The sequence below is a fragment of the Microbacterium sp. NPDC055903 genome, assembly GCF_053615555.1.
The window spans coordinates 1,142,395-1,228,178 of sequence record NZ_JBSHCA010000001.1; the positions used below are offsets into that span (position 1 = coordinate 1,142,395).

The window sequence follows — 85,784 nt, forward strand, 5'->3', positions numbered from 1 at the left end:
GTCGAAGCGCGCCGCAAGGGAACTCCGCTTCGACAGGCTCAGCGAACTCGAACAAACCAAGCCCGCTTCCTGCACGCTGAGCGACGCTTTCCCCGCCCGCTGAGCTTGTCGAAGCGCGCCGCAAGGGAAACTCCGCTTCGACAGGCTCAGCGAACTCAGAAGAGGCGGTGCTCAGCGAACTAGAACAACCTAGCCCGCCTCCTGCCGCTCAACGCCACCTTCCGCCCGCTGAGCTTGTCGAAGCGCGCCGCAAGGGAACTCCGCTTCGACAGGCTCAGCGAACTCGAACAAACCAAGCCCGCTTCCTGCACGCTGAGCGACGCTTTCCCCGCTCGCTGAGCTTGTCGAAGCGGGTCCACGGGAAAGTGCGCTTCGACAGGCTCAGCGAGCTCAGAGCGGGTGGAGCTCAGCGAGCTCGGGGGTTGTGCGCCTCAGGCGTCAGACGAGGCCCTTGTCGGTCAGCCACTGCGTGGCGATCTCCTCGGACGACAGCTGGTCGACCGTGCTCTGCACGCCCAGGGCGACAAGGTCGTCCGCCGTCAGAGCCGCGCTGACCTCGTTGATCACGTCGGCGACCTCGTCGGCCACGTCGCTCGAGGCGATCGGGACGACGTTCGAGGCGAGGATGAGGTTCTCCGGGTCCTCGAGCGCGACGATGTCCTGGGTCTGGAACGCGGGGTCAGCCGAGTAGATGTCCGCGACCTGGATCTGGTCGGCTAGCAGCGACTCGAGCGTCGTCGGGCCCGTCGCCGAGAAGGCGAGGTCGACGCCGTAGAGCTCCTTGGCGCCGGCGGGGCCGTACGGCCGCTCCTCGAACTCGGGGGCAGCGCCGATCGTGACCGTCCCCTCGACACCTGCGAGATCCGCGATGGTCGTGAGTCCGTTCGCCTCGGCGAATGCCGTGGTCACCGTGTACGTGTCCTGGTCGGTCGCCTCGGAGTAGTCCAGCGCCGTGAGCCCCTCCGGGAGCACGTCCTGCAGGGCCGCGTAGACGTCCTCGGGGCTGGTCTCCTCGGCATCCGGGTTGTAGAACTGCAGCAGGTTTCCGGTGTACTCGGGGAAGAGGTCGATCGCGCCGGACTCGAGCTCGGGGATGTACGCGTCGCGCTGGCCGATGCTGAACTGGCGGTCGACGTCGAAGCCGGCACCCTCGAGCGCCTGAGCGTAGATCTCGGCGACGATCTCGTTGGAGTAGTAGGCCTGCGAGCCGACGACGATGGTCTCGCTCGAGCCCTCCCCCGAACCGGTGTCATCGGAGGGGGTGGTCTCGAGCGGGTTGCTGTTCGAGCATCCGGCGAGGACGAGGGCCGCGAGCGCGACGGAGCCCGCGAGGGCGAGACGAGTCTTTCGTGCGGTGAACATGGTGTTCCTCTCTTGGTGGGGAGTCTGGGTCACGCGGGGGTGAGGGCGGTGCTGCGTCCGGGGCGCAGGCGCGCGGAGCCCGCCTGCTGCACGCGGATGCCGGCGGGCACTGCCGCACGCTGGGCGAGGGCGAGGAGAAGATCGACGGCGAGGGCGAGCGCAGCGACGAGGATCGCCCCGCCCAACACCTGGTCGAAGCGCTGCAAGGGGATCCCCTGGATGATCGGCCAGCCGAGGCCGCCGAGGTTGACGTAGGCGGCGATCGTGACCGTCGCGATGACCTGCAGCAACGCGCCCCGCAGGCCGCCGACGAGCAGCGGCAGACCGAGCGGTACCTCGACCTTCCAGAACACCTGCCACTCGGTCATCCCCATGGCCCGTGCGGCGTCCAGCACCCTGCGGTCGATGGCCTCGAGACCCGTGTACGCACCGGCCAGCAGGGAAGGGATCGCGAGGAGCACGAAGGTGATGATCGCGGCCTCGGGGATGCGCAGCACGCCCAGCAGCAGCACGAGCAGCACCATGAGCCCGAAAGACGGCACGGCGCGTGCCGCTCCCGACACGGCGACCGCGATCTCCCGGCCCTTGCCGGTGTGCCCGATCAGCCAGCCGAGCGGCACGGCGATCACGACCGCGATGAGCACGGAGATCGCCGTGAACCAGAGGTGCTGACCGAACAGGACGGGCAACGCGTACGATCCCTCGAGCCGGTCGGGGGAGAACAGCCAGGCGAAGGCCTCTGCGAAGACGTTCATACCGGCGCTCCCGCCGTCACGGGCTCAGCGTGCGCCGCGCTCTTCTCCGCCACGGCAGTCGTCGTGCGCGCCCTCGTCCACGGCATGAGCGCTCGGCCCGCGAGCAGCAGCAGAGCGTCGATCACCAGCGCGATCAGCACCACGGCGACGACACCGGCCAGCACCTCGGCGATGATGCGCCGGTCGAGGCCGTCGGTGAAGAGGTAGCCCAGGTTCTGCACCCCGATGAGGATGCCGACGGTGGCGAGCGAGATGGTGCTCACTGCCGCGACCCTGAGCCCTGCGAGGATGACGGGCCCTGCGAGCGGCAGCTCGACGGTCCAGAAGCGGCGCGCAGCGCCGTATCCGACCGCCGTGGCGGCCTGGCGCACCGATTCGTCGACGGAGTCGAGGCCGTCGGCGACGGAGCGGACGAGGATCGCGACGGCGTAGATGGTCAGGGCGATGACGAGGTTCTGCGGGCTGATCGCGGAGTATCCGAAGACCGTCGGGAGCAGGATCAGCAGCGCGAGCGACGGGATCGTGTAGAGCAGGCCCGTGAGCACGATGATGGGGCCCTTGACCAGGCGGTAGCGCCAGGCGATCCATCCCAGTGGCACGGAGATCGCGAAGCCGAGAACGATCGGCACGATGCTCTGCTGCAGGTGCACGCCGGTCAGGGCGGCGATGCGATCGAGATTGTCGAGGACCCAGTTCATGCGGTGTCCTCGATCAGCGCGCCCTGCGTGCGCCCCTCGGAGTCGACGACCACCGTTCCGCGCGGCGTCTGCTTGAGCCGAAGAGCCCGACGGCCACGGTCGGCTCCGATGAACGCCTCGACGAAGGCATCCGCTGGATTCTCGATGATCTCGCTGGGGCTGCCCACCTGCACGATGCGTGCGCCCTTGTCGAGGATGACCACCTGATCGCCGAGGAGGAACGCCTCGTCGATGTCGTGGGTCACGAAGACGACCGTCTTGTCGAGCTCCCGCTGCAGACGGATGGTCTCCTGCTGGAGGTCGGCGCGGACGATCGGGTCGACGGCCCCGAAGGGCTCGTCCATGAGCAGGATGTTCGGGTCGGCCGCGAGACCACGGGCGACACCCACACGCTGCTGCTGTCCGCCGGAGAGCTGGCTCGGATACCGCTCGGCGAGCGCGCGGTCGAGCCCGACCGTGTCGAGGAGTTCGAGCGAGCGCGCGTGCGCCTGCTTCTTCGCGACACCGTTCAGCCGCAGCACCGTCGCGACGTTGGCGATCACGGTGAAATGCGGCATGAGACCCGAGTTCTGCATGACGTAGCCGATGCGGCGCCGCAGCGCGACGGGGTCGCCGCCGAGCACGCTCTCGCCGTCGATCTCGACGTCGCCGCCGGTCGGCTCGACCATCCGGTTGATCATGCGCAGAAGAGTCGTCTTGCCGCAGCCCGACGACCCGACGAACACCGTCGTCTTGCGCGACGGCAGCACCAGGCTGAAGTCGTCCACCGCCAGGGTGCCGTCGGGGAAGCGCTTGGATACGGAACGGAACTCGATCATGCGGTCGCCTCGGCTCGCTCGGGGGTCAGGGGCCGACCTGCACGTCTGGTGCGAACGCGACGTAGCCGGAGAAATCGGTGCCCACCCGCTCGAACGCGGAGGGATAGGGATGCGGATACGACCAGGCCCGGTCGGCGAAAGTCTCCCCCGCCGCCTGCACCGACCAGTACTGGCACACGCCCTTCCACGGGCACGTGTACGGCGTCGGGCTCTCGACGAGCACGCCGGGGGTGATCGAGGAGGGCGGGAAGTACCAGTTGCCCTCGATGCGGACGAGCTCGTCGTCCTCGGCCTGGGCGATGACGGTTCCTGCGAGTACAGCCTTCATTCCTGTCCTCCTCGGATTCAGGTTCTGAGCGTATAAGACGGCTCCGACATGGACGAGGCCGACCTCGAACCACCGTCAATCTGCGACACAATGCCGGCGTCCTCAAGAGTTCGGAGCCGCGGCCGAAGCGGATGGGTGCGGATCATCACGCCGACTGCCTGCCGTAGCCCTCCAGCAGTCGGAGCCAGATCTCGCTCACCGTGGGGTAGGCGGGAACGGCGTGCCACAGGCGCGAGATCGGCACCTCGCCGACGATCGCCACCGTCGCCGCGTGCAGGAGCTCTGCGACGTCCGGTCCGACGAAGGTCACGCCGAGGATGACCTCGCGCTCCGTGTCGACCACCATGCGCGCCCTGCCGCTGTAGCCATCCTCGACGAGGCTCGCGCCCGCGACATGGCCGAGGTCGTAGTCGACGACCTCGATCTCGTGCCCTGCCTCTCGCGCGGCATCCGCCGTCAGACCCACCGAGGCGACCTCGGGCGAGCCGAAGACCACCTGCGGAACGGCGGCGTGATCCGCCGTCGCGACGTGCCGCCCCCAGGCGGCGTCGTCGACGGCATCCGACACAGCGCGCGCAGCGATCACGTCTCCGGCGGCGCGCGCCTGATACTTGCCCTGGTGGGTGAGCAGCACTCGGCCGTTCACATCGCCGACCGCGTACAGCCACGGCGTCCCAGGCACGCGGAGGGTGTCGTCCACCTCGAGGTACCGACCGGGCTCGAGGCCGACGACGTCCAGGCCGATGTCGCCGCTGCGGGGGCGGCGACCGGTGGCGACGAGGACCTCGGATGCCGTGATCTCCTCGCCTCCGGCGAGCACGACCGTGACGGTTCCGCCGTCGCGGCGCACGCTTTCGGTCGCCGTGTGCGTGCGGACGTCGACGCCGAGCTCGCGCAGCCCCTGCTCCACGAGCTCTCCGGCAAACGGCTCGAGGCCGGCGAGCAGTCCGCTGCGGGCGATCACCGTCACGCGCGAGCCGAGGGTCGCGTAGGCGGTGGCCATCTCTACGGCGACCACGCCGCCGCCGATGACGGCGAGCGCGTCAGGCACCTCCTGGGCGCTCGTCGCCTCTCGACTCGTCCATGGCGAGGCATCCGCCAGTCCGGGGATCGGCGGGATGACGGCATCCGTTCCGGTGCTGATCGCGACGGCATGCCGGGCTCGCAGCACGCGGGTCGTGCCATCGGATGCCGTGACCGTGACCTCTCGCTCGCCCGAGAGGCGACCGTGGCCGCGCGCGAGGGCGATGCCCGCCGAGTCGAGCCAGGCGACCTGTCCGTCGTCCTTCCAGTCGCTCGTGAAGCTGTTGCGCCGGGCGAGCACCGCGCGCACGTCGATCACTCCGGTGACGGCCTCGGCCGCACCAGGCACGTGCTGGGCGGCGCGCAGCGCCTGACCGGAGCGCAGCAGAGCCTTCGACGGCATGCACGCCCAGTAGGAGCACTCGCCTCCGACGAGCTCACCCTCCACGATGATCGCGGAGAGCCCGCCCTGCACGGCGCGGTCCGCGACGTTCTCTCCGACCGGGCCTCCGCCCAGCACGATCAGGTCGTATTCATCAGTCGTCATCGTCGCGCCCTCCGTCGGTTCCAGTCTTGCTGAAGGGCAACGTCGTGTCACGGGGTGGTTGTTCCCCGGCGGCGCGGCAGGCCGGTCGCCGGTGGCGTTGAGGCCGGCCGGCCGAGGTGGCCGGCGCGGGCCGGTCACAGTAGTGGCGGCCTCCGTCGCCGCATCCCGCCCGAACCGTGACCGGACCCGCAGCCGGGTCACCTCACCGGCGGGCCGCCGCCGGCTGCACCCGCCTTTTACGTGACCGTCCGAGGAGGGCGGCAGGCAAGGAGGTGCAGGGGGTGGAAGGGGGAGGGGGCGGAAGCACCGGCCGGCCGAGGCGACGGGCCAGCGGGCCGGTCGCAGTAGTGGCGGCCTCCGTCGCCGCATCCCGCCCGACCCGTGACCGCACCCGCAGCCCGGTCACACCTCCGGTGACTTCCGTCGCCGCATCCCGCCCGAACCGTGACCGCACCGGTAGCCCGGTCACACCTCCGGCGGGCCTCCGCCGGCTGCACCCACCTCTTGCGTGACCGGCCGCGGTCAGCGGGATGCTCCAGCGCAGCAAGCAACCGGACGGCATCCAGGCGACAGGAACCGACTCAGCGCGCGAGGAGGAGGTGCGTGGGGGCGGGGGCCGGCGTGCGATGACGGATGCCGCGCGGAGCGCCGGTGCGCTCATCCACGTCGAGCACGGCGATCTCGTCGGACCGCTGGCCGCTCACCAGGAGCAGCCCGTCGTGCAGCAGGTGATGGCGCGGCCAGTCGACGCCTGCATCGGCGAGCGCGAGCGGCTCGAGCTGCGAGCCGTCACCGCGCACGCGCAGTGCGGCGATGGTGTTGCTGCCCCGCACCCCGGCATACAGCGTCTCGCCATCGCGGGAGCGGGAGAGCTCCGCCGGGAAGTCGACGCCGACGATCGCGGCGGGCGAGACCGGCTTCGCCGCGGCAAGGCGCCAGGCGCCGTCCGGCGAGACGGCCAGCGTGAACACCTCGCAGGAGTACTCGGTCACCACGTGCAGATGACCGCTCGGGTGCACGACCATGTGGCGAGGCCCGACGCCCTTCGGCAGCACGACCTCGTGGTCGAGTGCGAGACCTGCGGCTCCGGCCCGCCAGATGCGCACGAGGTCGAAGCCGAGGTCGGTCGTGGCGATGCGTCCGTCCGGGAGGAAGGCGGCAGCGTGCGCATGCGAGACCCGCGGTTCCGCCCCGTCGGGGGCGAGATCGGCGTACGGGTCGGATGCTGCGGCGCCGGCGCCTCGCGACGAACCGGGGGCCGACATGCCACCCGTCGGACTGTCCGCGCCGTTTCGTCCGGCATGTGGCGCGTCGGCCCCCGAAGCGCCACCCGCGCCCTCACCCTCACCGTCCTCGAAGAGCGCGGCGCGCAGCGCCGCGGCCTTGTCGACGGCATCCGGTACGAGACGCCCTGCGGCATCCAGCCCCACCCGCACGACCCGACCGTCTCCGTAACAGCTCGCGACGAGGAACCCGCCCCCCGGAGCGACGGCGACATGGCACACGCTGTCACCGACCGCGACCGGCTCGCCGAGCGGCCGGAGCACGGCCTCACCGGCCCGGACGAACGCCTGCACGGCACCCTGGCCCTCGAGCGCCGCGTAGACGACGTCGAGCGCGGGATGCTGCGCGAGCCACGACGGCGAGGCGACCGACGCCGCGGCATCCCGGTACGCGAGCGTCGTGGGCTCGCGCCCCTCATCGCCGCGCAGGACGCCGATGCCCGTGGCGGCGCCGCCCATGTCGGCGCCGTAGCCGCCCACCCAGAACTGCGTCATGCTCCTCCTTCAGGCCGCGTCCGCGCTGTACCGGACGAGGGCATTTGCCACTTATTGCCGGGATCCGGCGCCGATTCCGGCCGCACCCGCCAAGCGAGGAACTCGCCGTCGCACTCGACTGGCGTTTCGCGTCGGAGTCACGGACGAATAGCGACCCCGAGCGCCAGGCGAAGATCCGCCGAGTCGAGCCGAGCCTGCCCTCAGTCCACGAGGTCGTGGCGGACGATGATCTGGTCACGGGCGGGGCCCACGCCGATCACCGAGATGCGGGTGCCGCTCATCTTCTCCAGCGCCAGCACGTAGTCCTGCGCGTTCTGCGGCAGGTCCTCGAAGTTGCGCGCGGTCGAGATGTCCTCGCTCCAGCCGGGGTAGCTCTCCAGGATCGGCTTCGCGTGGTGGAAGTCGGTCTGGTTGACGGGCACGTCGTCGAAGCGCACGCCGTCGACGTCGTAGGCGACGCAGACGGGAATCTCCTCGAGGCCGGTGAGGGTGTCGAGCTTGGTGAGCACGAGGTCGGTGATGCCGTTGATGCGGGTGGCGTAGCGCGTGATGGGCGCGTCGTACCAGCCGACCCTGCGCGGACGCCCGGTGGTGGTGCCGAACTCGAACCCGACCTTGCGCAGCCATTCGCCCTGCTCGCCGAACAGCTCAGTGGGGAACGGTCCCGATCCGACACGGGTCGTGTAGGCCTTCACGATGCCGACGATGCGGTCCAGGCGCCCAGGCCCGATGCCGGAACCGGTGGATGCTCCGCCCGCCGTCGCCGACGACGAGGTCACGAACGGGTAGGTGCCGTGGTCGACGTCGAGCATGGTGGCCTGGCCGCCCTCGAAGACGACGACCTCGCCGCGGTCGAGCGCCTCGGCGATGAGATGCCCCGTGTCGGCCACGAGCGGACGCAGCCGCTCGGCGTAGGAGAGCAGATCCTCGACGATCTCGTCGGCGGTGATCGCGCGGCGGTTGAAGATCTTCACCAGCAGGTGGTTCTTCTGATCGAGCGCCCCTTCGACCTTCTGACGGAGGATGTTCTCGTCGAAGAGGTCCTGCACGCGGATGCCGACGCGGTTGATCTTGTCGGCGTATGCCGGTCCGATGCCACGACCGGTGGTGCCGATCTGGCGTTTGCCGAGGAAGCGCTCGGTGACCTTGTCGAGGGTGCGGTGGTACTGGGTGATGATGTGCGCGTTCGCGCTGACGCGCAGACGCGAGGTGTCGATGCCGCGGGCGGCGAGCGCTTCGAGCTCGAAGAACAGCACCTCGAGGTCGATGACCACGCCGTTGCCGATCACCGGGTTGACACCGGGCGAGAGGATGCCGGAGGGAAGCAGATGCAGCGCGTACTTCTCGTCGCCGATGACGACAGTGTGGCCCGCGTTGTTGCCGCCGTTGAACTTCACGACCCAGTCGGTGCGCTCGCCGAGCAGGTCGGTGGCCTTGCCCTTGCCCTCATCGCCCCACTGGACGCCGACGATCACGATTCCTGGCATGGGTGTACCCCCTTGCTTCGCCGGGTTTGCACCGGCCGATGAGCTGGCCCGAGTCGGGCCACCCCATCCTACCGAAGGCGTCTGCGGCTACCGCGGAGCGAGCTCCGACCGAGGGATGCCGACCGCGGCGAGCGCCTGCGCGGCCGCCTTGCGCTTGAGCTCGAGGGACTCGCCGATCTCGGTGGCGAGGCGCGGTCGGGTGCGGATGAGCTCGTCCACGGTCTCGAGCGGGAGGACGAGCACGGTGAGGATCTCGGATGCCGAGGTCAGCGCCTGCGAGCGCTCCCGGGTGAGGGCGGTCTGACCGATGAGCTCACCGGTCTCCGCGATCCCCACTTCGACCTTTCCGCCCTGCGCCTCGACGTGCAGGGTCGCGCGCCCGGAGATGATCACCCGCACCTCGTCGGGGATGACGCCGGTGGGCAGCACGACCTCCCCCACTCCGTAGCGCTCCAGCCGCGCGGAGGACAGCACGAGCTCCTTGCCCTCGTCGCCGAGGTGCAGCACGGGAGCCACCTGCTCGACGGCGGCGGCGAGCATCCCCGGCTCGGTCAGCGGGTCGGTGGTGTCGCCGTCGAGCGCGAACCCGCGACGGCGGGCGGCGTACCAGACCCACGACAGGTACAGGCTGAGGGTGCGCGAAGCATCCGCGGGTCCGGCGACGGGGATGCTGACCGAGTAGGCCGCCGAGCCTGCGTACTCCACCTCTGCACGCTCGCCGGGCAGCAGCATCGGCAGCGCGTCGGCGACGCGCGCGAGCAGCGCCATGACCTCGTGCGGCGGATCGTCGGTGGCGAATTTCAGGGAGGCGGCAGCGTAGTGCGGACCGTCCGGCTCGCTCATGTTCGTGAAGGATGCTCCGGAGAGCGTCGAGTTGGGCACGATCTGGATGCCGGAGCCGGTGTCGATGTGCACCGCACGCCAGTTCACCTCGACGACGCGACCCTTGACACCGCCGGTGTCGAGCCAGTCGCCGATCTTGAAGGGCTGCTCGAACAGCAGCAGCAGACCAGAGACCACGCCGCCCACGGCGTTCTGCAGCGCGAGGCCGATGACGAGCGACCCGACGCCGAGGGCCGTGAAGAGCCCTCCGACATCCGCGCCCCAGACCCAGGAGAAGAGCAGCGCGAGACCGAGGCCGACGAGCACGAGGCGGGCGATCTCCACGAAGATCGTGGGGATGCGCTGCTGCCACGACCCCGGCGCAGCGTTCGCGAACAGCGCGACGTTGAAGCCGGACAGCACCAGCAGGATCACGAGAAAGCCGAACACCGTGGCGACGACCCTGGTCCACACCTGGTCGGCGGGCGACTGGATCGCGAACGCGAGCAGCGCGAACAGGGCACCCACCGGGATGACGCCGTTGCGCAGCAGCCGGAGGGGACCGGCGAGGGGATGGTTCCGCCGACGCAGCGCGCCGATGATCTCGGTGAGCACGACGAGCAGCACGGGTACGCCGAGGGCGAGCGCGATGACCCACCAGCCCCAGCCGTCGCGGAACGCGTCCTCGATCACGTCAGGCCACCTTCCACACGGTCTCGGTGGTGCCGTGCGCATCGACCGTTCCCGCCTCGACATAGGTGAAGATCTCGCGGGTGCGGTCGTAGACGGTCTGGCTCACGTACACACCGGGCTCGCCGGTGACCGAGCGCACGCGGTACGCGAGGTTCACGGCGTCGCCCCACAGGTCGTAGGCGAGGCTCGTGCGGGCGACGAGTCCGCTGGTGACCGTTCCGGTGTCGACGCCGGCGCGGAGGCCGATCGACGCCCCGTTCTGGGCGTTGAAGCGCTCGATGACGCCGAGGAGGTTGCGGGCGAAGTCGACGCTGCGCCGCACGTTGTCGACGCGGGGGACGATGAGCCCCGAGGACGCGAGATAGCCGCCGCGGAGCGTGCGGACCTTCTCGACGCCGGCCTTCTCCGCGGCCTCGTCGAACCCGCGCATGAGGGTGTTCAGATGAGCGATCTCCTGCTCAGGCGTCAACGACCGGGTGTAGTCGTCGAAGCCGGTGAGCTCGGCGAAGACGACGGAGACGTTCTCGTGCGCCTCTGAGATGGCTTCGTCACCCTGCTTGTACCGCGTTGCAACGCTCTCGGGCATGAGGGTGTGCAGGAGCTTCTCGTTCTCGGCGCGCTGCTCCTCGATGAGCTCCTGCTTGACCCGCAGGCTGGATGCCATGTCGTTGAACGCACTGCCGAGGTCGCCGAACTCGTCGCGTCCGCCCTTGGGCACCTGCACGTCGAGATCGCCCTCCGCGACGCGGTGCACGGCGCCGACCAGCCGGTTGATCGGCCGGGTGAAGACCTGCGCGAGCAGCAGGGAGAGCAGCGAGACGCCGAGGAGGATGCCGAGCAGCGACAGCAGCACGGTGCGGGTGAAGTCCGCGACCGGCTCGAACGCCTCTTCGGAGTCGATCCTGGCGATGATGACCCAGTCGAGCCCTTCGATCTCCAACGGCGCGTAGGCGGTGACGCTGTCGATCCCGAGGTATCCGGGGCCCGTCGTGGTGCCGGTCTTGCCCGACTGCGCCTGGGCGACGGCGAAGGTGTTGATCGGCTGCAGGAGCACGGTGCCGTTCACCTCGACGATGCGTTCGGCGACGCTCGGCGGGGTGCCGCCGTTGATGGCGAGCTGAGCGTACGAGTCCGGGTCCTCGATGAGGCGGCGGGAGCTGCTGCGCATCAGGTCGTCGAGGCCGACGAGGTAGACCTCGCCGGTGTCGCCGAGGCCCTGCTGCTTCCAGCCCTCGTTGCCTGTGGTCAGGCCGTTGATCGTGTCGATCGAGACCTGGAAGGCGATGGCTCCCGTGATGCGTTCGTCATTGCCGACCGGAGACACGACCCACATCGCGGGGACGTTCATCGAGGGGATCCACCGTTCGAAATCGGCGAGCATCACCGTGTTCACGGAGTTCGTCGCGATGGCATCGGTGTACGCCTGCGCGAGAGCGCTGTCGCGGTACGGCCCGGTCTTCAGGTTGGTGCCGAGGTCGACGCCCTTGTAGGCGGAGAAGACGACGTCGCCCTCGAGGTTCAGCAGCAGGGCGTCTTCGTAGCCGGCTTCGTCGATGAGGCGGGTGAAGTAGTCGCCGTAGCGTCCGGTGGCCTCGGCGTACGTCGTGCCGTCGCCCGCATCGTTGAAGGAGAGCTGCGCGTCGTAGTCGGCGTCGAGATCCTGGTTGTTGAGCGTGTAGGCGAGTTGCAGGTGCTGCCCGGCGACGGATGCGGGGATGAAGGCGGTGTCGCCGTACTCCTCGCCGGTGCGCTCCTCGAGAGCGGGGAGGAAGGTGTCGGCGTAGTAGGCGTCCAGGCGCGCGCTCTCCTCCTCGTCGATCTGCTGGGATGCGAGGTCGTCGAATCCGGCGTTCACCGCCGTCGACAGGTTCTGCGCGCTGAGATTGCGGGAGTGCAGGGACGCGTCCCGCTTGACGGCCTCGATCGCCGTCGTGATCTCGGCCGCGCGCATCGAGCGGATGGTGATGAGCTGGTCGACGGCGGAGTCGTGCAGCGACTGCCTCCCGTTGATGAAGCCGACGGCGCCGACGATGATCGACGACACCAGGCTCACCGCCAGCAGCATGATGAGCAGTTTCGATTGGATGCTGAGCCCCAGCCTCGGCCGGAACCGTCGCCTCTCCTCGGAAACCGTCGTGCTGCCGCTCATGCATCCTCCCCCCGCCTGCCGGTCGCAGTCGCTTCGACCCTAGCGATATACCGGGATGCCGCGGAAGGGGCGGTTCCTGGCCGGAACCGACATATCGACATATCACCGAGGGTGCGCGCCCGCTACAGTGGCTCCGGGAGGAGAATCATGACGTGGTGGGCATATGTCCGTCTCGCCGCCGCCGTCCTCGGCGTCGCGGCGATCGCCAGACAGTTGATGCTGAGCATCGGCAACGCCGTCTCCGCGGGCTCTGATCTGCCCACCGTGATCGCGAACTTCTTCAGCTATTTCACGATCCTCTCCAACCTGGCCGCTGTGGTCGTGCTGGTGATCGGCGGTCTCTGGCTGCTGCGCCGACGCGGCGATGCGCAGGAGCCCACGTGGCTGGCCGTGCTGCTCGCGTGCGCCAGCACGTACATGATCGTGACGGGCATCGTCTACAACCTGCTGCTGCGCAACATCCCGCTCGCGGGCATCTCGGACGTGTGGACGAACGAGACGCTGCACGTGGTCATCCCGCTCGTGATGCTCGCCGACGTGCTCGTCGCACCAGGTCGCCGTGCGCTCGGCTGGCGCACGCTTTCGGCGATCGCGGCTTTCCCGCTGGTCTGGGCGGGGTACACGATGATCCGGGCCGGATTCATCACCTCCCCTGCGACGGGGAACCCGTGGTGGTATCCGTATCCGTTCCTCGATCCGCACCAGGTTCCTGGCGGATACCTCGGCGTCTCGGGGTACATCGTCTTCATCGCGGCCGTCATCGTGGGCACCGGAGCCGTCGTGCTCTGGGCCGGCCGGTTCCGAGCACGGAGAGTGGCGGCATGAGCGGCACGGATGACGAGATCGTGACCTCCCGCCGCGAGGCGCGGGCAGGAGCATCGGGCCTTCCCGCCGCACCTCCGGTGCAGAGCGCGAAGGCGCGGACCCGCAAGGTCGGCGGAGGGTGGCCGCTGTGGGCTGGTGCCGCCGGAGCACTCATCGGTGCGATCGTCATCGCGGTCGGGATGCTGACGCCGCCCGCCGAGAGCGGATCGCCCGTGCACGTGGAGGCCGCGGTGGCTCAGGAGAGCGAGCAGTCCGCGCCGACGATCCCCTGTCCCGCGTTCGCGGGTGGCGAGGCGAGTTCGGCGGCGCCCTCTGCGGCGTGCGGACGTCCGAGTGCGGCGGACGGCGAGGATGCCGAGACGGATGCCGTGCTCGACACCGACGCCGAGTCGGGCGATCAGCCGCGTGGTTCGGAGACCGCGTCTCCGAACGCACCAGGATCGAGCGCTCCCGGAGGTTCGGATCAGGGCACGACCGGCCCTGGAGCATCCGAGCCAGGCACCTCGACGCCTGGCACCTCGAACCCTGGGACGTCGACTCCTGGCACCTCGAACCCTGGGACGTCGACTCCTGGCACCTCGAACCCTGGGACGAGCACGCCGGGCACCTCCACTCCCGGAACCGGCACGCCGGGGACGACCGATCCTGGCACGAGCAATCCGGGGACGACGGATCCCGGGACACCCACGACCCCGACGAATCCGCCGCAGCCTCCCGCACCGGATCCGCTTGCGTTCGTGAGCATGGCGAAGGAGGAGCCGATCAAGCTCCTCGGCATCTCGCTGTTCGGGAAGTACATCCTCACGGTCTCGGGCGAACCGGGCTCGACGGCGACGGTCTGGTACGGGTCGGCGAAGGCAGGCACCGTCACGTTCGGCGACAACGGCAGGGCCACGATCACCATCGGACGATCGCTGATCAACCTCGGGCTCAGCAACCCGACGATCCGCGTGGCGTACTCCGACGGCACGGCAGGCTCCGAGATCTCCGCCAGACGCGATTCGATCTGAGCCGCCGCACCCGCCACGGCGCCGTCTGGGGCACGGGTTACGCTATGAGCGGGGGACGGCACGGCGATGTCTCCCGCGCGCGATGAGGAGACGACGATGAACCAGCCCTACCCCGCGGATGCCGGCGGCGCGTCCGCGCCTCCCCCGCCGCCGCTTCCCACGCAGTCGCCGCGTGCCGCCGCGGCTGCAGCACCGCAGCAGCCCGCCGCTCCGGCCGCGGCCGGTCAGACATCGGATGCCGAGCTCGCGCGCGCCACCGAGGTGCTGAAGGTGATCTCCGACGCCTACTCGGCGAAGATGGTCGGCCAGGAGCGGCTGCGGTTGAGTCTGCTCATCGCGCTGATCGCCGGCGGGCACATCCTGCTGGAGTCCGTGCCCGGTCTCGCGAAGACCACCGCCGCGAGCACGCTCGCCGACACGGTGAAGGCGCAGTTCAAGCGCATCCAGTGCACGCCGGATCTCCTGCCCAGCGACATCACGGGCAATCAGATCTACGACGCCGCGACCGGGTCGTTCCGCACGGTGCTCGGGCCGGTGCACGCCAACTTCGTGCTGCTCGACGAGATCAACCGGTCGAGCGCGAAGACGCAGTCGGCCATGCTCGAGGCGATGCAGGAGCATCAGACGACCATCGGCGGCGAGGTGCACCACCTTCCGGAGCCGTTCCTCGTGATCGCCACCCAGAACCCCATCGAGCAGGAGGGCACGTACGAGCTGCCCGAGGCGCAGATGGACCGGTTCCTGTTGAAGGAGATCGTCGAGTACCCGAGCCCCGCCGAGGAGTTCGAGATTCTCAACCGGATCGATTCCGGGGTGCTCTCCCCCGACCGTCATGTCTCCAGCGCCGTGACGCTCGCCGACATCGAGATGCTGCAGGACGTCGCGAGCCGCGTCTACGTGGATGCCTCGATCCGCAACTACATCGTGCAGCTCGCCTACGTCACGCGGAACCCTGCGCCCTACATCGGTGAGGAGCGGGCTCGGCTCATCAAGTACGGCGCCAGCCCTCGAGCATCCATCGCCTTCCTCCAGGCGTCACGGGCGCTCGCGCTGCTCATGGGACGTACGCATGTCGTGCCGGAGGACATCCGCACCCTCCGCCACCTGGTGCTGCGCCACCGCGTGCTGCTGACGTTCGAGGCGGATGCCGAGGGCGTGCGCAGCGAGGACATCATCGATCAGATCTTCGCCGCGGTGCCGACGCCGTAACTCCCATGTCCAGCCTGATCACCAGGGTGCGGGCGAAGCTCTTCATCCACTCGTCGCGCAAGTCGATGCACGCTCTCGACGGCGCATACGCCTCGCTCATGCGCGGGCGCAGCCACGACTTCGAAGACCTGCGCGCCTACGAGTACGGCGACCAGATCCGCGACATCGACTGGCGCGCCACCGCGAAGCAAGGCACCCCGCTGGTCAAGCGCCACCGCGCCACCCGCATGCACACCATCATGTTCGTCGTCGACACCGGCCGCGGCATGACGGCCCTCGCCCACGACGAACGCCCCAAGAAAGAGCTCGCCATCCTCGCCGCCGGCGCTCTCGGCATCCTCTCCCTCCGCCACGGCGACGACTTCACCGTCGTGCACGGCGATGCATCGGGCATCCGGCGCCTCGCCCCCGCCCGCAGCGAAGGCGCTCTCGAGCATGCCCTCCGCACCGTCGACCGCGCCGTCGACACCAGCACGTCCCCCAGCGACCGCGACGGGCTGCTCCGATACGTCGCCCGCACGATCTCCCGACGCATGATCCTCGTCGTCATCACCGACGACGCCCCCCTCACCGACGAGACCGAGGCCGTGCTGCGCCGCCTGCGCGTGCAGCACGACGTGCTCTGGATCGCGCTCCGCGACGCCGACCCCGTGCTCGACCACACCACCCCCCACGACCGCGCCGACGTGTACAGCCGATGGCTCGTCCCCGGCTTCGTGCAGGGCGACCCCGAGATCGTCCGGGAACTCCTCGCCCAGACCGCCGCCGACACCGCGCGCCGCGACGAACTGCTCGACGCCCTCGAGATCAGCCGCGCCGACCTCGACACCCAGGACGACGCCGTGAACGCACTGCTTCGCATGCTGAACCGGAGGGCCAATGTCCGGTTCTGATGAGCTCTACCCTCCCGCCCAGTACGGCTGGGGGTGGATGCTGCTCGCCCTCGGCATCCTCGCCCTTCTCGTGCTCGCCGCGTGGCTCGTGATCGCGCTCACCCGCCCGCGCCGCCTCATCGACGCCGCATCCGCATCGCACGCGCCGATCCCTTCCGCCGACGTCCTCGCCGTACTCCGGGAGGAGTACCTCGCCCGCATCGCGCACATCGAGACCGAATATGCCGCAAGACGCATGGACCCTCGGCGGGCGAATCTCGAACTGAGCCGCACCGTGCGCGCCTTCGTCAACGAGTACAGCGGGATCGAAGCCCCGGTGCTCGCCCTCGACGACCTCGTCGCGCTCGGCGTGCACCCCGCCCTCATCGACGCCCTCCACCGGCACTACTACCCCAGCGTCTTCCGTCGCGGGCCAGCGATCGATCCCATCGCAGGCATCGCCGCCGCCCGGAAGGTGGTGACGACATGGAACTAGCCCAGTGGTGGATGCTCGCCGCAGCCGCCATCGCCGCGCTGATCGCGGTCGGCGTCGGCCTCCTCCTCGGTCTGCGTCACGCCAGGCGCGGCCAGCACCCCGATACCGCTCCGGTCGCGCGCGCCGAACGCCTTCGCTCACTGCCCTCCTTCCGCCAGGCGGTGCGGCGGAGGGCCTTCGCGCTGTCCGGCATCCTGGCCCTGTCCGCCGTCACCGTGCTCGTCGCCGGCGTCGTCGCCGCCCGCCCCCAGACCGCGCAGACCATCCAGCCGGTGAACACCAGCCGCGACATCATGCTCTGCCTCGACGTCTCCGGCTCCATGAGCGACGTCGACGTCGAAGTGCTCACCGTCTTCGACGAGCTGCTGGACGGCTTCGAGGGCGAACGCATCGGGCTGACCATCTTCAACAGCTCTCCGGTGCAGATCTTCCCCCTCACCGACGACTACGACTTCATCAGGGAGCACCTGCAGAGCATCCGCGAGAGCTTCGACTACCTCGAAGACATCCCCGAGCACTGGGTCGGCACCCTCAACGGTTCCGGGGCATCGCTCATCGGCGACGGTCTGGCCTCCTGCGCCATGCGTTTCGACCACGTCGACGACGAACGCAGCCGCTCGATCATCCTCGCCACCGACAACGAGGTGAACGGATCCTCGATCGTCACCATCGAGGAAGCCGCCGCCTACTCCGCCGCCCGAGGAATCCGCGTCTTCGCCCTGAACCCGGTGCAGGGCAAGAACGCCGAGGTGAGCCAGGAGCTCGTCGACGCCGCCCGCGCCACCGGCGGTGAGGCATACGGCCTCCGTGAGACGACCACCGTGTCCGACATCATCACCCAGGTGCAGGAAGAGGAGGCGACCGAACTGCGCGGCCAGGCGCAGATCGTGCGCACCGACCAGCCGAACCTCGCCATCGCCGTACTCATGGTCGCGCTGCTCGGGCTCGTCGTGCTGCTGTGGAGGGTTCGACTGTGATCTTCCAACCCGTCCTGCATCCGCTGCTCGTCATCCTCATCTGCGCGCCCGTCGCCGTCGTGGCGGTGCTGGCCCTGATCCGCAAGGGCCAGGCGACCACGGATCGGATGCTGTGGGGCATGCGTCTCGTCCTCGTCCTCGCCTGCGCCGTTCTGCTGCTGCGGCCAGGGATCCCCGGCGGCTCCACGCAGACCCTCGCGACCGACACCGACATCGTGCTCGTCGTCGACACCACCGCCAGCATCGTCGCCGAGGACTGGGACGACGACGAGACCCGGCTCACCGGCATCCGCCAAGACGTCCAAGCCATCGTCGACGAGTACCCCGGCGCACGCTACGCGCTCATCTCCTTCGACGCCGCCGCAGAACTGCGCCTGCCGCTCACCACCGACACCACCGCGCTGATCTCCTCGCTCGAGGTCATGCGCCCCGAGGTCACCGCCCAGTCGCGCGGCAGCTCCATCGGCATCGCCAACGCGATGGTCGAGGAGACGCTGCAGAACGCCGCCGAGACCTCACCCGATCGCGCACGGATGGTCTTCTACCTCGGCGACGGCGAGCAGACCGTGTCGAGTGAGCCGGAGTCTTTCTCGGCCTCTGCGGAGTACGTCGACGGCGGCGGCGTGCTCGGCTACGGCACCGCGGAGGGCGGTCCGATGCGCACCACCACGATCGGCGACGAGGGCGGGGAGTACATCCAGTACGAGGGCGCTGACGCACTGTCGGTGATCGACGAGGACAACCTGCAGGCGATCGCCGATGAGCTCGGGGTCACCTACCAGCACAGGGCGGCGGATGCTGCCGTCGAGCTGCCTGAGGCGCCGGCGACGACGAGCAACTACTCGGAGTCGGGCGAGGTCGGCAACGTCGTCGAGCTGTACTGGATCGCCGCGGCGGTGATCGCCCTGCTGCTGGCGATCGAGCTCGCCATCGCCACCGCACGCGTCGCGCGGCTGCGCGGGCTGTCGGCGCCGAAGGGGGAACGCGCTTCGACAAGCTCAGCGAGCTCGGGGGTGGGCTCAGCGAGCTCGGGGAGATCGACGCAGGAAAGGGGACGGCCATGACCGACGCCGCAGCCGCGCTCATCGCCGCGAACCGCCGGCGCCGAAGCATCCGCAAATGGATCGCCATCGGAACGCTGCCGCTCACGCTCGCCGCGCTTCTGTTCACCGGCAAGCTGCTCAGCATGTACGCCTTCGCCCACCAGTCGATCACCGCGTACGTCGTCGACGACTACGCCGGCACCATCCGCGCCGGTCAGGGCCAGGAGTTCTTGAACCTCTTCGAGCCGTACAAGGCGCCGTACAACGTGGGCGTCGGCCTCGGCGCCTCCCTGCAGCTCGACGACGCGCGGGCGAAGTTCGAGGAAGCCCTCGACCTCGCCACCGGGCTCGACGTCTGCCCGGTCAGGGTGAACCTCGCCCTGGTGACGGAACAGCTCGGCGATGCCGCCAGGGCAGAGGGCGACGGCGCGGGCGCGGCTGAATTCTACGGCGAGGCGCTCACGATCACCGTGGAGACCCCCGAGGAGTGCGATTCGGAAGAGGCGCAGGAGCAGTCCCCCGACCCGGAGCGCGACATGAGCGAGACGCTCGACGAGCTGGAGGACCGGCTGCAGCAGAAGCAGCAGCAAGGCGGCGAACAGGAGCAGCCCCAGCCCGAGCAGCCGGAAGAGCAGCCCCAGCCCAGCGACGACAAGCTGCAGGATCTCGAGGACCGGCTGAATCAGGGCCAGCAGGAGCGCGAGGAGCAGCAGCAGGGCGACGACGGCTCAGGCTCGGGGACGGACCGGCCATGGTAGATCACGAGAAGCAGCGCGCCCGCTACGTCACGAACGCCGAGGGGGCGCCTCCCGTCCCGCCGCCCGGCGGCTATCGCGGCGCGCGGCGCGCGCAGGACATCCACCCGCCCGTGGCCACGCCCGGTACTGTCGCGCACGCCGCCGAGGAGCGTCAGCCCGCGAACGCCCTCGGCTGGATCGCCCTCGTCTCCGGCATCCTCTTCGCCGTGATCCTGCTCGGCACCTTCCTCGCCGGGGCCACGGACGCGATCTACGGCGTCACCATGATCGCCGTTCAGCTGCTCGTCGTCGCCGTCATCATCGCCGCACTCGTCACCCCGCGCGGACGCGTGCTCGGAGCCATCGCCCTCTCGATCGCCCTCGTGCTCAACGTCGCGACCGTCGGTGCGATGGGCGCGCTGCAGACTTCGGCATCCGGCAACTACGACGGAGCGAAGACCGAGGAGCAGAAGCACGCCGAGGCCTACCCCGGCATCAAGGACGTCTCGAACTCGACCGTGCTCTCGCAGCCATCGCTGGAGGAGGTCCGCGCCACGTCCGAGGAGGCACTGGAGGCCATCAAGGCGCGCCTCAGCTCCGAGTTCGGGTACACCTGGTCGCCTGCGGGCGATGAGGATCTCCGGCCGGAGCGCAACGGGTACGGCGGCGAATCGATGCTCGTGCAGTACACCTCACAGGTGTGGGGAACGAACGAGCCCATCCAGGACTACGACCGGAAGCTCGAGGTGATGGCGGTGATCGACGACGTCATCGCCGACTACGGCATGTGGGGGATCGTCTCGCTGAACGACACCTCCTCTGGCCTGGATGCCGGCATGATCGAGAAGCTGTACGGCAGCTCCGATCCGCGCACGCAGGACTCCTGGGAGTACTACAGCGACGACTACCCCGGCCCTCGCCGCTTCTACGCGACCATCGACGACACCTCGCACGACGAGACCGGGGAGTTCCTGAGGTCGCGGCAGGCGCAGGCCGACCGCACCGGCGAACCGCTCGAGGGCCTGCAGATCCTCTTCATCGCCCCGCAGCTGCTCAGCGAGGAAGACCGCGAGGAGTTCGAGCAGAAGCTCGAGGAGTACCCGGGGTACTGAGCCCGTCGCGTACTCCTCGGCCGCGACCTCGTCGCTGCGAGATGAGATAAGTACCCCGGCAGGGTGGCGCAGGGGCCTTCTCGATCCCGCATCACGGTGCCCAGCCCGCGCAGGGGCTCAGCCTGCCGCGAGGCGGAGGAGCATGCGGGCGAGCGCGTAACGGGTGTGCCCGCGCGACGACCGCGGGTCGTACCCGAGCTCCTCGGTGAGGGATGCGACGCGGTCCTGGATGCTGGAATGATGCCGCCCGAGCCGGGCTGCCGCGGCACGGACGCTCTGGGTCTCCGCGATGGCGTCCAGCAGAGCGAGACTGCGCGGATCCAACTCGGCGAGGACAGCAGCATCGGGGTGCAACGGCGACCCGTCCGCGGCCTCGGCGACGAGGAGGAACGCACCGAGGTCGTCGGCGAGGATCACCGGTTCGTCGGGTGTCGTGAGCCGCACGGCGACGAGCGCCGCCGCCCACGACGCCGCGAGGTCGCGACCGGACGATCCGACGCCGAGGCGCGCCACCGGTACCGCCCAGACGGAGACGGGGTCGGTCGACGCATCCACGATCGTCGCGCGCGTCAGACCGTGCCTGGTCGCGACGACCGCGGAAGGGTGTTCGGCGAGCGGGGCCGGATCGGGAGGCGACGCGATCACGCGCATCGCGGCCGCGCCCAGGCGGAGGCGAGCGAGCGCGCCGACGCGCTCATCGTCGGATGCGTACGCGCTGATCGCGAGCTCGACGGCGCTCTCCTGGCCCACCGACCTCCGTGCACGCAGGATGCCGAGCGCGAGGCAGAGCCGCTCCAGGATCATGGCGTCGTTAGTGTGCGCAGGGCCCTCGCGCTCGATCCATGCCACCGCATCCGGCCCGCTCTCGCGGTGCGGCCAGGCTCCACGCACGTCGGCGGGGTCGATACGGATGCCGTCGGCACGCACTCGCACGACGCTGCGGCCGTCGCGATGGCCGACCGTCGCGCCACTGAGGAGCGCCGCGCCACGCAGCATGCTCTCCGCACCGACCGAGCGCGCGACGAGCGCGTCGAAGTACGAGACGACCTTCAGCGTCTCGCTGGCGTCCGGATCGAGGGCGGTCAACCGACCGAGGAGGTCTTGCATGTCGGGCTCCCTTGCGCGGGAATCCAGCCTACGGCGATGCCCGGCATCCGAACCAGATGCCGGGCATCGTCGCTCAGGCTCCGAGAAGCCGATTCACCCAGTTGTCGCGGGACGCGAACATGGCCTGCGAGACCGCGGCCTGCGGTGCGAAGTTGTCGAAGCCGTGGAACCCGCCGGCGAAGACGTGCAGCTCCGCCTGGACCCCCGCAGCCCACAGCTTGGTCGCATAGGCGACGTCCTCATCGCGGAAGACCTCGGCGCTTCCGGCATCGATGTAGGCGGGCGGCAGACCGGAGAGATCCGTCGCCCGCGCGGGGGCCGCATAGATGGATACGTCGTCCGTGCCACGCCGCTCACCCAGCAGCGCTGACCACCCCGTGATGTTCGATCCGCGGTCCCACACCCCGATGCCGTCGATCTGCTGCGTCGAGATGCTCTCGTCCCGGTCGTCGAGCATCGGATAGATGAGCAGCTGGCCGATGAGCGCCGGCCCCCTGCGATCACGGGCGAGCAGCGCTGTGCCTGCGGCGAGTCCGCCGCCCGCGCTCGCCCCGCCGATGAGCAACCGGCTGAGGTCGATGCCGAGCTCGTCGGCGTGGTCGGCTGTCCACACGAGCGCCGCATAGCAGTCTTCGACCGGGTACGGGTCGGGGAACTCCGGCGCCAGTCGGTACTCGACGGTGACGACGACGCCGTTGTACTTCTCCGCCCAGCCGAGGAAACCCTCGACTCCGAGCCAACGGTTGCCGATGATCATGCCCCCGCCGTGAGTGTGGAAGAAGCCGGGCCCGGTGCCCGTGCGCCCTTGCTTCTCGACGATCGTCACGACGATGTCGTCCCCGTCGTGCCCGGGGATGACGACGTCGCGGTGTGTGAAGCCTCGCTCGGCCAGGACTTCCTGCGGGGTGGGCCCGGGGATCACCTGCGCACCGCGCATGAGGGGGATCATCTCGGGCGTCAACGTCGAGGGGAATGCGTCGCCCATGAGCGTGAGGGCCGCCTCCAGCTCGGCGTCGAACGGGGGTCGTGCGAGTGTCTCTGCCATCGGGAACTCCTTTGTCCGCGGTCTTTCGGCCAGCATCCCGCGCACCACTGCCGAGCGTAACCCGCCAGCCAGGCCCGATCCTTCCCCTCGCCACCGCCAGATGGCGGGGCGGAGGGGTGTCTCGGTGCTCGCCTCTGTCGCGGGATCGAAAACGCCCCGCGGAGGGTCCGCGCGGGTGCGTTTTCGATCCCGCATCACGGTGCCGAGCATCCCTCGCCGGCCGCCGAAGCCGCGCACAAGGCGACACGCCGCGCGCCGATAGACTGGGAAGCATGTCCAAGGTCCTGCAGTCCCTCCCCGTCGGCGAGCGCGTCGGCATCGCGTTCTCCGGGGGTCTCGACACCTCCGTCGCCGTCGCCTGGATGCGCGACAAGGGAGCGATCCCGTTCACCTACACCGGCGACCTCGGGCAGTACGACGAGGACGACATCGCCTCGATCCCCGGCCGCGCCCTGGAGTACGGCGCCGAGGCCTCGCGCCTCATCGACGCCAAGCGCGCCCTCGTCGAGGAGGGCTTCGTCGCCCTGTCGTGCGGCGCCTTCCACATCCGCTCCGGCGGCAAGACCTACTTCAACACCACCCCCCTCGGCCGCGCCGTCACCGGCACCATGCTCGTGCGCGCCATGAAGGAGGACGGCGTCGACATCTGGGGCGATGGCTCCACCTACAAGGGCAACGACATCGAGCGGTTCTACCGCTACGGCCTGCTCGCCAACCCGCGCCTTCGGATCTACAAGCCGTGGCTGGATGCCGACTTCGTCACCGAGCTCGGCGGGCGCAAGGAGATGAGCGACTGGCTCGTCGCCCACGACTTCCCCTACCGCGACTCGGCCGAGAAGGCCTACTCCACCGATGCGAACATCTGGGGCGCCACCCACGAGGCCAAGACTCTCGAGCACCTGAACGTCTCGCTCGAGACGGTCGACCCGATCATGGGCGTGAAGTACTGGGACCCCTCCGTCGCGATCGAGACCGAGGACATCACGGTCACCTTCGACGCCGGCCGCCCCGTCGCGATCAACGGCGTCGAATACGCCGACCCGGTGGCCCTGGTCATGGAGGCCAACACGATCGGCGGACGCCACGGCCTCGGCATGAGCGACCAGATCGAGAACCGCATCATCGAGGCGAAGTCCCGCGGCATCTACGAGGCCCCGGGCATGGCCCTGCTGTTCATCGCCTACGAGCGACTCGTCAACGGCATCCTCAACGAGGACACCCTCGCGACCTACCACGAGCAGGGCCGCCGCCTCGGCCGCCTCATGTACGAGGGTCGCTGGCTCGAGCCGCAGTCGCTGATGCTCCGCGAGTCGATCCAGCGCTGGGTGGGCCTCACGATCTCGGGCTCGGTCACGATCCGTCTCCGCCGCGGCGACGACTGGACCATCCTCGACACCGTCTCCCCCAACCTCTCCTACGGCCCCGAGAAGCTCTCGATGGAGCGTGTCGGCGACGCGGCGTTCGGCCCGGTCGACCGGATCGGCCAGCTCACCATGCGCAATCTCGACATCGCCGACTCGCGCGCCCGCCTCGAGCAGTACGCGGGCCTCGGCCTCGTCGGCGGCGCGACGGGCGAGCTCGTCGGCCGGGTGACCGCGGGTGAGGCATCCGAGATCACGGATGCCGTCGAGGGGACGACGCTCGCCGAGACGGAAGAGGCGCTGGCCGACGCGGTGGACGCCGCGTCCGAGGGCGCAGCCTTCGACGCCGGCACCGACTGACCAACAACCCGCCTCACTTCGGGGGCCGACACGCCAGATGTCGGACGGAACGGCCGATGCCGTCCGTCCGATGGCGTGTCGGCCCCCGTTCTGTGTTCAGGCACCACACGCTACAGCGGGGTATTCGCCACCCGAGCCGATAACTTGCACACGTATGTGCAAGTTACTACTCTGGACGACATGACCACCCGCTCTCCCCGCCGCGATGCCCTCGAGAACCGAGCAGGCATCCTCTCGGCGGCACGCGCGACGCTCGCGAACGATCCCTTCGCCTCCGTCGACGCCATCGCCCGCAGCGCAGGCCTCTCCCGCCGCACCCTCTACGGCCACTTCGACGACCGCGACGCCCTCATCCGCGAGCTCATCCGCACTGGGGCGCAGCGCTTCAACGAGATCGCCCTCTCCGTGATGGATGCCGATGCGCGGGTCGCCCTCGCACGGCTCGCGGCCCTCCTCTGGCAGGAGGCCGCGCACGTGCAGGCGGCGGCCGCGATCGCTCTCGACGAGGCCCACGTCGCCGATACCGCCGACGCCCTCGCCCCGCTGCGACGCTCTCTCGTCGAGCTCGCCCGACGGGGGCAGGAGGACGGCGGCTTCCGCGCTGACATGCCCGCCGGCACGCTCGCCCGCCTCATCGAAGAGGTCGCCCGCACGGTCGTCTCCCGCACCGATGCGGGCAGCGCCGGCGCGGCCGGCCTCGCCGTGCGCACGCTGCTCAGCATCGCCGGCCTCTCCTGGCGCGAAGCCGACGACCTGCTCTCCGACCATCCGGACATCGTGGAGCAGGCACGATGAGGATCGCCCTGCACGAGGTCGCCAAGGGCGACGCCCTGCCGGCGACGAGCCTGGAGTTCCACACCGGCGCCGTGCGGTACGCCATCGCCGAGACGGAGCAGCGCCCGACCGTGCTCGGCCTCATCGCGAGCGGGCGGATGCGTCCGGCATCCGGGACCGTCACGATCGACGGCGCGCGGAATGCCGGGACGCTGCGCCGCCGGGTCGCGCTCGTCGATGCGCCGGACGTCAGCGACCCGCACGCCGACATCGCCCTCGCGGGCGTGGTGGGCGAGGAGCTCATGTTCGCCGGGCGGCGTGCGACGCCCCTGCACGCGCGGCGCTGGCTGGATGCCCTCGGCTTCGGCGAGATCGCCTCCACGCCGATCGGCAGCATCGACCCCGCCGCACGCGTGCGTATCCTCTGCGAGTTGGCCGTGCTGCGCGAGGGCACGGACGGCATCGTGCTCGTCGCCCCCGACCGGCATGGCGGGAGCCCTGACGGCTGGTGGCGGATCGCGGGCGAGTTCGCCGATCGCGGCTACGCGATGCTCGTGATCGTCGGCGGATCGGCGGCGGTGGCGCTGGAGCGGATGGCCGAGCTCGGGGCGGTCAACGCCTCCGGCCCGGTCGAGCCGCTGCGCCTCGCCGACGCCGAGCTCGCTGAGCCCACTCTCACTAAGCTCGCTGAGCCTGTCGAAGCGCCCTCACTCCCGCACGCTTCGACAAGCTCAGCGAGCGGGAAGGAACGCTCAGCGAGCGGGGAGGAGGAGCGATGAAGGTCCCGGCCATGATCGCGGCGGAGTTGCGCCGTCTCACCGCGAGCCGGATGGGCATCGTCGCCCTCATCGCGCTGATGTGCGTGCCGATCCTCTACGGCGGCCTGTACCTCTGGGCGAACCAGGACCCCTACGGCAAGTTCTCCGAGGTTCCGGTGGCGCTCGTCGTGGAGGATGCCGGCACCGACGACGCGCACTACGGAGCCGACGTCGCCGACAACCTCCTCGAGGGCGGCGCCTTCGACTGGCAGGAGATGTCGGCCGCAGAGGCGAGCCAGGCGCTCGAGGACGGCACGGTCGATTTCACGGTGACGATCCCCGCGGACTTCTCCGCCGCGCTCACCTCGGCGTCCGGCGACGACCCTCACCAGGCGACGATCGCCCTCGAGACGAACGACGCCAACAACTACCTCGCCTCGTCGATGGGTACGCAGGCGGTGGAGAAGATCCGCAGCTCGGTCGCCGAGATGGTCGGCAGCGAGGCGGCAGGGCGCCTGCTCACGGCGCTCAGCGACATCCGCGACAGCCTCGTCGATGCGACCGACGGTGCGGCGCAGCTCACCGATGGCGCAGCATCCGCCCTTTCGGGAAGCGACGACCTCGCCGACGGCCTCATCCGGTTGCAGGACGGCACCCGCGACCTCGCCGACGGTGCGCACACCCTCGCAGACGGCGCAGCACAGGTCAGCGCGGGCAACGCGAAGCTCGCGAGCATCGCCGACACGGCCGGCGCCGCCGTGCAGGATGCGGTCGACGCCCTCCCCTCGATCACCGCGGACATCGAGCAGACCCTGCTCGACAAGGGGCTCACTCCGGCGGAGGTCGACGAGGTGCTCGCCAAGCTCGATCCGCTCGGCGACCTGGTGAACGAGGGCAATGCGAAGGTCCAGGATGCCGTCGGCGACGTAGACTCTCTCGCGGCAGGCGCTGCATCCGTCGCCTCCGGCGCGCAGACGCTCGCGACAGGCGCCGACACGGTCGCCTCCAGAACCTCCACGGCATCGCAGGGCGCCACCGCACTGCACGACGGCCTCGGCACGCTGCAGGAGGGGATCGTGCAGCTGCGCGACGGTCTGTCCGACGGCGTCGCGCAGATCCCGGCATCCACACCGGAGCTGCGCACGGCCCAGGCCGACACGATCGCCGACCCCGTGAAAGTGTCCAGCGACAAGGTCACCTCCGCCGAGGACTACGGCGCAGGGCTCGCCCCCTTCTTCGCCGCACTGGCCGCCTGGATCGGCATCTACGCGCTGTTCCTCATCGTGAAGCCGATCTCGCGGCGGGCGGTCACCGCCCTGCACTCACCGATCCGGATTACACTCGCCGGGTGGCTGACCCCGGCATCCCTCGGCGCTCTGCAGATGGTCGGGCTGATGGGTGTGCTCGCGATCACGCTCGGCTTCCGGTTCGACAACCCGCTCGGCACGCTCGGCGTCCTCGTGCTCGCCTCGGCCACGTTCGCAGCGATCATCCTCGCCCTGAACGTCTGGCTGGGCTCGGTCGGGCAGTTCCTCGGCCTCGTGCTCATGGTGCTGCAGCTCGTGACGGCGGGCGGCACCTTCCCGTGGCAGACGCTGCCAGGGCCGCTCGCCGCCCTCCACCATGTGCTCCCGATGGGGTACGTCGTCGACGCGATGCGCCAGCTCATGTACGGCGGGAACCTCGCAAGAGCGGGCGGCGACCTCGCCGTGCTGGGCATCTGGCTCCTCGGCGCACTCCTGCTCGCGGCGATCGGCGTCACCCGGATGACGCACCGGCGCACGCTCAGAGACCTGCAGCCGAGCCTGATCGGCTAGCCGGGCGTCTGGCGCTCCACAGGCGCCCGCGACCTCGCTTGGGACCCCGATAGGATGCCAGGACGTGCGTCCCGATGCGCGGAGGGCCGATGTGGGATCGGCCCGGCTCTACCCGAAGGAACGTCGATGACGACAGACACCGCGACCCCGGCGACCCCTGGGCGAAGAATCGGACCCCTGATCGGGCGGATCGCGTTCGGCGTGCTCGCCGGCATCCTCGTCATCGCCGTGGCAGCGGCGTTCGTCGTCGTCTGGACGATCCAGCGCTCCTTTCCGCAGACCGGCGGCGCCCTCGACCTCGACGGCCTGCAGGCCGAAGTGACCGTGCAGCGGGATGCCTCGGGCATCCCCACGATCACCGCGGACTCCTCGCACGACCTCTTCTTCGCGCAGGGCTTCGTGCACGCGCAGGACCGCTTCTTCGAGATGGATTTCCGCCGCCACGTCACCGCAGGCCGGGTCGCGGAGATGTTCGGCGAGTCGCAGCTGGAGACCGACATGTTCCTGCGCACCCTCGGCTGGCGCGATGTCGCCGAGGCCGAGGTCGAGGCGATGGACGAGACGACGCTCGGGTACTACCAGGCCTATGCAGACGGGGTGAACGCATACCTCGCCGACCGCGGCGGGGCCGAGCTCAGCCTGGAGTATGCGGTGCTCGGCATCCAGAACCCCGGCTACGAGGTCGAACCGTGGGAGCCTGCCGACTCCGTCGCCTGGCTCAAGGCCATGGCATGGGATCTGCGCACCAACATCGAGGACGAGACGGCGCGGGCGCTGCTGGCGGCGTCCGGGGATGATGCGGATGCCGCAGCGACCCAGGCCCTGCTCGAGAAGCTTTACCCGCCGTACCCGTTCGACGAGAACCCCGTGATCGTGCCGAAGATCTCGGAGGTGCCTGAGGTCTCCACGGACACGGATGCCGAGACGGCGGCCTACCCGACCGGCGACGACGAGGCCGAGGCCGCCCAGGCGGTGCACACCGTGCAGTGGCAGGAGGCGTCCAGCGTCATCGAGGCGGCGAGCATGCTCGTGGGCGACGCCGGCGAGGGCATCGGCTCGAACTCCTGGGTGGTCTCCGGAGCTCTCACCGAATCCGGCCTGCCCCTGCTCGCCAACGACCCGCATCTCGGCGCCTCCCTGCCGAGCGTCTGGCATCAGGTGCAACTGCGCTGCAGCGAGGTCACGGAGGATTGCCCGTTCGATGCGGGCGGGTTCTCGTTCTCGGGGCTCCCCGGCATCGTGATCGGGCACAACGCCCAGGTCGCATGGGGATTCACGAACCTGACGACCGACGTCACCGACCTGTACGTCGAGCGCGTGCAGGGCGACGCGTACTGGCGAGACGGTCAGCTCGTGCCGATGGAGGTGCGCGAGGAGACGATCAAGGTCGCGGGAGGAGATGACGTCGCCCTGACGGTGCGCTCGACAGTGCACGGCCCGATCATCTCCGGGCTGACGGACGACTTCACCGGCATCGCCGACGACCCCGTGGTGGGTGCGGGTGAGGCCGTGCTGCCGCTGGAGGGGGCGCCGGAGATCCCTGAGGGCGAGTACGCCGTGAGCCTGCGGTGGACGGCGCTGGCTCCCGGCACCGCCGCGACGGCGATCTTCGCCCTTTCGACCGCGCAGGACTTCGACGACTTCCGCTACGCCGCATCCCTCTTCGACGTCCCGGCGCAGAACCTCATCTACGCCGATGTCGAGGGGAACATCGGGTACCAGACACCGGGACGACTGCCGATCCGCGGAGCGGGTGACGGATGGCTGCCTCAGCCCGGTTGGGACAGCGCCTACGACTGGACGGGGTTCATCCCGTTCGAGGAGCTGCCGGTCTCCTACAACCCGGCCAGCGGCTACATCGTCACCGCGAACAATGCGATCGTCGACGACGACTACGCCTACTTCCTCTCCCGCGACTGGGACGACGGCTATCGCGCGGCGCGGATCGTGGACCTCATCGAGCAGCGGTCCGCCGCGGCGCCGCTGACGACCGATGACATGAGCGCCATCCAGATGGACAGCGAGATGTGGTTCGGCAAGCGGCTGGCCACCGTCATGGCCGATGTGCCGGTCGAGGATGCCGGGACGCGCGATGCGGTCGATCTGCTGCGCTCCTGGGATGCCCAGAACGCGGCGTCATCGGCAGGCGCCGCATACGCGAACGTGCTGTGGTCGAACCTCGTGCAGAACGTGTTCGCGAACCATGCGGAGCCGCTGCCGATCGATGGGCAGGCCCGCCTGTTCACCGTCGTCTCGGCGATGCTGGACGACCCGAGCGACCCACTGTGGACGAACGAAGAACTCGACGTCGAGGGCATGGACGAGATGCTGGCCCTCTCGGCTGAGCAGGCGTACGACGAGCTCTCCGCCCGACAGGGCGATGTCGTCGAGCGGTGGAACTGGGGCGACCTGCACGCCATCACTCTCACCAGCGACACCCTCGGCTCCTCCGGCATCGCCCCGATCGAGCTGCTCTTCAACCGTGGACCGTACCGGGTCTCCGGCGGCGCATCCGTGGTCAACGCGACCGGCTGGGAGCTCGGCGAGTCCTACGCGACGACCACGGTCCCCTCGATGCGGATGGTCGTCGACCTCGCCGATCTGGATGCCTCGACCTGGATCCACCTCACCGGCACGAGCGGCCACGCGTTCCACGCCCACTACACCGATCAGACCGAGGATTGGGCAGCCGGTCGCCAGCGTGCCTGGGCGTTCAGCGCGGATGCCGTGGATACGGCGGCCGTCGACACACTCGTGCTGCAGCCTGGCGGCTGAGCGGCGCGGGTGCTCTCCGGCACGCTCGTCACTGCCGCCTCGGATAGCGTTGCAGGATGCCGAATCGTCTGCTCGCCGCCCCTGACGAGCCCGCCTCCGTCGTCGAGTTCGAACACGCAGGAGCCACCCTGGTGGCGGAGTCCTTCGGCGTCGCGGGACCGACGTTCCTCCTGCTCCACGGCATCGGGATGGGACGCAGCGTCTACCTCGATCTCGTGCGGCGCCTGAACGGACGGGTGATCGCGGTCGATCTCCCCGGCTTCGGCGAGGCGCCGGAACCCGAGCGCACGCTCACGATGGAGCGTCATGCCGACCTCGTCGCCGCGCACCTCCGCCATGCGGGCGAGCAGAAGGTCGTCATCATCGGCCACTCGATGGGCAGCCAGATCGGTGCGGAGCTCGCGGCCAGGCATCCCTCGCTCGTCGCCGGCGTCGTGCTCGCTGGGCCGACCGTGAACAGCGCCTCGCGCAACATCCGGGCGCAGGCGACGTATCTGCTGCGCGACCTCGCCGGCGAGCGGCCGCTCGTCATCCTTCGAGGGGCAAGGGAGTACCTGCGCGGCGGCCCCCACCTCCTCCGCAAGATGCGGGCGACGATCGTGCACGAGCCGGAGAAGGCATACAGGCGCATCGACGAGCCGGTGCTCGTCCTGCGCGGCGAGAGCGATCCGCTCGCTCCGATGTCGTGGTGCCGGGAGATCGTCGACGCGATCCCCGGTGCTCGCCTGGAGGTCATCCCCGATCACGGCCACGGCACGCTGATCAGCGATGCCGAGCCGGCCGCGCGCCTCATCCAGGAGTTCGCCGACGGGCTCTGAGAGATGGTGTCCCACCAAGACACGGTGGTACACTCCGGAGATGCCCACCAACCGCCCGCGCTACCAGGTCACCGAGACCGATGACGTCGCACGCGCTCTCGACGCCGCCGAAGTGCGCTGGCCTGGAGAGCCACGGTCGCGCCTCATCGTCCGGCTCATCACGGAGAACGGCGGACGCGCAGAGGCGGAGCAGCACGCCGAAGACGAGCGCCGTGCGCGCGCCGTCGAGAGCATCGCCGGCCGCTTCCGCGGGATGTTCCCCCGAGAGCTCCGCGACGAACTGCGCGACGAATGGCCGGAATGATCGTCCTCGACGCCAGCGCGATGATCGCGATCCTGGACTCCGATGACACGCATCACCCCCTGGCACTCGAGATGTTCCGCTCGCACGGCGGACGATTCGCGGCGCATCGGTTGACGCTCGCCGAGACGCTCGTCAGCGCGGTGCGCGCGAATCAGGGTCCGACCGTTCAGACCGCACTCGCCGACCTCGGGGTCGACGTGATCGACGATCAGGACGATCCGCTCTCCCTCGCCGAACTCCGCGTGCGCACCGGCCTTCGGATGCCGGACGTGTGCGTGCTGCACAGCGCCATCCGCGCCCGCGCGCGAATGGCGACCTTCGACACCCGCCTCGCCTCTGCGGCACGAGCGCTCGGCGTGATCGTCGTCCCCTGAGACCCGACGCCTCAGCGCACCGGCGGCGGCGTCGAGGGCAGGGTGAAGGCGTAGCGGCGCGAACGCGTGAGCAGAAGCACGAACAGCGCCAGCAACCCGAAGATCACGCCGAAGGCGATGCCGATGACTCCCAGTGCGGCCCCCACGGATGCATCCCCCGCAGCCGAAAGACCGATCCCGAGGGCGCCGATGAGGATGCCGCACACGGCGACCGCCGCGACGATCCAGCCGCAGATCATCGAGATGAGGTAACTCCGCGGCCCGAAGTGCCCGGGGCGCGGACCGAACTTCATCCCGACGTACCAGCTCCAGCGCGTGCCCGTCCACCATCGTGTTGCCTGGCCGCTGACCGGATACCAGCCGGCACCGGGGCCCTCGACGTCGGTGGGCAGCGGCCGCACGACGGCATCCATCAGCGGCCCGCCCTGCGGAGCGGGAAGGCGGCTCAGCCCCTTCGACGCGATCCCGCCGACCAGCCACACCGTGCCGGCGAAGACGAAGAGCAAGGGGGTGACGTAGAAGGATGTGTTCCCCGAGATCACCGCGCTGAACAGCTGCAGAGCGGCGACGGCGTAGAACACGATGCCGAGGACGACTCCGGTCGCCGCGGGCTCGATGGCGAAGGCATCCGGCTTGGGTCTTCCGTCACGGACGCGGTACGGGGTCCAGGTCGTCCCGTCCCACCAGCGCACGTCGACCGTGCCAGGCACCGGGTACCAGCCCATCGCGATCTCTGCCGCGGCCGGCTGCTGAACGGTCGCGCCGACGGTCGGCGCAGCGACGGCATCCCGCTCATGAGCCGTCCACTGCGCACCGTCCCACCAGCGCTGTCGCCCCGGCTGTCCCGCGTCGTACCATCCTGCCGGTGCGGACATCGGCGTAGCCTCCCCCTGCTCAGCCCGCGCCAGGCGGGGTCTGCTTCGACTCTGCCAGATCGTCGACGACGAGGTCGCGTTCAGCGGCGGAGCCGTTGCGGTACGCCTGCCGCCCCACCATGTGCGCCGAGAGCGGCGCGGTCGCGAACTGCATGAGCACGACGGGGACGACGAGTACCGCCCCGACGAGGATGCCGCCGACGGAGCGCTGCGACAGGGCGACGGCGATGCAGATGAGCAGCAGACCGAGCACCTGCGGCTTGGTGGCAGCGTGCAAGCGCGATGGCACATCCCGGAAGTGCAGCAGGCCGACGGCCGCCGAGAGGCACAGCACGGCGCCGAGCAGGATCAGCACGAGCACGGCGACGTCGACGACGGCGTCGGGGATCATCAGACCGAAGACGTTCATGAGGTCGTGTTGTCCCTTCTCGCGACGTAGCGGGCGACCGAGATGGAGCCGAAGACGCCGATCGCGGCGATGATGAGGAGCACGGGGATGTTGCGGGTGTGCCCGTTGATGGCCATCTCCGCGCCGAGCACGCACATCACCTCGGTGAGGAGTACATCGGAGGCGACCGCCCTGTCGAGGATCGACGGGCCGCGCACGATCCGGATCAGGGTGAGGATCGCCGCGAGGCCGAAGACGACCATGATGATCACCAGGAGCACGTTCATCTCTCGTCCTCCCTCAAGGCGCGGTACTGGGCCGGACTGCCGAGCGCACGCACGAGGCGCCGCTCCCAGCGCAGCACGCCCTGACGCTGCCGCTCGACGTCCTTCTCGCTGTGCACACCGATGACGTGCAAGTAGAGGATGCGACGATCGCGATCGGCCTCGACGATGAGCGATCCGGGGATGAGCGAGCTCGTCACCGAGACGTGCGTCATCATCAGATCGTCCGCATAGCGCAGCGGAACGGCCATGATCGCCGCCCCCGGCTGGCGCCGGAAGTCGAACACCTGGATCGTCACGCTCAGAGCGCCGCGCAGCACGGCGAAGAGGAACTGCACGACGAAGAGCGCGAGGTACCAGAGGTTGATCCGGCCGCTGAGCTCGATCGTCGGCAGGCGGAAGACGCGGGTGACGAAGACGGCCACCACGAGCCCGGTGAGGAAGGCCAGCACTGTGAACTGGCTCCACAGCAGCATCCACAGCACGACGAGCCACGCCAGGAACGGGAGCTGGAAGAGGAAGGCACGCAGCAGGCCGCGCTTGGTCTCGGTGCTCATCCGCTCACCTCCTGCTCGAGCTGCACGAGGCTGACCGGCTCGAGCAGCGCACTGCCGATCCGGTCGCAGAGGGCGTAGAGAGGGCCGGCGAAGACCGTGAGCGCGACGGTGACGGCGACCATGCCGCCGGTGGCGATCGTCATGATCTTCGGGATGCGGCGACGCTCCTGCTGCTCATCGGCGGCTGGCGCGTTGCCGAGGTACGAGATGCGCCCCTCGGTCTCGGAGGAGTCCTCCTCCTCGCGCCAGAACGCGAGGTTCCAGGCGCGCATGAGCGCGTAGAGCGTCAGCAGCGAGGTCACGATTCCGCCGATGATGAGCACGATCATGATGGGCGTACCGACCGATGCCGCCGCCTCGAAGAGGGCGAACTTGCCGATGAAGCCGGAGAACGGAGGCAGCCCGCCGAGGTTGATCGCCGGCACGAAGTACAGCACGGCGAGGATCGGGGCGGCCTTGAGCAGGCCCTTGACCCTGAGGATGCTCGTGCTGCCCGCTCTTCGCTCGATGAGACCGACGGCGAGGAAGAGGGTGGTCTGCACGACGATGTGGTGGACGATGTAATAGACCGTCGCGCCGATCGCCGCGGGCGTCGCTATCGCCAGGCCGAAGATCATGTATCCGACGTGACTGACCAGCGTGAAGGAGAGGATCCTCTTCAGCTCCGCCTGCGCCACCGCACCGAGCACGCCGACCACCATGGTCGCCAGCGCCACGATGAGCAGGAGCGTGTCGATGCTGTTGTCTGCGAAGAGCTGCGTCTCGGTACGGATGAGCGCATAGACGCCGACCTTTGTGAGCAACCCGGCGAAGACGGCGGTGACGGGAGCGGGGGCGGTCGGGTAGGAGTCGGGCAGCCAGAACGACACCGGGAAGATGGCCGCCTTGATGCCGAAGGCGACGACGAGCAGCAGATGCAGGACGAGCTGGGTCTCCTGCGGGATCTCCGTCATCCGCTCGGCGATCTGGGCCATGTTGACCGTGCCCAGCGCCCCGTAGATCATCGCGATCGCGGCGAGGAAGAGGATCGACGACACCAGCGAGACGACGATGTACACGGCGCCGGTGCGGATGCGGGACTCCGTGCTGCCCAGGGTGATGAGGACGTAGGAGGCGACGAGGAGGATCTCGAACCCGACGTAGAGGTTGAACAGATCACCCGCGATGAAGGCGTCGAAGATGCCGGCGGCGAGGATGAGGTACGAGGGGTTGAAGATCGAGATCGGTGTCTCGTCCGTGCCGTCCGCCGCGCCCTGGCCGATCGAGAACAGCAGGACCGCGAGCAGCACGATGCTGGACACGAGCACGAGCAGGGCGGCCAGCCGGTCGACGTACAGCACGATTCCGAAGGGAACCGGCCATCCGCCGACCGAGACGGCGAGCGGGCTTCCGGCGTCGACGGCGATGAGCAGGATGGCAGCGATGACGGCCACCGCGGCCAGCGTCGCCACCGAGACGAACATCTGCAGTCGCGGGCTGCGTCCGAACACCAGGGTGATCGCGGCGCCGAGCAGGGGGAGGATGACGAGCAGGGGGACGAGTGCGCTCATCGTCATGGGCGATCCTCCTCCTCGGTCGTGCGGTGATCCTCGAATCCTTCGGCAGGTTCAGGGAGCGAGGACCTCCCCGATTCCGATGAACCCGTCGAAGCGCCGTAGCTCGCTGAGCCCGCTGACGCGCCTGAGCTCGCTGAGCCTGTCGAAGCGCCGTATGCCATGTCCATCGGCGCATCGTCGTGGATGGCGGGGTGATCGCGCATGTGCAGCACGGTGATCGGCGAGGTCTGCACACCGACGAAGTCGGTCGTCGCCTCGTCGTCCTCTTCGTCGCCCTCGTCGTCCATGACGTCCTCATCGGCATCCGTGCGCTCACGGAGGGCGATGTCCGCCTCGTCGTCCTCGACGGTGTCCGCCTGGCCGAGCTGCCACGAGCGGTAGATGAGGGCCAGCAGGAAGGCCGAGACGGCGAAGGTGATGACGATCGCGGTGAGCGTGAGCGCCTGAGGGAGCGGGTCGCTCATCGCGCCCTCCGCTCCGAAGAACGGGGCATCGCCCGGCACGCCCATGACGATCAGGAGCAGAAGGTTCGTGGCGTTTCCGAGCAGCAGGAAGCCGATCAGCACGCGGGTCAGGCTGCGCTCGAGCATCGCGTAGACGCCGCAGGCGAACAGCACGCCCATGATGATGATGAGGGTCAGGGAGACGTCCATCAGATGTCCACCCCCCTGGCGCGCATGTCCTGCGCCTGCCGGTCGACCTCTGCGCCAAGGCTGCGCAGCACGTCGAGGACGAGCCCGATCACGACGAGGTACACGCCGATGTCGAACACGGTGGAGGTCACGAACTCCATGTGCCCGATGAGCGGCACCTCCCACTCCCAGTAGGAGCTGGCCAGCGGCGACATGCCGAAGAACAGCGGTACGACGGCCGCGCCGACGGCGATGATGAGCCCGGCGCCGAGCAGGCGTCCGGCATCCGTCGGCGCCGCGGCGCCGAGCTCCCAGCGCCCGCCCGCGATGTAGCGCATGACGAGGGCCATGCCGGCGACGAGGCCGCCGGCGAACCCGCCACCTGGGCTGTTGTGCCCGGCGAAGAGCAGGTAGATCGACACGACGATGATCGTGTGGAAGAGGATGCGCACCACGACCTCGAGAAGGATCGACCGGTTCTCCGGCCTCATCTTCTGACCACCGACGAGCCAGGCGCGCGGCGCGCTGCGGTTCTCGGCCGTCTGGAAGCGCACGCCGTCATCGGTCTCGACGAGCGGGTTCATGCGGGCCTTGCGGCGGGAGGCACGCGGCACGCTCTTGGTCGCCGCGAGGAGGTCGGCGCGGTGGGTGACGAACACGAGCGAGGCGACGCCGGTCGCGGCCAGCACGAGGACCGAGAGCTCGCCCATCGTGTCCCAGCCGCGCAGGTCGACGAGTGCGACGTTCACGACGTTCTTGCCGTGCCCCAGCTCGTAGGCGAGCTCGGGGAAGAGGACCGAGATCGGATCGGCGACGCGGGACTGGGTGGCGACGATCGCGATGAGGGCCATCGTCGCGCCGACCGCGATGGCGAGGATCGCGCGCGGCAGCCGTCCGACGGAGGCGTTGTGCTCGCCCATCCGCGCGGGAAGCCGGCGGAGCACGAGGGCGAAGGTCACCATGGTGACCGTCTCGACGAGGATCTGCGTGAGCGCGAGGTCGGGGGCACCGCTCGTCGCGAAGAGCACGACCATGCCGAGGCCGGTGACCGAGACGAGCACGACGCCGGTGTAGCGCTTGCGCGCCTGGACGGCGAAGATCCCGGCGGCGGCCATGATGGGCGCCACCACGAGCTGGGTCGGCGTGTGCCAGCCCGAGAGGTTCAGCTGCTGCACGTCGCTCGCGAGCAGTGCCGTGATCTCGGCGACGACCACGACGACGAAGATCGTGCCGACATAGACAGGCAGCGAACCGCGCTGGGTGAGGGTCGTCGTCAGGACCGAGAGGCGGTCGACTCCGCGGATCACGAAGTAATAGGCATCCGATGCCGTGAACGGCAGCAGTCGCGGCTTGCGGTCCCACCCGGAGCGCACGGTGAGCAGGAACAGGCTCAGCCCGACCAGCAGCGTCGCGATGGAGATGATCAGCGCCGGCTCGATGCCGTGCCAGAGGGCGAGATGACCTGGCCCCTCCGACTCGCGTCCCGCCTCGGCGGTGATGGCGTATCCGTGCAGGGCGACGTCCACCGCCGGAGCCCCGATGCCCGCCGCGAGCGTGGCGCCCGCGAGCAGGATGGGGGCGGAGAGGAAGCCGACCGGCGGGTCGGGCCACGGCGTCCGCGGCATCCGTTCCCGGCGCCCGTCGCGCTTCGTCCAGAATGCACCCCACAGGAAGCGCGCACCGTAGGCGGCGGTGAGCGTCGCGCCGACGGCGACGCCGATGATCGCGACCCAGCCCCACACCGACCCGTTCAGGGCGTCGTCGAGGAGGGCGGTCAGCGCGGATTCCTTGGCGACGAACCCGATCGTCGGTGCGACGCCTGCCATGGATGCCACGGCGATGAATGCCGTGGTCGCCATCACCGGGGCCTGACGTCCGACGCCGGAGAGCTCGGTGATGTCACGGGTCGACAGCTGGCGGTCGATGATGCCGACGATGAGGAAGAGCGCCGACTTGAACAGGGCGTGCGCGATGACGAGGGCGAGGCCGGCGAGCGCGGACGCCTGCGTTCCGTAGCCGACGACGACGGTGAAGAAGCCGAGCTGGCTGACGGTTCCGAAGGCGAGGATGCGCTTGAGGTCGGTCTCGCGGAGAGCCTGGATGCCCCCCAGCAGCATGGTGAAGACGCCGAGGGTGACGACGATCGGCCGCCACGGCTCGCTGAACGCGAAAATCGGCGCGAAGCGCGCGATGAGGTAGATGCCGGCCTTGACCATGGCGGCGGCGTGCAGGTAGGCGCTGACCGGGGTGGGTGCCGCCATGGCCCCGGGGAGCCAGAAGTGGAAGGGGAAGATGGCCGACTTGCTGAGCGCGCCGACGAGAAGCATCACGATGGCCGCGTTCACGAACGGGCCGGTCGGCGGCGAGGCGAGCAGCGCGGTGATGCTGCTGGTGCCGGCATCCACGACGAGCAGGACGACACCCACGAACATGACGAGACCGCCGAGCGTGGTGACCAGCAGCGCCTGCAGGGCGGCACGACGGCTGGCGGCGCGGCGGCGGTAATGCCCGATGAGCAGGTACGACAGGATGCTCGTGACCTCCCAGAACATCACGAGCATCACAAGGTCGTCGGTGAGGACGAGACCGTACATCGCACCGGCGAAGCCGAGCAGGACGCCGGCGAACTGCCCGAGACCGGTCGCGTCGTCATGGAAGTACCAGCGGCAGTACAGCAGCACGAGGGAGCCGACGCCGGTGACGATGAGCGTGAGGACCCAGCCGAGCACATCCATGTGCATCGAGAGGTTCAGGCCGAGCTGAGGGATCCAGGCGATCGACTCGAACGGGCTCGAGCCGGAATCGAGGACCTGCGGGGTGAGAATGAGCGCGTGGACGAAGGCCGCAGCAGGAATGAGGGCCGCGATCGCGAAGGCCTGGGCGCCCAGCCACCGCACGAGTGCGGGAAGGAGGAGAGAGGCGATGAGGAAGACGAGGAGGAGTGTCAGCATAGGCGGCTCCTCAGGGCTCGTCGGGCCTTTCGGCTCAGGCGGGTCACTTCAGTCTACCCGGCGACAACTCGGGGCGGCCGTGCGAGACTGTTCGCACCATGCGCTTCATCATCCGAGTCGTCGTCAATGCCTTCGCGTTCTGGGTCGTTTCACTGATCCCCGCGCTGCAGATCGCTGTGACCGCGTTCGCGCCCGGCGAAACGCTCCAGCTCGTGCTCACCCTGCTCGCGTTGGGTGCGATCTTCGCCCTGGTGAACACCATCGTCGGCACGGTGGTCAAGATCGTCGCCTTCCCGTTGTACATCCTCACCTTCGGCCTGATCGGCTTCGTCATCAACGGCTTCCTGCTGTGGCTGACGGCATGGATCACCAGTGGCTTCGGGTGGGGCCTGAGCGTGGGCGACTTCTGGTGGGGCGTGCTCGCCGCCATCGTGATCTCGCTCATCAACGGCGTCTTCGGCTTCATCCTCCGTCCGCAGAAGAAGAAGTCCTCCCGCTGACGTCGTCGCTCGGCGGCGCCCGGGCGGTTCGCCCCTCGCCTCCCCGGGGTGTCACTGCGCCCACCCCGTGCGGTCGGCCTCATACTCGGTCGCCTCGATGTGCTCCGCCCGAGCCAGTTCGGCAAGCCGCACGCGATAGGCCTCGACGCGCGGATCGCCGGAGTCGTCGACCAGCTCGGCGGTCTCGATGTAGGTATCGATCATGTGCGGCTCGAGGATGACGTCCCTCCATTGCGATGGCGGATCGCCCTCCCGCTGGGCGACGAAGCTGTCCGCTGACCCCGACCCCTGCGGCGAGCCTCCACCCGCGAGTGCGTTCACGAGGTCGTCCGAGTGACGCAGCTGGATGAGGAGCTGATCCTCTCCGAGCATCGGCTCGACAGGGCTGCCTGCCGTCACCAGCAGATCGACGTCGAACTCCCCCTGCGTCGCGAGGTACGAGCCGATCATGCCCGCCTGCGAGTGGGCATAGACATCGACTCGATCGCCCGGCCCTGCACCGGCCTGATGCAGTGCCTCCACCGTCGCTCGGTAGGACGCCGCATCCATGCCGAGATACATCTGCGCGTTAGATCGCATGTCCCACGGCTCCTCCCCACCGGCGAGCCCCGACTGCGTTCCCTTCGCGTAGAGCACGTAGCGCGTCGCCCCATCGGCGAAGGTGTACCGCTCGACCTTCACCTGCGCGTTCTCCGTCTCGGGGAAGCGACGGAAGGCGTCGGCGAGGGATGCCGGCGGCGCCACGGGCGCCGAGGTCTGGACGGGACGGACGACCACCGGGTCCGCCTTGCCCGTCACCACGAAGCCGGGCGGAACCGTGCCGACGAGCCCGGTCGTCGAGACGGCCGTCACCGCGGCGACGACGGCGCCCGGCGCGAGGCCGGTCAGCCCGAGGAGATCGAACTGGCTGTCCAGCCCCTCGAAGCGGCGCTCCTCCCATCCCGCCGTGAGATAGTCGGCCACCGTCGCCAGGCGCTCGTCCGCGGCCTCGATCTCGGCGATCTCCGCGCTTACCGCGTCTGCCGCCCTGCCATCGGTGAGGGCGAGGGCATCCCGCTGCGCGCGCAGCTCGACGAGCTCGTACGCATCGGCCATCAGCGTCGCGCCCTCGACGATCCGGTCGAACTCTGCGCGCAGTGCGGTGAGTGCGTCACCCGACCCCCACAGCGCGACCGTATCGATGTGCACGGAGAGCCCCGCTCCTGCAACGATCCACCGATGGGCCTGGTGGGCGGCATCCGCAGCCTCCTGGACCAGACGTGCCACGGCGCCCAACCGCGCCGCGATGTCGCGCACGACCTCGGTGTCCACCTCGAGCACTCCCCCATGGGTGATCGAGAACCCGTCCGCCTCAGCCATGCGCGAGCTCCAGCTCCCACAGCCGTTGCCGCAGCGGATGCGCCTGCGCCCCGACCCGCGCGGAGATATCCTCGATCGCACCCTGCAGTGCACGCATCCCCTCGGCCTGCCACCCCGCGTCCGCGCTCAGCGCGACGAGCGCGATGCCCGCCTCATCGAGTCGCTCCAGCGCCTCGGAGATCGATCGTCGGGCCCCGAACCAGGAATAGTCCTGTGCGGAGCTGAACGCGGTGGCCGAGTCGATGGAGAGCATGCGGCAAGGATGCCCGGCTGCAGCGACGCGGGAACGAGCGGCACCCGCCGCTTCTGCGGCCATGGGGAGAACCAGAGCAGATGCACGCGAGTGCAGGAGAAGTCTCCCGCTCGCTTCGCCGACGCGGCAAGATGGATCCATGACCGACCCGGATCCCTTCCGCGTCATCTTCGTCTGCACCGGCAACATCTGCCGTTCCCCGATGGCCGAAGTGGTGCTGCGCGACCTCGCCGAGAGGCAGGGCCTCGGTCGGCGCATCGTGTCGACGAGCGCCGGCACAGGCGATTGGCACCTCGGCGAGCGCGCCGATCACCGCACGCTCGACGCGCTGCGGCGCCGCGGCTATGACGGAGCGCAGCACAGGGCGCGACAGTTCTCTGCGGCATCCTTCCGCGAGAACGACCTCGTCGTCGCCCTGGACCGGACCCACGAGCGCAACCTCAGGGAATGGGCGCGCGACGAGGACGAGGAGGGCAAGGTCACCCTCCTGCTGTCCTTCGACCCGATGGCCGAGACCCTGGACGTCCCGGACCCCTACTATGCGGGCCCGGATATGTTCGATGCGGTGCTCGGTATGATCGAGACGTCGACCAGAGGCCTGTTCCGCCAGCTCGAACCCGCTCTGCGACAGCCCGCACGACGCCCCGCCTTCGAGGGGCCCTGAGCAGGAGGACTCCCCTGACTTCGCACGCCCCGCTTCCCGCACAGCCCCTCAGCCCGCTCGACGGCCGCTACCGCGGCGCCGTCGCCGGCCTCTCCGACTACCTCTCCGAGGCGGGCCTGAACCGCGCTCGCGTCGAGGTCGAGGTCGAGTGGCTGATCGCGCTCACCGATCGTTCGCTGTTCGAGACGTCTCCCCTCTCGGATGCCGACAAGGAGCGCCTCCGGGCCCTCTACCGCGACTTCGGTCAGACCGAGATCGACTGGCTCGCCGAGAAGGAGGCCGTCACGCAGCATGATGTGAAGGCCGTCGAGTACCTCGTCCGCGACCGGCTCTCCAGCCTCGGCCTCGACGCCATCGCAGAGCTCACGCACTTCGCGTGCACCAGCGAGGACATCAACTCCGCCTCCTACGCCCTCACCGTCAAGCGCGCCGTCATCGGTGTGTGGCTGCCCGCGCTGAAGGATGTCATCGCGAAGCTGCGCGAGCTGTCCGTCGAGCATGCGGATGCCGCGATGCTGTCGCGCACCCACGGCCAGCCCGCGACGCCGTCGACCATGGGCAAGGAGCTCGCCGTCTTCGCGTGGCGTCTCGAGCGGGTCGCGGCGCAGATCGAGGCATCCGAGTTCCTCGCGAAGTTCTCCGGAGCGACGGGCACCTGGTCCGCGCACCTCGCCGCCGAGCCGGACGCCGACTGGCCGACGATCTCCCAGGAGTTCATCGCGTCCCTGGACATCGACTTCAACGGCCTCACCACGCAGATCGAGTCGCACGACTGGCAGGTCGAGCTCTACGACCGGGTGCGTCACGCCGGCGGCATCCTGCACAACCTGGCGACGGATGCCTGGACCTATATCTCACTGGGCTATTTCGCTCAGATCCCCGTCGCGGGCGCGACCGGATCGTCGACGATGCCGCACAAGATCAACCCGATCCGCTTCGAGAACGCCGAGGCCAATCTCGAGATCGCCGGCGGGCTCCTCGCGACGCTCTCGCAGACACTCGTCACCTCGCGCCTGCAGCGCGACCTCACCGACTCCACCACGCAGCGCAACATCGGCGTCGCGTTCGGGCACTCGCTGCTCGCGCTGGACAACCTGCGCCGCGGGCTGAACGCCATCTCTCTGCGCCGCGATGTACTGCTGGAGGACCTCGACGGCAACTGGGAGGTGCTCGCCGAGGCGATCCAGACCGTCATCCGCGCCGAGGTCGTCGCCGGCCGCTCCACGATCAGCGACCCTTACGCTCTGCTCAAGGAGCTGACCCGCGGCCACCGCGTCGGCGCTGCGGAGCTGGCGGCGTTCGTCGAGACGCTGGAGATCGGGGATGCTGCGAAGAAGCGCCTGCTGGCGCTGACTCCCGCGACCTACATCGGCATCGCGGAGCAGCTCGCGCGCTGAGACGGGGCGCCCTCGCCCCGCGCTTCCTGTCGGATCGCGCGCCTGACCGCGCCGCTTCGGGGGCCGACACGCCAGATGTCGGACGAAACAGCCCCCACCGTCCGACAAGTGGCGTGTCGGCCCCCATCCGGGTGACGGAACGGAGCAGACGACGCCCCGGCCCCGTGGAAAGCGGGCGCCGTGGGGACGCCGGCGCGCAGGTCAGGCGGTCCGGTCGCCCTGCGGCGAGGGCTCGTCTCCGGGCTCAGGGTCGGCGACAGCATCCGGCTCTTCGTCGTAGAGGACGGGGCGCTCGAGCTCCTCCGCCTCGTACTGCGCCGGGTCGACGGCGAGGATGAGCATCGAGAGGATGAGCAGGGTGGCGATGAACGCCCCTCCGCCGATCACGAGGCCGAGGGCGATCGGCGTGAGCCCCTCGTAGGTTCCCCGGGAGATGGCGACGTTCACGCGCTCGGTGAAGGCACCGGTCGTCACCAGAGTCACGACTGCGGCGAACACACCGCACACCGCGGCAATGCCGAGCAGGTGCAGCGGACGGAGCAGCTCGCGCCGCGTTGGCTTGTCGTCGGTCATGCCGCGCCTCCCTGGACGGATTCGACGTCCGCGGCCGCAGCCGAGGCGCGCGAAGAAGGTGTGAAGCCCGCGATGCCGAGGAACACGGCGACGATCGCGGCGTAGCCGCCGAGCATCCCGACGCCGAGGATGATGCCGGTGAGCACGAACTCGCCCGCGCCCTCGATCGCATACGGGGAGGAGAAACCGGCGGGGATCAGCAGCAGCAGGATGCCGAGGAGCACGCCGATCGCACCGATGAGGATCGCGTCGCGCGCGAGCGGGTCGGCGATGCGGCGGGCCCGGATGCCGGCGAGAACCTCGATGCCGCCGGAGATGATCGCCCAGCTGATGACGACGACGAAGAAGACGTCATCGGTGCGCAGCGTGGGGATGCCAGCGGCCATGCCGGCGAGCACGTTCACGGCAGCCAGCAGGATGCTCGGCGCGCGCCGTCCCTTGGGCTGGACGAGCCAGGCGCTCAACGCATGGATGAACGCCGTGGCGATCGCGAAGCCGCTGAACACCGAGAGCCCGACCGCGGCCGAGTGATCGGACGAGAACGTGATCATGAGCGCGGCGACGGCGGCGAAGAGCGCGCGGAGCAGCTGGATGTGGCGCACGGTGAACGTGCGGGCGGGCGCAGACATGACGGATCCTCGGTGCTGGCGTTGGTCTTCCCAGTCTACGCGTGGGTTCGCGGGGCCGACTCCCAGCCGGGCATTGCACGACGGTGTCCGGTGGCCGTCCCCAGACAGGCCACCGGACTCCGTGTTCACGCAACGAGGGGGAATCACTGCGCCGGGTCGAACGGCGCGGGATCGGGCTCCAACCCGTGCCGCGTCGACCCTGTGACCCGCTTTCCGCCAGGGCCCCGAGGCGGTGTGCATGGTCTTATGGTTCAATCTAGGCGACCCCTCTTCACATACCTGGGGAAATGATGTGATGGCACAGGAGAACAGCACGAGCACTGCTCAGGACGCCACGTTCTCGACGGCCCTCCGTGAGGCGATCCGAGAACGCGGGGTGACGCTCGCCTGGTTGAACGCCCGTCTGCGCGACGGGGGCAATCCTGTGTCGATGGCGACGCTGAGCTATTGGCGTTCCGGCGCGCGTCGACCGGAGGGCGCGCAGTCCCTCGCCGCCGTCGGCGAGATCGAGCAGCTCCTCGACCTCCCGGTGGGCGCGCTGTCCGGCGCCATCGGCAGGAGCCTGCGCGTCGGCCCGTTCGGCAGTCCGACCTTCCCGCTTCCCGCGGCCGATCTCGAAGCCGCGGTCACGGAGGTGTTCGAGGCGCTCGGCGAGCCCCAGGCCGACCGCGTGCGCGATGTCACGACACAGGTGGTCACCGAGGTCGGGCCCGCCGGAACGGTGCGCTCGCGCAGCATCCGGACGCTGATCCAGTCGATGTCGGGCCTGGTCACGCACGTGCCCTATGTGGAGATGACCCCCGGCCAGGCGACGCCGCCGCCCCCGTTCACCGCGCTCGGAGGCGGGCGGATCGACCGTGTGCACTCGCATCCTTCCGGCGAAGTACACGGATTCGCGTTCGAGCTCGATCAGCCGATCGATACCGCGGAGACGACCATGATCGAGTGGCGCATCGACTACTCGGACGAGTTCCCCGCGACGAGGGAGACCGGACACGGGTTCTCGCGGCAGTGCCGCGAGCTGCTGATGTGGACGCGGTTCGACCCGGCGGCGCTTCCGACCTGGGTCGACGAGGTCGTCGAGACCCCGGAAGCGAGCACGCGCATCCCCGTCGTGATCGATCGCGGATCATCGGTGCACCAGGTCCGGCGCCGGTTCGGCCCGGGGATGCTGAGCCTGGAGTGGGGCGACGGGCCGAGGGACTGAGCCGCTCAGCGGGGGTCGGCACCCGTCGCCACCGGGCGACCCGGGGTGTTCGACCACTGGCTCCATGAGCCGTGGAAGACACGAGCGTCGATGCCCGCCTCGGCGAGCACGAGCGCGCTGTGCGCGGCCGTGATGCCAGAGCCGCAGTAGGCGGCGACGTCGGTCGTGTCATCGATGCCGATCTGCAGGAGGCGATCGCGGATCTCGTCGACGCCACGAAGCGTCCCGTCCTCAGCGAGGTGCACCCCGGTCGGCAGGTTGATCGCGCCGGGGATGTGGCCGGCGATCGGATCGTAGGGCTCCACCTCGCCCCGGTACCGCTCCGGGGCCCTGACGTCGAGCAGGATGCCGGATGCCGGAAACGCCGCCGCCTCGTCGATCGTGAGGCTTCCGCCGTCTACCTCGGTGAGCGTCACGTCGCCTGGCGTCGCGCTCACCCGACCCGTGTCGACGGCTCCGGCGGATGCCTGCCAGGCACGCCATCCGCCGTCCAGCACGCGAACGTCGACGCCGCCCCGCCGCAGCAGCCACCAGGCGCGGGCGGCGGCCAAACCTGCGTAGTCGTCGTACGCGACGACGACATCGCCGTCGTTCACGCCCCAGCGCCGGGCCGCAGCCTGCACGGTAGCGGTCTCGGGCAGCGGATGCCTACCCTCATCGGGCCTGCCATGACGCGAGAGCTCGGCCTCGAGGTCGGCGAAGACCGCGCCGGGGATATGCCCGGCCTCGTACTCCGCACGCCCATCCGGCCGGTCGAGTCGCCAGCGCACGTCGATGATCCGGAGCCGAGGCTCGGTGGAGATCAGCTCGGACAGCTCGGCGACGCTCACCAGATGGGACATGGACTCAGCGTATGCCCGTGTGAGGAGGTGGTCGCCACGCGCGCTTCGACAGGCTCAGCGAGCGAGAGGGAGACGGGCTCGGAGAGCGAGACGAGGGCTCGCTCAGCAAGCGGGAGCAAGAGCGAGGGCTACGCGCTCAGCGCTCGGAAGCGGACTCCAGCTCCTCGTCGTCGGCCGCTTCCTCGGCATCCGAGACCTCTTCGGCCTCCGAGACCTCTTCGAGATCGGCCGCGGCGCCCTCGTCGTCGATCTCATCCACGGACTCCTCGTCCGCCTCGGCGGCGACGTCCTTCGCGAGCACGCCGTCGGGGCGGATCAGCTCGCGCACCTCCGCCATGAAGCTGTTGAGCTGCTGCTGCTGCCAGCGCAGCTGGCGGGTGCGGTCCTCGGCATCCCGGAGCACCTCGGTCGTGTGCCCGATCACGGTGTCGACGATCTTCTGTGCTTTGACGCGAGCGCGGTCGAGGGTCTCGCGCGAGCGGACCTGCGCATCGGCCTCGATCGACTGCGCCTGCGTGCGCATCAGACGCTCGTAGTCATCAGCCTTCGCCGAGATGCGCTGCGCGTGCTCCAGCGACGAGGTGACCTGCTCGTTGGCGTCGCTGGTGATGCGCTCGGCGTGCGCGACGGCCTGGTTGTGGAGGGTGAGGAACTCCTGCTGCGCGTCGTTCTGCCGGCGGGTCAGGCTCTCCTCGAACTCGAGCACGCGCGTGTTCATCTCGCGCACCTCGCGCTCGGCCTCCGCACGCTGCTGCTGCGTCTCCCTGGTGACCATCGCGCGCAGCGCGGCCGAACCCTTCTCGGCCTCGGTGCGGACCGCTGCCGCCTCCTGTTCGGCCTGGGTGACCTTCTCCGCGGCGTGGGCGGCCTCACGGGCGATGCGCGCCTCGTGCGCGGTGTACTCGGTGTCGATGCGCAGACGCACCTGGTCGGCGTCCTGCTCGGCCTGCGCGGTGATGCGCGCGACATCGGCCTCGAGCTCGACGCGCTTGGCCTCCGCCTCCTCACGAGCGGCCTCCAGCAGGCGATCGGCCTGAATGGCGGCATTCTGGATGAGGACGTTTGCCTGCTCCTCCGCGACGCGGAGGACCGCCTCGAACTGCAGACGGGACCCCTCGTCGTCGCCGTCCTTCTTCGGGGCGTCGACGAGCTCGCTCGTCAGCGTGGCGACCTGCTGCTCCGATTCGGCGGCCTGAGCCTGCGCGGCGACGAGCTGCTCCTCGAGCGACGCGAGCCGCTCCTCCAGCGAGGCGATGCGCTCCTGGTCCTCTTCCCTGGCGGCCGCCGCCTCGGCGCGGACGGCATCCGCCTCGCCGGTGGCTCCGTTGCGCGCGAGCTGCACATCGGTCTCCGCACGCTGCAGCTGCGCCTGCAGTCGTGTGATGGCGGCATCCACCTCGCCCTTGTCGTAGCCGCGGAACGCCTGCGTGAACGAGGACTGCTCGCGCGCAGCGCCGCCTCCCTGCACCAGCTGGTCGAAGAAGTCGGATCCGCTGTTCTGCGAGTCGCTCATGGCGTGAGCCTTTCTGACGCGTGCGACCGCGCGGCCGCAGGGGAAGGAGGGGGGAAGAGGCGCTGAGACCTCAGCCTAATCCGTGCGTCTATGAACAGGAACCGCTCCGGCGACTTCGACGCGCAGCGGAGCTACAATCGACCAGGCAGTTTCGAGAAAGGCCCGTGATGCCCTCTCGTATGCGCTGGATCCCGTTCCGCTCCCAAGAGCTCGCCCTCATCGCGATCACCGCCGTCTGGGGGTGCACGTTCCTCGTCGTGCACTGGGCGATGGAGCACTCCGGCCCGTGGTTCTTCGTGGGCCTGAGGTTCCTCCTCGCGGGCCTCATCAGCGCGGTGATCTTCCGGAGGATGCTCCGTGGCATCCGCTGGATCGACATCGGAGCGGGCACGGCCATCGGGGTCATGATCTACCTCGGCTACGGCCTCCAGACCCTCGGGCTGCAGACGATCGACTCGTCCACCTCCGCATTCATCACCGCGATGTACGTCCCGCTCGTCCCGCTCCTGCAGTGGGCCGTGTTCCGCAAGCGCCCGCACGTCATGGCCTTCGTCGGCGCGGGGCTCGCGTTCGCGGGCCTCCTCCTGATCGCGGGCCCGGATGCTTTCGCCCTCACCCTCGGACCGGGCGAGATCGCGACCATGATCAGCACCCTGCCGATCGCCGGGGAGATCATCCTCATCAGCGTGTTCGCCGGGAAGATCGACCTGGGCCGCATCACCGTGATCCAGCTCGTCGCCGCGGGCATCCTCTCGTTCGCCACCATGCCCGTCGCGGGCGAGGGCGTGCCCGAGTTCTCCTGGGTCTGGCTCACCGCCGCGATCGCGCTGGGAGCGGCGAGCTGCCTCATCCAGCTCACGATGAACTGGGCGCAGAAGTCGGTCTCCCCCACCCGCGCCACCGTCATCTACGCCGGCGAGCCGGTCTGGGCCGGCGTCGTCGGCCGCATCGCGGGTGAACGGCTGCCTGCGACGGCGCTCATCGGAGGGGCGCTGGTCGTCCTCGGCATCCTCGCGAGCGAGTTGCGTCTGGTGCGGCGTCGGCGTCGGCGCCGCGAGGCGGATGCCGGAGCCGAGGCGGCCGCAGCATCGCCCGATGCGACGCCCGCCCCCGACACCGATCAGGACCGCCGCACGTAGTCCTCGTCGGCGACGTGCTCCAGCCCGGTCGCCGGCGCTTCCGGATCGTCCGCCGCCGCGTAGAGCGCGATGTGCTCCATCCAGCACTCGGCCGTCGCACCGTGCGTCCTCGTGTCCTCCGTCAGAGCGTCAGCAGGACCTTGGTGGCGCGGCGCTCATCCATCGCCCGGTAGCCCTCGGCCGCATCCTCCAGAGGAAGGGTGAGATCGAACACCTCGCCCGGCGAGATCTCCCGGTCCCAGATGAGCTGGATCAGCTCGGGCAGGAAGCGCCGGACCGGCGCCGGCCCGCCGTGCAGGTGCACCCCGGAGAAGAACAGCTCGTCGCCGGGCAGGGCGACGTCGTGCGAGACCCCGACGTAGCCGACGTGCCCGCCGGGTCGAGTCGAGCGGATGGCCTGCATCATCGACTCCTGCGTACCGACGGCCTCGATGACCGAGTGCGCGCCGAGACCGCCGGTGAGCTCCTTGATCCGCGCCACGCCCTCGTCGCCGCGCTCCTCGACGATGTCGGTCGCGCCGAAGCGGCGGGCGAGAGCTTGACGGTCGGCATGCCTGCTCATCGCGATGACGCGCTCCGCGCCCAGCTGCCTCGCCGCGAGGATTCCGAGGAGCCCGACCGCGCCGTCTCCGACGACGGCGACGGTCTTGCCGGGTCCTGCCTCCGCGGCGAGCGCCGCGAACCACCCCGTGCCGAGCACATCGGAAGCGGCCAGCAGGTCGGGCACGATCTCGGGGTCCGGCATGCCTGGTGTGGGCACGAGCGTTCCATCGGCGTGCGGGATGAGGGCGTACTCGGCCTGGGTCCCGATGCTGCCCATCGAGACGACGTGCACGCAGCGGGACTGATATCCGGCCTGGCAGATCTCACAGGTGTTGTCGGATGCCATGAACGAGCCGACGACGAAATCTCCGACCTTCACATTCTTCACGTCTGCACCGATCTCCTCGACGACACCGACGTACTCGTGGCCCATCGGGGTGGCGTCCACCGTGTCGGCGCCGCGGTAGGGCCAGAGATCGGACCCGCAGATGCAGGTGGCCGCGAGGCGGATGACGGCATCCGTGGGCGCCGCGATGACCGGCTTGTCTCGTTCCTCGACCCGGACGTCGCCCGGTCCGTGCATGATGACTCCGCGCATGGGATGTTCTCCTTCGTCGTGATGACTCCAGTCAACGGCCGGGCGCGGGCGCGGGGAAGGCTCTGGCGAGGGGTGTACTGCCAGGGCTCCCCTCCGAGGGCGAGGGGTACCGTGACAGGGCCTGGCTCGTGCCGCGCGCCGACGCCTACCATCGCTGCATGGACAATCGTGCCGAGGTCCGCGAGTACCTCACCTCCCGCCGGGCGAAGCTCGCGCCCGAGCAGGTCGGCCTTCCTGCGGGCGGCCATCGCCGGGTGCCGGGGCTGCGACGCACCGAGGCCGCGATGCTGGCCGGCGTCAGCGTCGAGTACTACGCCAAGCTCGAGCGCGGCGCGATCGCCGGTGCTTCCGCCTCGGTGCTGGACGCGCTCGCGCGTGCGCTTCTGCTCGACGAGGCCGAACGAGCACATCTGTTCGACCTCGCGCGCGCGGCGGACGGCATCCCGACCTCCGGGCGACCGCGTCGGCGCGCAGCCGCGCCGACCGCCGCACGGCCGAGCCTGACCTGGGCCCTGGAGGCCCTCACCGGCGCGGTGGCCTTCGTGCGCGACCAGCATCAAGACCTCATCGCCGCGAATCCGCTCGGGCGGGCGTTCTTTTCGCCGCTCATCGGCGACGGCGGGCGGACCCCGAATCTCGCCCGCTTCCAGTTCCTCGATCCCGCCGCGCGCGAGTTCTATCCCGACTGGGAGCTGTTCGCCGAGATGTGCGTCGCGATCATGCGCGCCGAGGCAGGTCGCGACCCGCACGACGCCGCCCTGCAGGATCTCGTCGGGGAGCTCTCGACGCAGAGCGAGGTGTTCCGCCGCCTCTGGGCCGCGCACGACGTGCGCACGCACGGCGCAGGCACGAAGCGGTACCGGCATCCGGTCGTCGGTGAGGTGACGCTCGCCTACGAAGAGCTCGCCATCACGGCGGAGCCGGGTCAGGTTCTCATGGTCTACACCGCCGAGCCCGGCTCTCCATCGGCGGAAAGGCTGTCGCTGCTGGCCAGCTGGGCGGCTGGAGCGGTTCCGGGAATAGTGACCGGCCCGACGCGTTCCACCCAACATGATTGAAACTTCAACCGTCGCCACCGAGCGCACGCACGTGCGCGTGCCTCTTCGCTTCGCGGACGGTTACGCCACCACGGCGGACGTCTTCACCTTCGACGGGCTCGTGGACGGCAAGGAGCATCTGCTCCTGGGTCTCGGCGACTGGAAGGCGGCGCTCGAGCGCGCGGATGCCGGCGGCGAGGCGCCGCTCGTCAGGCCGCACAGCGAATGCCTCACGGGCGACGTGTTCGGCTCGGAGCGCTGCGACTGCGGCCCCCAGCTGCGCGAGGCCGTGGAGCGCATCGCCGACGCAGGCGGATTCCTGCTCTACCTGCGGCAGGAGGGCCGGGGCATCGGCCTCTACGCCAAACTCGACGCGTATGCCCTGCAGGACTCGGGGCTGGACACCTACGAGGCCAACCTCGCGCTCGGTCACGGCGAGGACGAGCGCGACTACGCCGCAGCGGCGCAGATGCTGACCGCCGTCGGAGCGACGAGCATCCGCCTGCTCAGCAACAACCCCGACAAGGCGACGCAACTCGAAGGCCTCGGCATCACCGTCACCGAGCGCGTGCGCACAGGAGTGCACCTCTCGGACGCGAACGCCGGCTACCTGCGCGCCAAGCGCGACCACACCGCGCACACCCTCGACCTCTCGGCGGCATGATGCCGGTCGACGAGCGGCACCCGCGGCGGCTCGACGACACGGAGATGGCTGCCTGGCTGCCCGTGATCCGGTTCACGCAGCTGCTGCCGCAGGTGCTCGATCGCGCATTGCGCGAGACGGTGGGCCTGAACCACGCCCGTTACGCGATCCTCATCATGCTCGCAGGTCAGGATGAGGAACCCGTCACCATGACCGAGCTGGCCAGGATCGCCGGGCTCAGTCGTTCTCGCCTCAGCCACGCCCTGGACTCCCTGGAGGAGCGCGGCTGGGTGCAGCGGTCCTCCTGCGGCAGCGACAAGCGGACCCTCAGCGCGATGCTCACCCCCGAGGGACGGGAGCTGCTGCGCTCGGCGGCACCCGTGCACGTCGCCCAGATCCGCGAGCTCGTGCTCGATCCGCTCTCGGACGAGGAGCGCCGGCAGTTCGCGGCGATCGCGTCGAAGCTGATCCCCGGGGTGACCGCCGCGCTGTAGGGGCGTCACTCGCCGGGCCGGTCACGTCTCGGCAGGCCTCGAGGGATGCGGGGACGCCGCACTCGTGACCGCTGCGCGCTGCCGGTCACAGAACAGGCCGGCTCCCCCGCCGCTTCCCGCCCGAAACGCGACCGCCGCACCCGGCCGGTCACAGAACGGCCTTCAGGGTCTCACCGGTACTGCTGGTGCCTCCCTCCGCCACACGGATCGGCGTAGCGTCGTCATCATGGACACCCGAAGCGAGGTGCGCGAGTTCCTGTCCTCCCGACGCGCCAGACTCACTCCCGACCAGGCCGGCCTGCCGGCGTTCGGCGGCAACCGCCGCGTGCCTGGGCTGCGCCGCGAAGAGGTCTCCCTGCTCGCCGGCGTGAGCGTCGACTACTACACCCGGCTGGAGCGCGGCGACCTCGCCGGCGTCTCCGACAGCGTCCTCGAGGCACTCGCCAGGGCGCTGCAGCTCGACGAAGCCGAGACCGCGCACCTGCACGACCTGGCACGCACGGCGAACGCCTCGCCGGTGCCGCGCAAGCCGCGCAAGAAAGCTGAGGGGCTGCGGCCCAGCATCCAGCGCCTGCTCGATGCGATCACCGAGGCGCCGGCGATCATCCGCGACAACCACTTCGATTACCGGGCAGCGAACGCGCTCGGCCGGGCGCTGTATGCGCCGGTGTTCGCCGCCGCCGCACCGAACAGCGCGCGCTTCGCCTTCCTCGATCCGGCAGCGCGGGACTTCTACCCGGAGTGGGAGCGCAACACCCATGAGCTCGTCGCCACCATGCGCGGAGAGGCCGGGCGGAACCCCTTCGACAAGAAGCTCACCGACCTGGTCGGCGAGCTCTCCACACGCAGCGAGCGCTTCCGCACCCTGTGGGCTGCGCACAACGTGCGGTACCACCGCAGCGGGACCAAGCGCATCAACCATCCCGTCTTCGGGGAGTTCGAGCTCACCTACGAGGCGTTCGAGCTGCCGGCCGATGCGGGCCTGCAGCTGTCGACCTACACGGCCCTGCCAGGCAGCGCCTCTGCCGAGAAGCTGAAGCTGCTGGCCAGCTGGGCCGCGACCGAGGCCGCCGCCGGGGGCTCGGATGCTGCGGCGGCGGATGCCGGAGCCGCTACGTCGACGCGGGATGCCTGAGCCGCGACGGCGGGGGATGCCGGCTGAGCGGTGACGTCCAGGGATTCCGGCGGCGAGATGAGGGCCAACCGCGAGGAGACTGCCTGAACCGGTCTGCGGGCGCGCCGGTCACGCTTCCGCAGGCCCGACGCCCTTCGGGGCCGCCCCCGCCGTGACCGCTGAACCGGCCGGTCACGCAACGGGCCGGCTCCTGACGCGGCATCCCGCCCCAGACGCGACCGATCCGTGCACCACTCGCGCGGTATTGGACCCCGATTCCGGCGGTTGCGGCATCCTGCCCGCGTCTAGGCTCAGGGCACGACGAAAGGATGCTCATGTCCCGCAGCTACGCGTTCGCCCAGGTGGACGTCTTCTCCGCCACCCCGTTCCTCGGCAATCCGGTCGCGGTGATCCTGGATGCCGAGGGCGTCACCAACGAGGAGATGCAGCGCATCGCGCGCTGGACGAACCTCTCCGAGACGACGTTCCTCCTCCCAGCGTCCGCTCCGGACGCCGACTACCGGCTGCGCATCTTCACACCGGGCGGCGAACTGCCCTTCGCCGGGCATCCGACGCTCGGCTCGGCCGCAGCCTGGCTCGCCGCAGGCGGCACGCCGGCCGACGGCTCGACGATCGTGCAGGAGTGCGGCGCGGGCCTCGTCCGCATCCGCCGAGACGGCGAGGTGCTCTCGTTCGAGGCTCCGCCGACGCTGCGCTCCGGCCCGATGGACGAGGAGCATCTCGAACGCGTGGCGGCGGGATTCGGCATCCCGCGCAGCGCGATCATCGACCACCAGTGGGTGGACAACGGACCGGGTTGGGCCGTCGTCCGTCTGGCCTCCGCCGAGGAGGTGCTGGCCCTCGAACCCGACTTCTCCCTGCTGTCCGATGAGATGGTGGGGGCGATCGGCACCTACCCCGAGGGCTCCCGCTTCGCCATCGAGATGCGCAGCTTCGCGCCGAGGGGAAAGGTCGACGAGGATCCGGTCTGCGGCAGCATGAACGCCAGCGTCGGGCAGTGGCTGACCTCGACGGGTGCGCTGCCGCCGTCGTACCTGTCGTCCCAGGGCGCGCGGCTCGACCGCGCCGGCGAGATCTCCGTGAGCACCGATGACGCAGGGCAAGTGTGGGTCGGCGGGAAGACCACCGTCGGCATCCAGGGCACGATCACGCTGTAGTCGGGTCGGCGCACCGCTGCCGCCCGGATGCAGAGGCCGGCACGACAGGTCGGGAGGAGATCACCCGAATCGGAGGATCGGATGCCGCAGAGGCATCCTCCCTTTCGTGCGAACTCCTCCGAATCAGTCGTGTCGGCGCATCCGGCGCCGCGCTACCCGCACCCGCACCCCGCCTCGGACGTAGGCTGAGGCGCATGGCTCTGGAACCTCTCGCCCTGCCCTCCTCCGACTGGGATGCCTTCGTCGCACACCGCGCGGACAGCTCTCTCGCCGCCGCACGCGAGGTCGTCGCGCAGTTGAAGGACGGCACGTCCCGCACCGCCCTCGAGACGCTGGAGCTGTGGAACGAGGGCGAGATCGCCGTCGCGAACGCGTCGAGCATCACGCAGCTGCTCGCCGAGGTCCACCCCGATGCCGCGGTCCGCGAGCTTGCGGAGGACCGCCTGCAGGACGCCTCGGCCTTCGTGACGGAGCGGGATCAGGACGGCGATCTGTACCGGGTGTTCGCCGAGCTCGATCCGGCCGGCCTCGACCCTGAGGCCACGCGGCTGCTCACCCGCGTGCTGCGCGACTTCCGCCGCGCCGGTGTCGACCGCGATGAGGCGACGAGGGCCAGGCTCGCCGAGATCAGCGCCCGGACGACGGAGATCGACCAGGAGTTCTCCCGCAATGTGCGCGACGATGTGCGCAGCATCCGGATCTCCCCTGAGCGCCTGGCAGGTCTCCCCGAGGACTACATCGACGCCCACCCGCAGGACGCGGACGGTCTGGTCACGATAACCACCGACTACCCCGACGTGCGTCCGTTCCGGGTCTACGCCCACGACGCCGCCGCGCGCGAGGAGATCACGGTCGCCTTCAACTCGCGTGGCTGGCCGGTCAACGACGCGCTCCTGCACGAGTTGCTGGCGCTCCGCGACGAGCAGGCGCGACTCCTCGGCTATGCCTCGTGGCCGGCATACGACGCCGAGGTCAAGATGATCGGATCGTCCGAGGCGATCGCGGAGTTCATCGATCGCATCAGCGAGCTCGCCGAAGCGCCCGCCCGGGAGGAGGCCGAGGCGCTGCTGGCCGTCGCCCGGCGGGAGAACCCGGATGCCGAGACGCTGACCACGCCGGACTCCGACTACTACCAGGAGATCGTCCGCCGCGAGGAGTTCGACGTGGACGCGCAGGAGGTGCGTCGCTACTTCGACTTCACCCGCGTGCGGGAGGGTCTGCTCGCGGTGACCGGGCGGCTGTTCGGCGTGGAGTACCGCGTCGTCGAGGACGCCCCGGCCTGGGCCGATGAGGTGACGAGCTACGACGTGCTGCGCGACGGCGAGCGCATCGGACGCATCCACCTCGACCTGCATCCGCGAGAGGGGAAGTACAAGCACGCCGCCCAGTTCGACATCGTCTCCGGCGTGCACGGCATGCAGCTCCCGGAGGGTGCGCTGGTGTGCAACTTCCCCCGCGGGCTCATGGAGCACGAGCAGGTCAAGACCCTCTTCCACGAGTTCGGGCATCTGCTGCATCACGTGCTGGGCGGCGATCAGCGCTGGGTGCGCTTCTCGGGCGTCGCCACCGAATGGGACTTCGTCGAGGCCCCGTCGCAGATGCTCGAGGAGTGGGCGTGGGACGCCGAGGTGCTGCGTACCTTCGCGGTGGATGCCGCAGGCGAGCCGATCCCGGCGGATCTCGTCGAGCGGATGCGTCGCGCGGCCGATTTCGGGCGCGGCATCTGGGCCAGACGTCAGATGTTCTACGCCGCCGTCTCGTACCGGCTGCATCTGGAGACCCCGGACGATCACGACGCCGCCGTGGCGGAGCTGTCAGACCGGTACGAGATCTGCGGCCGCGTGCCCGGCACGCACATGCAGAGCGCGTTCGGGCACCTCACCGGCTACACCTCGGCGTACTACACGTACATGTGGAGCCTCGTCATCGCCAAGGACATGTTCAGCGCGTTCGACGCCGACGACCTGTTCGCGGCGGACGTCGCCGGGCGGTACCGCGACGGCATCCTCGCTCCTGGCGGTTCCGCGGATGCCGCGGCGCTCGTCGCCGGGTTCCTCGGTCGCCCGTACGCGTTCGACGCCTTCGGGGCGTGGCTCGCCGGGGAATGAGCCCGCGCCGGCCTGCGCGAGCTCCCGTTCCCTGAGCCTGCTTCCCGTTCCCTGAGCGCGCTTCCCGTTCCCTGAGCCTGTCGAAGGGAACCCTCAGCCAGCACGCGTCGATAGGCTCAGCGAGCGACACTCCCCCGCCGGCACGCTTTGACAAGCTCAGCGAGCAGGCCGCTCTCAGATGCTCCAGACGAGCTCGGCGTCGACCGCACCCGCATCCGCGGGAAGCACCTCGAACGCCTGACGCAGATCGTCGATGAGGTCGTCTGCGTGTTCCAACCCGATGGAGAGGCGCAGCACGTCGGCGGCGGGCCGCGCGTCGGCGGGCACCGGCCGGTGCGTGAGCGCCGCCGGATGCTGGATGAGCGAGTCGACGCCGCCGAGTGAGACCGCGTGAGTGAACAGCCGCACGGATGAGGCCACCGCACTCGCCGCGGCGTATCCTCCACGCATCCGCATCGCGACCATCGCGCCCGTGCCGCGCATCTGACGCTCGAGCAGACCCTGCGGGTCGCCGTCGAGACCGGGGAAGAAGACCTCCTCCACCTCCGGCCGGTCGATGAGCCACTGCACGATGCGGCGCGCGTTCTCCTGCTGTCGCTGCATCCGCACGGGCAGCGTGGTCAGCCCGCGGTGCAGCAGGTAGGCGCCGAGGGGGTGCAGCAGCGCTCCTGTGACGGCACGCACGCGCCGGAGCGCTTCAGCGGTCGGCTCGTCGCAGGCGATCACTCCGGCGATGACGTCTCCGTGCCCGCCGAGGTACTTCGAGGCGCTGTGCAGCGACAGTGCGGCGCCGTGGTCGAGCGGGTTCTGCAGCAGGGGCGTCGCGAAGGTGTTGTCGACGAGCACGGGTACATCACCTGCCTGTGCGACGACCGCCGCGATGTCCACGAGCTGCAGCGTCGGGTTCGCAGGGGTCTCGATCACGACGAGCCCCGTGTCGGCGCGCACCGCCTCGCTCACCTCATCGACGTCGCAGTAGGTGGTCTCGACGCCGAGGATGCTCGACCCGAGCAGGTGGTCGGTTCCGCCGTAGAGCGGACGCACGGCGACGACGTGCCGACGACCGGACGCCGCGCACATCGCGAGGATCGCCGCGGTCATCGCAGCCATCCCCGATGCGAAGGCGACGGATGCCTCGGCGTGCTCGAGCTCTGCCAGCGCCTCCTCGAAGCGGGCGACCGTCGGGTTCCACAGCCGGGCATAGACGTTGCTGCCGCCCTCTGGCGGGCGCCCGCCCGCCGCCATCGCCTCATAGGCGTCGCCTCCGCGCTCGACATCGGGCAGGGGGTTGGTCGTGGAGAGGTCGATCGGAAGGGCGTGGATGCCGAGGGCGGTGAGATCGGAACGGCCGGTGTGGACGGCGCGGGTATCGGCGTGCATGGGTTCATGATTGCTTGGATCACAAGAGGAGTGGTGACTTTCGGCAGGATCCACAAGAATAGACAGCCGATGGACGATTCTCAACGAGAATCCGATCTCCAGGGAGCGATGCATTGCCGATAACGCCGACCCCGCTGGACGAGCTCGACCTCGAGATCCTCGCGGCCCTCAGCATCCGCGCCGATACGACGAACAAGGACCTCGCGCGCCGGCTGAACCTCGCCGAGTCGACGTGCGCGCATCGCGTGCGGTCGCTGCGGGCGCGCGGCGTGATCCGCGACACCCGCATCCGCCTCGACGCCGCGGCCCTCGGCTATCCGCTGCAGGCGATGATCAAGGTGCGTCTCGCCAACCACACCGGCGCCAAGGTCACCGCCCTGTTCGACGCGCTCGTCGCGATCCCCCGCGTGCTGCAGGTCTTCCACGTCGCCGGTGTCGACGACTTCCTCGTGCACGTCGCGGTGCAGGATGCTGCGGCGCTGCGCGACATCGTGCTCGAGCACATCACCGTGCATCCCGTGGTGCGCGGCACCGAGACGCAGCTCGTCTTCGAACTCCGCGACGGACGCGGGCTCGTGGGCTGAGTGCGCGCGCTTCGACAGGCCCAGCGAGCTTCAGCCCGGCAGGCGTCGACGCGCCGAGAGGTGCAGGATGGAGGGATGAGCCGTTCTGCCACCGCCGCCACGACCGCGATCCGCGAGATGCGCGACCACCTCTTCGCGAACGCCACCGACTACGACGCCGCCCGCGCCGGGTTCTCGTGGCCGCGGCCTGCCGAGTTCAACTTCGCGCTGGAGTGGTTCGACGTCGTCGCCGGCGAGCATCCCGACCGCGACGCCGTGAAGATCGTCTCTGCCGACCTGGGCGTGCAGACCTGGAGCTACGCGGAGCTCTCCCGACGCAGCGACCAGGTGGCGAACTGGCTGCTGAGCCTGGGCATCCGCCGCGGCGACCACCTCATCGTCATGCTCAACAACACGATCGAGCTCTGGGAGGTCATGCTCGCGATCACCAAGATCGGTGCGATCTCCATTCCGACGTCGACGCTGCTGTCGGCATCCGATCTCGCCTACCGCGTCGAGAACGGCGAGGCGAAGGCCGTGGTCACGCTCGGCGCCCTCGCAGAGCGGGTCAGGGACGGCGTCCTGCGGATCGCGGTCGGCGACGCTCCGGACGGCTGGGCCGACTTCGCCGACGCGGCGAGCGCGGCCGAGGCCTTCGAACCGGACGGACCGACCCCGGCATCCGATACCAGCCTGCTGTACTTCACCTCCGGCACGACGAGCCGCCCGAAGCTCGTGCAGCACACGCACGTCTCCTATCCGATCGGCCATCTCTCCACGATGTGGTGGCTCGGCGTGCAACCGGGCGACGTGCACCTGAACATCTCCTCCCCCGGTTGGGCGAAGCACGCTTGGTCGAGCTTCTACTCGCCGTTCCTCGCACAGGCGACGGTGTTCGTCTACAACTACGACCGCTTCGACGCGAACACGCTCATGCAGGTCATGGACACGCACCACGTCTCGACCTTCTGCGCGCCGCCGACGGTATGGCGGATGCTCATCCAGGCCGACCTCGGCCGTCTCACCACCCCTCCGCGCGAGCTCGTCGGCGCCGGCGAGCCCTTGAACCCCGAGGTCATCGCCCGCGTGCGCGAGGCATGGGGTTCGACGATACGAGACGGCTTCGGCCAGACCGAGATGACGGCGTGCGTGGGCAACTCTCCGGGGCAGGTGGTGAAGGACGGATCGATGGGCAGGCCGCTTCCCGGTTACCCTGTCGTGCTCCTCGACCCCGTCACGGGGACGCCCGTCGACGACGAGGGCGAGATCGCGCTGGATCTCGCAGAGGCACCACTCGGACTGATGGCCGGGTACTATCGCGACCCCGAGAAGACGGTCGAATCACGGGTCGGCGGCTATCACCACACCGGCGACATCGCCTCGAGGGATGCCGACGGATACCTCACCTACATCGGCCGCTCGGACGACGTGTTCAAGGCATCCGACTACAAGATCTCGCCGTTCGAGCTCGAGTCCGTGCTGCTGGAGCACGACCTCGTCATCGAGGCGGCGGTCGTGCCGAGCCCGGACTCGACGCGGCTCTCCGTCCCGAAGGCGTACGTCTGCCTGCGTTCGGATGCCGGAGACGAGACCGCCGCGGCGAGCGCGATCTACGCCTTCGCCCGCGAGCGGCTCTCCTCTCACCTGTGGGTGCGGATCATCGAGTTCGTGCCCGAGCTGCCCAAGACGATCTCGGGCAAGATCCGCCGAGTGGAGCTGCGCGCCCGCGAGGCCGAGCGGGTGGCGTCCGGGGACCCTGCGCGTCAGCACCTCGACCGCGACCACCGCTGATCGCCCCGCGCCAGGTGTCTCGAACGGCCGGTTCGCCGGCGACGAGGCGGCCATTCCAGACCCCTCCGGCGTTCGGATGCGGGGTGCTGATCAGTGATCGTCCGCGTGGTCGTGCTCCGCGATCTCGCCGGTGAGCATCGCGACCGGAGTGGTGCAGGCATCCCCGCGCCACGCCTCGAGGCCTTCGCGCACGGCAAAGGCGGCGATCACGAGTGCGGCGAGCGGGTCGGCCCAGGTCCAGCCGAAGAGGGCGTTCGCGAGCAGCCCGAGCAGGACGGCCGCCGAGAGGTAGCTGCAGATCAGCGTCTGCTTCGAGTCCGCGACCGCCGATGCCGAGCCGAGCTCGCGTCCTGCGCGCCGTTCCAGCCAGCTCACAACAGGCATCACCGCCAGACTGACCGCCGCGAGGATGATGCCGACCGGGCTGTGGTCGGCATCCCGGATGCCGGTGAGGGAGAGCACGGCGTCGACGGTGACGTACGCCGCGAGCGCGAAGAACGCGACGGCGATCACGCGAAGGGCGGTGCGTTCGCGACGCTCCGGGTCTGGTGCGGCGAACTGCCACGCGACCGCCGCGGCCGAGAGCACCTCGACGAAGGAGTCCAGCCCGAACCCGATGAGTGCTGCGGACGAGGCGACACCGCCCGCGATCAGCGCGATCACGCCTTCGACGACGTTGTAGATGATCGTGAAAGCGACGATCCACCGGATGCGGCGGCGCAGCACGCCGACGCGGGCCTCATCGACGAGCGGGGCGCTCACTCCGCCGACTCCGGACGGCAGCAGGCGCACTCCCGATCCGCGCACGGCGCGCCTTGGTCGACGGCGAGGACCGTCTCGAGCAGCGTGCGGATGCCGAGCGCGATGTGCGGGTCGGCGATCTCATATCTCGTGCGCCTGCCTTCCGGCTCAGCCGCGACGAGGCCGCAGCCTCGCAGGCACGCCAGATGGTTCGACACGTTGGTGCGGGTGAGCTCAAGAGAGCGCGCCAGTTCAGCCGGGTACCCCGGTCCGTCGAGCAGCTCCAGCAGGATGCGAGACCGAGAGGGATCGGCCATGGCACGCCCGAGGCGGTTGAGGACGTCCAGCCGGGACGTAATGGTCAGCACATGCTGACTATACAGTGAGTGCTGACCTAATGGGACTCACTGGCGTCCCCACGGACCGCGTCGTAGCGGACCGATCGGACCCGGTAATCACCGCGGAGCGAGCGGAACCCGACCATCCGCCCGGTGAACCCCCCGGCCACCTCGGTGGAGAGATACCTTCCGTCGAGCCGTCCGAGGCCGTGCGAGCGACCACCCTGCTCGATCGAGAGAATCACGTCATCCGGCCCTCCTGTCGTCGCTTCGACGGTGGCGATCCTCGCACGCACCGCCTCGCCATTCGACAGCTCGACCGGTGCGGCGAGAGCCTGTTCGAGCGAGCCGATGCGCGCCACCGCCACCGCGGAGGAGGACGTCACCCTGATCTCGACCCAGTGATCGTCGTCGAGTCGGAGGATCACACCCGCCTCCGCCTCCATCGGGTCGAGCTCGGCGGTGAACGACCAGAACTCGTCCGTGACGCGGGCCACGACCGCCGTCATCGCGCGCGAGTCTCCGGCGGGGCGACAGACCCGTGCTCCATCGGGTCCCTGCTCGGCGAGCTGACGGTCCACATCCAAACCCGGTGACACCCAACGCGGATCGAGCGGGCCGTCGAAGGCATCCGCGAAGGATCTGTCCACACGGGGGATCGTGTAGACGTCGGCATCCAGCACCGGCCACCCCTGAACCCACCGAACGCCCGCCAGGAACGTCTCGCGACCGTTGACGTGGTACCCGGGTGTGACGCCCCGAGGGCGGACCGCGAGATACACCGCCGCCCACTCGCCGTCCGCCTTCTCTACGAGGTCGGCATGGCCCGTGTTCTGCACCGGATGGGCGGTGCTGCGATGCGTGAAGACCGGGTTGCCGGGAGCGGCGGCGAACGGCCCTCGCGGGCTCCGCGAGCGCGCCATGGTCACCGCGTGTCCCCGCTCGGTGCCGCCCTCCGCGATGACGAGGTACCACCACCCGTCCCGGAAGTAGAGATGCGGCGCCTCGGGAAACGCCAGACCCGTGCCGTCCCATATCGCATACGGACCATCGAGCACCTCTCCGGTGGCGAGATCGATCCTCGCCTGAGCGATGCCAGGAAGCCGCGGGTCGGTGGAGCAATAGGTCACGAAGCAGTCGTCGCCGTCCCATGCCAGATCCGGGTCGATGCCGATCAGGCCCTCGACTCGGCGCAACGGCGACCAGGGTCCCGCCGGGTCGGTCGACGACGTGAGCACCTGGCCCGTGCCTGCCGTCACATCCGTCGTGATGATCCAGAACCGCCCCTCGTGATGGCGGACCGTCGGCGCGAACACGCCGCCGCTGGACTTGGCGTGCCCCGCCACCCAGTCCTGCTCAGAGGTGAAGGCGTTTCCGAGCAGCGACCAGGAGTGCAGATCGCGACTGTGCCAGACGGGAACGCCGGGCGAGTACTCGAACGAGGAGTTCACGAGGTAGTAGTCGTCCCCGACCCGACAGATGCTCGGGTCGGGATGGAAACCGGGGATGATCGGTTCGAGGGCGGCGGAGACCGCCCCGGCCGCCGCCGGGAGCGGCGGCGAGGCGATTTCGGTCGTGGATGTCATTTGATTCCCGTCACGGCGATGCCCTGAACGAAGTAGCGCTGCAGGGCGATGAAGAGGAGGAGGACCGGCGTGATGACCAGCACGGAGCCTGCGAGAAGCACCCCGTAGTTCGTGGCGTTCTGACCTACCGAGTACAGCGAGAGCGCCACCGGCAGGGTGTACATGCTCTCGGACTGGGCGACCACCAGCGGCCAGAGGAAGTTGTTCCACGAACCGAGGAAGGTCAGGATCGCGAGCGTCGCGAGCGCCGGCTTGCACAGTGGCAGGACGATCGTCGCGAAGATCCTGACCTCGCCGGCTCCGTCGATGCGCGCGGCTTCGATCAACGCATCCGGGATCTCGTTGATGAACTGCCTCATCAGGAACACGCCCATCGGACCGGCCAGGAAGGGCAGGATCAAGGCCGGATAGGTGCTGACGAGGCCGAGATTGCTGATCACCACGAAGAGCGGGATGAACGTGACCACGCCGGGGACCATCAGCGTGACGAGCACCAGGACGAAGAGCAGGCCCTTCCCTGGGAACTCCAGCTTCGCGAGGGCATAGCCGACCATCGAGCAGAACAGCAGCGTTCCGGCGACGGTGAAGAAGGCCACCACCACGCTGTTGAAGAAGAACGTACCGAAGTCCAGACGCGTGAACCAGGTGACGAAGTTGTCCCAGGTGAAGGTCTCCGGCCACCACGTCGGCGGGCGCCGGATGAGCTCCTGCTGGGTCTTCACCGAGCCCAGATACATCCAGATGAACGGGGCCATGGTGACGAGCACCCCGATAGTGAGCGCGGTGTAGGTCACGATCCGCGACCAGCGCGGCGCGCTGCGCAAGGGGCGTCGCCGTGGAGCCCGCCGCCCCTTGGGCGGCGGAGCGGGCTGGTCCGGCAGGGCTTGCGCGACGGCCGCCTCTGAGATCTGCGTAGTCATGCGGTCACACCTTCGAACGGAAGAATCGGAACTGCAGGATGCTGAGCAGGGCGATGGCGATGAAGAGCACGTAGCTCGCCGCCGATGCCGTCCCGTAGTTCCCGAAGCCGAACTCGTTGTACGTGAAATAGCTGATCGACAGCGTCGAACTCAGCGGGCCGCCCTTGGTCATCACGAACGGCTCCTCGAAGAACTGCAGGAAGCCGACGGAGAGCAGGATCGCCCCCAGAAGCAGCGTGGGTCGGAGCATCGGCAACGTGATGCGGCGGAAGCGCTGCCACGGACCTGCGCCGTCGACCTCTGCCGCCTCCAGCACGTCCTGAGGAATGTTCTGGAGCCCGGCCAGGAAGATGATCATGAGCGTGCCCATGTTGCGCCAGACCGCCATCAGGATCATCGCGGGCATAGCCCACAGCGGGTCGTTGAGCCAGTTCGGCCCCTGGATGCCGATGGCCCCGAGGACGATGTTGAGCAGTCCATCGGGCTGTAGGATGAAGCGCCAGACCACGGCGATCGCGACGATGCTCGTCACCACCGGTGCGTAGAAGCCCACGCGGAACGCGGTGCGGAAACGCGTGATGCCGCTGTTCAACGCGACAGCGAGAGCCAGGGCGACGATCATCGTGAGCGGAATGCCGACGCCGACGAAGTAGACGGTGTTGAGGAGGGAACGGACGAACTGCGGGTCCTGGAAGAGCTCGACGTACTGTGCCAGGCCCACGAAGTCCACGCTGAACGGCGTCCGGATGTCGCGGCTGGTGAAGTCGGTGAACGACATCGCCAGCGATGAGAGCAACGGATACAGCATGAAGATCGCGAAGCTGGCGACGAACGGCAGCGCGAAGAAGAACGCGACCCATGCCGTTCGTCGCCGAGCACCCGCCGGGCCCCTGCCGCCGCGACGCGATGGCGCCGCGGCGGCAGGAAGGGTGGAGACGGACATCGTCAGTCTCCGAAGCCGAGCTTGTCGGCTTCGGCCTGGATCACGGCGAGGCCTTCCTCCGCCGTGATGACGCCGAGCATGATCTGCTCGATCTGGGTGTCCGCGGCCGAGGAGATCTCCGGCCATGTGGTCAGCGCGGGCGGCGTCTTCGTGCTCTGCAGCTGCTGTCCGAAGACGGCGGTCATCGCATCATCGGCGAGCGCCGGGTCCTCCCACGCGGACTGCTGAGACGGCAGACCATTGACGGTCTTGTACCACTCGACCTGAACCTCCGGCTCGATGAGCCACTGGATGAGCTTCCACGCCGCATCCGGGTTCTTCGAGTTCTCGAAGACGACGAGATTGCCTCCCGCCGAGAAGGACGTCGACACCCCGTCCGGTGAGGCGGGGATCTGCGCGACGGCGTACTTGTCGGCGAACTCCGGTCCACCTGCGGCGAGGACGCCGGGGATGTCCCACGGGCCGCTGATGAACATCGGCGTCGTGCCATCGATGAAGCGGGAGACCTGGGAGCCGCTCTCGTTGTCGGGATTGGGATCGGCGATGCCCTCGTCGAAGAAGCTCCGGATGTATTCGAGGGCCTCTGCGTTCTCCGGCGAGTCGATCTGCCATTGCGTGCGGTCGGCATCGATGATGTCTCCGCCGTTGGACCAGGCGAAGGGAAGGTTCCCGATGAACGAGTTCCAGCCGGCCGCGGGCAGGGTGACCCCGTAGTCGGCGCCGTTGTCCTGGAACGCCTTCGCGAGGTTCTTGAAGCCCTCCCAGTCCGTGGGGAACTCGTCGAAACCGGCCTGCTCCATCAGATCCGTCCGGTAGAAGAGCACCCGCGTCTCGACGTACCAGGGGACACCGAACTGGGTGCCGTCGAGGTCGGTCGTCTCGAGCGCGACCGGGAAGATGTCGGAGGTGTCGAGCTCTGCGGGGGTCGGCAGCAGCGCAGACCCGAAGGAGGCCATCCAGTCGGAGCCGAGCATGCCGATGTCGGGAGTGGTGTTCCCGGCGACAGCGGTCTGGTACTTGTTCTGGGCCGAATCCCAGGGCACGGGCGTGACCTCGATGTCGACATCGGGGTTCGCCTCTTCGAAAGGTGCGAGGAAGTCCTTGAGCGCCTCCCCCTCCGTTCCCTGCGCCCAGATGGTGAGCTCCCCTGTGGCGGGGCCGTCGCCCAGCTCGACCGGCGCGGTCGTGTCGCCGGTGTCGTCAGCACGCCCGCAGCCGGAAAGCAGCAGGGCTGCCGCAGCGGTCATGGCGACCGTCGCGGTGATGCGGTGTCGGATCATCGTTGTTCCTACTCGTTTCGGGATAGCGGCGAGCCGCTCGACTCTGTTGTCGAGTAAGAATCTAAGCGCATAACATTCTGCGCGCAAGACGATGAAGTAACAGTCGGATCACGGCGCGGTGGCGCTCAGCATCCGCAGGAGCTCCCGACCCACAGCGCAGAAGGAAGCGTCTCGTGCCGATCGGCGGCGGCATCGCCGCGCAGGGCTTCCAGGAGGATCTGGACGGCCACCCGCCCCACGGCCTCCATCGGCTGCCGCACCGTCGTCAGCGTCATTGCGCCGAGCCGCCCCGCGATGATCCCGTCGAACCCGGTCACGATGATGTCACCGGGGACCCGCAACCCTGCCGCTTCAAGCGCGCCGATGGCGACGAGCGCCTCCTGGTCCGTGGAACAGATCACCGCATCCGGTAGCTCGCCACCGTCCAGGACGGAGCGGATCACATCGACCGTCGACGGATCGTCGCCTGGATGGCTGGCTGACGGTGGCGGCACCGCGACGCCTGCCGCGCGCAGGGTCTCGGAGAACCCCTCGTACCGCGCCTCGAACTCAGGGGTGCTCAAGGCACCCACGTACAGGAAGCTTCGCGCGCCGTGGGAGACCAGCACGTGCTGGACGAGCTCGACCATCGCCGTTCTCTGGTCGACGAAGACGGTGTGCATGCCGGGTCGCCGCACCGTCCCACCCAGTTCGACGACGGGAAGACGCGCGCTCACCTGCGCCAGTGCCTCGCCCGGAGCCGCACCAGCGAAGGCGATCAAACCGTCGACCCTGCCTGCGACGTCCACAACGTCCGGCAACTCAGAAGGGTTGCCGGCACCGAGCATCAGCGCATAGCCGTTCCGTCGGCATTCCAGCTGCACGCCGCGCTGCACCTCATCGGAATAGAGGGGGAACAATCGAGCATCTGGAACAGCCAGGGAGTGCGCGACGACGTCGCCGCCCTCCTGCAACGAGATCTCCAGCTGCGGGTCCAGCAGGTAATCGAACGAATAGAGACCGAGCGCGCCGGTCTTGCCCCTTGCCAGCCCCCGCGCGCTCGCGCTGGGGACGTACCCCAGGCTCTCCGCCGCAGCCAGCACAGCAGCGCGCGTCTGCGGCTTGACCCGATCCGGCTTCGAGTAGGTGAACGACACGGTCGCCGTCGACACCCCTGCGAGACGCGCGACGTCGTACACGGTGGGGCGTTTCGCGGAACGGGCTGCCGAGGTGGTCATGACCTGAGTCAGAGTACAGGCGAGACCGGTCTACGACGACCACTCCGCACTACACACCCTCGGACGGGTACCGCCAGTACCTGTAACACCGCAGACTCCCTCCGGTGACGGATGCCTGGTGGACTGGCTGCATGACGGCATCCCTCGGCGAACGCATCCTGCGCACGCTCTCGACCCTCGCGCCGAACCCGCCCGGGCACGCCGCGGTGGCCGAAGCGCGCCAATGGGATGCGGTGCTCGAGAGCATCGCATCCCCCCGCGAGGAGGTCAGCCGACCGGCGTCACACGGCGCGTGAGCGACTGGACGAGCATCCTCGCGATCGCGCCGACGACGAGCGCCACGGCGAGCGCGGCACCGGAGACGAGCAGCGGCGTCCAGTCCCTCGCGAAGGATGCCGCGACGCTGAGCATCGCCCCCACGATCCACCCGCCGACCGCCATGCCGACCGCACCGGCGCGCCCCCACGCCATCGCGATCACGACGATCACCGCGCACAGCGCCGCGATCGCGGCCCCGAACATCCCGATCGGCACGAACACCTCTGTCAGGTCCCTGACCACGCTCACCGATGTCACCACCACAGCACCCCCCGATGCACTTGCTCCGTACCTCAACGCTACGGTGCCGGATGGGGCCGCGGTATCCCCCGAAAGGAGGACAAATCGTCATCCTCGGGATGTATCCGGCGTGCTTCTCCGTTCCCTGAGCCCGTCCCGTTCCCTGAGCCCGTCCCGTTCCCTGAGCCTGTCGAAGGGGACCACCACGGGGAACCGCGCCTCGACAAGCTCAGCGAGCCGGCGAGAGCGAACCGGGCGACGCCGGGTTCGAGGAGGGCGGAGGGATGCCCGCGGAGCGAGCATCGGGGTGCCGCGCAGCGGCGGGGCCCCTGCTCTGCGAGCGAAGCGGGCATCCCGCAGCCCGGACGCGCTTCGACACGCTCAGCGGGCTTGAAGGAACTGCGCTTCGACAAGCTCAGCGAGCCAACGGAAACGCGCTTCGACAAGCACAGCGAGCCCAGGAGCCGAGGGCTACTTCAGGCCGGAGCGGACGAAGGCATCCACCACGTAGCGCTGCAGGAAGATGTAGATCAGCAGCACCGGCACGCAGGCGAGACCCGCGGCCGCCATCGTCGCACCCCAGTTGTCGCCTTCCGCGGTGAGGAAGCTGCGCACGCCCACCTGGATGAGCGCGTCGCCCTGACGCATGATCAGCGACGGCCAGAGGTACTCGTTCCAGGCCGAGATGAAGGCCATGATCCCGAGCGCCGCGAGCGCGGGCTTCATGTTCGGCACGACCACCGTCCACAGCGTCGCCCAGCTCGATCGGCCGTCGAGCTGGGACGCCTCGATGAGCTCACGCGGGAAGGCCCGCATGTGCTGCACCATGAGCAGCACCGCGAAGGCACCGGCCAGCTGCGGGATCACCACGCCGCCGATGGTGCCGAGCAGACCCATCTGCGACACCAGCACGTAGTTCGGGATCATCGTCACCTGGAACGGCACCAGCCACGAGCCGATGAAGAGGAACATCAGCGCCTTCTGCCCGACGAAGTCCCACATCGCGAACCCGTAGGCGGCGAGCACCGCGATGAGCAGCTGCGCGACCGCGAGGATCAGGGACATCCCGAACGTGTTCAGCAGCATCCCCGCGATCGGGATCGTGTCCCACACGTAGGCGAAGTTCTCGAAGCTCAGCGGCCACGGCAGGAGCGTCTGGTCCAGAGCATCCTCTGGGGCGCGCAGCGCCGTGGCGAACATCCAGTACACCGGGAAGATGCTGAACAGGGCCAGCAGGACGAGCACGACGTGCCCGACGATCACGGCGCCTGGGCGGCGCGTGCCCACCTCGAGGTCCTCCGTCTTGGACTGCACGCGGTTCGCGGTTCCTTCAGCGGATGCCGGTGGGGCAACGGCGACGAAAGCCATCATGCACCTCTCAGTTGTCGTAGAAGCTCAGCCGATCCTGCAGCTCGAGGAAGAGCAGCGCGATCAGACCGAAGCCGATGAAGAAGATCACTCCGGCGGCGGACGAGATGCCGGCGTCGAAGTTCTGGAAGCCGAACTGGTACAGCAGGTAGTAGATGTTCGTCGTCGAGCCAGACGGACCTCCCTGCGTGAGCAGATCGATGATGGGATACGTCCACTGCGCCGCGAGCAGGATCGTCATGAGCGCGAGGAACACGATCGTGGGCGAGAGCAGCGGCATCGTGATGGTTCGCGTGATGCGACCGAAGCCGGCGCCGTCCAGGGACGCGGCCTGACCGTATTCGGGGCTGATCCCGGCGAAACCGGCCGCGACGACGAGGACGCCGAAGCCGAGCATCTGCCATCCGACGATCACGATCACCGCCCAGATGGCGAGGTTCGGATCGCGGAACACCGTCGGCATGTCGACGCCGAACTGCGCCATCACCGTGGCGAACGCGCCCTGGTCGGCGAACAGCCAGCGCCAGACCGCGCTCGTGGCGACCGGCGTGATGAGGAACGGCACGAAGATGAGCGCCTGGTAGATCGTCCGAGCCCTGCCCTGCACCTGGCGCGAGACGAGGGCGATGACGATCGGCAGCACGAGCGAGAACACCAGGAACGCGCCGATGTACACGACCGTGTTGATGATGGCGGTGTGCAGCTCCGGAAGCTGCGCGACCTCGACGTAGTTGTCGACGCCGACGAAGGTCTTGGGGCTCGTCGGAAGCAGGTTCCAGTCGTAGAACGACAGGAAGAACGTCTGCACGAGCGGGCTGTACGTCCACAGCAGCAGGAAGACCACGCCGGGCAGCACGTAGAGGTACGGCAGCAGGGCGCCGGGGCGGAGGCGGCGCCGCGTGCGCGGGGCCGCCTCCGCCTCTTCGGTCACGGCGTCTGGGACGGTGACGGCGACGAACACGGTTATGCCTGCACGGAGGCGTTGGCCGCCTCGAGCCGTTCCTCGGCGCTCATCTTCATGAAGCCCTCGAGCATCTCCGGCGTCATCTCGTACACGGTCGGGTACTGCCCGATCGGCACGATGGAGTGCAGCACGCGGTCGCCGTAGACGTGCACGAGGTTGTACGACTGGGCGCCGTCCTGACCGCGCGCACCCGGGTACACGACGTTGAGGTCCTGCGTGTAGCAGGTGGCGGATGCCACCGACACCGGGACCCCGGCGAACGTGCTGTGCGTGGAGTAGTGCAGATGGCCGCCGAGCACGCCCCGCACATCCGTGCCGCGGATGACCTCGGCCAGGCGGTCCTGGTTCTTCAGCTCGACGAGCGCGAGCAGCCCCAGCGGGCTCGGCACAGGCGGGTGGTGCAGCGCGATGAGCGTGCCGTCGGGGGCGGGGGTGGCGAGCACCTCTGCCAGCCAGGACAGCTGCTCCTCGGTGATCTCGCCGTGGTGGTGGCCTGGAATGGTCGAGTCCAGGGCGACGATGCGCAGGCCGTTGATGTCGAACACACGGTCGACCGGCTCGCTGTCGTCGGCATCCTGGTCGAGCAGTCCCTTGCGGAACGCGACGCGCTCGTCGTGGTTGCCCATCACCCAGATGACCTCTGCCCCCAGGCGCGCGGCCGCCGGCTCCACCATTGCCCGCAGGCGCTGGTAGGCGTCGGGGCGTCCGGTGTCGGCGAGGTCGCCGGTGAAGACGATGGCCTCCGGCCGCGTGTTCGACTTCTCGAAGCCCTCGAAGAGCTCGGCGAGGTTCTTGTCGGAGTCGATGCGCTCGTGCAGCAGCTCTCCGTCGCCCACGAAGTGCGTGTCGGACAGATGCAGGATGAAGTGGTCGGGGGCGGGGAACTGCCCGTCGAAGTCGGTCATGGTCGGTCCTCTCGAAATCAGCCGACGAGGACGGCCCGCAGGCGGTCCAGTTCGGTCGTGGTCATTCCCTGGGCGATCAGGTAGTCGCGCATGGATCCGTGCTCTGCATCGATGCGCTGCAGAAGAGCGTCGATCACCTCAGCCGGGCTCGCTGTGACGATCTCGACGACGGCGGGGTCGAGATCGCCTGCCTCGGCGCCGTAACGCGCCAGCATCCGGTCCGCCCACTCGCCGCGGAGGTTGTCCGCGGTCTGGGCGTAGTCGGCCACGACCTCGTCGCGATCGACGCCCGCCGCCGTCAGCGCGAAGGCGATGACGAGGCCGGTGCGGTCCTTGCCCGCGGTGCAGTGCACGAGCACGGCCTCGTCGTCGGCCGCTTCGGCGATCACGCGGATCGCCTCGACGAGGTTCGCGCCTCGCTCGTCGACCATGTGGTCGTACACGGGAGCCAGGCCCACCTTGAGGTCGAGCTGCGCGGCCGGGGCGGCCTCGTCGAAGACCGGCAGGTGGTGCACCGTCACCTCGAGACCGTCCAGGCTGCTCGGTGCCGTGCGCAGCTCATCGCTGCCGCGCAGGTCGACGATGTGCGCGATGCCGAGATCGGCGAGCAGGGAGCGGCCCGCATCGTCGAGGAGGTGCAGCGCGTCGGAGCGGAACAGCTTGCCCCAGCGCGAGGCGCCTTCTCCTGCGGCGTAGCCGCCGGTGTCGCGGAGGTTGTAGACGCCGGGGACGACGTGGCGACGGACGGGGGTCGCGTCTGCGATGGTCATTCGATCAGCCCCTGTGCGCGCTCGGCCGCCTCCTGAAGGGTGGCTGCCGGGTCTGCGCCGTAGAAGATCGACTCCTCGATCGCCGTGGCCAGCACCGTGTCGACCTGGGCGTAGCTGTCGCCCGGGTACGAGATCCACGGCTCGAGGGCGTCGAGCTGCTCCAGGTTCGGGGTGACCAGCGGGTTGGCCTGCACCCAGTCGTAGAGCGAGCCGCCCTCCTCGGTCAGCGTGCTGCGCAGCGGCAGGTAGCCGATCTCCGTCGAGATGATCTCGTAGGCATGCGCGCTGGTCATCCACTGGATGAGCTCCCAGGCGGCCGCCTGCTTCTTCGGGTCGGTGGAGAACATCGCCAGGAACGAGCCCGAGTTGGTGGGCACGACGGCCTGGTCGCCGAACGCGGGCAGGGTGCGGGCGTTCAGGGTCCATCCGCCGGACTCCGCACCGCCCATGAATGCGCCCTGGAGGGCGGAGGTGTTCACGTGGATCGCGGTCTTGCCCTGCGCGAAGGCCTCGTACATCGAGACAGAGTCCTGGTTGGCGAGCACGCCGGCGTCGAACATGTCGCGGAACACCTGGACGGTGTCGATCGCCGCATCCGAGCCGAACTCGATGGTCGATCGGTCATCGCTGAGCACCTGAGCGCCGTGCGAGAGGAACAGACCCTGCATGCACCAGGAGCCACCGTTCACCGTGCAGGTGACGCTGACGGACGGCTCACCGGTGGCCGCGGTGATCTGCTCGCCGACGGATTCCACGGCATCCCAGGTCGACAGGTCGACGGTCGCCGGGTCGAGACCGGCCTCCTCGAACATCGTCTCGTTGATCCACAGCACCGGCGTCGAGAAGACGTAGGGGATGCCGTAGGTCGAGCCGTCCCAGTCGGCGAGCACCTTGGCCCGCTCGTGGTACGGGTACTCGCCGCCGAACGCCTCGTCGAGGCCCTCCTGACCGATGAGGGCGGTGAGATCCTGCGCGCCGAGGGTGGTCGCGGCGAAGTCGAGCTCGTTGAAGGTGAGCTGCGCGACATCCGGCGCGCCGCCGGCGAGGAGCTGCTGCTGCACGCTGCCCGCTGTCGAGGCGGAGCTCGAGGGCTGGGTCTCGACCGTGATGTTGGGGTGCTCGGCCATGAACTCGTCGACCAGGCCCGTGATCGTGTCCGACCAGATGCCGGCGTTGGCGAGGTTGTAGGACTCGAAGGTGATGGTCACCTCGTCGTCCTCGCTGAGCGGGACGAGGCTGCCCGATGCGGTGGTGGCGGCCGTGGAGGTCGCGCAGCCCGCGAGGGCGGCAGCGGCGATGACGGCGAGCCCGGCGAAGCCGGACCGGCGGATGCGATGGTTCATGATCACTCTCTCTGGGGGTGCGGAGCGGGGTCAGGGGACGAGGACGGGCTGGGGGGCGGCTTCCGCCGGGGCGTCGACGGCGTCGCTGACCCATTCGAGACGGCGGCCGGTGGCGCGGTCGAAGAGGTGCACGCGCTCCGGCGCGACGCGGAGCGTGAGGTCGGCGCCGGGCACGACCTTGACCTCACGGCTGGTGCGGACATGCACGCGGGCGGATCCGGCGGTGCAGGTGAGGATCTGCTCGCCGCCGAGGTTCTCGACGATGTCGACGGTGACGGCCAGGCGGACGCCGCCGCGGATGCCGACAGGCGGATCGATCTCGAGGTGCTCAGGGCGGAAGCCGAGCACGACGTCGAGCGCCTCCGACTCCCCCGACCAGAGATCGCCGGCGAGGTCCTCCGCACTCACCGAGATGCGGCCGTCCTGGCCGTACACGGTGGCGTCCACGAGGTTCATCGCAGGGCTCCCGAGGAAGCCGGCCACGAACACCGACTCCGGGCGGTCGTATACCTCCTCCGGCGTGCCGTACTGCTCGATCCGGCCGGCGTTGAGCACGACGATCTTCGTCGCCATCGTCATCGCCTCGACCTGGTCGTGCGTGACGTAGACGAACGTCGCGCCGAGGCGGCGGTGCAGAGCCGTGAGCTCCTGCCTGGTCTGGGTGCGCAGCTTGGCGTCGAGGTTCGAGAGGGGCTCGTCCATGAGGAATGCCTTGGGGTTGCGCACGAGGGCGCGGCCGACGGCGACGCGCTGACGCTGACCGCCGGAGAGCTCCTTCGGCTTGCGGTCGAGCAGATGGTCGATCTCCAGCGACGCGGCGACGTCCTTCACGCGGCGCTCGATCTCGTCCTTGCCCAGCTTCTGCACGCGAAGCGGGAAGGCCAGGTTCTTGAACACGCTGAGGTGCGGGTAGAGCGCGTAGCTCTGGAAGACCATGGCGAGGTCGCGCTTCTTCGACGGCAGCTCCGTGATGTCATCGCCGTCGAGCAGGATCCGCCCCGTGGTGGGTTCGAGGAGTCCTGCGATCATGCGCAGCAGCGTCGTCTTGCCGCATCCGGATGGGCCGAGCAGCACGAGGAAGTCGCCGTCATCGACGCTCAGGGTGATGTCGCGGACAGCCGCGGTGCTCTTGAAGCTGCGGCCGATCCCGCGGAGCTGGATGGTGCCCATGGGTCGCCTCCCGTAAGCGACCTGTCGCGCGGGACTCTCCCGTGGAATTCGCTTACATGGAGAGTTTCAGCAGTGAAAGTGAATTGCCGGGAAACGCCGGGCCAACGGCATCCGCTCCGACGGCGAACATCAGGGGCGCTCGATCGCCTCGCTGTCGTCGGCTTCGCGGTCGACGACGATCGCGCCGAGCTCCTCGCGGATCGCGACCCTGGCCCGCTCCGCGTCGTCGCCGTCCATCCGGTCGGCGACGGCGAGCTGCAGCACGGACAGCAGCAGGTACTGCACGAGCCCCGCGCCGACGGCACCCTGATCCCAGCTCTGGAAGCGCGCGCCGGCGACGAGCATGATGTCGGCGTACTCGGCGAGCGCCGATCGCGAGAAGCTCGTCACCCCGATGACGGTCGCGCCCGCCTCCCGTGCCGCAGCCGCCGCGGCGAGGGTCACGCTGTTCTCCCCGCTGGAGCTCACGACGATGCAGACGTCTCCGGGGTTCAGGACCCTGGCGGTGAGGTGCTGCGTCACGCCGTCGAAGGGGGCCTCGCACGGGCGGCCGTTGATGGTCAGCTTGAGGGCGATGGCCTGCGCCGCGGGGCCGGAGGCTCCCGTGCCGGCGAGCAGCACACGCGGGGCCGCGACGATGGCATCCGCCGCCGCCTCGAAGGCCGCCGGGTCCACCGAGGCCAGAGACGTGCGCAGGATCTCGCCCGCGCCGTCCGCGATGCCCTGCAGCCAGCCGGCCGTGCCAGCCTCGAGGGAGCGCTCCTGGCGCGCCGCCGCGCCGAGATCGCGCACCAGGAGCATCCGCAGATGCTGGAAGCCCTGGAAGCCGAGCGCCTGACAGGTGCGACTCACGGTCGGCGGCGAGGTCTCGGCCGCAGCGGCGAGGTCGGCGCCGGACATCTCCACGACCTCCTCCGGCCGCTCCGCGCAGATGCGGGCCACCCGCTGCGCGCTGGGGATGAGCGAGGGCAGCACGGAGAGGATGTGGTCGATGGTGCCGCCGATCGGCGGCTCGGCGATGCGCGCGTTCATGCTCTCGGGTCTATCACGAGTCGATGCCCGCATCGCGACGCCGAGGTGAACGGCGCGCGATGCGGGCAGGCGATCAGGCGGGGAGGACGATGCCCATGGCGTCGAGGGCGGCCTTGGCCTGTTCCACCTCGAGGAACTCCGGCTCGACGATGCCGATGGGCGCACGGAACACGGGGAGCACGCGGTCGCCGAGCTCCCAGTCCACGATCCCGAGCTGGATCAGGCTCGGGCCGACGACGTCCGGCGAGACGGCGGTGCGGTGCACGAACGCCGTGGACGGTGCGGAGACGACGGTCGCGCCGTCGCGCTCGGTCACCTGGTAGTGGTGCAGGTGGCCGCTGCCGAAGGCGCGGACGTCGAGCTGCGCGAGCACCGCTTCGAGCCGGGGCAGCGAGTCGGGGCCGACGGTGAGGTGGGTGTTCTGGTACTCGGGCTTGTATGCCCAGACCGGCTTGTGCGTGAAGAACGCGACCGTGCGCGGACCGATCTGCTCCGGAAGCGTCTCGATCCATGCCCACTGCTCGTCTTCCTCGGGGAGGCCGGAGTCGAACAGCTCGCTGTTGACGCCGACGACGGCCCAGCCGTCGACGATCTCCAGGAAGCGGTCGTCGCCGAAGTGCGCGCGGTGCGCGGCGATGCGCTCGCTGGTGACCGGCCGGTCGCCGAACGGGTCCTCGCCCGGCTCGCCGACGTCGTGGTTGCCGGGGATGATGCGCAGGGGCGCCGTGATGCCGGCGAGCACTTCGGAGGCGGCGACGCGGTCGCGCTGCTCGTCGGGGTCGAGGATCATGATGTCGCCGGTGTGCACCACGAGGTCCGGCTCCAGCGCGTTGATCAGCTCGACGAATCGGGCCGCGTTGTCTGTCGGGCTGCCGCCGAGGTGGCTGATGTGCGTGTCGGTGATCTGGACGAGTTTCATGGCCTGCTCCGCATCGAGGTTCGTCGGGGATGGGTGTCGCGGGTGCGACGCCGCCACGCTAGGACGCTCAGATGACGACCGCTCCAACGTCAGGTGAATTGTTCATCCACTGATCATCATCGTCGAGTAATTGCATTACCTGCCTGCGAGGCGTCGTCGACCCAGGGCCAAGATGGAGGCATGGCTGTTCCCCTCTCGGACCTCAATCGGATGCCGGAACCCCAGCGCGTCGTCGTCGGCGACGGCGTGGGCCTGGCGACCTACACCTGGGGCGACCCCGACGCTCCTGCCGTGGTGATCGTGCACGGCTTCGCCTCGAGCACCCGCGACAACTGGGTGCTCACGGGGTGGGCCAGGATGCTCGAACAGGCCGGGTACTTCGTGCTCGGCGTGGACCAGCGCGGTCACGGGCGCAGCGACAAGCCGCACGAGCCGGACGACTACACGGTGCGCACGCTCTCGACCGACCTGGAGACCGTGCTCGACACCTACCTCGTCGAAGAAGTGCGGTACGTCGGATACTCGCTGGGCGCCCGCGTCGGCTGGGAGGTCACGCAGGATCTCCAGGACCGCATCCCTCGCGCCGTCCTGGGCGGCGTGCCGGACGGCATCCCGCTCGCCCGCCTCGACCTCGAGCAGGTGCGCGCCTACATCGCGGACGGCACACCGGTTGTCGACCCCACGACGCAGAACTACATCGCCCTCACGGAGCGCGTGCCAGGAAACGACCTGCGCGCCCTCCTCGCTCTCGCCGAGGGGATGCGCGCCTCCCGCATGATCGACCCCGATCCGGGGCGCGCCCCGCAGCAGCCGATCCTGTTCGCCACGGGCTCGCAGGACGCGATCATCGCGGGGTCACGCCAACTGGCCTCGGCTGCACCCCAGGGGACCTTCTTCGAGATCCCCGGGCGTCACCACTTCAACGCACCCGGGTCCCGCGCCTTCCGCGAAGCCGCCCTCGCCTTCCTCGCGGAGGATTGATCGCACCGGGCAGCGTGATCGGCGAGGTCACCACGGCGTCGACGACGAGCGAGCTGTTCGTCGGGCCGACGACGGGGATGGGCGTCGTCTCGGTGAGCACGGCGGCCGTGATCGGCATCCGCGCGAGCCTGCGGTGCTCGCGGACATAGGCCGGGATGAGGATGACGACCGCGCCCACCCAGGCGAGCGGGTTGCTCCACGCGACACCGGCGAAACCCAGCAGCGCGGCCAGGAGCACGGCCGCCCCCACGCGCATGAAGAGCTCGACGATGCCGGTGACCGTGGGGATCATCGCGTGGCCGAGACCCTGCAGGGCGCCGCGGAGGATGAACAGCACGCCGAGGATGCTGTAGGCCGCGCCGTTGATGATGAGCATGAGATGGGCCATCTCGACGACCTCGTCCGCACCCTCGCCGACGAAGATCCGCACGATGGCGCTGCCGGTCGTGATCAGCAGCACGCCGAGCAGCAGCGAGCCGGCGATGGCGATCCAGGTGGCCTGCACGACGCCGCGGCGGATGCGGTCGGGGCGCCCGGCGCCCACGTTCTGCGCCACGTACATGCTCGTCGCGAGGCCGAGCGAGGCCAAGAGCGCCGTGGCCAGGCTGTCCACGCGCGAGCCGGCGGTGTAGGCCGCGACCGCCTCGGAGCCGAGCTCGTTCAACGCGACCTGCACCGCCAGCGTGCCGATCGCGATGATCGAGGCCTGGAAGCCCATCGGCAGGCCGAGGCGCAGGTGCTCCACGATCTCGGCGCGACCGACCCGCCAGTCCTCGCGCCGCACGTGCAGGACGGGCAGCCTGCGCCGCAGGTACTCCAGGCACAGCACGACGGACACGGCCTGGGCGACGACGGTCGCCAGCGCCGCACCGGCGACACCCCACCCCAGCGGGCCCACCATGACGATGACGAGGGCGACGTTGAGCAGGCAGGCGAGCGTGAGGAACCACAGCGGCGTGCGGGAGTCGCCGATGGCGCGGATGATGGCCGCGAGGTAGTTGAAGAACATCGTCGCCGCCGCTCCCAGGAAGCTCACCTGCGCGAAGACGACGGCATCGTCCATGAGCTCGGCGGGAGTCTGCATGAGAGCGAGAGCGGGTTCGGCGAGCAGCGGAGCGCCGACGGTCAGCACGACGCTCATCGCCGCGGTGAGGAGCGTGCCGACGGCGACCGACCGCCGCACCGCGCGCTCATCGCCTGCGCCGTACGCCTGCGCCGTCGGGATGGCGAAACCGCTCGTGACACCCCAGGCGAAGCCGAGGAGCAGGAACAACAGGCTGCCGGTCGCGCCCACGGCGGCGAGCGCGTCGACGCCGAGCTGACGCCCGACGACGACCGTGTCGACGAACTGGTAGAGCTGCTGGACGACGTTGCCGATGAGCAGGGGGACGGAGAAGGCCAGGATCACGCGCCAGGGCGCGCCAGTGGTGAGGGAAGGAGACACGGGGACTCGACAGGCTGGGAGGGGGGCGGGAGCGCGGGACAGCGCGATCGGACAATCGTATCGAATCGATTCGAGCAGGTCCATCCGCGGCGGTGCTCGATCCTGATCGATCGCGGGCGTATCCTGCTTCTCATGCCCACCTCGATCGCCGCCATCGTCGCGCCCTCCGCCACCGAGCCCCTCGCCTCCGGCACCATCGAACGCCGCGACGTCGGCCCCAAGGACGTCCGCATCGACATCCGCTGGGCCGGCATCTGCCACTCCGACATCCACACGGTCAAGGGCGACTGGGGCCCCCAGCACTACCCGCTCACGGTCGGCCACGAGATCGCCGGCACCGTCGCAGAGATCGGTTCCGAGGTCACCGGCTTCGCCGTCGGCGACCGGGTGGGAGTCGGATGCCTGGTGAACTCCTGCCGGGAGTGCGCCAACTGCCTCGCCGGTGCGGAGCAGTACTGCCTCAACGGCAACGTCGGCACCTACGGCGCCACCGACGTCGACGGCACGATCACGCAGGGCGGCTACTCGCGCAGCGTCGTCGTCACGGCGGACTTCGTCCTGCGCGTGCCGGAGGAGATCCCCTTCGAGAAGGCCGCGCCGCTGCTGTGCGCCGGCATCACGACCTACTCGCCGCTGCGCCACTGGAACGCGGGCCCAGGCACCCGCGTCGCCGTCGTCGGCCTCGGCGGTCTCGGTCACATGGCCGTCAAGCTCGCGCACGCGATGGGCGCGGAGGTCACCGTGCTGACGCGCACGCTCGCCAAGAAGGACGACGCGCTCGCGCTCGGCGCGGACAAGGCGTACGCCACCGGCGATCCTGCGACCTTCGACGAGCTCCGCGGCTCCTTCGACCTCATCATCAACACCGTCTCCGCGGTGATCGACCTCGACGCCCATCTGCGCCTGCTCGCCCTCGACGGCACCCTCGTGAACGTGGGCGCCCCGGCCGAGCCGCTCAGCGTCCGGGCGGGGACGCTCATCGGCGGGCGGCGCTCGTTCGCCGGCTCCAACATCGGCGGCATCGCCGAGACCCAGGAGATGCTGGACTTCTGCGCCGAGCACGGCATCGCCCCCGAGGTCGAGATCGTGACGGCATCCGAGGTCAACGAGGCCTGGGACAGGGTTCTCGCCTCCGACGTGCGCTACCGCTTCGTGATCGACGCGGAGACGATCGGCGCCTGAGGCGTCGTCGTCCGCTGCGGAGGAGTTCGCACGAGAGGGAGGATGCTTCGCAGCATCCGCTCCTCCCTACGGTGCGAACTCCTCCTTTGCGTGCGCTCCAAGCTCAGGGAGCTCAGAGAGCGGGGACGCTGCGGAAGGAACGACGACGCCTCCGCCCGCTAGAGTGAGCTGTCCGCCATCACACGGGAGGGAGTGCGCATGTCGGTAGGTCTGCTCGCGGTCGTCGACGACATCCTCAGCGCTGCGCTGAAGGCATCGTCCAAGGCGGCGGGGGTCGTCATCGACGACGCCGCCGTGACGCCGCAGTACGTCCAGGGGATCACGCCCGCACGCGAGCTGCCCGTGGTGGGCAAGATCGCGCTCGGGTCGCTGGTGAACAAGTTCATCATCATCATCCCGATCGCCCTGCTGCTGACGGCGTTCGCCCCCTGGGTGCTGCCGTACCTGCTCATCCTCGGCGGCGCATACCTCTGCTTCGAAGGCGCCGAGAAGGTGCTGGAGTGGTTCGGCTTCCACCACGGCCACGGCGACGAGAGCGCACGCGACGAGAACAAGCTCGTCTTCGGCGCCGTGCGCACCGACCTCATCCTCTCCACGGAGATCATGCTCATCTCGCTGTCGAACCTCGAGGCGGGGCTCGACATCTGGACGACCCTCGCCGTCCTCGCCGTGATCGCGCTGCTGATGACCGGCGTCGTGTACGGAGCGGTCGCGCTGCTCGTGAAGATCGACGACGTCGGCCTGAAGATGGCCAAGAACCCGTCCCGCAAGGTGCGGCATACCGGCACGAGGATCGTCCGCTCCATGCCCGCGGTGTTCCGCGTGATCAGCATCGTCGGCACCGTGGCGATGCTGTGGGTCGGAGGGCACCTGCTGCTGGCGAACCTCGGAGCGGTCGGTCTGACCTTCTTCTCCGACCTGCTGCACGACGTCGAGCACCTGCTCGAGCCGCTCGGCGGCCTGGTCGTCTGGCTCGGCGACACCCTGATGTCGGCCGTCGCCGGACTCATCGTCGGGCTCGTGATCGTCGGCGTCGTGCTGCTGATCGGGCGGATGCTCGGCCGCGAGCCGAGCTTCACCGAGGGTGGCGAGTCCCCCGCCGAGGTGCACTGAGCATCCCGCCACCTGGCCGGCCGCCCCGGGCTGCCCGCTGCCACCCCGGGCGCCTGGCCGCCAGCTCCCGGCCTGGCTCGGCATCCAGCATCCGCACCCCGGCCGGTCACGCAACCGGCGACCTCCGAGCCGCCGAACCCGCCCGAACCGTGACCAGCCACTCCGGCCGGTCACGCCAACGGCGGCCGCAGCACCGGGAACCCACCGAAACCGTGACCGGACTCCGTGGATCGGTCACGTGGGTTGAGCCCGGCCAGGGACAGACCTCGACTCGGTCCGGGTCAGACCTCCGCGCGCTTCGGCAGCACCCATCCCGCGCGCGGGAAGTGGCAGGTGTAGCCGTTCGGGTAACGGATGAGGTAGTCCTGGTGCTCGGGCTCGGCCTCCCAGAACGGCCCCTCGGGCTCGATCGTCGTGACGGCCTTCCCCGGCCAGAGCCCTGAGGCGTCGACATCGGCGATCGTGTCGCGCGCGACGCTCTCCTGCTCGGGGCTGAGCGGGAAGATCGCCGAACGGTAGCTCGTGCCGATGTCGTTGCCCTGCCGGTTCAGGGTCGACGGGTCGTGGATCTGGAAGAAGAACGCGAGGATGTCGCGATACGTCGTCTCGGTCGGATCGAAGACGATCTCGACGGCCTCGGCGTGACCGGGGTGATTGCGGTAGGTGGCGTGATCATTCGTGCCGCCGGTGTAACCGACACGGGTGTCGAGCACGCCGGGCTGGCGACGGATGAGATCCTCCATGCCCCAGAAGCATCCGCCGGCGAGGACCGCCGTCTCGGTACCCGGTGTGCGGGTGATGGCTCCGTTGTCGGTCATGTCGCTGCTCCTTGTTCTGCGCCGCCGGCTGCGGCGTCATCCGTGACAACGCATGGCGTCGCCGTTTTGGTCCCGGATGCCTGGGGGCGGGCTGTGAGTTCCGCACGCCCTCGATGTGCGATGTCCGCTCCCCAGCGTACGCTCGCGACACGCTTCGGAGACCATCCCGCGGCCCTGCTAGCGTCGGATCTGCGCATCACACGGCGCGGAGCAGGAGATCAGACGTGCACATCCGAGATGCCGGCGCGCGCGACCTCGAGACGATCACCGAGATCTACAACGAGGCCGTCGCGCGCACGACGGCGATCTGGAACGACACGCTCGTCGACGTCGCGAATCGCGCCGCATGGCTCGCCGACCGAGAGCGCCTCGGCTACCCGGTTCTCGTCGCCGTGGACGAGGACGACACCGTGCTCGGCTATGCGTCCTTCGGCGACTGGCGCGCGTTCGACGGCTACCGGCACACCGTCGAGCACTCCGTCTACGTGCACGTCGACCGACAGGGCCGCGGCGTGGGCAAGGCGCTCATGACGGAGCTGATCGGCCGCGCCAGAGCCCTCGGCAAGCACGTGATGGTGGCGGCGGTCGAGAGCGGCAACACCGGATCGATCGCCCTCCACGAGCGGCTCGGCTTCCAGGTCTCCGGCGTGCTTCCGCAGGTCGGCGCGAAGTTCGGACGCTGGCAGGACCTCACGTTCCTCCAGCTCATCCTCGACGACCGCACGGCACCCGGCGACTGAGGCCGCTGCCGTGTTCGACAGCCCGCTCTCCGCCTCGCCGTACGAGGTTCTCGGCGTACCCGCATGCGCCGACGAGGACACGCTGCGTCGCGCCTATCGCCTGCGCCTGCGGCAGACCCACCCCGACACCGGCGGCGATGCGGCGGCGTTCGTCCAGGTGCAGCTGGCCTGGGAGGTGATCGGCTCGCCGCAGGCGCGCGCCGCCTACGACGCCGGAGCGGACGACGCCGCCGACCTGCAGTGGGCCGGACGACGAGGGCCGAGGACGACCGGAACCCGCCCGCGCGCGACGTCGTACGGGCAGGCAGGATCGTGGCGGCGCGAGCGCTACCTCGCCCTGGCACGCGAGTGGGCCGAGGGCGAGGTCGCCGATCCGTACGCCCCCGCGTTCGTGCGCTCGGCGCCATGGGAGCTGCGCCGGATGCTCGCCGACGCCCTCGCCGAGGAGGACACCGCCGGAGCGATCGGCGAGCTCGGCATCGGCTTCACCGCGTGGCACGACGTCGCCACCACCGACGACCCCGAGGACAAGCTCGATCACGTCGTGCTCAGCCCGACCGGGCTGTACGGCCTCACCAGCGAGGACTTCGGTCGCCCCGTCGGGTTCCGTGGCGGGGATGTCATCGGCGAGGCGACGCCGGTGGCCGATCTGCTCGGGCGCATCCGCGTGATCTCCCGGACCGCACGGGTGCGCTTCGGCGGGGCGATGTTCGTGCTCCCCGACGACGACCTCGTCGAGCCGGTCATCGCACTGGGCGCCGTCAAGGGCGTGCCCGTGGCCGCCGTGCGTCGCAGTGCGCTGCGATCGGTGCTGCGCTCCGGTGTGCCTGGAGCCCGCATCGTCGGCGGGACGGAGCTGTTCGACGTGCGGACGCGACTGAAGAGCAGCATCCGCTTCGTCTGACCGCGCGGCCGGCAGCGGGAGAATGGGATCGTGGATGCTCTGCACTGGCTGGTCGACGCCTTCAACTCGCACTGGGTGCTTCCTGGCGGCCAGACCCTGCTGATCCGCGAGGTGGTGGGCAACGTCTTCGGCCTCGCCAGCGCCCTCGGCGGCATGCGCCGGAAGGTCTGGGCATGGCCGGTCGGCATCGTCGGCAACCTGCTGTTGCTCACGGTGTTCCTGGGATCGATCCTCAACCCCGATCACTCGCTGCCGAATCTGCTCGGCCAGGCCGGACGTCAGGTGATGTTCATCGCCGTCGCCGTCTACGGCTGGATGCGGTGGCGCAAAGCATCCGAAGGCGGTGGGCAGGTGACGCCGCGGTGGGCGTCGAACGGTGCGCGGGTCGGGCTGGTCCTCGTCCTCGTGATCGGCACCATCGCCCTGACTCCGGTGTTCCGTGCGCTCGGCTCCTGGGAGCCGGTCTGGGCGGATGCCTGGACCTTCGTCGGCTCTCTGCTCGCCACCTACGGCATGGCGAAGGGCTGGACGGAGTTCTGGCTGATCTGGATCGCCGTCGATGTCGTCGGTGTGCCCCTGCTGTTCAGCTCGGGGTATTACGCCACGGGCTTCATGTATGTGTTCTACGGGATGTTCACCGCCATCGGCTTCGTCGTCTGGTGCCGCGCGCATGCGCTGGCGAAGCCGCAGGTGGAGACGATCATGCCGGATCCGACGGTCCGGCAGACCTCCGGGGAGTAGCCGACCGGGGGCGGTCGCTCAGTCGTCGCTGCTGCGGAACAGGCCGCGCAGCACGAGGTACACGACCACGGCGACGACGGCGACGATCGCGAGCTTGGCGACGAACCAGAGCAGCGAGAACAGCGCGCCGACGATCCACCAGGCGATGACGACGGCGACGATCACGCCGAGGATGGTCCAGAGGCTGTTCTTCGTCATGGCTTCAGCCTACGCGGCGCCGACGCGACGAAAGCGGGCCGGGAGGAGATCCTCCCGGCCCGCTTCTGTTCAGCAGCGGATCAGACCCGGCGGCGAGCCACGATCAGACCGGCGCCTGCGAGGACGAACAGTGCAGCGAGCGCACCGGTCCAGAGCAGGTTCTGGCCACCGGTCTGGGCGAGGCCGCCCTCCGAGGGGTTCTCCTCGGCAGGAACGACGGTCTCGACCTCGGCCGTCGATGCCGCGCTCTCCACGGCAGCGCCGTCGGGACCGATGCCCCCGGCTGTCGCGGTGTTGGTGAGCGCCTCACCGGTCAGGTCGCCGGCGACGACGGTGTACTCCGCCTCGCAGACCACCACGTCGCCGGGAGCCAGAAGCGCAGCGGCTTCGGGGCAGACGACCTCGCCGAGCGTTCCCGCACCGGAGAACTCGCCCTCGGCGATCGTGACATCCTCGATGTCGGCGTTGCCGATGTTCGTCACCGTGAACGAGTACGTGATCACGTCACCGGCTTCGGTCGCCGTCTCCGTGTCGGCGGACTTCACGAGGCTCAGCGCCGGCTCGGACAGGGGCGTCGGATCGGATTCCTCAGACGGCGCGCTCACGA

The 85,784-nt window shown here is 69.4% G+C and carries 84 protein-coding genes; 37 read left to right on the forward strand and 47 right to left on the reverse strand.

Going from position 1 to position 85,784, the window contains the following annotated elements; genetic code table 11:
• Window positions 1–438 precede the first annotated feature (438 nt).
• From ACWGJP_RS05210 to ACWGJP_RS05255, 10 genes are all read right to left on the reverse strand, one after another.
• Window positions 439–1,362 carry an ABC transporter substrate-binding protein gene (locus tag ACWGJP_RS05210; protein WP_452328692.1) on the reverse strand — a complete coding sequence of 308 codons (924 nt, stop codon included), beginning with the start codon at window positions 1,360–1,362 and terminating at the stop codon, window positions 439–441.
• A gap of 29 nt (window positions 1,363–1,391) precedes the next feature.
• Window positions 1,392–2,117 carry an ABC transporter permease gene (locus tag ACWGJP_RS05215; RefSeq protein ID WP_452328693.1) on the reverse strand — a complete coding sequence of 242 codons (726 nt, stop codon included), beginning with the start codon at window positions 2,115–2,117 and terminating at the stop codon, window positions 1,392–1,394.
• Window positions 2,114–2,815, reverse strand: a complete 702-nt coding sequence (locus ACWGJP_RS05220) for an ABC transporter permease (protein ID WP_452328694.1) — start codon at window positions 2,813–2,815, stop codon at window positions 2,114–2,116. The genes ACWGJP_RS05215 and ACWGJP_RS05220 overlap by 4 nt, the downstream gene beginning before the upstream one ends.
• Window positions 2,812–3,633, reverse strand: a complete 822-nt coding sequence (locus ACWGJP_RS05225; RefSeq protein ID WP_452328695.1) for an ABC transporter ATP-binding protein — start codon at window positions 3,631–3,633, stop codon at window positions 2,812–2,814. The genes ACWGJP_RS05220 and ACWGJP_RS05225 overlap by 4 nt, the downstream gene beginning before the upstream one ends.
• Before the next feature lie 25 nt (window positions 3,634–3,658).
• On the reverse strand, window positions 3,659–3,961 hold the full coding sequence (locus tag ACWGJP_RS05230; RefSeq protein WP_452328696.1) for a DUF427 domain-containing protein: 303 nt from the start codon (window positions 3,959–3,961) through the stop codon (window positions 3,659–3,661).
• A gap of 145 nt (window positions 3,962–4,106) precedes the next feature.
• Window positions 4,107–5,531 (reverse strand): dihydrolipoyl dehydrogenase family protein, encoded by a 1,425-nt coding sequence (locus ACWGJP_RS05235; RefSeq protein WP_452328697.1) that lies wholly within the window; start codon window positions 5,529–5,531, stop codon window positions 4,107–4,109.
• A gap of 581 nt (window positions 5,532–6,112) precedes the next feature.
• The gene (locus ACWGJP_RS05240; RefSeq protein WP_452328698.1) at window positions 6,113–7,309 is read right to left on the reverse strand and encodes a lactonase family protein; all 1,197 of its coding nucleotides are present in this window, start codon (window positions 7,307–7,309) and stop codon (window positions 6,113–6,115) included.
• A gap of 200 nt (window positions 7,310–7,509) precedes the next feature.
• Window positions 7,510–8,796, reverse strand: coding sequence for an adenylosuccinate synthase (locus ACWGJP_RS05245; protein WP_452328699.1), 1,287 nt, complete (start codon window positions 8,794–8,796; stop codon window positions 7,510–7,512).
• Window positions 8,797–8,883: 87 nt separating this feature from the next.
• Window positions 8,884–10,311: a mechanosensitive ion channel domain-containing protein gene (locus ACWGJP_RS05250; protein WP_452328700.1), complete on the reverse strand. Its 1,428-nt coding sequence runs from the start codon at window positions 10,309–10,311 to the stop codon at window positions 8,884–8,886.
• Between the two features lies 1 nt (window position 10,312).
• On the reverse strand, window positions 10,313–12,460 hold the full coding sequence (locus ACWGJP_RS05255) for an adenylate/guanylate cyclase domain-containing protein (protein WP_452328701.1): 2,148 nt from the start codon (window positions 12,458–12,460) through the stop codon (window positions 10,313–10,315).
• Window positions 12,461–12,607: 147 nt separating this feature from the next.
• On the opposite strand from ACWGJP_RS05255, the gene ACWGJP_RS05260 reads away from it, so the two are divergent.
• The 9 genes from ACWGJP_RS05260 to ACWGJP_RS05300 all read left to right on the forward strand — a co-directional run bounded on the left by ACWGJP_RS05260 (window position 12,608) and on the right by ACWGJP_RS05300 (window position 20,741).
• On the forward strand, window positions 12,608–13,285 hold the full coding sequence (locus tag ACWGJP_RS05260; RefSeq protein WP_452328702.1) for a Pr6Pr family membrane protein: 678 nt from the start codon (window positions 12,608–12,610) through the stop codon (window positions 13,283–13,285).
• Window positions 13,282–14,295: a hypothetical protein gene (locus ACWGJP_RS05265; RefSeq protein ID WP_452328703.1), complete on the forward strand. Its 1,014-nt coding sequence runs from the start codon at window positions 13,282–13,284 to the stop codon at window positions 14,293–14,295. Before ACWGJP_RS05260 ends, ACWGJP_RS05265 begins: the two co-directional genes overlap by 4 nt.
• A 96-nt stretch (window positions 14,296–14,391) precedes the next feature.
• On the forward strand, window positions 14,392–15,504 hold the full coding sequence (locus tag ACWGJP_RS05270) for an AAA family ATPase (RefSeq protein WP_452328704.1): 1,113 nt from the start codon (window positions 14,392–14,394) through the stop codon (window positions 15,502–15,504).
• A 5-nt stretch (window positions 15,505–15,509) separates the two neighbouring features.
• Window positions 15,510–16,397, forward strand: a complete 888-nt coding sequence (locus tag ACWGJP_RS05275; protein WP_452328705.1) for a DUF58 domain-containing protein — start codon at window positions 15,510–15,512, stop codon at window positions 16,395–16,397.
• Complete coding sequence (locus ACWGJP_RS05280; RefSeq protein ID WP_452328706.1) at window positions 16,384–16,872, forward strand: hypothetical protein; 489 nt, start codon at window positions 16,384–16,386, stop codon at window positions 16,870–16,872. Before ACWGJP_RS05275 ends, ACWGJP_RS05280 begins: the two co-directional genes overlap by 14 nt.
• Window positions 16,863–17,849 (forward strand): VWA domain-containing protein, encoded by a 987-nt coding sequence (locus ACWGJP_RS05285; protein WP_452328707.1) that lies wholly within the window; start codon window positions 16,863–16,865, stop codon window positions 17,847–17,849. Before ACWGJP_RS05280 ends, ACWGJP_RS05285 begins: the two co-directional genes overlap by 10 nt.
• Window positions 17,846–18,913, forward strand: coding sequence for a vWA domain-containing protein (locus ACWGJP_RS05290; protein ID WP_452328708.1), 1,068 nt, complete (start codon window positions 17,846–17,848; stop codon window positions 18,911–18,913). Before ACWGJP_RS05285 ends, ACWGJP_RS05290 begins: the two co-directional genes overlap by 4 nt.
• Window positions 18,910–19,650 (forward strand): hypothetical protein, encoded by a 741-nt coding sequence (locus ACWGJP_RS05295; RefSeq protein ID WP_452328709.1) that lies wholly within the window; start codon window positions 18,910–18,912, stop codon window positions 19,648–19,650. Before ACWGJP_RS05290 ends, ACWGJP_RS05295 begins: the two co-directional genes overlap by 4 nt.
• On the forward strand, window positions 19,644–20,741 hold the full coding sequence (locus ACWGJP_RS05300; protein WP_452328710.1) for a hypothetical protein: 1,098 nt from the start codon (window positions 19,644–19,646) through the stop codon (window positions 20,739–20,741). The genes ACWGJP_RS05295 and ACWGJP_RS05300 overlap by 7 nt, the downstream gene beginning before the upstream one ends.
• A gap of 117 nt (window positions 20,742–20,858) precedes the next feature.
• On the opposite strand, the gene ACWGJP_RS05305 is transcribed toward ACWGJP_RS05300, so the two are convergent.
• Complete coding sequence (locus ACWGJP_RS05305; protein WP_452328711.1) at window positions 20,859–21,848, reverse strand: helix-turn-helix domain-containing protein; 990 nt, start codon at window positions 21,846–21,848, stop codon at window positions 20,859–20,861.
• Between the two features lie 73 nt (window positions 21,849–21,921).
• Complete coding sequence (locus ACWGJP_RS05310; RefSeq protein WP_452328712.1) at window positions 21,922–22,893, reverse strand: alpha/beta hydrolase; 972 nt, start codon at window positions 22,891–22,893, stop codon at window positions 21,922–21,924.
• A gap of 272 nt (window positions 22,894–23,165) precedes the next feature.
• On the opposite strand from ACWGJP_RS05310, the gene argG reads away from it, so the two are divergent.
• The 8 genes from argG to ACWGJP_RS05350 all read left to right on the forward strand — a co-directional run bounded on the left by argG (window position 23,166) and on the right by ACWGJP_RS05350 (window position 32,234).
• Window positions 23,166–24,614, forward strand: a complete 1,449-nt coding sequence (gene argG, locus ACWGJP_RS05315) for an argininosuccinate synthase (RefSeq protein ID WP_452328713.1) — start codon at window positions 23,166–23,168, stop codon at window positions 24,612–24,614.
• Window positions 24,615–24,794: 180 nt separating this feature from the next.
• Window positions 24,795–25,409: a TetR/AcrR family transcriptional regulator gene (locus ACWGJP_RS05320; RefSeq protein WP_452328714.1), complete on the forward strand. Its 615-nt coding sequence runs from the start codon at window positions 24,795–24,797 to the stop codon at window positions 25,407–25,409.
• Window positions 25,406–26,167 carry a hypothetical protein gene (locus ACWGJP_RS05325; protein ID WP_452328715.1) on the forward strand — a complete coding sequence of 254 codons (762 nt, stop codon included), beginning with the start codon at window positions 25,406–25,408 and terminating at the stop codon, window positions 26,165–26,167. The genes ACWGJP_RS05320 and ACWGJP_RS05325 overlap by 4 nt, the downstream gene beginning before the upstream one ends.
• Window positions 26,164–27,963 (forward strand): YhgE/Pip family protein, encoded by a 1,800-nt coding sequence (locus ACWGJP_RS05330; protein WP_452328716.1) that lies wholly within the window; start codon window positions 26,164–26,166, stop codon window positions 27,961–27,963. Before ACWGJP_RS05325 ends, ACWGJP_RS05330 begins: the two co-directional genes overlap by 4 nt.
• Window positions 27,964–28,089: 126 nt before the next feature.
• On the forward strand, window positions 28,090–30,738 hold the full coding sequence (locus ACWGJP_RS05335) for a penicillin acylase family protein (protein WP_452328717.1): 2,649 nt from the start codon (window positions 28,090–28,092) through the stop codon (window positions 30,736–30,738).
• Between the two features lie 56 nt (window positions 30,739–30,794).
• Window positions 30,795–31,556, forward strand: a complete 762-nt coding sequence (locus ACWGJP_RS05340; RefSeq protein ID WP_452328718.1) for an alpha/beta fold hydrolase — start codon at window positions 30,795–30,797, stop codon at window positions 31,554–31,556.
• Window positions 31,557–31,596: 40 nt separating this feature from the next.
• Window positions 31,597–31,860 carry a hypothetical protein gene (locus tag ACWGJP_RS05345; RefSeq protein WP_452328719.1) on the forward strand — a complete coding sequence of 88 codons (264 nt, stop codon included), beginning with the start codon at window positions 31,597–31,599 and terminating at the stop codon, window positions 31,858–31,860.
• The gene (locus tag ACWGJP_RS05350; RefSeq protein ID WP_452328720.1) at window positions 31,857–32,234 is read left to right on the forward strand and encodes a type II toxin-antitoxin system VapC family toxin; all 378 of its coding nucleotides are present in this window, start codon (window positions 31,857–31,859) and stop codon (window positions 32,232–32,234) included. Before ACWGJP_RS05345 ends, ACWGJP_RS05350 begins: the two co-directional genes overlap by 4 nt.
• An 11-nt stretch (window positions 32,235–32,245) precedes the next feature.
• Here ACWGJP_RS05350 and ACWGJP_RS05355 read toward each other — a convergent pair whose 3' ends face one another.
• From ACWGJP_RS05355 to ACWGJP_RS05385, 7 genes are read right to left on the reverse strand one after another with little or no spacing between them, the layout of a single operon-like run.
• The gene (locus ACWGJP_RS05355; protein ID WP_452328721.1) at window positions 32,246–33,109 is read right to left on the reverse strand and encodes a DUF2510 domain-containing protein; all 864 of its coding nucleotides are present in this window, start codon (window positions 33,107–33,109) and stop codon (window positions 32,246–32,248) included.
• Window positions 33,110–33,128: 19 nt separating this feature from the next.
• Window positions 33,129–33,518, reverse strand: coding sequence for a monovalent cation/H(+) antiporter subunit G (mnhG, locus tag ACWGJP_RS05360; RefSeq protein WP_452328722.1), 390 nt, complete (start codon window positions 33,516–33,518; stop codon window positions 33,129–33,131).
• Entirely contained in the window at window positions 33,515–33,784 is a 270-nt protein-coding gene (locus ACWGJP_RS05365) for a monovalent cation/H+ antiporter complex subunit F (protein WP_452328723.1), read from the reverse strand. Before ACWGJP_RS05365 ends, mnhG begins: the two co-directional genes overlap by 4 nt.
• A complete protein-coding gene (locus ACWGJP_RS05370) occupies window positions 33,781–34,338 on the reverse strand; it encodes a Na+/H+ antiporter subunit E (RefSeq protein ID WP_452328724.1) in 558 nt (185 codons plus the stop codon). The genes ACWGJP_RS05365 and ACWGJP_RS05370 overlap by 4 nt, the downstream gene beginning before the upstream one ends.
• The gene (locus ACWGJP_RS05375) at window positions 34,335–35,888 is read right to left on the reverse strand and encodes a Na+/H+ antiporter subunit D (protein WP_452329496.1); all 1,554 of its coding nucleotides are present in this window, start codon (window positions 35,886–35,888) and stop codon (window positions 34,335–34,337) included. Before ACWGJP_RS05375 ends, ACWGJP_RS05370 begins: the two co-directional genes overlap by 4 nt.
• Window positions 35,889–35,890: 2 nt before the next feature.
• Window positions 35,891–36,547, reverse strand: coding sequence for a Na(+)/H(+) antiporter subunit C (locus ACWGJP_RS05380; protein ID WP_452328725.1), 657 nt, complete (start codon window positions 36,545–36,547; stop codon window positions 35,891–35,893).
• Window positions 36,547–39,477 carry a Na+/H+ antiporter subunit A gene (locus ACWGJP_RS05385; RefSeq protein ID WP_452328726.1) on the reverse strand — a complete coding sequence of 977 codons (2,931 nt, stop codon included), beginning with the start codon at window positions 39,475–39,477 and terminating at the stop codon, window positions 36,547–36,549. The genes ACWGJP_RS05380 and ACWGJP_RS05385 overlap by 1 nt, the downstream gene beginning before the upstream one ends.
• Before the next feature lie 98 nt (window positions 39,478–39,575).
• On the opposite strand from ACWGJP_RS05385, the gene ACWGJP_RS05390 reads away from it, so the two are divergent.
• Window positions 39,576–39,977 carry a phage holin family protein gene (locus ACWGJP_RS05390; protein ID WP_452328727.1) on the forward strand — a complete coding sequence of 134 codons (402 nt, stop codon included), beginning with the start codon at window positions 39,576–39,578 and terminating at the stop codon, window positions 39,975–39,977.
• A 51-nt stretch (window positions 39,978–40,028) separates the two neighbouring features.
• Here ACWGJP_RS05390 and ACWGJP_RS05395 read toward each other — a convergent pair whose 3' ends face one another.
• Entirely contained in the window at window positions 40,029–41,336 is a 1,308-nt protein-coding gene (locus tag ACWGJP_RS05395; RefSeq protein WP_452328728.1) for a hypothetical protein, read from the reverse strand.
• Window positions 41,329–41,589: a hypothetical protein gene (locus ACWGJP_RS05400; protein WP_452328729.1), complete on the reverse strand. Its 261-nt coding sequence runs from the start codon at window positions 41,587–41,589 to the stop codon at window positions 41,329–41,331. Before ACWGJP_RS05400 ends, ACWGJP_RS05395 begins: the two co-directional genes overlap by 8 nt.
• Window positions 41,590–41,728: 139 nt before the next feature.
• Between ACWGJP_RS05400 and ACWGJP_RS05405 the strand changes: the two genes are divergently transcribed.
• The gene (locus ACWGJP_RS05405) at window positions 41,729–42,253 is read left to right on the forward strand and encodes a low molecular weight protein-tyrosine-phosphatase (RefSeq protein WP_452328730.1); all 525 of its coding nucleotides are present in this window, start codon (window positions 41,729–41,731) and stop codon (window positions 42,251–42,253) included.
• A 14-nt stretch (window positions 42,254–42,267) separates the two neighbouring features.
• Window positions 42,268–43,650, forward strand: coding sequence for an adenylosuccinate lyase (gene purB, locus ACWGJP_RS05410; RefSeq protein WP_452329497.1), 1,383 nt, complete (start codon window positions 42,268–42,270; stop codon window positions 43,648–43,650).
• A 201-nt stretch (window positions 43,651–43,851) separates the two neighbouring features.
• Here the strand turns inward: purB and ACWGJP_RS05415 are convergent, their stop codons facing one another.
• Window positions 43,852–44,223, reverse strand: coding sequence for a hypothetical protein (locus tag ACWGJP_RS05415; protein ID WP_452328731.1), 372 nt, complete (start codon window positions 44,221–44,223; stop codon window positions 43,852–43,854).
• Window positions 44,220–44,852 carry an acyl-CoA synthetase gene (locus ACWGJP_RS05420; protein WP_452328732.1) on the reverse strand — a complete coding sequence of 211 codons (633 nt, stop codon included), beginning with the start codon at window positions 44,850–44,852 and terminating at the stop codon, window positions 44,220–44,222. Before ACWGJP_RS05420 ends, ACWGJP_RS05415 begins: the two co-directional genes overlap by 4 nt.
• A 295-nt stretch (window positions 44,853–45,147) precedes the next feature.
• Between ACWGJP_RS05420 and ACWGJP_RS05425 the strand changes: the two genes are divergently transcribed.
• A complete protein-coding gene (locus ACWGJP_RS05425) occupies window positions 45,148–46,059 on the forward strand; it encodes a hypothetical protein (RefSeq protein WP_452328733.1) in 912 nt (303 codons plus the stop codon).
• A gap of 5 nt (window positions 46,060–46,064) precedes the next feature.
• On the opposite strand, the gene ACWGJP_RS05430 is transcribed toward ACWGJP_RS05425, so the two are convergent.
• Both ACWGJP_RS05430 and ACWGJP_RS05435 read right to left on the reverse strand, forming a co-directional pair.
• Window positions 46,065–46,901, reverse strand: coding sequence for a sulfurtransferase (locus ACWGJP_RS05430; protein ID WP_452328734.1), 837 nt, complete (start codon window positions 46,899–46,901; stop codon window positions 46,065–46,067).
• A 136-nt stretch (window positions 46,902–47,037) separates the two neighbouring features.
• Window positions 47,038–48,414: a DivIVA domain-containing protein gene (locus ACWGJP_RS05435; protein WP_452328735.1), complete on the reverse strand. Its 1,377-nt coding sequence runs from the start codon at window positions 48,412–48,414 to the stop codon at window positions 47,038–47,040.
• A 167-nt stretch (window positions 48,415–48,581) separates the two neighbouring features.
• On the opposite strand from ACWGJP_RS05435, the gene ACWGJP_RS05440 reads away from it, so the two are divergent.
• Window positions 48,582–49,553: a DMT family transporter gene (locus ACWGJP_RS05440; protein ID WP_452328736.1), complete on the forward strand. Its 972-nt coding sequence runs from the start codon at window positions 48,582–48,584 to the stop codon at window positions 49,551–49,553.
• A gap of 121 nt (window positions 49,554–49,674) precedes the next feature.
• On the opposite strand, the gene ACWGJP_RS05445 is transcribed toward ACWGJP_RS05440, so the two are convergent.
• On the reverse strand, window positions 49,675–50,694 hold the full coding sequence (locus ACWGJP_RS05445) for a zinc-dependent alcohol dehydrogenase family protein (RefSeq protein WP_452328737.1): 1,020 nt from the start codon (window positions 50,692–50,694) through the stop codon (window positions 49,675–49,677).
• Between the two features lie 158 nt (window positions 50,695–50,852).
• Here ACWGJP_RS05445 and ACWGJP_RS05450 point away from each other — a divergent pair, with 158 nt between their 5' ends.
• The 6 genes from ACWGJP_RS05450 to ACWGJP_RS05475 all read left to right on the forward strand — a co-directional run bounded on the left by ACWGJP_RS05450 (window position 50,853) and on the right by ACWGJP_RS05475 (window position 57,268).
• Window positions 50,853–51,752, forward strand: coding sequence for an MmyB family transcriptional regulator (locus ACWGJP_RS05450; protein ID WP_452328738.1), 900 nt, complete (start codon window positions 50,853–50,855; stop codon window positions 51,750–51,752).
• Window positions 51,745–52,395, forward strand: a complete 651-nt coding sequence (locus ACWGJP_RS05455; RefSeq protein ID WP_452328739.1) for a GTP cyclohydrolase II — start codon at window positions 51,745–51,747, stop codon at window positions 52,393–52,395. The genes ACWGJP_RS05450 and ACWGJP_RS05455 overlap by 8 nt, the downstream gene beginning before the upstream one ends.
• Before the next feature lie 44 nt (window positions 52,396–52,439).
• On the forward strand, window positions 52,440–52,868 hold the full coding sequence (locus ACWGJP_RS05460) for a MarR family winged helix-turn-helix transcriptional regulator (protein WP_452328740.1): 429 nt from the start codon (window positions 52,440–52,442) through the stop codon (window positions 52,866–52,868).
• Between the two features lie 226 nt (window positions 52,869–53,094).
• Entirely contained in the window at window positions 53,095–54,003 is a 909-nt protein-coding gene (locus ACWGJP_RS05465; protein ID WP_452328741.1) for a helix-turn-helix transcriptional regulator, read from the forward strand.
• A gap of 314 nt (window positions 54,004–54,317) precedes the next feature.
• The gene (locus tag ACWGJP_RS05470; RefSeq protein WP_452328742.1) at window positions 54,318–55,160 is read left to right on the forward strand and encodes a PhzF family phenazine biosynthesis protein; all 843 of its coding nucleotides are present in this window, start codon (window positions 54,318–54,320) and stop codon (window positions 55,158–55,160) included.
• Window positions 55,161–55,354: 194 nt separating this feature from the next.
• Complete coding sequence (locus tag ACWGJP_RS05475) at window positions 55,355–57,268, forward strand: M3 family metallopeptidase (protein ID WP_452328743.1); 1,914 nt, start codon at window positions 55,355–55,357, stop codon at window positions 57,266–57,268.
• 174 nt (window positions 57,269–57,442) lie between these two features.
• Here the strand turns inward: ACWGJP_RS05475 and ACWGJP_RS05480 are convergent, their stop codons facing one another.
• Window positions 57,443–58,648 carry a trans-sulfuration enzyme family protein gene (locus ACWGJP_RS05480; RefSeq protein ID WP_452328744.1) on the reverse strand — a complete coding sequence of 402 codons (1,206 nt, stop codon included), beginning with the start codon at window positions 58,646–58,648 and terminating at the stop codon, window positions 57,443–57,445.
• A gap of 113 nt (window positions 58,649–58,761) precedes the next feature.
• On the opposite strand from ACWGJP_RS05480, the gene ACWGJP_RS05485 reads away from it, so the two are divergent.
• Window positions 58,762–59,232, forward strand: a complete 471-nt coding sequence (locus tag ACWGJP_RS05485; protein ID WP_452328745.1) for an Lrp/AsnC family transcriptional regulator — start codon at window positions 58,762–58,764, stop codon at window positions 59,230–59,232.
• Between the two features lie 75 nt (window positions 59,233–59,307).
• On the forward strand, window positions 59,308–61,002 hold the full coding sequence (locus ACWGJP_RS05490) for an AMP-binding protein (RefSeq protein WP_452328746.1): 1,695 nt from the start codon (window positions 59,308–59,310) through the stop codon (window positions 61,000–61,002).
• Window positions 61,003–61,092: 90 nt separating this feature from the next.
• Here ACWGJP_RS05490 and ACWGJP_RS05495 read toward each other — a convergent pair whose 3' ends face one another.
• From ACWGJP_RS05495 to ACWGJP_RS05525, 7 genes are all read right to left on the reverse strand, one after another.
• The gene (locus ACWGJP_RS05495) at window positions 61,093–61,764 is read right to left on the reverse strand and encodes a cation transporter (protein ID WP_452329498.1); all 672 of its coding nucleotides are present in this window, start codon (window positions 61,762–61,764) and stop codon (window positions 61,093–61,095) included.
• Window positions 61,761–62,111: a Cd(II)/Pb(II)-sensing metalloregulatory transcriptional regulator CmtR gene (gene cmtR / locus ACWGJP_RS05500; RefSeq protein ID WP_452328747.1), complete on the reverse strand. Its 351-nt coding sequence runs from the start codon at window positions 62,109–62,111 to the stop codon at window positions 61,761–61,763. Before cmtR ends, ACWGJP_RS05495 begins: the two co-directional genes overlap by 4 nt.
• Before the next feature lie 26 nt (window positions 62,112–62,137).
• On the reverse strand, window positions 62,138–63,667 hold the full coding sequence (locus ACWGJP_RS05505) for a family 43 glycosylhydrolase (RefSeq protein WP_452328748.1): 1,530 nt from the start codon (window positions 63,665–63,667) through the stop codon (window positions 62,138–62,140).
• Window positions 63,664–64,587: a carbohydrate ABC transporter permease gene (locus ACWGJP_RS05510; protein ID WP_452328749.1), complete on the reverse strand. Its 924-nt coding sequence runs from the start codon at window positions 64,585–64,587 to the stop codon at window positions 63,664–63,666. Before ACWGJP_RS05510 ends, ACWGJP_RS05505 begins: the two co-directional genes overlap by 4 nt.
• A 4-nt stretch (window positions 64,588–64,591) precedes the next feature.
• On the reverse strand, window positions 64,592–65,530 hold the full coding sequence (locus tag ACWGJP_RS05515) for a carbohydrate ABC transporter permease (protein ID WP_452328750.1): 939 nt from the start codon (window positions 65,528–65,530) through the stop codon (window positions 64,592–64,594).
• Between the two features lie 2 nt (window positions 65,531–65,532).
• Window positions 65,533–66,810 (reverse strand): sugar ABC transporter substrate-binding protein, encoded by a 1,278-nt coding sequence (locus tag ACWGJP_RS05520; protein ID WP_452328751.1) that lies wholly within the window; start codon window positions 66,808–66,810, stop codon window positions 65,533–65,535.
• Between the two features lie 125 nt (window positions 66,811–66,935).
• Window positions 66,936–68,027, reverse strand: a complete 1,092-nt coding sequence (locus ACWGJP_RS05525; protein ID WP_452328752.1) for a LacI family DNA-binding transcriptional regulator — start codon at window positions 68,025–68,027, stop codon at window positions 66,936–66,938.
• A gap of 131 nt (window positions 68,028–68,158) precedes the next feature.
• On the opposite strand from ACWGJP_RS05525, the gene ACWGJP_RS05530 reads away from it, so the two are divergent.
• Window positions 68,159–68,323 carry a hypothetical protein gene (locus tag ACWGJP_RS05530; RefSeq protein WP_452328753.1) on the forward strand — a complete coding sequence of 55 codons (165 nt, stop codon included), beginning with the start codon at window positions 68,159–68,161 and terminating at the stop codon, window positions 68,321–68,323.
• On the opposite strand, the gene ACWGJP_RS05535 is transcribed toward ACWGJP_RS05530, so the two are convergent.
• The 9 genes from ACWGJP_RS05535 to ACWGJP_RS05575 all read right to left on the reverse strand — a co-directional run bounded on the left by ACWGJP_RS05535 (window position 68,295) and on the right by ACWGJP_RS05575 (window position 77,056).
• A complete protein-coding gene (locus ACWGJP_RS05535; protein ID WP_452328754.1) occupies window positions 68,295–68,594 on the reverse strand; it encodes a hypothetical protein in 300 nt (99 codons plus the stop codon). The genes ACWGJP_RS05530 and ACWGJP_RS05535 overlap by 29 nt on opposite strands.
• 462 nt (window positions 68,595–69,056) lie before the next feature.
• Window positions 69,057–69,956, reverse strand: a complete 900-nt coding sequence (locus ACWGJP_RS05540; protein WP_452328755.1) for a carbohydrate ABC transporter permease — start codon at window positions 69,954–69,956, stop codon at window positions 69,057–69,059.
• A gap of 7 nt (window positions 69,957–69,963) precedes the next feature.
• Window positions 69,964–70,914, reverse strand: coding sequence for a carbohydrate ABC transporter permease (locus ACWGJP_RS05545; protein WP_452328756.1), 951 nt, complete (start codon window positions 70,912–70,914; stop codon window positions 69,964–69,966).
• A 2-nt stretch (window positions 70,915–70,916) separates the two neighbouring features.
• Window positions 70,917–71,822: a phosphodiesterase gene (locus tag ACWGJP_RS05550; protein WP_452328757.1), complete on the reverse strand. Its 906-nt coding sequence runs from the start codon at window positions 71,820–71,822 to the stop codon at window positions 70,917–70,919.
• A gap of 17 nt (window positions 71,823–71,839) precedes the next feature.
• Window positions 71,840–72,592, reverse strand: a complete 753-nt coding sequence (locus ACWGJP_RS05555; RefSeq protein WP_452328758.1) for a tyrosine-protein phosphatase — start codon at window positions 72,590–72,592, stop codon at window positions 71,840–71,842.
• Complete coding sequence (locus tag ACWGJP_RS05560; RefSeq protein WP_452328759.1) at window positions 72,589–73,935, reverse strand: ABC transporter substrate-binding protein; 1,347 nt, start codon at window positions 73,933–73,935, stop codon at window positions 72,589–72,591. Before ACWGJP_RS05560 ends, ACWGJP_RS05555 begins: the two co-directional genes overlap by 4 nt.
• A 30-nt stretch (window positions 73,936–73,965) precedes the next feature.
• Entirely contained in the window at window positions 73,966–75,105 is a 1,140-nt protein-coding gene (locus ACWGJP_RS05565) for an ABC transporter ATP-binding protein (protein WP_452328760.1), read from the reverse strand.
• A 129-nt stretch (window positions 75,106–75,234) separates the two neighbouring features.
• On the reverse strand, window positions 75,235–76,137 hold the full coding sequence (locus ACWGJP_RS05570; protein ID WP_452328761.1) for a MurR/RpiR family transcriptional regulator: 903 nt from the start codon (window positions 76,135–76,137) through the stop codon (window positions 75,235–75,237).
• A gap of 73 nt (window positions 76,138–76,210) precedes the next feature.
• Complete coding sequence (locus tag ACWGJP_RS05575) at window positions 76,211–77,056, reverse strand: metallophosphoesterase family protein (RefSeq protein ID WP_452328762.1); 846 nt, start codon at window positions 77,054–77,056, stop codon at window positions 76,211–76,213.
• Between the two features lie 180 nt (window positions 77,057–77,236).
• Between ACWGJP_RS05575 and ACWGJP_RS05580 the strand changes: the two genes are divergently transcribed.
• Entirely contained in the window at window positions 77,237–78,037 is an 801-nt protein-coding gene (locus tag ACWGJP_RS05580; RefSeq protein ID WP_452328763.1) for an alpha/beta fold hydrolase, read from the forward strand.
• On the opposite strand, the gene ACWGJP_RS05585 is transcribed toward ACWGJP_RS05580, so the two are convergent.
• Entirely contained in the window at window positions 77,976–79,481 is a 1,506-nt protein-coding gene (locus ACWGJP_RS05585) for an MATE family efflux transporter (RefSeq protein ID WP_452328764.1), read from the reverse strand. The two genes, ACWGJP_RS05580 and ACWGJP_RS05585, sit on opposite strands and share 62 nt — an antisense overlap.
• 132 nt (window positions 79,482–79,613) lie before the next feature.
• Here ACWGJP_RS05585 and ACWGJP_RS05590 point away from each other — a divergent pair, with 132 nt between their 5' ends.
• Together ACWGJP_RS05590 and ACWGJP_RS05595 are read left to right on the forward strand one after the other, a co-directional pair.
• Entirely contained in the window at window positions 79,614–80,663 is a 1,050-nt protein-coding gene (locus ACWGJP_RS05590) for an NAD(P)-dependent alcohol dehydrogenase (protein WP_452328765.1), read from the forward strand.
• A 198-nt stretch (window positions 80,664–80,861) separates the two neighbouring features.
• Window positions 80,862–81,776, forward strand: coding sequence for a DUF808 family protein (locus tag ACWGJP_RS05595; protein WP_452328766.1), 915 nt, complete (start codon window positions 80,862–80,864; stop codon window positions 81,774–81,776).
• A gap of 281 nt (window positions 81,777–82,057) precedes the next feature.
• Here ACWGJP_RS05595 and msrA read toward each other — a convergent pair whose 3' ends face one another.
• The gene (msrA, locus tag ACWGJP_RS05600; protein WP_452328767.1) at window positions 82,058–82,594 is read right to left on the reverse strand and encodes a peptide-methionine (S)-S-oxide reductase MsrA; all 537 of its coding nucleotides are present in this window, start codon (window positions 82,592–82,594) and stop codon (window positions 82,058–82,060) included.
• A 224-nt stretch (window positions 82,595–82,818) separates the two neighbouring features.
• Between msrA and ACWGJP_RS05605 the strand changes: the two genes are divergently transcribed.
• Genes ACWGJP_RS05605 through pnuC form a run of 3 tightly spaced genes read left to right on the forward strand, consistent with a single transcriptional unit; the run spans window position 82,819 to window position 84,979 of the window.
• Window positions 82,819–83,334 (forward strand): N-acetyltransferase family protein, encoded by a 516-nt coding sequence (locus ACWGJP_RS05605; protein WP_452328768.1) that lies wholly within the window; start codon window positions 82,819–82,821, stop codon window positions 83,332–83,334.
• A gap of 10 nt (window positions 83,335–83,344) precedes the next feature.
• Entirely contained in the window at window positions 83,345–84,238 is an 894-nt protein-coding gene (locus tag ACWGJP_RS05610; RefSeq protein WP_452328769.1) for a DnaJ domain-containing protein, read from the forward strand.
• A gap of 30 nt (window positions 84,239–84,268) precedes the next feature.
• Window positions 84,269–84,979, forward strand: a complete 711-nt coding sequence (gene pnuC, locus ACWGJP_RS05615; RefSeq protein WP_452328770.1) for a nicotinamide riboside transporter PnuC — start codon at window positions 84,269–84,271, stop codon at window positions 84,977–84,979.
• An 18-nt stretch (window positions 84,980–84,997) separates the two neighbouring features.
• Here the strand turns inward: pnuC and ACWGJP_RS05620 are convergent, their stop codons facing one another.
• Both ACWGJP_RS05620 and ACWGJP_RS05625 read right to left on the reverse strand, forming a co-directional pair.
• On the reverse strand, window positions 84,998–85,177 hold the full coding sequence (locus tag ACWGJP_RS05620) for a hypothetical protein (RefSeq protein WP_452328771.1): 180 nt from the start codon (window positions 85,175–85,177) through the stop codon (window positions 84,998–85,000).
• An 80-nt stretch (window positions 85,178–85,257) separates the two neighbouring features.
• The coding region (locus ACWGJP_RS05625; RefSeq protein ID WP_452328772.1) for a DUF7507 domain-containing protein at window positions 85,258–85,784 on the reverse strand (527 nt) is incomplete at its 5' end.

Bases quoted from the DNA above. Each gene is read 5' to 3' on its own strand.
- ACWGJP_RS05210 (WP_452328692.1), bottom strand. From the start codon at position 1,362: ATGTTCACCGCACGAAAGACTCGTCTCGCCCTCGCGGGCTCCGTCGCG.
- ACWGJP_RS05215 (WP_452328693.1), bottom strand. From the start codon at position 2,117: ATGAACGTCTTCGCAGAGGCCTTCGCCTGGCTGTTCTCCCCCGACCGG.
- ACWGJP_RS05220 (WP_452328694.1), bottom strand. From the start codon at position 2,815: ATGAACTGGGTCCTCGACAATCTCGATCGCATCGCCGCCCTGACCGGC.
- ACWGJP_RS05225 (WP_452328695.1), bottom strand. From the start codon at position 3,633: ATGATCGAGTTCCGTTCCGTATCCAAGCGCTTCCCCGACGGCACCCTG.
- ACWGJP_RS05230 (WP_452328696.1), bottom strand. From the start codon at position 3,961: ATGAAGGCTGTACTCGCAGGAACCGTCATCGCCCAGGCCGAGGACGAC.
- ACWGJP_RS05235 (WP_452328697.1), bottom strand. From the start codon at position 5,531: ATGACGACTGATGAATACGACCTGATCGTGCTGGGCGGAGGCCCGGTC.
- ACWGJP_RS05240 (WP_452328698.1), bottom strand. From the start codon at position 7,309: ATGACGCAGTTCTGGGTGGGCGGCTACGGCGCCGACATGGGCGGCGCC.
- ACWGJP_RS05245 (WP_452328699.1), bottom strand. From the start codon at position 8,796: ATGCCAGGAATCGTGATCGTCGGCGTCCAGTGGGGCGATGAGGGCAAG.
- ACWGJP_RS05255 (WP_452328701.1), bottom strand. From the start codon at position 12,460: ATGAGCGGCAGCACGACGGTTTCCGAGGAGAGGCGACGGTTCCGGCCG.
- ACWGJP_RS05260 (WP_452328702.1), top strand. From the start codon at position 12,608: ATGACGTGGTGGGCATATGTCCGTCTCGCCGCCGCCGTCCTCGGCGTC.
- ACWGJP_RS05265 (WP_452328703.1), top strand. From the start codon at position 13,282: ATGAGCGGCACGGATGACGAGATCGTGACCTCCCGCCGCGAGGCGCGG.
- ACWGJP_RS05270 (WP_452328704.1), top strand. From the start codon at position 14,392: ATGAACCAGCCCTACCCCGCGGATGCCGGCGGCGCGTCCGCGCCTCCC.
- ACWGJP_RS05275 (WP_452328705.1), top strand. From the start codon at position 15,510: ATGTCCAGCCTGATCACCAGGGTGCGGGCGAAGCTCTTCATCCACTCG.
- ACWGJP_RS05280 (WP_452328706.1), top strand. From the start codon at position 16,384: ATGTCCGGTTCTGATGAGCTCTACCCTCCCGCCCAGTACGGCTGGGGG.
- ACWGJP_RS05285 (WP_452328707.1), top strand. From the start codon at position 16,863: ATGGAACTAGCCCAGTGGTGGATGCTCGCCGCAGCCGCCATCGCCGCG.
- ACWGJP_RS05295 (WP_452328709.1), top strand. From the start codon at position 18,910: ATGACCGACGCCGCAGCCGCGCTCATCGCCGCGAACCGCCGGCGCCGA.
- ACWGJP_RS05300 (WP_452328710.1), top strand. From the start codon at position 19,644: ATGGTAGATCACGAGAAGCAGCGCGCCCGCTACGTCACGAACGCCGAG.
- ACWGJP_RS05305 (WP_452328711.1), bottom strand. From the start codon at position 21,848: ATGCAAGACCTCCTCGGTCGGTTGACCGCCCTCGATCCGGACGCCAGC.
- ACWGJP_RS05310 (WP_452328712.1), bottom strand. From the start codon at position 22,893: ATGGCAGAGACACTCGCACGACCCCCGTTCGACGCCGAGCTGGAGGCG.
- argG (WP_452328713.1), top strand. From the start codon at position 23,166: ATGTCCAAGGTCCTGCAGTCCCTCCCCGTCGGCGAGCGCGTCGGCATC.
- ACWGJP_RS05320 (WP_452328714.1), top strand. From the start codon at position 24,795: ATGACCACCCGCTCTCCCCGCCGCGATGCCCTCGAGAACCGAGCAGGC.
- ACWGJP_RS05325 (WP_452328715.1), top strand. From the start codon at position 25,406: ATGAGGATCGCCCTGCACGAGGTCGCCAAGGGCGACGCCCTGCCGGCG.
- ACWGJP_RS05330 (WP_452328716.1), top strand. From the start codon at position 26,164: ATGAAGGTCCCGGCCATGATCGCGGCGGAGTTGCGCCGTCTCACCGCG.
- ACWGJP_RS05335 (WP_452328717.1), top strand. From the start codon at position 28,090: ATGACGACAGACACCGCGACCCCGGCGACCCCTGGGCGAAGAATCGGA.
- ACWGJP_RS05340 (WP_452328718.1), top strand. From the start codon at position 30,795: ATGCCGAATCGTCTGCTCGCCGCCCCTGACGAGCCCGCCTCCGTCGTC.
- ACWGJP_RS05345 (WP_452328719.1), top strand. From the start codon at position 31,597: ATGCCCACCAACCGCCCGCGCTACCAGGTCACCGAGACCGATGACGTC.
- ACWGJP_RS05350 (WP_452328720.1), top strand. From the start codon at position 31,857: ATGATCGTCCTCGACGCCAGCGCGATGATCGCGATCCTGGACTCCGAT.
- ACWGJP_RS05355 (WP_452328721.1), bottom strand. From the start codon at position 33,109: ATGTCCGCACCGGCAGGATGGTACGACGCGGGACAGCCGGGGCGACAG.
- mnhG (WP_452328722.1), bottom strand. From the start codon at position 33,518: ATGAACGTCTTCGGTCTGATGATCCCCGACGCCGTCGTCGACGTCGCC.
- ACWGJP_RS05365 (WP_452328723.1), bottom strand. From the start codon at position 33,784: ATGAACGTGCTCCTGGTGATCATCATGGTCGTCTTCGGCCTCGCGGCG.
- ACWGJP_RS05370 (WP_452328724.1), bottom strand. From the start codon at position 34,338: ATGAGCACCGAGACCAAGCGCGGCCTGCTGCGTGCCTTCCTCTTCCAG.
- ACWGJP_RS05375 (WP_452329496.1), bottom strand. From the start codon at position 35,888: ATGAGCGCACTCGTCCCCCTGCTCGTCATCCTCCCCCTGCTCGGCGCC.
- ACWGJP_RS05380 (WP_452328725.1), bottom strand. From the start codon at position 36,547: ATGGACGTCTCCCTGACCCTCATCATCATCATGGGCGTGCTGTTCGCC.
- ACWGJP_RS05385 (WP_452328726.1), bottom strand. From the start codon at position 39,477: ATGCTGACACTCCTCCTCGTCTTCCTCATCGCCTCTCTCCTCCTTCCC.
- ACWGJP_RS05390 (WP_452328727.1), top strand. From the start codon at position 39,576: ATGCGCTTCATCATCCGAGTCGTCGTCAATGCCTTCGCGTTCTGGGTC.
- ACWGJP_RS05395 (WP_452328728.1), bottom strand. From the start codon at position 41,336: ATGGCTGAGGCGGACGGGTTCTCGATCACCCATGGGGGAGTGCTCGAG.
- ACWGJP_RS05400 (WP_452328729.1), bottom strand. From the start codon at position 41,589: ATGCTCTCCATCGACTCGGCCACCGCGTTCAGCTCCGCACAGGACTAT.
- ACWGJP_RS05405 (WP_452328730.1), top strand. From the start codon at position 41,729: ATGACCGACCCGGATCCCTTCCGCGTCATCTTCGTCTGCACCGGCAAC.
- ACWGJP_RS05415 (WP_452328731.1), bottom strand. From the start codon at position 44,223: ATGACCGACGACAAGCCAACGCGGCGCGAGCTGCTCCGTCCGCTGCAC.
- ACWGJP_RS05420 (WP_452328732.1), bottom strand. From the start codon at position 44,852: ATGTCTGCGCCCGCCCGCACGTTCACCGTGCGCCACATCCAGCTGCTC.
- ACWGJP_RS05425 (WP_452328733.1), top strand. From the start codon at position 45,148: ATGGCACAGGAGAACAGCACGAGCACTGCTCAGGACGCCACGTTCTCG.
- ACWGJP_RS05430 (WP_452328734.1), bottom strand. From the start codon at position 46,901: ATGTCCCATCTGGTGAGCGTCGCCGAGCTGTCCGAGCTGATCTCCACC.
- ACWGJP_RS05435 (WP_452328735.1), bottom strand. From the start codon at position 48,414: ATGAGCGACTCGCAGAACAGCGGATCCGACTTCTTCGACCAGCTGGTG.
- ACWGJP_RS05440 (WP_452328736.1), top strand. From the start codon at position 48,582: ATGCCCTCTCGTATGCGCTGGATCCCGTTCCGCTCCCAAGAGCTCGCC.
- ACWGJP_RS05445 (WP_452328737.1), bottom strand. From the start codon at position 50,694: ATGCGCGGAGTCATCATGCACGGACCGGGCGACGTCCGGGTCGAGGAA.
- ACWGJP_RS05450 (WP_452328738.1), top strand. From the start codon at position 50,853: ATGGACAATCGTGCCGAGGTCCGCGAGTACCTCACCTCCCGCCGGGCG.
- ACWGJP_RS05455 (WP_452328739.1), top strand. From the start codon at position 51,745: ATGATTGAAACTTCAACCGTCGCCACCGAGCGCACGCACGTGCGCGTG.
- ACWGJP_RS05460 (WP_452328740.1), top strand. From the start codon at position 52,440: ATGGCTGCCTGGCTGCCCGTGATCCGGTTCACGCAGCTGCTGCCGCAG.
- ACWGJP_RS05465 (WP_452328741.1), top strand. From the start codon at position 53,095: ATGGACACCCGAAGCGAGGTGCGCGAGTTCCTGTCCTCCCGACGCGCC.
- ACWGJP_RS05470 (WP_452328742.1), top strand. From the start codon at position 54,318: ATGTCCCGCAGCTACGCGTTCGCCCAGGTGGACGTCTTCTCCGCCACC.
- ACWGJP_RS05475 (WP_452328743.1), top strand. From the start codon at position 55,355: ATGGCTCTGGAACCTCTCGCCCTGCCCTCCTCCGACTGGGATGCCTTC.
- ACWGJP_RS05480 (WP_452328744.1), bottom strand. From the start codon at position 58,648: ATGCACGCCGATACCCGCGCCGTCCACACCGGCCGTTCCGATCTCACC.
- ACWGJP_RS05490 (WP_452328746.1), top strand. From the start codon at position 59,308: ATGAGCCGTTCTGCCACCGCCGCCACGACCGCGATCCGCGAGATGCGC.
- ACWGJP_RS05505 (WP_452328748.1), bottom strand. From the start codon at position 63,667: ATGACATCCACGACCGAAATCGCCTCGCCGCCGCTCCCGGCGGCGGCC.
- ACWGJP_RS05510 (WP_452328749.1), bottom strand. From the start codon at position 64,587: ATGACTACGCAGATCTCAGAGGCGGCCGTCGCGCAAGCCCTGCCGGAC.
- ACWGJP_RS05515 (WP_452328750.1), bottom strand. From the start codon at position 65,530: ATGTCCGTCTCCACCCTTCCTGCCGCCGCGGCGCCATCGCGTCGCGGC.
- ACWGJP_RS05520 (WP_452328751.1), bottom strand. From the start codon at position 66,810: ATGATCCGACACCGCATCACCGCGACGGTCGCCATGACCGCTGCGGCA.
- ACWGJP_RS05525 (WP_452328752.1), bottom strand. From the start codon at position 68,027: ATGACCACCTCGGCAGCCCGTTCCGCGAAACGCCCCACCGTGTACGAC.
- ACWGJP_RS05530 (WP_452328753.1), top strand. From the start codon at position 68,159: ATGACGGCATCCCTCGGCGAACGCATCCTGCGCACGCTCTCGACCCTC.
- ACWGJP_RS05540 (WP_452328755.1), bottom strand. From the start codon at position 69,956: ATGATGGCTTTCGTCGCCGTTGCCCCACCGGCATCCGCTGAAGGAACC.
- ACWGJP_RS05550 (WP_452328757.1), bottom strand. From the start codon at position 71,822: ATGACCGACTTCGACGGGCAGTTCCCCGCCCCCGACCACTTCATCCTG.
- ACWGJP_RS05555 (WP_452328758.1), bottom strand. From the start codon at position 72,592: ATGACCATCGCAGACGCGACCCCCGTCCGTCGCCACGTCGTCCCCGGC.
- ACWGJP_RS05560 (WP_452328759.1), bottom strand. From the start codon at position 73,935: ATGAACCATCGCATCCGCCGGTCCGGCTTCGCCGGGCTCGCCGTCATC.
- ACWGJP_RS05565 (WP_452328760.1), bottom strand. From the start codon at position 75,105: ATGGGCACCATCCAGCTCCGCGGGATCGGCCGCAGCTTCAAGAGCACC.
- ACWGJP_RS05570 (WP_452328761.1), bottom strand. From the start codon at position 76,137: ATGAACGCGCGCATCGCCGAGCCGCCGATCGGCGGCACCATCGACCAC.
- ACWGJP_RS05575 (WP_452328762.1), bottom strand. From the start codon at position 77,056: ATGAAACTCGTCCAGATCACCGACACGCACATCAGCCACCTCGGCGGC.
- ACWGJP_RS05580 (WP_452328763.1), top strand. From the start codon at position 77,237: ATGGCTGTTCCCCTCTCGGACCTCAATCGGATGCCGGAACCCCAGCGC.
- ACWGJP_RS05590 (WP_452328765.1), top strand. From the start codon at position 79,614: ATGCCCACCTCGATCGCCGCCATCGTCGCGCCCTCCGCCACCGAGCCC.
- ACWGJP_RS05595 (WP_452328766.1), top strand. From the start codon at position 80,862: ATGTCGGTAGGTCTGCTCGCGGTCGTCGACGACATCCTCAGCGCTGCG.
- msrA (WP_452328767.1), bottom strand. From the start codon at position 82,594: ATGACCGACAACGGAGCCATCACCCGCACACCGGGTACCGAGACGGCG.
- ACWGJP_RS05620 (WP_452328771.1), bottom strand. From the start codon at position 85,177: ATGACGAAGAACAGCCTCTGGACCATCCTCGGCGTGATCGTCGCCGTC.